The following is a 112,309-nucleotide window of genomic DNA, read 5'->3' on the forward strand; positions in this document are numbered from 1 at the left end:
GCCGGTGAACCGCTCCAGCGAACCGCAGATGGCGCGGTGGACCATGACGGGCGCGGTCTTCTGGCTCTCGGCGTCGACGTAGAAGGCGCCGAACCGTTCGGGCAGGTTGAAGTCCACCTGCGTCGTGCCGCACTGCCAGTCGCGCCCGATGGCGTCGCGCAGGACGTATTCGAACTTCGGCCCGTAGAAGGCGCCCTCGCCCGGGTTGATCGACGTCTTGATCCGCCCGCCCGACTGCGCCTCGATCTGCGCCAGAACGCGGGTCATCACGTCTTCGGCGTGGTCCCACAGGGCGTCCGAGCCGACGCGCTTCTCGGGGCGTGTGGAAAGCTTCACGACGATGTCGCCGAAGCCGAAGTCGGCGTAGGTGGACAGGATCAGGTCGTTGATCGCCAGGCACTCGGCGGCGAGTTGGTCCTCGGTGCAGAAGATGTGCGCGTCGTCCTGCGTGAAGCCGCGCACCCGCATCAGGCCGTGCATGGCGCCGGACGCCTCGTAGCGGTGGACCACCCCGAACTCCGCCATGCGCAAGGGAAGGTCGCGGTAGGACTTCAGGCCGTGCTTGAAGATCATCACGTGGCCGGGGCAGTTCATCGGCTTCAGGGCGAACCAGCGCTTGTCCTCGGCCTCGTCCCCGGCCGATTGGGCCGCGAACATGTTCTCCCGGTACCAGTCCCAGTGGCCGGAGGTCTCCCACAGCGACTTGTCGAGGATCTGCGGGGCGTTGACCTCGGCGTAGTCGCCCTTCAGGCGCCGGCGCATGTAGGCGATGAGTTCCTGGAACACGGTCCAGCCCTTGGCGTGCCAGAACACGACGCCCGGCCCCTCCTCCTGGAAGTGGAACAGGTCCATCTCACGGCCCAGGCGCCGGTGGTCGCGGCGCTCGGCCTCCTCGAGCCGATGCAGGTAGGCGTCGAGGTCCTCCTTGGTGGCCCAGGCGGTGCCGTAGATGCGCGTCAGCATCGGGTTGTTGGAATCGCCGCGCCAGTAGGCGCCCGCGACCTTCATGAGCTTGAAGGCGGTGCCGACCTTGCCCGTGGAGGTCATGTGCGGGCCGCGGCACAGGTCGAACCACTCGCCCTGGCGGTAGATCTTGAGGTCGTCGCCGGGGGGGATCGCGTCGACGAGTTCGACCTTGTAGGCCTCGCCCTTCTCCGAGAACAGGTTGCGCACGTCCTCGCGGGTCCAGATCTCCTTCGTGAACGGCGCGTCGCGCGCGATGATCTCGCGCATCTTGGCCTCGATCTTGGGAAAGTCCTCCGGCGTGAATGGCTCGGGGCGCGAAAAGTCGTAGTAGAAACCGTTCTCGATCACCGGGCCGATGGTCACCTGCGTGTCCGGCCACAAAGCCTGCACGGCCTCGGCGAGCACGTGGGCGCAGTCGTGACGGATCAGCTCCAGGCTGCGCGGGTCGGTGCGGTCGAGGAACTCGATGCGCGCGTCGCGGTCGATGGGGTCGGCGAGGTCGCAGACCCTGCCGTCCAGCGCCATGGCGACGGTGCGCTTGGCCAGGCTCTTGGCGATGCCCTCGACCACGCTGCGCCCGGTGGTGCCGGCCTCGACGTCGCGCGTATTGCCGTCGGGGAATGTCAGGATGGGCATCGGTCAGGTCTCCTGTCGCTCACTCCTGCGAACGAGGCAGGTAAGCGGAATTTTTCGGCGGTCCCGCCAAGGGGGCGGGCCGTGCCCTTTAGACCGAAACCGGGCGGGACGAAATCACGGTGCCGCCGCCTTCACCCTCCCCAACGTGGTCACCATCGTCGCCACCGTGGCGACGCTGATGGCGACGGGCTTCTTCGTGAGGCGTCGCCTCGGGATGTATCCCATCGAGGCGGCGATCGTGAACGCCTGCCACAGCGGCCAGGGCGGCACCGGCGACGTCGCCATCCTCACCGCCGCCGACCGCATGGCGCTGATGCCCTTCGCCCAGATCGCCACGCGGATCGGGGGCGCGCTCACGGTGACCGGGGCGCTGGTCGCGTTGAGGGCATTCGGGGGGTGAGGGTTTGTGACGGGCAGGACGGTACTGCTCGTCAGATCAGCGAAGTGAACCATCCGACTGTACTTCGCCGTAGGGGACAAGCACGCTAACGGCCGTCGCCGTCCCTCGCCACCCCGTCTCCGGCCGATGGCGGCGGCGCCAGCACCCCGCGCCAGCGGCCATAGGCCCACGGCCGGTACCATGCGGCACGGCCCGGCAGGGTCTCCGGCACCAGGTCGATGCCGTGCGTCCCGAACGGCCCGCACCGGCAGATCCGTGAAAACCCGATCCAGCCGCCGGCCCAGAGCCCGTGTCGCTGGATCGCTTCGTCGGTGTAGGTGGAGCACGTCGGCCAATGGCGGCACTGGCGGCCGACGAGGCTCGACAGGGTGAGCTGGTAGCCCCGGATCGCCCAATGCGCGGCGCGGCGCATCGCTATCTCCCTGGCGTGGTGCGACGATATCGGAAAACCGGATTCCCCTTCATTCCGCATCGTGCTCTATTCGGCGGCCTGGCGGCGGGCCTCCACCCGGTCGAGCGCATCGACCACGGCGTCGAAGGTCAGCAAGGTCGAGGCGTGGCGGGCCTTGAAGTCGCGCACCGGCTCGAGGACGGCCAGATCCGCCCAGGCGCCCTCGGGCGCCGGGCCGTTCTCCTTGAGCATCCGCCGCATGGCGGTGCGGACCTCGCGCAGGGCCTCGGCCCGTTCGCCGACCACGTGGCGGGCCATGATCGAGGCCGAGGCCTGGCCCAGCGCGCAGGCCTTCACGTCGTGGGCGAAATCGGTGACGACGCCGTCGGCATCGACGGCGAGGTCGACGGTCACCGTCGAGCCGCACAGCTTCGAATGGGCGGTGGCGCTGGCGTCGGGCGCATCGAGCCGCCCGAGCCGGGGAATGTCGGCGGCGAGTTCGAGGATGCGGCGGTTGTAGATGTCGTCGAGCATGGCCTCGAACCCGTGTCCTGGCGGCGGAGCGCCCCGTCGTCGTGCCGGCCCGGTGCCGGGCGAGGCCGTATCTGCACCGACCGCATTGCGCGATCCGCCGAGAACGTCGATATAGTGGAGGGCGTGCCGTTTCGCGAGGATGCGGTTCGCCGATCCAGTGTCGCGCTCAACGCCATGAACCACCGCACCGTTCGGGCGTCGGCCGACCGCGAGACCGGTCGGGATGGTTCGACCGAGATGACCCGCCGATGTACGCAAAGCCCGACGCCACACCGATGACGTCCCGCATCGCGCGGGCGGGAGATGCCATGGATGCCGCGCTCAAGTCTCTCTCGTATCGCCTGAGCGAGACGCAGGGCGCCCCCGCTCCCGCCGCCAACGGCCACGACCGGCGCAACGACAACGCGCCCGCCCCCGTCGAGGTGGCCCCGCTGCCGGCTTCGGCCGAGCGAGTCCCCCCCGAGATCGCCATGGTCCGGCCGAGCCGCGAGGAGGCGGAGGCGGCGGTGCGGGTGCTGTTGCGCTGGGCCGGCGACGACCCGACCCGCGAGGGCCTGCTCGACACGCCGGCGCGCGTGGCGAAGGCCTACGAGCAGATCTTCTCCGGTTACCGCCAGGACGCGGAAGTACTGCTCGAGCGGGTGTTCGAGGAGGTCGAGGGCTATTCCGACATCGTGCTCGTGCGCGACATCCCGTTCTACTCCCATTGCGAGCACCACATGGTGCCGTTCATGGGGCTGGCCCACGTCGCCTACTACCCGAGCAAGGGCGTGGTCGGCCTCTCCAAGCTCGCCCGCGTGGTCGACACCTTCGCCAAGCGCCTGCAGACGCAGGAGACCATGACCGCCCAGATCGCCGACGTGATCGAGAGCATCCTCAAGCCCCGCGGCATCGCCATCATGGTGGAGGCCGAGCACCTGTGCATGGCCATGCGTGGCGTCCAGAAGGCGGGCGTCTCCACCATCACCACCCAGTTCCGCGGCCTGTTCAAGGGCGATGCCAACGAGCAGGTCCGCTTCCTGACCCTCGTGCGCAACAAGTCCTGAGGCGGCACCGGCCGAAGCGATGACCGTTTCCGCCCCCGGTTCGCGCACCGAGATCGAGGAAGGCGCGGCCTTCACGCCGCGCTTCGACGCGCAGGGCCTGATCGCCTGCATCGCCGTGGATGCCGGCGACGGCCGCGTGCTGATGATGGCGCATATGAACGCCGAGTCCCTCGCCCTCACCCTGAAGACCGGGCAGGCCTGGTACTGGTCGCGCTCGCGCGGCGAACTCTGGCACAAGGGCGCCACCAGCGGCCAGGTCCAGACGGTGGTGTCGATGCGGGTCGATTGCGACCAGGACACCCTCCTGATCACGGTGAATGTCGGGGGCGACGGCGGTTGCTGCCACACCGGGCGGCGCGACTGCTTCTACCGGACGGTTTCGGTCGATCCCAGGACCGGGCTCGCGAGCCTCGAGACCGCGCGGTGAGCTGGGATGGCGTGTCCCAGAGCGCGTTCGCCCGGGGCCGCGACCGTTTTCCGGACGGTGCCGTCGAGCCGGTGGCGGAGCGGGCGCCGCGCGGGCCCCGGATCGGGCTCGCGCTCGGCGGCGGCTCGGCCAGGGGCTGGTCGCACATCGGCGTGATCGAGGCGCTGGAGGAGGCCGGCATCCACCCGGAGGTCGTGGCCGGCTGCTCCATCGGTGCGGTGGTGGGCGGGTGCTACGCCGCCGGCAAGCTCCCCGTCCTGAAGGATTTCGCCCTGTCGCTGACGCGGCGCGGCGTGATGGGGCTCATCGACGTGCGCTTCGGCTCCGGGCTGATCGCCGGGGACCGCCTGAGACGGCGGCTCCAGCGCGATCTCGGCGAGCGCCGCATCGAGCAGCTGCCGGTTCGCTTCGCCAGCGTCGCCACCGAACTCGGCACCGGCGAGGAGGTCTGGCTGAGACGCGGCTCCCTGGTGGAGGCGATGCGCGCCTCCTACGCCCTGCCCGGCATCTTTCCGCCCGTGCGCCTCGAGGCGCGCCTCCTCATGGACGGCACCCTGGTGAATCCGGTGCCGGTGACGGTCGCCCGCGCGCTGGGGGCCGATCTCGTCATCTGCGTGAACCTCAACGGCGAGGCCTGCCCCGAGCCCGTCGCCGTCGATCCGCCCGCGACGCTCGTGTCCGAGGCCGGCGATACCGTCGCCCTCCATCGCGGCTGGGCGATCCTGCGCGGAATGCGCGGGGCGGGCCGCCGCATCGCCGGCCGGCGCCGACGCCCGGCCCGGGAGCCCGGCGCCCCGGGCATGGCCCGGGTGATGCTGGACGCCTTCAACATCACCCAGGACCGCATCTCGCGGGCGCGCCTGGCCAGCGACCCGCCCGACATCGCGGTCCAGCCGCGCATCGGCGGGATGGGGCTGTTCGAGTTCCATCGGGCCGAGGAGGCCATCGCCCTCGGCCGCGAGGCGGCCAGGGCCGCCCTCCCCCAGATCCGCGCGATGATGGTCTGCGCGGCGTCGCGGGTGTGATCCTCGATCTCAGCCTACACCGATCGATCCCGCCACTTGCGCCGTCTCCCGGGCCGCCCGCAGGATGACCGCCGCCACGGTCTCCGGCGCCTCCTCGTGGGCGAGGTGGCCGAGGTTGCGCAGGAGTTCGACCCTGGCGCCGGGAATGCGCCGCTGCACGGCGAAAGCGGTCTCGGGCGAGACCGCCCTGTCGTCGCCGCCCACCACCAGCAGGGTCGGGACGGAAAGGCGCGGCAGGTCGCGGTCGAGGGCGGCCAGATCCCAGTTCGCCATCATCCCGAGCGCCCCGGCGACATGACCGGGAAAGCGCAGCAGGCGGCGGTAGAGGGCGAGGCCGTGGGCGTCGAGCTTCGAGCCGGTGCCGCGCATCAGGCGCTCCACCGCCGCGGTGTCGGCGCTCCAGGCGAAGATCTTCGGGGTGACGGGGTTGAGGAACAGCACCTTGGCGAGACTCGGGAACAGCACCGAGGCGAGGCCGGGGAAGGGCATCAGCGCACCGTTGAGGGCGACGAGGAGGTCCGGCCTGGCGCCGCCCTCGAGGCTCATCCGCGCCAGGATCGCGGCGCCGGCCGAATGCCCCACCGCGATCCGGGGCGCGACATCGAGGTGGCGCAGGAGCCCGGCGAGCGCCGCTGACATGCCGGGCAGGGACAGCCGGCCCGGCGGCAGCGGGTCGGTGAATCCGTGGCCCGGCAGGTCGAGGGCGAGCACCCGGAAGTCGGCGGCCAGGAGGGGCGCCAGCGCGCGCCAGGAATGGGTGGCCGCGCCGGTGCCGTGGACGAGGAGCAGGGCCGGCGCGTCGGGTCGGCCCATCTCCTGGATGTGCCACACGAGGCCGGCGGCCTCGACGAAGCGGCTCGCGGCGCGGTTGGGCCAGTCGCCCCCGTCGCGCTCCCACTGGGGACGGTCGCTGCGGCTCGTCATCGCGTCTCCTGCGACAGCGCCTTGACGGCGCCGCTCACCTGGCTCGCGTCGGCATAGGGCAGCGCGAGGTAGCGGGCGTCCATGGCCGCGGCCAGGCGCCGGGCCACGTCCTGGGGTCGGGGGGCGGTGTCGATGAAGATCGCGCGGATGCCGGTGGCCCGCAGCGCCGCGGCCGCCTTCAGCGCGTCGGCGCCGGCCTGCGCCCGGCCGGCCTCGCCGACGCGGTCGATGTTGGCGCGCCCGTCGGTGAGGATCACCACCACCGGGGTGCCCCCGCCGCGGCGCACGCCCAGCGCCACCTGCATGGCGATGTCGAGGCCGCTGGCGAGCGGCGTGCCGCCGCCGCCGGGCAGGGCCGAGAGGCCGCGCTTGGCCCGCACCAGCGAGCGCGTCGGCGGCAAGACCAGTTCGGCGCTGCGCCCGCGGAACGCCACCAGGGCGACCTTGTCGCGGCGGATGTAGGCCTCGGCCAGGAGCAGCTCGACGGCGCCCTTGGCCTCGGCCAGCCGCTCCAGGGCGGCCGAGCCGGAGGCGTCCACGGCGAAGATCGTGGTGGTCTCGGTGCGCTGCTTGAAGCGGGCGATGCGCACGTCCTGCGGGCGCACCACGAGGCGCCGCCCTTCGCGCCCGCGCATCCGCTGCCAGGGGGCGGCCGCGCGCAGGGTCTCGATGAGGTCGAGGCGGCCGCTGCGCGCGTCGCCGGGCCGGCTGCCGGCCGGGCGGCCGCTGCGGGAGGAGGCCGCCGCCGCGCCGATCCGGCCGGCCCGCGGCACCTTGGGCCTGAGCCCGCCCTCCGCGAGCTGCGCCAGCAGGCCCGGGGGGATCGCGGCCCGCGCCGCTTCGACCACGCGGTCCTCGAGCTCGGATGCGGTCCGCTCGGCGTCGGTCTCCGGCGCGGGCTGCGGCTCCTGCGGCGGGCCGTCCGCGCCCTCCTCGTCGGGTTCCTGGGCGTCGGATTCTTCGGCCTCCTCCGGCGCCGTGGGCGGCAGCCGGGTCGCGCGCGGGCCGAGCACCAGCCGCGCCGCTTCGATCGTGTCGGCCTCGTCCACGGTGGAGCGTCCATCGAGGCCGGCGGCGATCCGGGCGACGCGGGCGGCCAGCAGCGGGCCGCGCAGGGACAGGACGCCGAGCGCGGCCGACGCCTGGCACAGGGCCGTCACTGCGTCCTCCCCCAGCACCGCCGCGCCCATCGGGGGACGGGGGAGCTGATCCGCGTCAGCCTCGACGTCCCTGACCGACAGATCGGTGAGGTCGATCCAGAAGGCGAGCCGTTCGGCGAGCACCGGGGGGGCTCGCTCCTCCTCGCCGATGCCCTCGTCGAGGAGGACCAGTCCGAACCGGGCCGGCCGGCTCTCGGCGAGCCCGTCGCGCTCCACCCGGACGAGTCCGGTGTCGAGGGCGGCGGCCAGGCGCGCCGCCGTGCCGGGGCTGAGGCGCTCGGCCATGGGCACGACGACGATGCCGCCGTCGGCGTCCGCGAGCAGGCCCCGTTGCGCCACCGGCCGCCCGGCGGCCAGGGTCGCGGCGAGGTCGAGGCCGCCGATCAGGCGATCGTCGGCGATGGTGCCCGGCATCTTTCGCCATGGCGCGGCCTTCGGCATGGCCGCGTGGAGGGCGGCGAGCCAGGCGTCGCGCACCGGTCCCGCGCCGGCGCGCACCAGGACACCGCCGCAGCCGTGGGGATCGTTCGCCACGAGACGGGCGATGCGCAGGGCGTCGCGCCACAGGGCCGCCGCATGGAACCCGCCCTCCCCCGCAGAGGGTGGAGGGTCCGCCGGCACCGTGTTCAAAGCGAAAAGACCTCGGCCACCGCCCGCGCCACGCGCGCGGTCGAGCCGGATTCGTCCAGCGGGTTGCGGCGCAGGCGGTGGCGCAGGGCGGCCGGGGCGATGCGGACGAGATGGTCGCGGTCCACCGTCCGGGCCCCCTCGAAGGCGGCCAAAGCCCGGGCCGTGCGCATCAGGGTGAGCTCGCCGCGCAGGCCGTCGGTGCCGAGCGCGAGGCAGAGCCGGGCGGCATCCTCCAGGGTCGCATCGGGCACCTCGAGGCTCGGCAGGCGCGCGCGGGCGGCGGTGAGGTCGGCTTGGATGGCGCGGTCGGCGGCCTCGTAGGCCGCGCAGAACCCGGCCGGATCGCGCTCGAAGGCGTCGCGGCGGCGCACCACGTCGATGCGGGTGGGCAGGTCGGTGGGGGTGGTGACCTCGACGGCGAGGCCGAACCGGTCGAGGAGCTGGGGCCGCAGTTCCCCCTCCTCCGGGTTGCCGCTCCCGACCAGCACGAACCGCGCCGGGTGGCGCACGCTCAGGCCCTCGCGCTCGACGGTGTTGATGCCGGAGGCGGCGACGTCGAGGAGGAGGTCGACGAGGTGGTCGTCGAGGAGGTTGACCTCGTCGATGTAGAGGAAGCCGCGGTTGGCCCGCGCCAGCAGACCCGGCTCGAACGCCTTCTCGCCGTGCGCCAGGGCGCGTTCGAGATCGAGGGCGCCGACCACCCGGTCCTCGGTGGCGCCCAGCGGCAGGTCCACCACCGGCACCGGCACGAGGTGGGACCGGCGCTCGCCCTGGCGCGCGGCGCAATGCGGGCATGGGTCGGGGCTCTGGGCGGGATCGCAGCCGTAGGGGCAACCGACCACCGCCCTCATCTTGGGCAGCAGCGCGGCCAGCCCCCGGATCGCCGTGGACTTGCCGGTGCCGCGGTCCCCGAACACGAGGACGCCGCCGACGGAGGGGTCCACGGCGGCGATCAGCAGCGCCCGCTTCATCTCGTCCTGGGCGACGATGGCGGAGAAGGGAAAGGTGGTCACGCGGGGGCACGCTTTCGTCATGGTCGGTACAGGGAATCGCACGAAGCGCGAACTCCCCTTCCCCGCGGCTGGGGAAGGTGGCCCGCGGAGCGGGTCGGATGAGGGTGGCTCCTCTCGCGGGAGGGTGCCCTCACTCCCCCATGCTCCGCAAGCGCCCAAACGCGCGCAGGCGAGCGGATGCACACAGGCCGCCGATGGCGCACCCGACCGGTCCCGGACGGCGCGGTTCCCTCCCCTGACGGCGAGGGAACACGAAAGCGGATCCCGCGACCGTTCAGTCGGTGGCGCCGAATTCCCCGACGTGCCGCCGCGGCGAGCGTCTCACTCCGCCGCCGCCCGCTCCACGCCCATGCGGCCCCAGATCGAGGTGAGCGCGCCGACGAGGTGGTCGATGTCGGCGTCCGAATGCAGCGGCGAGGGCGTGATCCGCAGGCGCTCGGTGCCGCGCGGCACGGTGGGGTAGTTGATCGGCTGCACGTAGATGCCGAACTCGTCGAGCAGCGTGTCCGAGATCGCCTTGCACAGGACGGGATCGCCGACCATCACCGGCACGATGTGGCTGTCGTTGGGGAGGTAGGGGATGTCGGCCGCGTCGAGGCGGGCGCGGACCTGTGCGACCCGCTCCTGATGCCGGATGCGCTCGACGTTGCTGCCCTTGAGGTGCCGGATGCTGGCGGCCGCACCCGCCGCGACGGCCGGCGGCAGCGAGGTGGTGAAGATGAAGCCCGAGGCGAAGCTGCGCACGAAGTCGCACAGTTTCTCGGAACCGGTGATGTAGCCGCCATGCACCGCGAAGGCCTTGCCGAGGGTGCCCTCGATGACGTCGAGGCGGTGGGCGAGGCCCTCGCGCTCGGAGATGCCGCCGCCGCGATTCCCGTAGAGGCCGACCGCATGGACCTCGTCGAGGTAGGTGAGCGCGCCGTGGGCTTCCGCCACGTCGCAGATCTCGGCGATGGGGGCGATGTCGCCATCCATGGAATAGACCGACTCGAAGGCCACGAGCTTGGGGCGCGAGGGATCGATCAGCCGCAGCTTGCGGTCGAGGTCTTCGGGATCGTTGTGGCGGAAAATGTGGCGCTCGGCGCGGCTCGCCTTGATGCCCTCGATCATGGAGGCGTGGTTGCCCTCGTCGGAGAGCACGACGCAGCCCGGCAGCTTGCCGGCGAGCGTGCCCAGCGCCGCCCAGTTCGAGACGTAGCCGGAGGTGAAGAGGAGGGCCGATTCCTTCTGGTGAAGGTCGGCCAGTTCCTGCTCCAGGAGCACATGGTAGTGGTTGGTGCCCGAGATGTTGCGAGTGCCGCCAGCACCCGCGCCGCAGCGGTCGAGGGCATCGTGCATGGCGTCGAGCACGACCGGGTTCTGGCCCATGCCGAGATAGTCGTTCGAGCACCACACCGTCACCGGGCGCTGGCCGCCGGGCGTGTGGTGGGTGGCATGGGGGAAACGGCCGTTGTGGCGTTCGAGATCGGTGAAGACGCGGTAGCGGCCCTCGCGATGGAGACCGGCCAATGCGTCACCGAAGAATGCCTCGTAATCCATGGGCGTCCCCTTTCCCTGTCATCCGACGTTCTGTGCGGCTCGTGACAACCTAGCTTGACACTCGAAGTGACAATAATTCTAGACACGAAATTTGCCAGCACTTTTTTTCGGCCCTCGCCGACTCTTCGCGGGAGGGGGGGAACGATGGGGTATGGCGGGGGCACGCCGCGCCTGCGCACCGTGGGCTCCGAACGCAAGATTCCGAACGTAAGATCAGGTCGTCGGATGCGGTCGATGCCCGCCTCCCCGTCATCCCGGGGCTGTGCAGCACAACCGGGAATCCATGAGTGCCGCCGCCGACCGAAGAGCTGTCGGCGACTCCGGGTTCCGGGTTCACCTGCGGCGCCCCGGTATGACCGAGGCTGGCCGTGACCGTGGGGATCGTCGTCTCGGTTGTGTGTCGCGACCTCGGTGCGCCGAGCGACCGCCGCCGTCGAGATCCCCGCGTCAGCTTTGGACCGAATCGAATCGGCTTCGCCGGAACGGGCCGTCTCGACGATGCCGCCCCTTGAGCCCTAAAGCGCCTTGCCGTCGTGCCAGACGCAGTTGGAGGCGAGGATGCCGAGGTTCACGTCGGACTTGGCCGGCTGCGGCAGGGTCTTGCCGTCCATGGCGAGGTCGATCTTGATCTCGACCTGGCCCTTCTGCTCGTTGGTCCGGCGCGAGAAGTAGCAGTACTGCTGGAAGGGCGCGTCCTCGTTGGCCTTGAAGTTCCAGCCGGTGACGATCTGCCCGTCCATGTAGGGCACCTGCTTGAACACCGTGAAGCTGGTGTTCACCGTGGCCTTCGAGGCCGGGGCGGCGTCGGCGCCGAGCTGCGCCTTGGTCGGCGTCGGCGTCGCCGCGGCCCTGGGGAGCCCGCCCTCGAGCTTCAGAGTGTTGTCGGTGAGCGTGACCTCGCCCTTGGTCTTGATGGTGACGTCGGACAGCGCCGTCTGCATCGCGGCGGCGATCTTCTCGGCGGCCGAATCGAACTGGTTCATCGTCGCGTAGCCGTAGAAGCTGGCGCCCAGGCCCGCCCCCGCCAGCAGACAGAAGGCGCCCGCCCCGAGGGAGCGGAACAGGAAGGCGCGCGCGGCGGTCATCCGCGCCTCCGCCCTGAGGCGGCCGTTGACGCTCTGGGCGAGGACGACGTTCTCGGGCGTCCCTTGCGCGTGCAGGCTCATGCGCCCGCTCCCGCGCTGGCCGGGACCGCCGTCGGCGCGCTCGCCGCCGGCCTGCGGTCGATCGGGATCACCGCGCCGCCGGCCGCCGCCTCGCGGGCGGCGGCGGCATCACGGGCCGCCGCGGGCTTGGGCTGCTGCAGCCCCATCTCCTCGCGGATCGCGTCGGTGATCGAATCGAGCATGTAGGGCGTGGCCGCCGGGTCGACGGTGGCACCGAGGTCGTCCTCGTCCATGAAGGTCTTGCGCACCGAGACCGAGCACAGGGCGAGGATCGTCGAGGCGAAGGCGGCGCAGAGCGCAGGCACGAACACGAAGATGCGCAGGAAGGCGTGGACCTGCGCGTCGGTGACGTCGATGGGGTCGACGCCGTAGACCATGGCGGTGAAGGAGTGCAGCTGCGAGCGGTTGACCGCGTTGCGATAGGCCTGCTCGGCGTCCGCCACCTTGCGGTCGGCCGCACCCCGGTCGAGCTCGGCCCGCGCCTTGCGGGCGTCCTCGAGGGACTTCACGACGAGGCCGCGGTCGGCGCCGGCCTTGGCGACGCTGGCGTTCAGCGTGGCGGTGCGCGGATCGGTGACGCACTTCAGGTTGGAGTAGCGCTGGCCGCGGCTGTTGGTGCCGGAGATCCGCTCGCACCGCTGGGCGGGAAGGCCCGCGAGCTGGGTGGCGTTCTCGGTGGCCCGCTTCTCGATCTGGTCGAGCTCGGTGGTGTATTGCGCGACCCGGGCGTCGGCGGCGCCGATGCGGCCGTCGATGGTGCTGCGGTCGGCCTGGGCGTCCTTGAGGGCGGTCTTGGCCTTGGCCGCATCCATGAGGCGGGGGTGGAACATCATCTCGCCGAGCTGGGACACCGACTTCGTCGTCACGCCCGCCGCGAAGACGATGCCGATGATGGCCAGCACCCGCACGACGAACGAGCGCTGCGTCCGCGCCAGGATGCCCAGCGGCACGCGGCACAGCTCCACCGCCGCATAGACCAGCGGCGCCAGCAGCATGAAGTAGAAGGCGCGCGGATCACCGTCGCTGTAGTAGCCCGCGAACAGCCAGGCGCCCCACAGGGACGCCCCGATGACCATCGCCTCCACGAGGTAGGCGATGCCGACGTAGCCCCACTTGATGCGGTAGCCCTTTTCCACGTGGCGCTCGTGACGCCACTGGTCCGACTCGCGGATCCAGGCACGGCGCTCGCGCTGGACGTCCCTGCTCGGGGGGGTTCTCGGCATGGGGCACTCTGGTTTCGATACGCGACGGAGGCGGGTTTAACATCCGGTTAAGCAGCCGCGTTATGCGGCTATTGTGCCGTTTTTGGGCCAGCCCGCGGTCCAATCGTCGGCCTGCGGTTCCCGACGGGCCGGGATGGCCGTCGCGGAAGGCTTGCGTCCCGCATCCGCCTCGCGCAAAGCCGCGCTCGGGCGGCGCGGCCGTGGCCGGCATCGCTCCGGCCGCTCGCGGCCCGAGGACGCCACGCTCGCGGCGGCCGAGAACGGAGCCGGACTGCGATGACCGACGTCCACGCCGGCTCCTACAAGGAAGCCATCATCTTCCTCGTCACCGCCGGCGTGGTGGTGCCCCTGTTCCACCGGCTGCGCATCAGCCCGGTCCTCGGTTTCATCGGGGCGGGGGCGCTGCTGGGGCCGTTCGGCCTCGGGCGGCTGGCCGACGGCCTGCCCTGGATCGGCTACGTCACCATCGGCAACCGGGACCAGATCGCGCATCTGGCCGAGTTCGGCGTCATCTTCCTGATGTTCATGATCGGGGTGGAACTGTCCTGGGAGCGCCTGCGCACCCTGCGCCGCCTGGTGTTCGGGCTCGGCTCGGTGCAGGTCATCGCCTCGTCGCTGGTGATCGCGGCCTGCCTGCGCGCGGTCGAGGTGCCGTTCGGCGCCGCCCTCATCGTCGGCCTGGCGCTGGCCCTGTCCTCCACCGCGGTGGTGCTGCCGGTTCTCGCCGAACAGAAGCGCCTCAACACGCCGGCCGGCCGCGCCAGCTTCGCCGTGCTGCTGTTCCAGGACCTCGCGGTGGCGCCGATGCTGTTCGCGGTGGCGGTGCTGGGCATGAAGGAGGGCGGCAACGTCGGCTCGGCCCTGGCCATCGCCCTGGGCCAGGCCGCGATCGCCCTCCTCGTCATCGTCGTGGCCGGCCGCCTCGCCCTGCGTCCGCTGTTCCAGCTCGTGGCGCGCACGCGCTCGCCGGAGCTGTTCATGGCGGCCTGCCTGCTGGTCATCGTCGCCACCGCGCTCACGGCGGCGGCGAGCGGCCTGTCGATGACGCTGGGCGCCTTCATCGCCGGGCTGCTGCTCGCCGAGACCGAGTACCGCCGGGCGATCGAGGCGACGATCGACCCGTTCAAGGGCCTCCTCCTCGGGGTGTTCTTCGTGTCGGTGGGCATGGGGCTCGACCCCGCCCTGCTGGTGTCGGCACCCAAGACGATCATCGGGCTCGCCCTGTGCCTCCTGGCGATCAAGGCGGCCGTGATCGTGGCGGCGGCGCCGTTCTTCCGGGTGACGCGGGCGGTGGCGCTGGAGGCGGCGCTTCTGCTCGGCCCGGGCGGCGAATTCGCCTTCGTGCTGATCGGCGGCGCCATCGCCGGCGGCCTGGTGCCCGAGCCGGTCGGCCAGGCGGCGCTGATCGTCACCACCGTGACGATGATCGCGATCCCCGGCCTCGCGGTGGTGGCGCGCCGGCTCGGGCGGCGGCTGTCGTCGGCCCGCCTCGGCCGGGCCCGGGCCGAACCGCTTCCGGCCAAGCTGCAGAACCGGGTCATCATCGCCGGCTACGGCCGGGTCGGCCGCCTCGTCGGCGAGATGCTGGCCCGCCACAAGATCCCGTACCTCGCCCTCGACGCCGACGCCGCCCGGGTCTCGGAACAGCGGCGCCTGGGCAACCCGGTCTACTTCGGCGATTCCGCCAATCCCGAGCTGCTGCGCCGCTGCGACATCGCCTCGGCGCGGGCGCTGGTCGTCACCCTCGACAACCCGCAGGCGGTGGAGGCGGTGGTGGAGGCCGCCCGGGCCGAGCGGCGCGACATCACCATCGTGGCGCGGGCGCGCGACGCCCGCCATGCCGCCGCCCTCTACGAACTCGGGGTCGACGACGCCGTGCCCGAGACCATCGAGGCCTCGCTCCAGCTCTCCGAGGCGGTGCTCGTGGATGTCGGCGTGCCGATGGGCCTCGTGATCGCCTCGATCCACGAGCGCCGCGACGAGTACCGCGCCATGCTCAAGCGCAAGGAGACCGAGGTGCGCCCCGCCTTTCGCGCCCGCCGCACCGTCGGAAAGGGAACGCCGCCCGAGGAGGCCCCGGTCGCCAAGGCGCCGTGACGGGAGGGCCTCATCCCATTCCCGGTTGATCACTTCGTGATGCGGGACATGGGCTTCGCTCAGGCGCCGCGCGGGCTCGGTGATACGGTTCCCGCTTGATCCAAGCGGAAACCGTATCAGAACAATCGGCCCTGGCCGAGGTTCGGCAGCGCCGGCGCGGTCGGCGTGGGCACCGGCGCCGCCTCGGCGCGCTCCTTCACCGATCTCGGTCCGCGACGGACGCCGACGCGCGCGCGCGGTTCGCTGCCGGTGGCGAAGCTGCAGCGGTAGACGATCTCGTCGGGGGGGCCGAGCGCGGTATCGAGGGGCACGGTGACCGTGTCGCCGGAGTAGCGCCACTTGCGGGTGCCCTTGTCCCAGTAGAGCCAGATCATCGTCGGATGGCCCTTGATCGCGAAGACGGCGGCGTTCTTGGCCAGCGCCTGGATGGTGCGCGGGTCGTACATGCCCTTGGCGCGATAGGCGTCCTGGAACGCCTGCGGCTGGCGCTCGACGAACGTGTTCTTCACGATCTGAATCGTGGCGCCCGGTTTGCCAAGAAACCGCTTGAAGTCGCTCAAAGATCGCAAGACGACCGACATGGCGTCACCCTTATCCAGGACCGTACGAGCACGGCCCTGACTTGCACGAGACTGTGCAGACGAGCTGTTCGATTCTCGTGACGCAGATGGAGGGGGGGAGAACGCTACGGCGCGGGATATCAACAGGTTTTCCGGGTTATACCCAGCTTCGTGCCGGGCATTGCAACACCGTCCTGCCCATCGAGCCCGCGTGAACGCCGATAAATTGCTTATTCAGCTTCGGAATCCCGACCGACGACCGGCATGGGCCGGGGTGCCGAGGGGCTCGCCGCGGCGCCGTTCCGTGCCGGCTTGACGCGACGCCCGCCTTGCCGCGTTGTCGGGCGATGCTGCTGCCGTTCTTCACAGCCCTGCGCGCCGCCCGGGTGCCCGTCACCCTGCGCGAGTACCTGACGCTTCTGGGCGCCCTCGACCGCAATCTCGCCGACCGCAGCGTCGAGACGTTCTATCTCCTGGCCCGCACCGCCCTCGTGAAGGACGAGCGGCATCTCGACCGGTTCGACCGGGTCTTCGGCACCGTCTTCAAGGGCGTCCAGTCCCTCGACGCGGCGGTGGAGGCGTCCGCCATCCCCGAGGAATGGCTGCGCAAGCTCACCGAACGCTACATGACCGACGAGGAGAAGGCAGAGCTCAAGGCGCTCGGCTGGGACAAGCTGTTCGAGACGCTGAAAGAACGCCTCGCCGAGCAGAAGGAGCGCCACCAGGGCGGTTCGAAGTGGATCGGCACCGGCGGCACCTCGCCCTTCGGCGCCTACGGCTACAATCCGGAGGGCGTCCGGATCGGCCAGGACGGCAACCGCCATTTCCGGGCGGTGAAGGTGTGGGACCGGCGCGACTTCAAGGACCTCGACGACGGCGTCGAACTCGGCACCCGCAACCTGCGCGTGGCGTTGCGCCGCCTACGGAGCTTCGCCCGCACCGGGGCGGCGGAGGAACTCGACCTCGACGGCACCGTCCGGGCGAGCGCCGCCAAGGGCTACCTCGACCTGAAACTGCGGCCCGAGCGCCGCAACGGCGTGAAGGTGCTGCTGTTCCTCGACGTCGGCGGCTCGATGGACCGGCACGTGGAACTGGCCGAGGAACTGTTCTCGGCGGCGCGGGCCGAGTTCAAGCACCTCCAGCACTTCTATTTCCACAATTGCCCTTACGAGCGGGTCTGGACCGACAACCGCCGCCGCCACGACGAGGGCATGCCTGTCCTCGACCTCGTCCGCACCTATCCGTCCGACTACCGCCTCGTCTTCGTCGGCGACGCCGCCATGAGCCCCTACGAGATCGCGATGCCGGGCGGCTCGGTGGAGCATTGGAACGAAGAGGCGGGCCAGGTCTGGCTGCAACGGCTCCTCGACCACTTCCCGAAGGCCGCCTGGCTCAACCCGACGCCGCCCGAGCACTGGGCCTACACCCAGTCCACCGCCATGGTCCGGCGGCTCGTGGACGACCGGATGTTCCCCCTCACCCCTGAGGGGATCGAGGGCGCCACCAGGGTTTTGATGCGGTGAGGCCGGATCACCCCTGGCGAGCCGGCGTCGTCACGGTAAGCCCGTCGAGGTCGGGCTTGACGCGGATCTGACAGGAGAGGCGCGAGGTCGAGCGCACGTCGGAGGCGAAATCGAGCATGTCCTGCTCCATCGGCTCGGCCGGCCCGACGACGGCGGCCCAATCGGCGCCGACGTAGACGTGGCAGGTGGCGCAGGCGCAGGCGCCGCCGCATTCCGCGTCGATCCCCGGGACGTTGTTGCGGATCGCCGCCTCCATCACGGTCGAACCGACCTCCGCCTCCACTGTCCTGGCCGTGCCGGCATGGTCGACGTAGGTGATCTTGGGCATCGCTGGCTCCGGGTTCGTCCACCGCATGTGTGGCCGGTCTTGTGGCGCGCGCCTGCCTTGAAGGGGCGGGCCCCTGAAAGCAAGCGTCGCGGCGGGTCCGGCCATTATTCCCTGCGCCGACGCGAGAGCGCCAGGGCGGTTCCGCCGGAATGCGCCGGCGCCCGCTTTTGCCGCACGGGTCAGCTTGCGTCGGGCCCGAGGCGGTCGATGGCCGCCAGCGTGTCGGCGACGACCCTCGCGATATCCGCGAGGCCGGGAGGTGCGGGGTCTCCGGCGCGCAGGCCCGCCTCCACCTCGGCGCAGAGCGCGGCCAGCGCGGCGGCCCCGACCCCCAGGGCCGAGCCGCGCAGGGTATGGACGAGGTCGGCCCGCGGCGCCGACGCCGGCCCGTCCTCGCGAATGCGGGGCAGGAGCACGGCGCATTGATGCGCGAACAGCGCCAGCACCTCCCGCGCCAGGTCGGCATCGCCGAAGGTCTGGGCGTCGAGATGGGCGCGGTCGATCAGGGCGGGAGACGACACGTGGGGCGATCCTGGGCCTGCGCGGGCGAACCGGGGGGCGGCTGTCCACAGGCCATGCGGCGGCGGTTCGCAGGCGCTTAAGCATTGAGGCATCATGCGGATAGCCCGCTGCCGGAGTTCGGGCTTTCGTTTGGTAACCATTCCGTTAAGGTTTTTCGGGTGGTTCGCCCGGCTCGGGTATCCCGGCCCGGCGGCGAAGTCTAAACTTCCTTGGTAAATCGGTAAAAATGACTCCGCCCGCCGGTGACAGCGGTGGGTCGGGGCTCGCGTGACGAGGCGTTGGATGGCCACGGAAAAGAAGCTCAAGGATCCGGCCGAGGCGGCGCTTTCCGCGATCGAACAAGCTCTGAACCTGGACATGCTGACCCCCGAGCGGGACGACAAGCGCGTCGAGCCGCGGTTGCCCGACGTCGGCGACGGCGACGACCTCCTCGACCGCAACGGACGCCTCGCCCCCCCACGCCTCGACCTCGATCCCCCGCTGGTGTCCGACCTCGCCCAGGCCGATCGTTCGCGGCCCCGGCGCGAGGGCGGGCTCCTGCCCCCCGACCGTTCGCTGGTGGCCAACGACGACCGCCAGAACATCGGCATCCTGCAGCAGACCCTGCGGGTGCGCCCGTCCTCGAAGCCCTACCTCGTGGCAGCGATCGCGGCGCTCGCCTGGATCGGGGCCCTCGTCGGCCTGGCCTGGCAGCAGTCGGGCGGCGACCTGCGCGCCTTCTTCGCCGGGATGACCGCCCTCCAGTCCGCCGTCGCCGCCACCGTGGTGGTCGGCCCCACCGTGCTGTTCCTGATCATGGCCATGCTGGCCGTGCGCGCCCAGGAGATGCGCCTCGTCGCCCGCGCCGTCGGCGAGGTCGCGATCCGTCTGGCCGAGCCCGAGAACTTCTCCACCGACGCGGTCCTGACCATGTCGCAGACCGTGCGCCGCGAAGTGGCCGCGGTGGGCGACGGCGTCGAGCGGGCGCTGGCGCGGGCCGGCGAACTCGAGACCCTGGTGCGCGGCGAGATCGCCACCCTGGAGCGGGCCTATTCCGAGAACGAGATCCGCATCCGGTCGCTGGTCGACGAACTCGTGGCGCAGCGCGAGTCCATCGTCGCCAACGCCGAGCGGGTGCGCGGCGCCATCGCCGGCTCCCACCAGAACCTCACGGCGGAACTCGACGGCGCGGCCGAGCGCATCGTCGCCGCCGTCACCGGTGCGGGCGACCGGGTCACCGGCGCCCTCGACGCGCGCGGCGAGGCCATCACCACGGCGCTCGGCGACCGCGGCGACGCCATCACGGCGGCGCTGGGCGTGGCCGGCGACAAGGTGGTCGGCCTCGTCTCGGAGCGTGGCGACGATCTCGTCCAGCGCCTGACCACCACCAGCGAGGGCGTGCGCGGCAGCCTCGCCGACGTCGGCAACGCCCTGGCGCAATCCCTGGAGAGCCGTGCCGGCGAGGTCACCCAGGCCTTCGAGCGCACCGGTGGCATCCTCACCGCGACGCTGGCCGACAACGCCGGCCAGGTCGCCAGGACCCTCGCCGAGACCGGGGCCGAGGTGATCTCGGCGCTCAACCGCCAGGGCGGCGCCGTGCGCGAGAGCTTCGAGGAATCCGCTCGCTCCCTCGAGACCACCTTCCTGTCCCGCGGCACCGAACTCACCGAGCGGTTCGCCTCCACCGGCGGCACCATCACCGCGCGGTTCGCCGAGACCGGCGCCGCCCTCACCCAGGACATCGCCACCCGCGGGGCGTCCCTGCGGGCCGAGATCGAGGCGGCCGGCACCGGCGTGTCCGATCTCATCGAGACGCGCAGCCGCGACGCCCACGCCGGCCTCGTCCTGGCCGCCACCGGCATCGTCGAGACCTTCAGCACCAGCGCCGCCGGGCTGCGCGACGACCTCGTCGCCTCCGCCGAGGGCCTGGCCGCCAGCGTCGGCGCCAGGGGCGATGCCATCGCGGACCGGATCGCCGCAGTGGCCGACCGCCTGCACGAGACCGTGACCGTCCAGGGTGGCGGCCTCGAGACCCGGCTCGATGCGGCCGGCGAGCGGATCGGCAACCTCGTCCTCCTGCGGACCCAGGAGGCGACCACCGCCCTCGACGGCGCCTTCACCTCCCTCGGCCAGACCTTCGAGACCCGCGCGTCGGGCACCGTCGACAGCCTGCGCTCCACCGTCGACGCGCTCGGCGCGGACATCGACGGCCGTGGCGCCAGGGTCGCCGAGATCGTCCGGCTCGGCGCCGAGGCGATCACGACCTCCGTCGTCGCCAGCACGGACGAGGCGGTCAGGGCCCTGCGTCACTCCGCCGAAGCATCGGCCGCCACCGTCGGCGCCAGCACGGCGGAGGCCGTCGAGGCCCTGCGCCGCTCCGCCGAGGAGACCACCAACGCGGTCGGCGCCAGCACCGGCGAGGCCGTCCAGACGTTCCGCCGCTCGGCCGAGGACATGACGGCCGCCGCCGCCGCCAGCGCCGACCGCGCCGCCGAAGCCATCCGCCTGTCCGCCTCCGGGGCGACCGGCGAGCTCGAGGCCCGCACGGCGGACGTCGCCGCCGTGTTCGACCGCCGCGTGGCGGCCACCGCGGACGACCTCTCCGCCAGGACCCAGGCGGCGGCCAACGCCCTGCTCGAAACGGTCCAGGGCGTCGGCGGCGAGCTCGAGCGCAGCGCCGAGACCTCCGTCGAGGCCCTGCGCCGGGCTGTGCTGGGCATCGGCGACCAGGTGACGGAGCGGACCGCGCAGGTCACCGGCGCCCTCGCGCAGGCGGCCGAAGGCCTGCGGGCCGACCTCACCCAGCGCATCTCGGAGGTGGAAACCGCCTTCGGAAGCCAGGGCCGCGGCCTCTCCGACCTCATCGCCACCCATGCCCAGGATGCGCAGGCGCAGATCGCCGGCGTCGCCCGCGACGTGGTGATGGCGGTGACGACCCATGGCGCGCGCGTCAACGACGCCCTCGTGCGCACCGGGACCACCTTCACCGAAGCCACCGAAGGCCGCGCCCGCGACATCGACGCGGTGCTCAACGACCGCCTCTCGGCCCTCATGGAGACGATCTCCCGCGGCGACATCCTGGCGGACCGGATCTCGCGGGATACGGCGTCCCTGACGCAGGTCGTGGACGGCCAGCTCGCCGAGATGGACCGCGTCATCACCGTCCAGGGCAAGGCCATGGCCGAGACCATCGCCGACCGCACGCGGGAGGCGCGCGATGTCGTCGAGGCGCAGCTCGGTGCCCTCGAGGACCGCTCCGTCAAGCGCACCGCCGAGATCGGCGAGACCTTCACGACGCTGGTGACCCACATCGACGGACATCTCGGCGCCCGCGCCACCGCGCTCAACGAAGCCCTGATCGTGCGCACCGGCGAGATGGCGCGCATCATGACCGAGGGCAGCCGCGACCTCGTCCAGGCGCTGGACGCCCGTGCCGACGGCATGGCCCAGGACATCGCCGCCCGCAGCCAGAGCCTCGGCGACACCCTCGGCGTCCGTGCGGCCGAAATCGCCGAGCGGATCGAGGTGCAGACGGTCGCCCTCGCCGGCCGCCTCGACGACGGGGTCGGCCGCTTCGACACCGGCGTCCTCCAGCGCCTGGAGGCCATCGGTGCCGCCCTCGAGGAGCGCAGCCGCCTCATCGACGAGACCTTCGGCGCCCAGGCCTTCGAGGCGATCCGCCTCATCGAGAGCCGCACCCGCGCCGTCGACGACGAACTCGCCGGCCGCACCCGCGAACTCGTCGCCCTGGTCGAGCAGCGCAGCGGCGGCGCCAACGAGGCGCTCGCCGCCCAGGTCGAGGCGGTCCGTGCCGCCTTCGCGGAGCGCGCCGACGACCTCGGCACCCTCATCGACGCCCGCACCGCGGCCATGACGAGCGAACTCGACGAGAAGGGGCGCCAGGTCTTCGGCGCCCTGGGCGGCCGCATCACCGAGATCGCCCGTCTCTTCGACACCGGCAGCGCCTCGCTCGGCGCCCTCCTCGACCAGCGCGGCGAGGCCGTGCTCGGCCGCCTGCGCGAGGTCGTGGCCGAAGCCGACCGGCTCCTCGCCGAGGGCGAAGGCCGTCTCGGCAAGACCCTCGACACCCGCACCGCCGACATCAGCGCCCTCCTCGACGAGGGGGTCCGCACGGTCCACGGCCTCCTCGACGACCGCACCGGCGAGATCCGCGGCCTGCTCGACGGGCATGCCGGCGCCCTCGCCCATACCTTCGACGACCGGGCCAGCCAGATCCGGGCCCTCCTCGACGACCGCACCGGGGCGATCACCGCGACCCTCGACGACCGCACCGGCCGCATCCGCGCCCTCGTCGACGACCACTCCGAAACGCTGGCCGCGACCTTCGACGGAGGCACCGACCAGATCAGGGGCCTGCTCGACCGTCATGCCGACGGCGTGACCGCCACGCTGGGCGACGGCACCGCCCGGATCGGCGGGCTCATCGAGACCCACCGGACGGACCTCGCCGCGGCCATGGACGGCGGCGCCGGCCTCATCCGCGACCTCGTCGAGACGCATGCCACCGTCGTGGCCACCGCGCTGGGTGACAAGGCCGTCGAGATCAAGTCCGCCCTGGAGCACCACGCCGAAGAACTGGCCACCACCCTCGACGGCCGGACGGAGAGCCTGCGCGCCATCGTGGGCGGCCATTCCGGCGCCATCGCCGCGACCTTCGGCGACGGCACCGCCGAGATCCGCAACCTGCTCGACCATCACGCGCAGGGCCTCGCCACCACGATCGCGCAGGGCGCGAGCGGCATGCGGACCCTCGTCGACGGCCAGTCCGGCGTCCTGGCCGCCACCCTGGAGGAGAGGACCGAGCAGATGCGCGGCCTCCTCGACCAGCACGGCGAGTCCCTGACGGCGACCCTCGACGACCGCACCGGCCGCCTGCGCAACCTCGTCGACGGTCATGCCCGCGCCTTCACCACCACCGTCGACGAGCGCACCGCCGAAATCCGCGGCCTGCTCCAGACGCATGCCGGCACCGTCGCGACCAGCTTGGACGACCAGACCGGCGCGATCCGGACCCTCCTCGACGGCCACGCCGGGGCGCTGACCGTCACCTTCGACGAGCGCATCGATCCGCTGCGCGACAGCCTGACCGAACGCAGCCAGCAACTCGTCTCGACCATCGAGACCGCCCTTACCCGGGCCACGGGCGCCATCGACGTGCGCAGCCAGGCGCTGCTCACCCTGTTCGACGAGCGCATCGGCGGCCTCGACGAGGTGGTCCAGGGCGGCGGCGCGCGCTTCGCCAAAACCATCGACGACCGCACCAGCGGCATTCGCGGCCTGTTCGACGAGATCCTGCGGGCCCTCGACGGACTGGTGGACGGCCGTGCCGAGGCCCTCGCCGACCGCCTCGACGCCCGTACGCAGACCCTCGCCACCCTGTTCGACGAGCGCATGCGTGCCCTCGACGCCCTGGTGGAAGAGCGGGCCTCCGACTTCGCGCGGACGATCGAGGCGCAGGGCTCGAGCCTGACCCAGACGGTCGACGCCCGCAGCGAGGCCTTCACCAGCCGCATCGACAACCGCATGAAGGTGTTCGCCAACCTCGTCGCCTCCCGTGGCGACGCCCTGGCCACGGCCTTCGACGACCGCCAGGACGCCTATTCCACCCTGGTGGATCAGGGCACGGCCACCATGCTCGCCGCCTTCGACGAGCGCGTCAGCCGCCACGCCGCCCTCGCCGAGGCCCATGCGGCGGCGCTCGGTGCCGCCCTCGACCAGCGCAACGCCGCGATCAGCACTCTCCTCGACGGACGCACCGAAGAGCTCGGGACCGCCTTCGAGCGCCGCACCGGGGCGCTGGCCACGCTCATCGAGAGCCGTGGCCAGGCCCTGTCGCGACGCCTCGCCGAGAGCGCCGAGGTCATCACCCGCGCCATCGAGGAGCGCGGCGGCGCCCTCGTCACCACCCTGGACGGCCGCGGCACCGAGGTGGTCGAGGCCCTGGGCCACCATGCCGACCGCCTGCGCGACCTCGTCGAGGGCCCGGCCGCGACCCTGGTCGGTTCGCTCAACGACAGCGGCCAGGCCATCGAGCGGGCCCTGGCCGAACACGGCCAGCCCCTGGTGGAGGCGATCCGCGAGCGGACCGAGGCGCTGGTGGCGCAATCGGATGCCTCCGCCAATGCCCTGCTCAGTGCCATCGACGGCGGCGCATCGCGTGCCATCGCGACGCTGACGGATGCCGGCGACCGCCTGCGCACCGATCTCGGCGGCGTACTCGGCCGCATCAACGGCGCCAACGAGGCCCTTCGCGACCTCGTGTCCGGTGCCGGCACCAACCTCGGGGCGATCGAGGAGGGACTCGCCGGCCGCGTCCACCAGATCGAGGCCGCCCTCACGCAGATCGCGGAGGAGACGCGCCGGGCGAGCCAGGCCGTCTCGGAGCAGGTCGACGCCCTCAAGGGGGTCGCCGAAGGCGCCCTGCGCGAGGCCGGCGAGCTGGCCGAGACCCTCGACACCCGCGCCCGGGTCCTGTCCGAGCGCAGTGCCGAGCAGGTCGGCGGCCTGACGCAGGTCGCCGGGTCCCTCGAGACCATCGAGGGCCGGGTCTCCCAGGCCCTGGCCGAGCGGGCGACCGCGATCGAGGGCGTCCTGGCGCGCATTGAGGAGCGCTCCGGCACGCTGGAGGCCCAGACCGCCCGCTTCGACGCGACGGTGGAGCAGACCCTGCGCGCCGCCGAGGAACGGGCTCGCGGGATCGGTGCCGCCCTGTCGGAATCGGCCAAGAGCGCCGGCGCCGCCGTCACCGGCGATTTCGAGCGCCTGCGCGAGGGCGCCAGCAGCGAGGGCGAGCGCACCACGCGGGTCGTTCAGGCGGCCATCGCCAGCGCCTCCGAGCAGATGATGGAGGTGTTCTCCGCCGCATCCGCGCGCTTCGGCGAATCGGTCACGGTCATGCGCGACATGGCCGCCGAGATCCGCGGCGAACTCGACGCCACCCGCGCCGACCTCAAGCGCGGCGTGCTGGAGATCCCGCGCGAGACGCAGGACGCCACCGGCGAGATGCGCCGGGTGGTCTCCGACCAGATCAAGGCGCTGAACGAACTCTCGGCTTTGGTGTCCCGCTCGAACCGCTCGGTCGACGTCGCCCAGCCGGCCCCCGCCGACAATCCGGCCGGCGTCGCCACTGCGACCGGCACCCCCAAGGTCGCTGCGCCGTCGCCGGCTCAAGGTCTGGTGGTGCAGTCCGAGCCGGTCCAGGCCCCGCCGCCGGCCCCCGCACCGCCCGCCGTCATCGCGGTGACGGCGGCCGGTGAGGCCGGGCCCGCCCGCTCGGTGTCCACCCCGGCGACCGCCGCGCCGCGGCCGGGCGATCCCCTGCGCGTGGCCGCCCCCGGCCCGCGCAAGGAGGATGTCCGCGGCAGCCGCGACAATCGCGGTTGGCTGTCCGACCTCCTCACCCGTGCCTCGCTCGACGAGGGCAGCGAGGAGGAGATCCGCAACGCCGTGCCGGTTCCGTCCTCCGGTCGTGGACCGACGGGCCGGACGGCGGGGCTCGCCCCGGCGGCCGCTCCGCAGGGCTCCGGCTCGTCCCAGGCATCCGTCCCACCCCAGGGCCCCGTCTCGCCTCAGGTGTCCCTCGCCCCTCCCCCCGCCGCCAAGGCGGCGACCGAGCGCAAGGTCGCGACCCTCGACAGCCTGACCACCGACATCGCCAAGATGATCGATCACCGCACGGCGGTGGACCTGTGGGAGCGCTATCGCCGCGGCGAGCCGAACCTGTTCGACGCTAGGCTCTACACGCCGCAGGGTCGCCAGACCTTCGAGGAGATCCGCCGCCGCTACGGCGCGGATGCCGACTTCCACCGCACGGTGGACCGGTACGTGACCGAGTTCGAGCGGCTGCTCGGGGACGTCTCGAAGAACGACCGCGACAGCCGCCGGGCCGACGCCTATCTCACCTCCGAGACCGGCAAGGTCTACACCATGCTCGCCCACGCCAGCGGCCGCTTCGACGGAGCATAGAAGCGGGCGCCGGGCTCGACGCATCGAACCGGCCCGCAACCGCGCGGGCCGGTTCGATCGTTTAGCTCGGGTCGTCGGGGTAAGGGAGCAGACGCGCGCGGCTACCGGCGTCGGTAGAACGGACATCGCGTGAACGCCATTCCGGCGCCCGCTCCCTCAGATCAGGCCGAGGCCCGACAGTTCCCGGCGCAGGCCCTCGGGCATCTCGGCGAGGTCTCCGGCCGCGGCGTCGCCGAGGTCCGGGGGCGCGTTCCCGGCCTCCAGATAGCGCCAGCCCTGGAACGGACGGCACGGCCGCGGACTCACCGGGACCACCGCTGCGTCCAGGACCAGGCGACAGCGTCCGATCCCGTCGGCATCGGTGAAGGGTGCGATCTCGCGGATCGTCTGGCGTCCGCTCACCGTGCCCTTGATCACCCAGTAGATCGATCCGCCGCCGGCGATCTCGGCCGCGCGCTTGGGTACCATCCGCGTCGTATGGACGGGGGCCGGATCGAGGCCGGCGGCCAGGGCGAGGGTGCGGTTGGCCGCGATCCGCCGCACGAGGTCGTCGAGGGAGGCGGGACCGACGCAGAGCTTGAGGAGATGCAGCGCCATGGCGGGCCGGTGTCAGCGCCCGCCGTTCACCCAGCGCACGATGTCGGCCAGGACCACGGCCATGGCGCGGTCGAGGCCGGCGGCGGCGCTGCCGGGGTCGACCTTCGCGATCGGCACGCGCGCCTGGAACACCTTGGCCGCCACCACGCTGCCGCTGGCGTCGGCGATGAGCTTGACCGAGAGGTCGACGACCGCCTCGCTCGATCCGGCCGCGATGTCGAAGGCGCGGATCTCGCTGATGAGCTGGTACTGGGCCGCGATCTTGTCGCCGGGCCGGCTGACGGATCGCAGGCGGCCGGAGTTCTCGAGGCTCTGGATGATGCGGGTCTGGAGCAGGCGCGGCAGCCGGTCGGACCATTGCCCGCCACCGAGGAACGAGAGCCCGCCCCCCGGTTCGCGCACGATGATGCGGTCCGCCTCGAACGGCTGCAGGCCCACCGGCTCGGCCACGACGATCGAACGGGCGGAGGCGGCGACCCGGCCCTGGCCCGGCAGGGCCATCAGGTCGAAGGTCAACGGCGCGGCCCCGCCGCAGCCGCCGAGGGCCGTGGCGAGGACGATCGCTGCAAGGGCGGGTCGCTGGAACATCATACGCGGGGAGGCCTGGACGCTATCGCAGCGCGAAACGCTGCGACCACTAAACTACGGCAACGCTCGTTTGGTGCCGTGCGCGCGGACACACCGGCACGCTCGCGGCTGCGATCAGCGGGCGCCGTTGTATTCCGGCAACGACGGCTTGCCGCCGAAGATCACCTGCGAGGGATCGCGTTCGAGGTTCTTCACCGTCCGGTTGAGGGTGTTGAGGGTGCGCTGGCCGTCGGTGGACAGGGCCTCGACCTCGCGCCGGCCGGTGCCGCTCAGGCGGTTGAAGCTGGTGGCGATGTTGGCGGTGCGCTTGTCGAGATTTTCGGACAGCGCCCGGAAGGCACGGCCGGCGTCGCGCACCGAGATGGCGGCATCGCGGACTTCCGCGAAGGTGCTCGATCCCGCCTCGCCGGAGGCGGATCCGAGGAAGCCCTGGGCACCCTTCAGCACGGCATCGACCCGGTCCGCGGAGCTGTTGAGCTTGCCCGCCAGCGAACGGGCGTCCTTGACCGCGCCCTCGATGTCGGGGCTCGCGGTGCTGAGCGCCGTCGAGAAGCGCTCGGCGTTGTCGATGACCCGGTTGAGCTTCTGGCCGTCGATCGCCTTGACGAGGGTGCTCACCGCCGGGCCGCTCTCGGCCAGGGTCTTGGAAAACGCCTCGACGTTGGCCAGCGTGCGCGTGATGGCGCCCTCGTTGCCGGCCACGATCTTGTCGAGGCGCTGGAGCACGTCGTCGGCGCGCTGGGCGATCTGCTTGGCCGCCGTCATCATGTCCTGGATGTCGGAGCTGTCGGCGAAGATGGTGGGCATCTGGTCGCCGCTGGCCGGGGTCAGGGCCGCCGCATCGGCGTTGCCGCCGCTCAGCGACACCACGGAGACGCCGGTGAGCAGGGCCGAATCGAGCCGGGCGCGGGTGTCGGCGCGCAACGGCGTCGTGCTGTCGACCTCGGCGATCGCCACCACCCGGCGCGGGTCCTGAGGCAGCAGGCGCACGCTCATCACCTCGCCGACCTTGATGCCGTTGAAGGTCACCGTGGAGCCCTTGGCGAGGCCGCCGACGCTGCCGGAGAAGACGATGCGCACGCTTTCGCGCAGCTGGCTGCGCGATCCGCCCTGCAGCCAGAACACGAAGCCGAAGCCGGCCACAATCACCGCCAGGGTGAAGGCGCCGATGAGGGCGTAGTTCGCACGAGTCTCCATGATGTCAGTCCTGTCCGGGATCGGCGACGGATGCGCTGTGCGCCGACGCACGCCGCAGCCGGAGGGCGCAAGCGTCAGGCATGCACGCCGACCTTGTCGGTGACGATGTTGCGGGCGCGCTTGCCGTGGAAATAGGAGCGCAGCCAGGGATGGTCGCTGGCCAGCATCGCCTCGATCGGGCCCTGCGCGATGATCTGCCCGTCGCCCAGGGCCGCGATGCGGTCGCAGGCGGTATAGAGGCTGTCGAGATCGTGGGTGACCATGAAGACGGTCAGTCCCAGGGTCTGCTTGAGGGTGGCCACGAGTTCGTCGAACTCGCCGGCCCCGATCGGGTCGAGGCCGGAGGTCGGCTCGTCGAGGAACAGCACTTCCGGGTCGAGGGCGAGCGACCGGGCCAGCGCCGCACGCTTGATCATGCCGCCGGAGAGCTCCGAGGGCAATTTGTCGGCGGCGTCGGGCTTGAGGCCGACCATTTCGATCTTGAGGCGCGCGAACTCGTCGAGCAGGCGCTCGGACAGGTTCAGGTGCTCGCGCATCGGCATCTGGATGTTCTGCTTGACGGTGAGCGCGGAGAAGAGGGCGCCCTGCTGGAACAGCACGCCCCAGCGCTGCTCGATGCGCCGGCGCTGGGCGATGGAGAGCCCGTCGACGTTCTCGCCGAAGACCTCGATGGTGCCCGAGCGCTTCGGCACCAGGCCGAGAATGGTGCGGGTGAGCACCGACTTGCCCTGGCCGGACGGGCCGACGAAACCGAGGATCTCGCCGCGGTAGATGTCGAGATCGAGCCCCTTCATGACGATCTTGTCGCCGAAGCCGACGACGAGATCGCGCACGCTGATGATCACGTCGCGTGGCGGCGTGGCGCCGGGGGGATGGGGTGAGTCTGTCACGGGCGTCAGCGGGTTTCGCAAATGTCGTCACCGGTCTTGCGTCGAAAACCTGCGACGGACCAAGGGCCTGAGCGGCGTGAGGCGTCGGCGCGCCACCCTGCCTAGAAATCGATGGCCGCGAAGAAGACGGCGAAGAGACCATCAAGCACGATCACCATAAAGATTGACTTGACGACTGAGGCGGTGACGTGGCGGCCGAGGGATTCCGCCGAGCCTTCGACCGCGAACCCCTCGATGGTGGCGATGATGCCGATGATCAGCGCCATGAACGGCGCCTTGATCAGCCCCACCGCGACGTGGTGCATCGAGACCGCGGCCTGCAGGCGCGACAGGAACGCCTCGATCGTCATGCCGCCGTAGAGGGTGGCCACCAGCCCGCCTCCCGCGAGGGCGGCCAGGGAGGCGAGGAAGGCGAGGATCGGCAGGCCGATCACCAGCGCCAGGATGCGCGGGACGATCAGGATCTCGATGGGGTCGAGGCCCATGACGCGCAGCGCGTCGACCTCCTCGCGCATGCGCATCGAGCCGATCTCGGCGGTGAAGGCGCTGCCTGAGCGGCCCGCCACCATGATCGAGGTGAGCAGCACCCCGAGTTCGCGCAGGATCAGGAGGCCGATGAGGTTGACGACGAAGCTCTGGGCGCCGAACCGCTGCAGCTGGAAGATGCCCTGCTGCGCGACGATGCCGCCGACCAGGAACGAGATCAGCACGATGATCGGCACGCCGTTGAAGGCGACCTGCTGGATCTGGTTGACGAGCGCCGTGCCGCGGAAGGTGCTGGGGCGGGAGGCGACCCGCAGGCAGGCGAGCACCACCTCGCCGAGGAACGCGAGGCCGGTGACGAGGTCGGTCTTGCCCCCGACCACCCGGACGCCGAAGGCCTCGAGGAAGCTGTAGACCCGGCCGCGGCGGGCCGGCGGCACAGGGACGGGGCTGAGGATGCGCGCCTCGCGCAGGAGGATGCGGTGCTCGGGCGAGGCGCCGGCATAGACGAACGTGCCGCCCGCCGCCTCGACCTCGCCGCGGGTGCGTTCCAGCACCCAGGCCCCGAGGGTATCGAGGCGCATCACGCCGGACAGGTCGATCCGCACCGGCTGGGCGCGCGCGTCCTGCGTGATGCGGGCGGCGGCGGCCTCCACGGCCGGGGCCTCGTCGGCGGTCCAGCGACCGCTCAGCGCGACGGTCCCGCCCTCGAGGAGGGTGGCGCCGGCGCGGTCGCGCTCCTGGACGGCATCGGCGGTTCGCACAGATCGACACTCCCGTGGTGAGGCGCGACGCGCCCCCGTCCCTAGCCCCCGCCCGGGGTCTGCTGACTCACAAACGAGGCGTTGTGAAGGCTTCGCGTCCGGCCCGGCGCTGGCCGAGGCCCGCCAGCAGCAGTCCGGCCAGCGCCAGGGGCGCCATCAGCAGGAAGGCGAGGATTCCGCCGCCGGCCGCATAGGCCAGTCCGCTCATGAGGGTGGAGACGGCCGAGGCCAGGGCGTTGCAGGAACTGAAGGTGCCCTGCGCGCGGCCGCGGGCGCCTTCGGGGGCGAAGCGGGAGACGGCGGCCATGGCGCCGAGCTGCGTCGCGCCGAAGGTGAAGCCGTGCAGGAGCTGCAGGGCCAGCACCGGCCCGAGGCGATCGCCGAACAGGGCCATGCCGACGGCGCGCAGGACGGCGGCCGCCCCGCCGATCCCGATCAGCCGGAACGGCGTGCGCCAGGCCGCCGGCGCCCTGCCGATCAGCCAGAACAGGACGATCTCGGCCACGACCCCGATCGCCCAGAGCACGCCGATCCAGGGCGCCGAGATGCCGTGCGCGCCCCAGTGGATGCTGGCGAAGGCGTAGATGGCGCCGTGGCTCGCCTGGATCGCCGCGGCGGCGGCCACCGCGATCCAGAGGACGGCCGGGAGCCGCGGGCGGCCGGTCTCCCGCGTCACCGCCACCGCGACCGGCGTCGGCACGCGGGCGGCGATGGCGGTGAGCGCGGCGATGACGGCGAGCCCGGTGAGCAGCCACGGGATCGCCGGGCGCTCGCCGAAGGCGTCGAGCAGGAGGCCGCCGGCGAGGCTCGCGGCCAGGAAGCCGATCGACCCCGCCATGCGGATGCGGGCGTAGTCGAGGCGGTGGCTCGCGCGCACGGCGGCCAGGGTCAGGTAGTCGATGCTCGGCACCAGGGAGGCGCCGGCGACCGCGTTGAGCGCGATGAGGACCGCGAGGACCCACCAGCCGACGGTCGCGCCGGCCGGCATCAGGGCATAGGTCGCCGCCAGGGCGAGGCTCCCGGCCACGATCAGCCTGCGGGCGCTGAGGCCCCGGTCGATCAGGCCCATGAGCGGCGCCGTCGCCACGATCCTGATCGCGATGGGAAGGGCCAGCAGGGCGCTGATCACCCGCGCGTCGAGGCCCAGGGCATTCAGCCAGACCGGCATGAACGGCATCGCGATGCCGATCTCGACGAAGACCACCGCGTAGAGCAGCGACAGCCGCGCCGCGCCGGGCTCGGTCGAACCGGGGTCGGCGAGACGGGGAGAACGGCTTTGCACGGGCACCGGAGGCGTGGGCCCCGGCGACGGGCCGGGTTTTCAGCGTAAAGCCGTCGTTAAAGTCATCGTGTCAACCTGACGGGCCTGGACGCCGGACGACGCTTCCCGTCGCCCGTCCGGGGAGTCGGTCCGAGGACGCGTTGGCATGTCGGGTTCCCAATCACTGACGGCGATCGACGCCTCGCAGTACGAACTGATCGAAGCCACGATGGCCGAGAGTGCGCGCGGGCGCTGGTTCCTGCAGGAATACGCGCGCCGCAACCGCACCGCCGACACCGAGATGCTGCTCGGCGCGATCGAGCGCCTGGAGGGCGTCGTGGTCGCGCAGCGCGCCGCGGCGCCCGAGACCGAACGGGTCGAGCGCGTCCGCCACGACCTGATGGACATGGCCGACGCCATCGCCCGCACCAAGCTCGAGATTGCGGCCATCGATTCGCCCGATGCCGCCCACGGCCGGCTCGGCCTCGCCCTCGACGCCATCGTGCTGGCCACGGAGCGGGCGACCTCCGACATCCTCGCCGCGGCCGAGCACGTGCAGGAGGTGGCCTGGACCCTGCGGGAATCCGGCTCCGAGACCGCGGTCTGCGACGAACTCGACCGCATGGCGACGCAGATCTACACCGCCTGCTCGTTCCAGGACCTCACCGCCCAGCGTACGGCGCGGATCGTCCACACGCTGCGCTACCTCGAGGAGCGCCTCGGCGTGATGATGGCGATCTGGGGCGACGAGGCGACGCCGCCGGCGGCCGAGGACGCGCTCGGACCCGAGGTGCTCTGCCAGAACGACGTCGACCGCTTCATCGATACGGACGCCTTCGCCGCGTCGCTCGCCGCCGCTTCCCCGTCGGCGGACCGGAAGCCCGAGCGTCCCGCGTTCGACGCCCTCGACGACGCGATCGCCTTCGAGGAGGCCCCGGCGGTCGTCGAGGCCGTTGCCGGGGCGGCCTCCGAGGAGGCGGCACCGGATGTCGGCGTCGCGCCGAGCCGGGACGATCTCGGCGCTTGGGACGAGGCCGCCATCCAGGACGATCCCGCCCCGGAGCCGGATGCCGAGGTGGCGCCCGCCGGCGGGACGGCGCTCGGCAAGACCGATATCGAGACCGCCTTCGCCGACATCGACGGCCTCACGGACGAAGAGAAGGCGGCGCTGTTTTCCTGATCCGTGCCGTCGCGTCCCGGCCGGTATCGTGACGCGACGGTCGGCAGCCGGGGCCTCGAACCGCGGTCGCCGACTCATGGCCGGAGCGGTGATCGGCCCAGGCCATGACCCTGTCCCCGTCTTTACCCTCACCCCGTCCTTCCGGGACGCCGCGAGCGCACCCGGGACGGAGAGCCGCCGCCGCAAGGCGTGATGGACTGTCGTGGTCATGGATCCCGGGTTCCGCTCCGCTGACGCGGAATGACGGGAGGGGAGCGATCCCGGCGGCCCACCGGGATGTCGACCCGAGTTCCCGGACCCGAGTTCGTGGCATTCCCTTGACTTCGTGCGGTTTCCCGCATAGCCCCCGCCACTCGTAGCCGGACGATCGTCCGCCTTCGCAAGCCGCCGACCGGTCCATCGAGACCGGAGGTCAACGCCCGACAGCGCGATGCGCCCTCGGGCGGGATTTGCGTTGGCGCAACCGCAGCGTCCGGCCCCTTCGTGCGATGCCAGCGAGCCGTATGTCCGACGCCGTCCCCACCTTGAGCCTCGCCGATGCGGTGAACGATGCCTGCCCCTGGTCGGGCAAGCCGATCTCGGCGGATTCGCTCACCCTCTACAACGGCGCGGTGGTCGGCTTCTGCGACCCGGAGTGCCGGGACAAGTTCGCGCGGGCCGTGAACGCCTTCGAGGCCGCGCTCCAGGCGCGCCGCGTCACCAACGCGGGCCTCGACCAGTGACGTCGATCGCCTGAGGGAGCCCGCATGTTCGAAGGCCTGTCCGACCGGCTCTCCGGTATCCTGTCCGGTCTCACCCGCCGCGGTGCGCTCACCGAGGCGGACGTCACCGCCGCCCTGCGCGAGGTGCGCCGGGCCCTGCTCGAGGCTGACGTCGCCCTCGAGGTCGTGCGTGACTTCTCGGAGAAGGTCCGCGCCAAGGCGGTGGGCGCCGTCGTCGTCAAGTCGGTCACGCCCGGCCAGATGGTCGTCAAGATCGTCAACGACGAACTCGTGGCGATGCTGGGCTCGGACGCCGGCCTGATCGATCTGAACGCGCCCGCCCCGGTCGCCATCCTGATGGTCGGCCTGCAGGGCTCGGGCAAGACCACGACGACCGCCAAGATCGCCCGCCGCCTGGTCCAACGCGACAAGCGCAAGGTGCTGCTGGCTTCCCTCGACACCCGCCGCCCGGCGGCGATGGAACAGCTGGCGATCCTCGCCAAGCAGGTCGGCGTCGAGAGCCTGCCGATCATGGTCGGCCAGTCGGCGGTGCAGATCGCGCGGCGGGCCATGGATGCCGCGCGCCTGGGCGGCTTCGACGTGGTGATGCTCGACACCGCCGGCCGCATCACGCTGGACGAATCGCTGATGTCGGAGGCGGCCGAGGTCAAGGCCGCCACCAACCCGCACGAGGTGCTGCTGGTGGCCGATGCGCTCACCGGCCAGGACGCGGTGGTCACCGCCCGCGCCTTCGACGAGCGCCTCGGCGTCACCGGCATCGTGCTCACCCGCATGGACGGCGATTCGCGCGGCGGCGCCGCACTCTCCATGCGCGCCGTCACCGGCAAGCCGATCAAGCTCGTCGGCACCGGCGAGAAGGTCGACGCCCTCGAGGAGTTCCACCCCTCGCGGGTGGCCAACCGCATCCTCGGCATGGGCGACATCGTCTCGCTCGTGGAGAAGGCGGCCGAGACCATCGACCACGAGCAGGCCCTGCGCACCGCCGAGAAGATGCGCAAGGGCAAGTTCGACCTCGACGACCTGTCGATGCAACTCGGCCAGATGGAGAAGATGGGCGGCATCGGCGGCCTGATGGGCATGCTGCCCGGCATGGGCGCGATCAAGAAACAGGTCGAGGGCGCCAACCTCGACGAGAACATGTTCAAGCGCCAGCGCGCGATCATCTCCTCGATGACCGCCCAGGAGCGCAGGAATCCCGACATCCTCAAGAACTCCCGCAAGAAGCGCATCGCGGCGGGTTCGGGGACGAAGGTCGAGGAGCTCAACAAGCTCCTCAAGATGCACCGGACCATGGCCGACATGATGAAGGCGATGGGCTCGGGCAAGCGCGGAATCGGCCAGGCGCTCGGTTCGATGTTCGGCATGGGTGCAGGAGCGATGGGCGGCGGCGGGATGCCGGGCGGCATGCCCGGCCTGCCTCCGGGCATGCCCGAGCCGACGCCGGAGATGATCGCCGACATGCAGAAGCAGATGGGCGGCAAGCTGCCGCCGATGCCCCCGGGCCTCGGGGGCGGCGGAAAGATGCCGGGCCTGCCCGGTCTCGGCGCGAAGGGCGGGTTGCCGGGCCTCGGCGGCTTTCCATTCGGAAAAAAGAAATAGGGGCGAATAGGGAGTGGCGAATAGCGAATAGGGCCAATCCACGATCTATTCGCTACTCACTATTCGCTATTCGCTAAAATTCCAATTCCAGCATACCGACACACACAGGAGCAAGCCATGTCCCTCAAGATCCGTCTCACCCGTGGCGGCGCCAAGAAGCGCCCGTACTACCGCATCGTCGTCGCCGATGCCCGCGCGCCGCGCGACGGTCGCTTCATCGAGAAGGTCGGCGTCTACGACCCGATGAAGGCCAAGGACGATCCGGCCCGCATCGTGCTCGAGTCCGAGAAGATCCAGGCCTGGCTCGCCAAGGGCGCCCAGCCCACCGACCGCGTCCTGCGCTTCCTCGATGCCGCCGGCCTCGCCAAGCGCCCCGCGCGCAACAACCCGCAGAAGGCCGAGCCGGGCGAGAAGGCCAAGGAGCGCGCCGCCAAGCGCGCCGAGAAGGCCGCCGCCCCGGCCGACGACGCTGCGGCATAAGGGTATGTCCCCTCCCCTCTGCGGGGAGGGATCGGGGCTGGTTTAGCTTCGCTCGACGAAGGCTCGCCCAGCCACCCCCAACCTCCCTCCTCCCCGCCGGCGGGGAGGAGAGGCGCGAGACGCCTGTCCGGCATCGGATCTTTCCGAACGCCGGCACCCCCTTTCGGTCCGACGCTCTCGAACGCGGTTTTGCACGATGGCCCGCCGCCCCACAGGATCGAACGCGTCTGGTGACGGCGGACGTCGTGCCCGGACGAGCCGGCTCGACGCGGGCACGCCCACTTCTGCACGCCCACCGAAGCCCGTCCCCGAGCCACTCCCTCCCCTCACCGATCCCACCCTCGTGCGGATGGGCGAATTCGGCCGGGCGCACGGGCTCAACGGCGAGGTCCGGCTCAAATCCTACACCGGCGATCCGCTGGCGATCGGCTCCTACGGGCCGCTGATCGGTGCCGACGGGCGCCGCATCGAACTCACCGACGTGCGTCGGGCCGGTGGCGCCTCCCCGGACCTCCTCGTGGTCCGGGTGAAATCCGTGGCCGACCGCACCGGTGCCGAGGCCCTGAACCGCCTCGCGCTCTACCTCCCCCGTGAGCGCCTGGGCGACGTCGAGGACGAGGACGAGGTCTTCACGGCCGATCTCGTCGGCCTCGACGTGGTCGATGGCGAGGGCACCGTACTCGGCACGGTCACCGACGTACCCAACTATGGCGGCGGCGACCTCCTCGAGATCAAGCCGGCGGCCGGCGGCGCCACGGCGCTCCTGCCCTTCACGAAGGCCTTCGTGCCCGTCCTCGACGTCCCGGGTGGGCGGGTGGTGATCGACCCGCCGGACGACCTGTTCGCGCCGCCCGGGCCCAAACCCGCCGACGAGCCGGATTGATCGAATCTGCTTGGGTCCCCGGTCTATCGCAGGTTTTCGCCGCAAAACCGGTGACCGCTTTTGCGAAACCTGCTCAGCCGCCCGGCCTGGCCGCCTCCATCACCGCCCGCGCCGCCTGGAGCGGAGCCGAACTCAGGGCCAGGGGGCCGTCGAAGGGCCGCTCGTGCAGGGCGACGACGCCCAGTGTCGTGACCATGGCGGTCGAGAACAGCATCAGGGCCGTCAACTGCGTCACCGGCCGGTCCATGTGCACGAAGCCGATGGACAGCATGGTCAGGCCGGCCAGCACCATCAGCGTCAGCCATTTCGACTGGTCGGCCGTGGCGTCGCTCAACGACAGCCGCTCGCCCCTGGCGGTGCGCAGTCCCATCACCGCGTCGAGGAGGGCCGAGTGCGCGGCCGCCCCGGCCTCGGTGCCGTGCCGCGGGTCCGCGGCGCCCTGCATCAGGCGGCCGAGGGTCTCCCCGGCCTTCGCCGACGAGGTGGCGTCTGCCATCTTGGGCCATTCGTCGGTGATGAGGGCATCGGCGTAGGCGACGAGCTCGGCCCGCAGGTCCTTCATGTCCGACACCGCGGCGATGCTGAGATCGTGGATCGCCAGGAGGCCGCTGCGTTCCGATTGCACGATCCGCGTGGCGGTGCGCTGGCGCTCCCAGGCATCGTTGGCGACGAACCCGGTGAGGAGCGCCAGGAGCACCGAGATCGCGGTGAAATAGGTCGGGACCATGCCGCCGCCGATCCTGGCCATCGCCGGCCGCGTCATCGGCAGTACCGTGAGGCCGACGATGAGCGCGCTGGCGAAGCCGAACACGGCCGCGATCCAGACGAAGATCAGCCAGACCGGCTGATCGAGCCAATACGCGAGAACCACACCTCACCTCCGCGACGATCCGTTGCGGGCTCCAGCCTTAGGCGATGGCCGCTACCGAAGGGTGAATCCCGCCATCCGCTCACGGAGCCCTGGTGCGGCTGCGGGTCGTGGAGTCCTTGCAGGGCACGATGCCGGCCGGGTCGGGACGCGCGTCCGCTGCCGGCGCCTCGAAGATCGCGAGATAGTCGCTGCCGCCCTCCAACTTCGAGAAGCCGGCCTCGCGGTAGCCGGCCGCCGCGAGTTCGCAGCGCAGCAGGGCCGGCGGCGTGCCGTGGCGGGCGGGGATGTCGTCGTCGTCGACGATCCCGATGCGGCCGCCGGGCTTCATGGCGGCGGCGAGATTGTGGAGCAGCCCGTAGGGCTGGTCGATCTCGTGGTACATGTGGACCAGCACCGCCGCATCGACGGAGCCGGGCGGCAGCCGCGGGTCGTGCGACTGGCCGCGCACCACCGTGACGTTGCCGAGCTTCTCGTCGCGGACCCGGCGCGACAGGTCGTCGAGGTAGGACGGGATCACGTCCTCGCCGAAGACGCGGCCCTGCGGCCCGACGATCCGGCTGAGTCGCGCTACGTAGTAGCCGCTGCCCGCGCCGATGTCCGCCACGGTCTGGCCGGGCCCGATCCCCATCAGGCGGGCGACCTGTCCGACCTCGTCGCGCTTGTCGCGGCTCGCCTCCGGCGCCCAGACGGAGGTGATGATCTCCGCCACCGGTCGGTCCGGCCGGGGGAAGGCCGAGGCCGGCAGTCCGGCCGGCCCCAGCGGCTCGGCGGCGTGGACGGGTAGAACGAGGAGGGCGAGGAGCGCGAAGGAACGGATCATGTCGCCGGCGATGGTAGCCGGTCGAGGGCCCTTGGCGCCAACGGGATTCCGGGGCGTCGGCGAGACATATGGACCGGGTCCTGCGGCGTCCGCGCCCGGTCTCGCCTCAGGCCGCCTCCGGGGTGCCGTGGGCAGCGCCGAACCTGTCCTTCAGCCTCTGCTTGAGGGCGCGCAGGAGGCGTCTGCGCCCGCTCGCGCCGAAACGCGACAGGTAGAGCGGGATCATCAACGGGTTGCGCAGGACGAACGGGGCGTCCCCCTCCACCATCGTGCGGATGGCGATCAGCGGGATCGGCGAGCGGAACGAATGGAACGTCCGGTTGGCCACGCCCGGCTGCGACGAGTCCGGCTCGAACAGCCCCACCATCAGGCCGTGCCAGGCCGCGCGGTACCGCACCGACCGCTGCAGCACCTGCAGCCGGGCGACGCCGTCCCGGTCGGCGTGGGCGGGAAAGGCGACGACCACGGTCCGGAACAGGCTGGTCCTGGGCGAGCACGGGATCGCCTGGAAGAGGTCGATACCCCTCAGGAGGGTGGCGCGCATCCGTCCGGCGTCGCCGGGATCCGCCGCGTAGACGCTCAGGCGCGCCAGGTTCTGCCGGACCGCAGGCGCCATGTAGGGGCAGACGTGGCCGCTGCGTCCGACATCGCGATGCGGCTGCATGACGTAGTCCTCGAACCAGGCCGCGATGCCGGACGCCGTGGGGTCGTCGGTCCGGGTCCGGAACGTCGCCCAGTCTTCCCAGGCCGCATCCGTCACGCCACCGGGCGTCTCCGTCTGGTGTTCGCCCATCGTGCCCTCGCGAGCGCATCGTGAACGGCGCCGTCCTGGTCCCGGTCGATCGTGGTCTTCGATCGCCGGGCCGATTGGCGAGCCGGTGGGTGCACGATAGCAAAACCAGATCGCCGCACAACGAAACCTCGCGCTGAGCAACCGAGAGATCGGCAATGTGCTTAACAATGTTGATTCGGTGCCGGCCGCCCTATCGAATGTTGATCTATGTTATTGGGCTGCGTGAGTAGGGTATTCGGAGTGGCTCGGATGTCCACTTCGCCGTTCGGCGCTCGGCCAACCCAATACGGGAGGCCATCAAGACTTCGATCGCGTGAGGCCGCGACGGGCCGTGAGCCGCCGGATCGCATGAGCGGCGAGGAGCGCGCCGCCGTACTGCAGGAACCCGTTCTCGGCCAAATCGGCCGGCGCCATGCCCGCAGCCATAGCGAGGCGCGTCAGAGCGTTGAGGACGACGACGCCGAGGGTGAACGCGAGGACCGAGATCAGGACGGCGACGAAGTTCGGCAGGGGTGTAGCGGGCATGGGCGTATAGGGCATGGGTGCGGCATCCGGCTGGCCGGTTGCCGACGGAGCAAACTCCACGCCACCGCGGCGTTGCCCGTCACGCCGCGGGCGGGCGGGTGGCGACCATCGAGGGCCGCTGGGCGAAGCCCTCATACCAGAGCGCCGTCTTCGGCAGCCGGGCGGCCCGGGTCGGGTCGGGAAAGCGCAGGTCCAGGTAGCCGATGGCGCAGCCCAGCGTGATCACGCCGATGTCGACTCGTTCGCCCAAGCCATCGGCCTGCGCCTCGACGTCTGCCAGCACCGTGGCGATCTTGGCCTCCTGTCCCGCGATCCAGGCGGCCGAGCGCTCGGCCTCGGCCCGGGCGGTGAGTTCGTAGCGGATCAGCAGCGCGGCATCGAGGAGGCCGTCGGCGGTGGACTGAAGCGCGAGGGCGTCCCAGCGGGCCGGGCCGGCGGAGGGGAAGATGCCGCCCTCGGAGAGGGTATCCAGGTACTCGCAGATCACCCGGCTGTCGGCGAGTACGAATCCGTCGTCGTCGATCAGGGTCGGCACCTGGGCGAGGGGATGATGGCGCAGGATGGCGGCATCGCGCGTGACCGGATGGGCGGCGGTCGGCAACAGCGCGATCCGATCGGTCAGGCCGAGCTCATGGGCGACCACCATGACCTTCCGCGCGAAGGGCGAGAAATGCGAATGGAACAGCTGCATCGGGGTATCCGTGGCGATGAAATCGGACCGGGCGGTCGATCACCCGATCATCGGCGTCCGGCGGGCCGCGGTGCGGCGACCGTCTCGGGCGCAGGGGCGGGTTTGGGTGCGGGGCCGAGGCGGGGGATCTCCACCACAAGTCGCTTGACCGGCCACCCGTCGGCCCAGCGATCCATATCGCTGAGGCGGGGATTGTTCTTGAGGGTGGCGGCGTCCGTGCCCGCGAAGGCTGCGGTGGCGGCCAGATCGAACGTCTTCCAGTACGCGAGATAATCGAGGCTGTCGGAGCGCGCGTTGTTGAGCTGGGCCACCAGCGTGGTCTGTTCGCCGGTCAGTGCCATGTCAGCCGACCAGCGGAAGGGCGGAGGGGGCTGCTTGGGGTCGCGCGGCGGCTCCGGCGGTGCCTTGATGGCGCCGCCGTCGAAGGCGGCATCGACCCCGGCCGGGGACGCCAGGGTCGCGGTGAGGGCCGGAAAACCGTGGTCGTCCGACAGGACGCGCACGAACAGCTTGCGCTCGGGGGGGACGGAGGTCGCCTCGCGAAGGATGCGCCGGGCCGCGAGATCGGCCGCGCGGGCGTCGCGGTCCCCGATCATCGTGACCATCAGCGTCTGGGCCGGCAGCGCGGCGAGATCCTTCAGCGGCACGCCGCGGGAGCGGGCGTCGCTGGCGATGCCGCCGGGCATGACGACGAAGACCAGCTTGGGCACGGGCAGGCCTTCCGCCGCCGCTTCGGCCGCCAGGGTGGCGGCGATGGGCGCGCCCGCGAGATGGCCGAGGACCGCGACGCGGTTCAGGTCGGGCTTGGCGTCGCCGTCCTGAGCGATCTCGGCGAAGGCGGCCTTGGCGGACTTGATGGCGTTGGCGGTGGCATCGGCAGGCCGGGTGCGATTGACCTCTTGGAAGCGCGGGAACACCACGAGGAAGCCCTTGCGGGCGAGATGGTCGATCCAGGCGCCGTAGACCTGCGGGTTCGGTGCCCCCCAGGCATGCAGGACGATCGCCACGGGGCGGCCCTCGGCCGGCGCCGGTCCGGCCTTGTGAAAGACGTAGCTGGCCGACCCGATGCGGCCGACCGCACGTTTCACGACGGTGGCGCTCCGGTCACCGTTTGCGCCGGGGCCTTCGATCGGCTGGACCGGAGGCGCCGCGGCCTTCGCCGCAGCCACGAGCGACAGCGTCACGGCACATACGGCGGCGACCGTGCCGAGGCTTTTCATCAGGGGCATCCGGAACTCGGCGGTGACGGCGGATCGGGCGAAGCGACCTCGTTCTCTTATCAGAGATTCGGCGGCGGCAAGGCAGCCGCACCGTCACCACCGGACAACAAGGAGGGCCGGCCGATGCCAAGAATAACGAATTCCGGCTGCCTGTTGCCCTCAACCCTCACCCTTGTGAACGTTTCGCTGCTCGTCGATCCGTCTCGCCAGCGCAAGCAAATCGCTGGGTTGCCCTGCCCCGGTCACGTCGCCGTAGAGACCCTGTAATTCCTCGCCGAGCTTCGCGACGAGCTTTGTCGACGAAAAGCCGGTGTGAAACGAATCACTGTCTTGGGATATAGCCGGGCGTTGATAATCGACGGTGATCATGGTGTGATCTGTTCACGTTCAAGCTTCATCACCGCGCGAGACATGACGCGCAATGACTCGGTCAACGCATCCGTCGAGCCAAGTTTCCCCTAAGATCCTGAATTTTATCGCCCACGATGACGTCAGGCCGGCCGGGAATCTCCCACCAGCGCCGGTCGGTCCGGCGTGCCGGGGCGCGGCGGCGCGTTCTCCTCGACCCACGACAGAATGTCGGCCGCACGCCAGGGCTTGGGAATGAAGGTGGCCGAGACCCGGAGGTCGCTGGGCTGGTCGCCGGCATCGCCGGAGGTCAGCAGGACGCGGACGCGTGGCCAGGTCACGCCGATGATCCGTGCCAGTTCGAAGCCGCCGATCGGACCGGGCGTGCGCACGTCCGAGAAGACGACGCTGACTTCGTCGGCACGATCGTTCAGGATGGCGAGGGCGTGTTCCGCCGTCTCGGCCTCGATCACGTCGAAGCCGGTCTCCTCGAGGAGGGTCGCGGCCAGGAAGCGCTCGTCGGGTTCGTCCTCCACGACCAGGATCATCGGCTTACGGGCCGTCGAACTTACAGCACTCATCTGCGTCGAACGCCCCCGACGGCGAAAAGATCGGCCGATCCTTTCGTAACTCTCGAGACCCGTTAAGGCTTCATTATGTCAATCCTGCGGACCATCGGTCGCGCAGGGTTTGTATGGAAGCCGGGTCGGCCGATTATCCAGCGCGGTCAGCCCGCACCGTTCGCCTTGAGGAAGGCCAGTGCGCGCGCCCAGCCATCCTCGGCTGCGGCCTTGCGGTAGCTCGGCCGATAGTCAGCGTGGAACCCGTGCGGTGCGTCGGGATAGACCACCAGCTCCACCGACTTGCCGGCCGCCTTGGCCTTGTCACGGGCTTCCTCGATGCTCGCCACGGGAATACCGGTATCGGCGCTGCCGTAGAGGGCGAGGATGGGGGACTGGATCTCGGTGACGACATCGCTGGCGGTCCTGGGCTGGATCGACGTGCGCTCGCCCCCGAGCTGCCCGTACCAGGCCACGGCCGCCTTGAGGTCGCGACGGTGGGCGGCATAGAGCCAGACGGCGCGCCCGCCCCGGCACCAGCCCATGGCCGAGAGCCGGTCCGGATCGCCCTTGGCGGCGGAGGTCGCCCAGGCGGCCGTGGCGTCGAGATCGGCGATCCACTGGGCGTCCGGCGTCTTCGAGATCACCTCGCGGATGATCGTCTGGGCATCCGTCATCGTCGCGAGATCGCCCTGACGGGCGTAGAGTTCCGGCGCCACGGCGCAATAGCCGGCCTTGGCGAGACGGCGGCAGATGTCCTTGATGTAGGCGTGGACCCCGAAGATCTCCTCGATGACGAGGACCACCGGAAACGGACCGCTCCCCTGCGGCACCGCGCGGTATCCGGGCATCGGCCCGTCCACGGTCGGAATGGCCACCTCGCCGGCTTCGATCCCCACCGAATCGGTGGTGACGACCTGAGCCTCCACCGAGGTCGTCGCCAGGGTCAGCCCCGTCATCAGGCTCGTCATGACGAACCCGCGCCGCGAGAACGGAGGGGTCAGCAGGCCCTCGTGACCTTCGGGGGCGTCGCTTCGGTGAGCCGTCTCGTCGTGCTGCATGAGATCCTCGCCAGTCTCGCAATCCTCACCGGACTTGCCCGACGCGAAGGACCATCGGGCACCGGCCCCGTCAACCACCGGTCGGGGCGGCACGGGCGCGGTCCCTGCCGCCGGTCAGCGGCCCGCGACCGCGACCCTGCGTCTGTCGCCGGTCTCGTCGCGACGCCATGCCACGTCGCTCGGCAGAGGGCCGGGCGGCTTGCGCCCGCCATGGCGCCGACGCGACACGATCTCGCCCAGCGACGTGAACCCCAGGTCGACGATGTCGCGTCCGCTTCCGAACCTCGGACCGAAGCCGATCGCGAACGACCGCATCAGATCAGGATCTGCGGCGACCCCGTAGCGGCCGAGGGCCACCATGAAGGCGTCCCGCAACGGTCCCGGCTCGCACCAGCTCTTCTCCGCCAGATGCAACGGCCACTCCCAGAGCTCGCCGTCCCGGCGCCGATCGATACCCGCCCGGTCGATGACGTATCCGGTGCGCGGATGGTCGATCCCCTCGGCGGTCACGCGCCACTCCCCGTTGGCGTAGAGCACCTCCGTGCACGGCACGGCATCGCAAGCCGGCTCGACATCACAATCGACCATGGTGGCCTCCCGCCGCGAGACCGGGCCGCCGTCTCGGCGGGACCGGAACATTACGGGAACGATGATCGCAAAGGGGACTCCCGTCAACCGGCGTCGTTCACTTTTCGTTCGTCGTCATGCGCGGCGATCAGCGCGGCTTGAACAGCGGATGCTGCACCCGGTCGCCGGCCTTGATGCCGAGGCGGGCGGCTGTGCCGGCGTTCAGTTCGAGGACGGCGAGGACCGGTTCCCCGGAGGGGATCACGCGGGTCGACTGCGGTTCGGTATCGGCGGCGATTCGCGCGATGGTGCCGTCCGCCCGGATGAACAGCATGTCGAGGGACAGGTAGGTGTTCTTCATCCACATGGCGACCGGGGCGACCTTCTCGAAGTCGAACAGCATGCCGTGGTCCGCCGCCATCGTGCGGCGGAACATCAGCCCGCGCGAGCGGGCCTCGTCGTCGCGCATGACCTCGACGGCAAAGCCGTGGCTGGCGCCGCGGGCCGCGATGGTGAGCGGTTCGGTCTGGGTCTGTGCCGCCGCCGACACCTGGAGGAGAACCAGGGCGAGGAAGGCCGCGGCGAACCGCTGCCAGGGACGGGAGCGGAAAACGGACATGTGCATCGCTACGGTTCTGCCGCGTCAGTGGGAGGCGGGCAACGCACCGTCGAGGAGGCGGACTTCGGCCGCCATCACACCCTTCGATCCGTCGCCGTACCGGACGAGAACGGTCTCGCCGGGTTTGAGTTCGGCGATCCCGTAGCGGCGCAGGGTCTCCATGTGCACGAAGATGTCCGGGGTGCCGTCGCCGCGGCTGAGGAAGCCGAACCCGCGCAGGCGGTTGAACCACTTCACCACCGCCGTCTCGAGGCCGCTGGTGGGCGTCACGCTCACATGGGTGCGCGGCATCGGCAGTTCGGAGGGGTGGGTCGCCGTCGATTGATCGAGGGACATCACGCGGAAGGCCTGCCAGCCGCGGGCGCGCCGGGTCGCCTCGACGACGACGCGCGCACCCTCGCTCGCGCCCTGGTGCCCGTCCCGGCGCAGGCAGGTGATGTGCAGCAGCACGTCCGGGGTCCCGTCGTCGGGCACGATGAAGCCGAAGCCCTTGGCGACGTCGAACCACTTGATGCGGCCGGCGACCTCGATGAGATCGAGGGGGCGAAGCTCCTCGGACGACAGGCCGTCGGCGATTCGGGCGTCGTCGGACGATGCGGCTGGGTGCGACCCTTGGAGGCCCGATCCGAAGACGTCCGACATTGTAAGCAACCCACACCGAATCACGCTGCGCGATCCGCAATCAAGATTAACAAAGTCGTGACTCGGCGGAAGCCCGTTTGCCCGCCAGCGCTGCCTCCCGATCGCGCAATCTCCGCCGACCCGGCAAAGGCGCAACAGGTGGCGATCGCACGTGCCCCGGTCCTGCCCGGGGGAAGCCGCTGATCGGACTCGGGAAATCTCAACCCGCGCCCCAACGGGGCCGGAAAGGGTCGACGGCCGCCTGCGACGCCGTGGCTGCCGGGGGCCGTGACAGGTCGCCCGGACCGCCGATCGATGCTAGGGGCCGCGGCCATGCAAAGCGCCGAGACCACCCCGCCCGCCGCCGTTCCGCCGGGGCGGCGATTCGCTGCCCTCGACGCCGCCCGGGGCGCGGCCCTCGTCGCGATGGCCGCCTATCACTTGACCTGGGACCTCGGTCATCTCGGGCTCACGCCGGAGAACTATGCGCTCACCCCGCCCGGCAAGGCGGCCGCGCACGGCATCGCCGGCACGTTCCTGTTCCTCGTGGGCATCGGGCTCGTCCTGATGCGGGGACGGGGCGAGGCCGCGACGGAGGCCATCCGCCGGCGGCGTTTCCTGATGCGGCTCCTGCGGATCGGCGGAGCGGCCCTGGCGATCACCGCGGCCACGCGGATCGCCTTCCCCGACAGTTACATCTTCTTTGGAATCCTGCACTGCATCGCCCTGTCGAGCGTGCTGGCGGTGCCGTTCCTGCGCGCGCCGGCGCTCGTGTCCGCACTGGGGGCGGTCGCGGTCCTGGCGGCCCCCCACCTGGTGCAGGCCGAGGTCTTTCCGCCGGTAAGGGTCTTCGACGATCCCGTCCTCGCCTTCCTCGGGCTGGGTCGCGGCGTTCCGCAGACCAACGACTACGTGCCGCTGTTTCCCTGGTTCGGGCTGGTGCTGGCCGGGATCGCCGCCGCCCGCCTCGCCGGCCCTGCCGCCGCGCGTTCCTCGCTCCCGGAGTGGGTCGCGACGGGCCGCGCGATGCGCGGTCTGGCGATGGCCGGACGCCACAGCCTGTCGATCTACCTCGTCCACCAGCCGGTGCTGCTCGGCCTCCTCACCGGCGTCGTCGCGCTGAGCGGCCAGCACCCGCGCGCCGGGGAAGCGGAGTTCCGCCGGGTCTACGCGCGCAACTGCACGGAGACGGGCGGCGAGGCCGGGCCATGCCGGATCGCGGCACGCTGCGTCGTCGTCGGCTTTCGCCGGGAGGGGTTGTGGGCCGAGGCGGGCCGCTCGTTCACACCAGCCGACCGCGCCCGCGCGCAGGCCCTGTCGCAGGCCTGCTACGAGGCGGCGGCATCCCCTCCCTGATCCGGGAAGGGCCGTGCCTGATCCGGGAAGGGCCGTGCCTGATCCGGGAAGGGCCGTGCGGGGACGTCAGTCCTTGGCGCGTTCCACGTAGGAGCCGTCTTCGGTCATGATGACCACCCGGGTGCCGGCCGCGATATGCGGCGGCACGGCGGTGCGCACGCCGTTCGACAGGATCGCCGGCTTGTAGGACGACGAGGCGGTCTGGCCCTTCATGGCCGGCTCGGTCTCGGCGATCTCCAGCACCACGCGCTGGGGCAACTCGATGGTGAGCGGCACCCCGTTGTGGGAGGAGAGCTTCACCGTCATGTTCTCCTGGAGGTAGGGGGCGGCATCGCCGACCACGTCTTTGGGCACCGCGACCTGCTCGTAGGTCTCGGGGTTCATGAAGTGGTAGCCCTCGCCGTCCTCGTACATGAAGGTGTGGTCGCGATCCTCCACGAAGGCGCGCTCCACCGACTCGGTGGTGCGGTAGCGCTCCGAGATCTTCACGCCGTCGGTGATGCGGCGCATGTCGAGCTGCGTCACCGGCGTGCCCTTGCCGGGGTGGATGTTCTCGATCGTCAGGATGACGTAGAGCTTGCCGTCCTTGTCGACGACGTTGCCCTTGCGGAGCGAAGAGGCGATCACCTTCACGGGGTCTGGTCCTGTCTGTACGAAAATGCTGCGCACGCCCCGTCGGGTCCGGCCCGCGGGAACGGCATCTGTGGTTCGCCACTACTCCATCCGCGCCGTGGTTGCCAGTCGCCGCTGCGTCAGCGCGTCCCGGCGACGTCGATCCACGGCGCGCGACGTCGTGAGCGCGCCCTCGCCCTGGTGGACGCCCCAGGTCCACGCCGACCGTCGCCCGGTCCTGATGATGCGTAACCGCGTGGTCGCGGCCATGCGTGCGCATCTGTCGGCGCATGATTTCGTGGAGGTCGAGACGGCGGCCCTGCAGGTCTCGCCGGGCAACGAGACGCATCTGCACGCCTTCTCGACGCAGATCGTGGCGCCGGACGGCTCCCTTGCCCCACTCCATCTCCACACCTCGCCCGAGTTCGCCTGCAAGAAGCTGCTCGCGGCCGGCGAGACGCGGCTCTTCACCCTCGCGCGGGTGTTCCGCAACGGCGAACGCAGCGCCCTCCACCATCCCGAGTTCACGATGCTCGAATGGTATCGTGCCGAGGCCGGCTACACCGTGCTGATGGAGGATTGCGCCGCCCTCCTCGCTGAGGCCGCGCATGCCGCCGGCACGCGACACCTCGAGTTTCGCGGGCGCCGGTCCGATCCGTTCGCTCCCTTCGAGCGGCTGACCCTCGCCGAGGCCTTCTCGCGGTATGCGGACATCGACCTCCTGGCGACGATGGACCGGGATGGCGCCACCGACCGCGCCGCCATGGCCGAGGCGGTGGCCGGTGCGGGACTGCGGGTCGCGCCCGACGATACCTGGTCGGACCTCTTCGGCCGCGTCCTCGTCGCGACAATCGAGCCGCACCTCGGCATCGGCCGGCCGACGGTCCTGCACGCCTATCCGGCCAGCGAGGCGGCGCTGGCGCGCCGTAGCCCGGACGACCCGCGCGTGGCGGAACGGTTCGAACTCTATGCCTGCGGGGTCGAACTCGCCAACGGGTTCGGCGAGCTCACCGATCCGGCCGAGCAGCGCCGCCGCTTCGAGGGCGAGATGGCCGAGAAGGCGCGCCTTTACGGGCGGACCTATCCCATCGACGAGGATTTCCTGGCCGCCCTCGCCCTGATGCCGGAGGCGAGCGGGATCGCCCTCGGCCTCGACCGGCTGGTGATGCTGCTCGCCGGTGCCCCGCGCATCGAGGACGTGGTCTGGACGCCGGTCGCCATGGGTGTCCCATGATGAGCGCCCCATGCTGACCCGCACCTTGCGCAGCCCGGCCGATCTCGTCGCGGCCGGCCTCGCCGCCGCGACCGACATGGCCGCCCTCGAATCCGTGGCCGCGCGCTACGCCATCGGCGTGACGCCCGACATGGCCGAGCTGATCGCGCCGTTCGACCCCGCCGACCCGATCGGCCTGCAGTTCCTGCCGCAGGGCCGCGAATTGGAGACGCGGGCCGAGGAGCGGGCCGACCCGATCGCCGATGCCGCCCACAGCCCGCTGCCCGGCCTCGTCCATCGCTATCCCGACCGGGTGCTGCTGAAGCCGCTCCACGTCTGCCCGGTCTATTGCCGGTTCTGCTTCCGCCGCGAGATGGTCGGCCCCGGCGGCCTCGGCAGCCTGACGGAGGCGGAGCTGAACGCGGCCTTCGCCTATATCGCCGCCCGGCCCGAGATCTGGGAGGTGATCGTCACCGGCGGCGATCCCTTCGCCCTGTCGCCCCGCCGCCTGGAGCGGATCGCCGCCGGCCTTCGCGCGATCGGGCACGTCCGTGTCCTGCGCTTCCATACCCGCGTGCCGGTGGTCGATCCGGCTGCGGTCGATGCCGACCTCGTGGCGGCGCTGAAGCGTTTCGGGCGTGCGGTGTTCGTGGCCCTGCACGCCAACCATCCGCGCGAGTTCACGCAGGCGGCCCGCGCCGCCTGTGACCGGCTCGTCGACGCCGGCATCCCGCTGGTGAGCCAGAGCGTACTGCTGCGCGGCGTCAACGACGATGCCGCCACGCTGGAGGCGCTGATGCGGACGTTCGTCGAGAACCGCATCAAGCCCTACTACCTGCATCACGGCGACCTCGCGCCGGGCACGGCGCACCTGCGCACCGATCTCACGCAGGGCCGGGCGCTGATGGAGGCCCTGCGCGGACGCCTCTCGGGCCTGGCGCAGCCCACCTACGTCCTCGACATTCCCGGCGGTCACGGCAAGGTGCCGGTGGGTCCGGCCTATCTCGGCGCGGACGGCGCCGGATGGCGGGTCCGGGATCCGCAAGGGGTCGAGCACGCCTACCCGCCCCGCCCCGGCGATCCCGCCTGACGGCGCACTCCTTCCCACCATCGGACCGGCCCGCGCGATGTTCTTCCCGCTCTCGAAGCTCGTCTTCTTCCTGATCACGCCCTCGAACTTCCTGGTTCTCCTCGGCTGCCTCGGGGTGCTGCTGGCGCTGGCGACACGCCTGCGCCGGATCGGGCTGGGGCTCGCGACGGCGGGCCTCGTCGGCCTCGCGGTCGCGGGGTTCTCACCGCTTGCGACCTGGATCGCCCTGCCCCTCGAGGACCGTTTCCCGGCCTTTGCCGACGACGGCGGCCCGGTCGCCGGGATCGTGGTGCTCGGCGGTGCCGTCGAGACGGGCCTGACCATGGGCCGTGGGCAGATGATGACGAACGACGCCGGCGAGCGGCAGGTCGCGATGGCCGACCTCGCCAGGCGATACCCGGGCGCCCGGCTCGTGTTCTCCGGCGGCAGCGGCAGTCTGGCGGGGGAGACCACCTCCGAGGCCGAGGTGGTCGGGCGCTTCGCCGATACCCTTTCCCTGCCCCGCACTCGCCTGATCCAGGAGGACCGCTCGCGCAACACCCGCGAGAACGCCGCCTTCACCGCCGACAAGGTCCAGCCGAAACCCGGCGAGCGCTGGCTGCTCGTCACCTCCGCCTGGCACATGCCGCGGGCGATGGGCTGCTTCCGCAAGGCCGGTTTCGACGTCGTGGCCTATCCGGTCGACTACCGCACCGGCGCGCGGGGGGATGCGGCCCGCTTCAACAGCTTCGCCTCCACCGGGCTCCTCGTCCTCGACCTCATGGCCAAGGAGTGGGTCGGCCTCCTCGCCTACCGCCTGGCCGGCTACACCGACGACTGGTTCCCGGCCCCCTCCCCGTCCGCGACGGGCAGCCCGAGCCGGTAGATTCCGCGAAAGTCGTCCGGATCGTCCACGGGCCGGCCCTTGCGCAGGATCGCGATGCGGCCTTGCTTGACGAGGGCCACCGCCGCGCGGCGCACCGGCTGCATCAGCGGGCTCCAGCCCTCCGGATGCGGACCGCCGAGGGCACGCGCCACCTCGGAGGGACAGACGGTCTTGTCGGCCCCGCGCGTCTCGACCATGGCCAGGATCGTCTCGGTGATGAGCGCGTCGCTCGGACGGACCGGCTTCGTCATAGGGGCATGGTCATAAGGGCATGTCCTCGTCCGCCAGGAGGGCGGCACGGATATCGGAGGCGAACTGCCGCCGCCACATCACATAGACCGCACCGGCGGTCGTCGCCATGAGCACCCAGGGCCCCACGAACCAGCCGAGGTAGGCCAGCGCGAACAGGAAGGCTCGCTGCCCGCGGGCGAAGTGCCCGCCCGCGGCGATGTTCATCGCCGCTGCCCGGCGGGCCGCCCGCTCCATCTCGGCCTCCCCGGCGCCCGAACCCTTCGTCGGGATCGCGCCGATGAGGATCGCGCCGTAGTTGAAGAGGCGATAGGCCCAGGCGAACTTGAAGAAGGCGTAGACGAAGACGACCGCCAGCCCCGCCACCTTGATCTCCCAGGTGACGCGGCTGGCCACCGCGCCGAACGGCAGCGCCCCGAACAGGGTGAGCACGTCGTCGCTCGAGCGCGACAGGGTGAGGACGCCGCCCAGCGCGATCAGCGAGGTGGACGCGAAGAAGGCGGTGCCGTTCTGCAGCGAGGCGTTGATGGTGGTATCCACCACCCGGTTGTCGCGGGTGACGATCTGCCGGGACCAGACCTCGCGCTGGCCGTTCATGAACTGGCTGAGGCTGGTGCGCCGCCCACGCATCCGGCCGACGGCCAGGCCGTAGCCGAGCCACATCGCGACGAAGACGATCAGGGCGGCCAGATCGAGGTGCGAGAAGTCCGCCGGAAGCGACACGGTGGAGAGGGTCTGGGACGCCATGGTCTCCTCGTCTGTCCGCGTCCGCGGCGGGTGGCTCGAGACGCCGTGGGACGATGCGCCGGACGGGTGCCGCGACAATGCCGGGCTGTTCTGCGTGCGGATTCGGCCGAGGTCCAGGTCCGGGGCGTGCTCCGTCGCGCATGCCAGCCGTGTGTCCGATACGAACCCCTCCACCCGACGTCGTGTTCGCCGACGTCAGTCGGACAGGATCGAAAATCCCTCTGCGGACGGCATGGACTCGACCTCGGCGACGACGATGTCGTCGACCCGCGCGCCCGGCGGGCCGCGCCGGCAGGCCTCGATCATGGCCGATACGCCCTCGGCCGGACCCGAGAACAGAGCCTCCACCGCGCCGTCCACGCGGTTGCGCACATGGCCCGACAGGGCGCGGCGCAGCGCTTCGTCCCTGGTCCAATACCGGTATCCGACGCCCTGCACCCGACCCCGGATCACGACCTGCACCGTTCTCGTCTGCGTCATCGTCCCTCGATTTTCCCGGCCGATCGCGTCAGCGCGCCCGGCGCTGCCATCCGCGCATCTCCCGGAGGTAGGCCGCCGGCAGTTGCGCGGCGACCGCCGCCGCCAGGACCGCTTCGAGATAGCCGGGCCGCGGGATCCCCGCCACCGCGTTGCCGCCGAGGTAGATCAGCGCCCGCTTGATGCCGCCCGTCGTCACCACCGGCTGGGACGCCTTGACGTAGAGCCCGCCCGACACGCCCTCGTAGCGGTCCAGCGCCGGCATGTCGGCGAGCTTGAGGTCCCACAGCACGCCCCACACCGTGGCGGCGGGGTCGCGCACCACCGAGGCGTAGCCCTCGCGCATGATGATGAAGCGGTGCCGGTTGAGCCGCCCCAGTCCGATCAGGATCGAGCCCGGGCAGCGCAGGGCCATGGCGCCGGCGTCCATGTTGGCGCCGTAGGCGAAATAGAGGGGCATTGCGTGCTGAAGGATAAGGTCTCGTCTGCGTTACTTGCCGCCCTGCTCGTCCGAGCGGCGTATCGCCCGCTCATTGGCGAGCACGGCCAGATAGGCCGCGGCCAGGACCACCGCCGGGATCACGAAGGTGACGAAGATCTCGCCGGTGTTCATGACTTCAGGCTCCGCAACGCGCGTCTCGCGAGAATATGTAGGCCCGCACCGGCACAAAACCAAACGCCGGCGAAGAACGCCGTGGCGAGGCTCGGAGCCGGGGCCACGGCGATGCCGAAGCTGACCGCCGTGACCGGCGTGACGACGCCGATCACGATGAAGGCCACGGCGATGTTGTTGATCCCCGTGGCCAGCAATTTGGTCTGCTCGTTGTGCGTCGTGTTCACGCCTCGCGCGATCTCACGCGAACTCGAGGATCACCGCGTCCACCGCCAGGCTGTCGCCTTCCTTCGCCGAGATCTTCGAGACGGTGGCGTCGCGCTCGGCGCGCAGCACGTTCTCCATCTTCATGGCCTCGACGATGGCCAGCGCCTCGCCGTTCTTCACCTCCTGGCCTTCCGTCACCAGGATCGCCTTCACGAGCCCCGGCATCGGGCAGAGCACCTGCTTGCCGGAGCCGGCGTTCTCCTTGACCGGCATCAGGGCGGCGAGTTCGGCCTCGCGGCGGGTGTAGACGCGAGCCTCGGCCGCCGCGCCCGCGTGCTGGAGCGAGACGCCGTTGAGAAGGCCGCGCACCTGGATCGCCACCGCGTGGCCGCCGATCTCGCCGGACCAGACCGGCTCGCCCGGGCGCCAGTCGCTGACCACGTTCAGGATGCTGCCGTCCTCGGCCGTCACCGCCAGCGCCTCGCCGATGGTGTCGACGGTCACCGGGTAGGCCTGGCCCGCCAGGATCACGACGCGGTCGCGCTCGAAGTGGAGCAGGCTCGGATCGCGCATCTGGCCGGAGATGCCGCGCTTGCGCTGGTTGAGCTTGTGGTCGATGGCCGCCGCCGCGGCCGCCATCCGCTGCGCGATCTCGCCCGCGGGCTCCGGGGCGACGAAGCCCTCGGGGAACTCCTCGGCGATGAAGCCGGTGGAGAGGTTGCCCGAACGCCAGCGCGGATGCGCCATCAGGGCGGCGAGGAACGGGATGTTGTGGCGGATGCCGTCGATGGCGAAGGCATCGAGCGCCTGGGCCTGCGCGTCGATCGCCTGCTCGCGGGTCGGCGCCCAGGTCACCAGCTTGGCGATCATCGGATCGTAGTGGATCGCGATCTCGCCGCCCTCCTCGACGCCGGTGTCGTTGCGCACGATCGCCTCGCCGAACCCCCCTTCCTCCGGCGGGCGGTAGGTGGTCAGGCGCCCGATCGAGGGCAGGAAGTTGCGGGTGGGGTCCTCAGCGTAGACCCGGCTCTCCACGGCCCAGCCGTCGAGCTTGACCTGGTCCTGCGTCAGGGGCAGCGCCTCGCCGTAGGCCGAGCGGATCATCATCTCGACGAGGTCGACGCCGGTGATCATCTCGGTGACGGGATGCTCCACCTGCAGGCGGGTGTTCATCTCGAGGAAGTAGAACGACTTGTCCTGGCCGGCGACGAATTCGACCGTGCCGGCCGAATCGTAGGCGACCGCACGCGCCAGGGCCACGGCCTGCTCGCCCATCTTCCTGCGGGTCTCCTCGTCGAGGAGCGGCGAGGGCGCCTCCTCGATCACCTTCTGGTTGCGGCGCTGGATCGAACACTCGCGCTCGCCGAGGTAGATCACGTTGCCGTGCTTGTCGCCGATCACCTGGATCTCGATGTGGCGCGGATCGGTGATGAACTTCTCGACGAACACCCGGTCGTCGCCGAAGGAGGACGCGGCCTCCGACTTGGCGCGGGCGAACCCCTCGGCGACCTCGCCCGAGGAGTGGGCGATGCGCATGCCCTTGCCGCCGCCGCCGGCCGAGGCCTTGATCATGACGGGGTAGCCGATCTCGTCGGCGATGGTGACGGCGTGCTCCGGGCTCTCGATCACGCCGAGGAAGCCCGGCACCGTGGAGACGTTGGCGGCCGAGGCCGCCTTCTTCGACTCGATCTTGTCGCCCATGGCGGCGATGGCGCCGGGGTTGGGGCCGATGAAGACGATGCCGGCCGCCTCGAGCGCCCGCGGAAACGCCTCGCGCTCGGACAGGAAGCCGTAGCCGGGGTGGACCGCCTGCGCCCCGGTCCGCTTGCAGGCGTCGACGATCTTGTCGATCACGAGGTAGGATTGCGCCGCCGCGGCCGGGCCGATGTTCACGGCCTCGTCGGCCATGGCGACGTGGACCGCGTCGCGGTCGGCGTCGGAATAGACGGCCACCGTCTTGATGCCCATCCGCCGGGCGGTCTTGATGATGCGACACGCGATCTCGCCGCGATTGGCAATCAGGATCTTCTCGAACATCGGTCCGGGCACTCTGGGTCGGTCGGGATCACGGGACGGGACGAGCCGCCCAAGCTTGCCTCCGTTAAAGCAGTTGTGCTGCTTCGGGAAGCTGATGGTCGCATCCGCTGCGTGTTTCCTGAGGGCCGTCCGGGCCTCGGGTCGTGTCACCTCGCGTGCGCAATGTCGTTCGTCGACGCCGGGGGTCGGGGCCTGTCGGGGGCGCCTTCGCGTCGGGCGCCGCATCCGTTCCGGCTTCAGGCGGCGAGGGCCTGCGGGGCGGTCGCCTCGTCGGCCTGGCGGGTCCCGCCCGCGAGGGCCTTCGCGGCCTGCGCCTTGGCAGCCAGCGCGAAGGCGATGAAGTGCTCGTCGCTGGCCTGCGCCTCCTGGACGACGCTCAGGGCGATCCGCGCCGCCAGGGGGGTCGGGCCGGAACCGGCGCCGAGGGAGGCGGCGAGCCAACGGGCGATGCCGGCATCGATGTAGCCGGTCGGGCGCTCGCCCCAGACGGCGAAGTCGACGACGAGGGCGGTGAGGAGGTCGCCGAAGGCGGGATCGGCGTCGACGGAGGCGCGGTCGAGGGCGATGAGCATGTCGGCCTCGTCGCGGCAGGCGATGCCGTCGACGAGGATCTCCCCGGCCAGGAGGCGGACGTCGCCGGCGTCGAGACGACCCTCGGCGACGACACGGTTACAGAAAAGCTGAAGAGAAGCGTTGATCATTGGTTGATGCTCCTGCGGCTCTACTTGGGGCCGCTCGGTGTTTCCGTCTGTTTTCGACTATGCAGGACGGCATCGTTTCATCGGTTAACATCGAGATCTGAACGCGCGTTCAGGTTAAAGCGTGCTCACGAAGCAGCCTTTCGAAGATGTGACCGCGAACGGGCGGAGCCGCCGTCGCCGTGGCGGCGGGCGACTCGCCGGCGCCGCCGCTTTTTCAACATCGTTTGCCTGTCTATCGCGGCGGGATATGGGGTGTTTCGCCGGGTCGGAGTGCTCCGGCCCACCCGCTTCGTTCCAGTAGACCGCGCCCGCGAGACCGTGCCGAATGCCCCCTGCATCCCGCCTGCGCACCGTCCTCATGCGTGCCGTCCTTCCGGGCCTCCTCGCTGCCGCGCCGCTCGGATCCGCGTTCGCGGACAAGATCAAGAACCCGACGGCGGTGTTCTCGGGCCTCGACAAGGTCACCGGACGGATCGTCTCCTTCGAGGTGGCGGTGGACGAGACCGTGCAGTTCGGCGCCCTGCAACTGACCCCGCGGGTCTGCTACAGCCGGCCGCCCACCGAGAGCCCGAAGACCACGGCCTTCCTCGAGGTCGACGAGGTCACCCTCGACAACAAGTACCGGCGCATCTTCACGGGCTGGCAGTTCGCGGCGAGCCCGGGCCTGCATGCCATCGAGCACCCGATCTACGACGTCTGGCTCGTCGATTGTAAGGGCGGCACCGACATCATCGCCGAGGCGCGCGAGCAGGAGGACGTGCCGGTCCTGGCCGCCAAGTCCGAAAAGACCAAGCGGCCGACCCGCCGCGACGACCCGACCCGCACCGCCCAGCAGGTCAACCCGCGGGGCCAGGTCGACGTCGAGGGCCCCCGCGGCGTGCCGGTGCAGCCGCGCCAGAAGCCATCGCGAAAATTCTTCCCCAACAACGAGGGGCCCGCCCCGGCGCCGCCGCCGCAGCAGCCCCAGTCGATCTTCGATTCCCTGTTCCGGTAGGAGCTCCCATGCCCGAGGCGGCGACGATCCTCGCCTTCGCGGCCGTCTCCCTCGGCATGGTCCTGACGCCGGGACCGAACATGGCCTACCTCGTCTCGCGTTCGATCTGCCAGGGCCGCCTCGCGGGGTTGGTCTCCCTGGCCGGCGTCGCCTGCGGTTTCGTGGTCTACATGCTGTGCGCGGCCTTCGGGATCACCGCCCTCGTCCTGGCGGTCCCCTATGCCTACGACGGCCTGCGCCTGGCGGGCGCGCTCTACCTCGGCTGGCTGGCCTGGTCGGCCCTTCGTCCCGGCGGGCGCTCGCCCTTCGCGATCAGGGAGCTTCCCGCCGACAGCAGGACGAAGCTCTTCGCGATGGGCTTCGTCACGAACCTGCTCAACCCGAAGATCGCCATGCTCTATCTCGCGCTGCTGCCGCAGTTCGTGACATCGGAGCACGGCCATATCCTGTCGCAGACGCTCGTGCTGGGTACGGTGCAGATCGTCGTCAGCGTCGGCGTGAACGCGATGATCGCGCTGGCGGCGGGCTCGATCGCCGGTTTCCTCGCCACCCGGCCGGGATGGCTGAACGTCCAACGCTGGCTGATGGGCGGGGTCCTCGGAGGCCTCAGCCTGCGGATGGCGTTCGACACCGGTCGCTGAGCGGGCCTGTCACCCTTCGAGGGCCGCGAGCACCTGCGCGCCGCGGCTCGGCTCGCCGACCGGCCAGACGTCCCAAGCGGCCGGCATGGCGATCGCCTCGGCGAGACGACGCTTGTAGACGTGGCGCGGCACCTCCGTCACGCCGAACTGCAGCAGGTGGTCGGTGACGAACTGGGTGTCGGCGAGGCGGTAGCCCCCGGCCCTGAGGCGGGCCACGAGGTGGACGAGGGCGACCTTCGAGGCGTCGCGCTCCACGTGGAACATGCTCTCCCCGAAGAAAGCGGCGCCCAGCGACACGCCGTAGAGCCCGCCGACGAGGCGACCCTCGGCATAGACCTCGACCGTGTGGGCATGGCCCTGATCGAACAGCGCGCCGTAGAGGTCGCGGATGCGGCCGTTGATCCAGGTGCGCTCCGCATCGCGCCGGGGTGCCGCGCAGCCCGCGATCACACCCTCGAAGTCGCGGTCAATCCGGACCTCGAACACGTCGCTGCGCACCGTGCGGGCGAGGCGTCGGCCCACATGGAAACCGTCGAGGGGCAGGACCCCCCGCGCACGCGGCTCGACCCAGTAGATGGCCGGGTCGTCGGCGTCCTCCGCCATCGGGAAGATGCCGGCCGCGTAGGCCTTGAGCAGGATTTCGGGCGTGATCTCCACGCGGTCGCCATCGTCCGAAGGTCGGTCGTGCATCGTCCGATCCTGCCCCGGCCTCGGCCGGATGGCCAGTGCCGGCACTGGCCGCCACATGCGAAAACGGCGGAGCTCTCGCCCCGCCGCCGCTTCACATCGTTCTCGCAAGACTTAGAACTGGGGGCCGCCCGAAGTGGTTCCGAGGTTCGGCACCGCCCGGTTGATCTGCTCGGCGTTGCCGCCCTTGGCCGAATCCTCGACGATCGCCTCGCTGTTGGAGCGGTAGGGTCCGTCGATCACGGTGCCGGTGGCGTCGGGATCGACGAGGACCGGGCGGTCGGCGTTGCGGTAGACGCCGTAGGTCGAGGGGTTGTCGATGGGGCCGCGCGTGGTCTGACCGGCCTGCGGGACAGCGCGCTCGGGCTGGCCGACGTTGCCGGACGGCGACTGCGCCAGGGCGGCGGTGGCGCTCAGGGTCGCGGCGACGAGGGCGAGAGTGATGGTACGCATGGTGGGTGTGACGTCCTTTAGAAAATGATCGTGCTGTCCGACCGGCATCGGTGCCGTCGGCATGGGGTGAGAAGTCGGCTCCTCCCGCCGCGTTCCCGTCGATCCTTCGTCGGCAATCCGTCGCACCCGACGGGTCTTGCGAACGCGGGATCGTCACCCGGTGTGCGATGCACCATCGCGCCGAGGCCGAAATGCCGAGACAAATCGGCTGCCCGTGCCCTCGCGAGGCGAGCAAACGTGCAAAGAGGGCTTCGCGACCGATCGATGGTGCACAATCTTGATGTGCGCTCGCGCACCAACCGTGGCTGGTGCCGGCCGTTGCACCGGGCTTCGGCGGCCTATTCGAGATCCTGAAGGCACCGTGCGGCGATCAGCGAAGCGGCGGTGCGGTTCTCCACCCCGAGCTTGGCGTAGATCCCTTCCAGGTGCTTGGTCACGGTGCGCGGGCTCAATCCCAGGATCTCGCCGATATCGCGGCTCGCCTTGCCGCGCGAGAGCCAGAGCAGCACCTCCGCCTCCCGGTTGGTGATCGGCAGGCGGCGGCTCAGGCGCTCCAGGCCGGCGGCGGTGCCGTCGCGCGTCAGCCGCAGCAGGATCTCGGCCCCGGTGCTGCCGATGAAGCTCAAGGAATGGGTGGCGCCGGCCCGGTCGTGGAGCGCGAACGAGCCGGCCTTGCCCCCCGACAGGCAGCCGGTGAGCCAGGCCCGGGCGGCGGCGGAAAGGCCGAGGGGCCCGGCTTCGGGCGCGATCTCGGCGAGCAGTCGGGCCGCCTGGGGAGTCGACCACAGCACGGCTCCGGCCGGGTCGACGGCGAACAGCGTCCGGCCGGTGGTGTCGAGGGCGGCCCGCGCCGATTGGGCGGAGCGGGCACCGGCCAGATGCACCCGGATGCGGGCCAGGATCTCGTCGGGGGCGATCGGCTTGGTCACGTAGTCGACGCCGCCGGCGTCGAGCCCCTTCACGATGTGTTCGGTCTCCGACAGGCCGGTCATGAAGATCACCGGCACATGGGCGAGGTGGCGCTTGGCCTTGAGCCGGCGGCAGGTCTCGAACCCGTCCATGCCGGGCATCACCGCATCGAGCAGGATGACGTCGGGGGTGATCTCGTCGACGAGGGCCAGGGCGAGGTCGCCGGCCACCGCCACCAGCACGGTGGCGCCCGACCGCTCGATCGCCTCGGTGAGGAAGCTCAGGGTCTCGGGCGAGTCGTCGACCACGAGGACGATGTCGCGCTGCGGCTCAGCCATCGCGGGCGAGCCCTTCGAGCACGCTCATGTAGCGGCGCAGGTCGTAGGCGGCGACGAGGCCGCGCATCCGCGCCACGAAGGCGGTCGGCGCCGCCTCCTCGGCCGCGATCTGGTCGAGCTTGGCCTCGATGCCGCGAATATGCCCGATGCGCCCGAGCCGGAGGAGGTCGGCGACGTGCGCGCGCCGGGGCGCCGCTTCGGAAAGCGGGACGGCCGCGGCCGGCGTCTCGGGCACCTGGGGCCGGTCGAGGCCGAGCAGGACGCAGACCCGCTCGACGAAGTCCCGCAGGTCGAAGGGTTTTGCGATGATGTCGTCGTGGGGGGCGTCGTCGCCCCGGTTCGGGGCGATCTCGTGGACGTTGGCCGACATCATCGCGATGCGGGCGGTGTAGCCCGTCTCGCGCAGGGTGCGCGCCAGCGCCCAGCCGCTCATGCCCGGCATCGCGATGTCGAGGAGGAACAGGTCGGGCCGGTGCGAGGCGGAAAGGCGCAGGCAGGCCGGGCCGTCGGCGGCGTCGATCACGGTGAGGCCCAAGGGTTCGAGGATCTCGTGCATGAGCCCGCGATGGGCGGCATCGTCGTCCACCACCATCACCATGCGCCCGCCGCCCACCGAGCCGCGCGCGCGGGTGGCCTGGACCGGCCCCACGGCGGGACGCGAGACCGAGCCGAGCATCAGGCGCACCCGCGCCTGGGTGCCCTGCCCGACCGTGCTCGCGATGGTGATCTCGCCACCCATCACCTGCGCCAGCAGATGCGCGATGGTGAGCCCGAGGCCGGTCCCCGGCGTCGCCCGTGCCGCCGGGGTCGAGCCGCGCTCGAACGGCTCGAAGATCCGCTGCAAGTCCGCCTCGGGGATGCCGAGCCCGGTGTCGCGGATCGTGAACACCGCGACCTCGTTGCGGTAGCTCAGATCGAGGACGACCTCGCCGGCGGCCGTGAACTTGATGGCGTTGGAGAGGAGGTTGAGCAGGATCTGGCGCAGGCGCTTCTCGTCGGTGGCCACCACCGCGGGCAGGTTGGCGGGTCGCGTGAAGCGGAAGGCGAGGCCGGCTTCGCTCGCCTGGAGGCTGATCATGTCGACGATCTGGTCGAGGAAATCGGACAACCGGATCTCGTTGCGGTGGACCTGCAGCCGCCCGGCCTCCATCCGCGAGATGTCGAGGAGGCCGTCGATGAGCCCCGAGAGATGCTGCGCGCTGCGGCGGATGACGCGGATGCCGTTCTGGCGCGAGGCCGGGATCTCGGGGTCGCCCTCGATGAGCTGGGCATAGCCGAGCACGGCGTTGAGCGGCGTGCGCAACTCGTGGCTGATGCCGACCACGTAGCGGCTCTTCGCGAGATTGGCGGCCTCGGCGATCTCCTTGGCCTCCTGCAGCTTGGCGTCGGTGACCTTGTGGGCCTCGATCTCGGATTCGTACAGGGCGGTCTGGCGGGCGGTCTCGCCCTGCGCCACCCGGCGGCTCTCCTGGGCCAGCACGAACAGCCAGGCCACCACCCCGAGGATGACGACGAGGATCAGGAACACGCTGGTCAGGGCCGTCGCCAGGGCCTCGCGGTGCTGGGGGTTCTCGGCCGCCGCCCCGGCGTGGACGATGCCGAGGATCAGCGCGATCACCGCCACCAGGGTCGCCATCAGCGCGAGGTAGCGCCCGAGCGGCGCCCCGATCCAGGCCGCGGTGCGGCTCGGCAGCACCGTCGCCAGGGCCGCCTGGGCCTGGGCGTCGAGGCGTCCGTGCGGCTTGCACAGGTCGCCGCAGCGCGCGTCCAGCGAACAGCACAGCGAGCAGATCGCGCCGCCGTAGGCCGGGCAATGGGCCATGTCCTCGGTGTCGAAGGGATGGTCGCAGACCTGGCAGATGATGGTCGAGGCACCGCCCCAGTCGGTCTTCGCGCTGCGCGCCAGGTAGTAGCGCCCGCCCGTGGCGTAGGCGATCAACGGCGCGCCGGCGAAGGCGGTGGCGAGCGCCAGGACCGGCGCGAACGGCTGCGGCCCCTCCCCCATCCACCCGGCATAGGCCGCGCAACCGGCGAGGATCGCGGCGGCCATCGCCCCGGTCCCGACCGGGTTGATCGCGTAGAGGTGGGCGCGCTTGAACTCGATGCCCGGCGGCGACAGGCCGAGCGGCTTGTTGACGGCGAGATCCGCCGAGAGCGCGCCGACCCAGGCCGAGACGACGACGGCGTAGAGCGAGAGCGTGCTGGCGATGGTCTTGTCGATGCCGAGCTCCATCAGGAGGAGCGCGATGGCGACGTTGAAGACCAGCCACACCACCCGCCCCGGATGCGAATGGGTGAGCCGGGAGAAGAAGTTCGACCACGCGATGGAGCCGGCGTAGGCGTTGGTCACGTTGATCTTGAGCTGCGAGATGACGACGAACAGCGCCATCAGCGCCACTGCCGCCTCGCGCGAGGGCACAACGTAGCCGAAGGCGATGGCGTACATCCGGGTCGGGTCGCTCGCCTGCTCGGCCGGCACGCCGTGGCCGAGGGCGAGCACGGCGAGGAACGACCCGAGCAGGATCTTGAGCATGCCGGGCAGGATCCAGCCGGCCCCGGCGCCGAGCACCGCCGCCCACCAGCGCCCGCGATGCGCCGCCGTCCGTTCGGGCACGAACCGCAGGAAGTCGACCTGTTCGCCCACCTGCGCCAGCAGGGCGAGGAGGATGCCCACGGCAAAGCCGAAGGCGGCCGGATCGAAACCGTCGGCCCGGCCGGAGGTGCCGGCATAGCCGGTCCAGGCCTCGAACGAGCCCCCGCCCTTGGCCGCGATGAAGGCGAGGGGCAGCAGGTTGAGGACGATCCAGATCGGCTGCGTCCAGATCTGGAAGCGGCTGATCAGGCTGATCCCGTAGATCACCAGCGGGATCGCGGCGAGCGCGCTGACGACGTATCCGATCGACAGCGGCAGGCCGAAAGCGAGATTGAGCGCCAGCGCCATGATCGACGCCTCGATGGCGAAGAACAGGAACGTGAAGCTCGCGTAGATCAGCGAGGTGACGGTGGAGCCGATGTAGCCGAAGCCCGCCCCGCGGGTCAGCAGGTCGATGTCGACTCCGAAGCGGGCGGCATAGACGCTGATGGGGGCGGCCGTGGCGAAGATGACGAGGCCGGCGACGAGGACGGCCGCCACGGTGTTGGTGAAGCCCGTGGCCAGCACCAGGGTGCCGCCGATCGCCTCCAGCGCCAGGAACGAGAGCGAGCCCAGCGCCGTCTGCGCTACCTGGAACCCCGACCAGCGCCGCGCCGACTTGGCGGTGAAGCGGAGCGCATAGTCCTCCAGCGTCTCGTCGGCGACGAAGCGGTTGTAGTCGCGGCGGATGGGGACGATGCGCTGCCGGGCGGTCATGGGGTCGGCTTCATTGCGCCGGGAAAGAAATTGAGCGCCGCGATAGAACTCGAGCCTGGTCTGTTCACGTGATGTCCCCTCCGGAGCAAGGATCGTGCACGCGGCCTATCGCAGCCGTCGATCCGGTCAGGTCAACCAATCCTCGATCTTCAGATCTCGGACACGCTCGAATTCGTGCCTGTTGTTGGTGACGAGCACGAGGTCCAGCGATAGGCATTGCGCTGCGATCAGGAGATCGTTCGCGCCGATCATCAGGCCTCGCCGTTCGAGATCCGACCGGATATCGCCATAGGTCTTCGCGGCCGGCGGCTCGAAAGCGAGAACCGGTAGCGCCCCGAGGATGCGCTCGGCCGATTCGGCGAGCTTGATGGATGCGCGTTTGGCGACCCCGTAGCGAATCTCCGCCGCCACGATGACGCTCGTGCACACCCGATCGTCACCGGCCTGTGCGATCCGCCTCAGGACGGGGCTCTGTCCACGATCGTTGATCAGGCTGGACATGATGTTGGTGTCCAGCAGGAACCGGCTCACAGATCGACCCGATCGACCTCGAGATCCGCGATGACATCGAGCCGATCCTCGGCATCGAGCGGAGCGAGGCCGGACAAAGCGGCGGACAACGAGACGTCGTCGAAAGGCTCGATGAAGAGCCGTCCTCCTTCCCGACGCAGCATGGCCCGCTTACCGGGAAGCTCGAATTCGCGCGGGATGCGAAGGGCCTGACTCCGGCCGTTGCGGAAAAGGCTGACGATACGTTCCATGGTCGGAGCATATGGCCTATGCCGCGACCTATGTCACCTCCCGCAGGCCCTGCTCGCGGAAGCGACCTACGCAAAACAGCGTATATGCTGCGGCGCGTCATGCGGCCTAGCCTTTGCTTCGTCGGGTCGCGGCCAGTGTCACGAGCCGCGCGCTGAACGAACAGGGGTCGAGGTCACGATGGCAGACGAGACGAACACCGGTTTGCAATCGGCGCTGCGGCGCAGGCTCCTGATGGGTCTGGCCGGCGCTCCGGCCCTGGCCCTGCTGCCGCGACAGGCGTTCGCCGCCGGCCCGCCGACCGCGATGGTCAACACCAGCGGCCTCGCGGTCACCGACACGGAAGTGACGGTGGGCATTCTGCACTCGGCCACCGGCACCATGGCGATCTCCGAGACCGGCTCGATCCAGGCCGAGAAGCTCGCCATCGAGGAGATCAACGCCGCCGGCGGCGTGCTCGGCCGCAAGATCAAGATCATCCAGGAGGACGGCGCCTCCGACTGGCCGACCTTCGCCGAGAAGGCCAAGAAGCTCCTCGTCAACGACCATTGCGCCGCCGTGATGGGTTGCTGGACCTCGGCCTCGCGCAAGGCTGCGCTGCCGGTGTTCGAGCAGTACAACGGCCTCCTGTACTATCCGACCTTCTACGAGGGCCTGGAGCAGTCCAAGAACGTCATCTACACCGGCCAGGAGGCGACGCAGCAGATCCTCGCCTCGCTCAACTGGGTCGCCAAGGAGAAGGGCGCCAAGACGTTCTTCTTCATCGGCTCGGACTACATCTGGCCGCGGACCTCGAACAAGATCGCTCGCAAGCACATCGAGAACGTGCTCAAGACAAAGGTCGTCGGCGAGGAATATTTCCCGCTCGGTCATACCCAGTTCAATTCGGTGATCAACAAGCTCAAGCTGACCAAGCCCGACGTGATCTTCACCGACGTCGTCGGTGGCTCCAACGTGGCGTTCTACAAGCAGCTCAAGGCGGCCGGCATCGACCTCTCGAAGCAGACCCTGCTGACCATCTCGGTGACCGAGGACGAGATCGACGGCATCGGCGGCGAGAACATCGCCGGCGCCTATTCGTGCATGAAGTACTTCCAGTCGCTCAAGAACCCGAACAACGAGAAGTTCGTCGCCGCCTTCAAGAAGATGTGGGGCGAGAAGACCGTGATCGGCGACGTCACCCAGGCGGCCTACCTCGGGCCCTACCTGTGGAAGATGACCTGCGAGAAGGCCAACTCCTTCGACGTCGACAAGCTCGCCGTGGCCTCGGCCGACATCGAGTTCAAGGAAGCGCCGGAAGGCTACGTCAAGATCCACCCCAACCATCACCTGTGGTCGAAGACCCGCGTCGCCAGGGCCCTGCCCAGCGGCCAGTTCGAGGTCGTCTACGAAAGCCCCGACCTGATCGAGCCCAACCCCTTCCCCAAGGGCTACCAGTAGTCGGCGCGCGACTTGCAAAGGCCGGCAGGCCCCGCATGGCCCGCCGGCCTCGGTCCGACCCTTGGCCTCATCCCGAGGTGCCCGCGGAGCGGGGCTCGAAGGAGGGTTCGGGAGACGATCGCGCGCGCCGGAGGTCTCCCTCGAGGCCTCCGCTTCGCTCTGGCGCCTCGGGCTGGGGCAGCGGTCGGGGCGGACGACAAAAGACAATCCGCGCCGGCTAGATGAATCGGAGATCGGGCGATGTTCGGTGATTACTCACTCGCGGACCTGAGCGCGATCTTCGCGATGCAGGGCTTTGCCGGCCTGATCCTGTTCTCGGTCTACCTGCTGATGGCGCTCGGGCTCGCGATCATCTTCGGGCAGATGGGCGTCATCAACATGGCGCACGGCGAGTTCATGATTCTGGGTGCCTACGTCACCTACCTCTGCTCGACCTTCTTCCAGACCTACCTGCCCGGCCTGTTCGCCGCCTACTTCTTCGTGGCGATGGCGCTCGCCTTCCTCGCCTCCGGGGCGCTGGGGATGCTGGTGGAGTGGAGCCTGATCCGCCACCTCTACAAGCGTCCGCTCGATACCCTGCTCGCCACCTGGGGCCTGTCGCTGATCCTGCAGCAGACCTACCGCACGGTGTTCGGGGCCCGCGAGGTCGGCGTGGAACTGCCGTCCTGGCTGATCGGCTCGGTGCAGGTCACCGACACCATCGAGGTGCCGATCAACGGCATCTTCGTCATGGCCGTCACCACCCTCATCACGCTCGGCGTCGCGGCCCTGATGTACCGCTCGCGCTTCGGCGCCCAGGTCCGCGCCGTGGTGCAGAACCGGGCCATGGCCGGCGCGGTGGGCATCGACACCGAGAAGGTCGATCGCCTCACCTTCGGCCTGGGCTGCGGCATCGCCGGCATCGCGGGCTCCGCCTTCACCATGGTGGGGTCCACCGGGCCGACATCGGGCCAGCTCTACATCGTCGACACCTTCCTCATCGTCGTGTTCGGGGGGGCTGCGAGCCTGCTCGGCACCATCGCCTCGGCGTTCTCGATCTCGCAGACCCAGTCGACGCTGGAGTTCTTCCTGTCCGGCTCCACCGCCAAGGTCATCACGCTGCTCGCCGTCGTCGGCATCCTGATGTTGCGGCCGCAGGGCCTCTTCACCCTCAAGGTCCGGCGCTGAGGAGGCGAGGATGGAGCACACACCGATGGCACACCGACCCGCCGCCGTTGCCGCCGGCGTCCACGACAACCCGTTCATGAAGCCGATGGAGTGGGTGAGCCTGGCACTGCTCGCCGCGGTGATCCTCGTCGTCCTGCCGATACTGCTCGACGCCTTCCGGCTCAACCTCGTTGGCAAGTACCTCACCTACGCCTTCGTGGCGCTCGGCCTCGTCATCTGCTGGGGCTTCGGCGGCATCCTCTCGCTCGGCCAGGGCTGCTTCTTCGGTCTGGGCGGCTACTGCATGGCCATGTACCTCAAGCTCGAGGCATCCAGCGTCGAGAACACCAAGATCCAGTCGACGCCGGGCATCCCCGACTTCATGGACTGGAACCAGATCACCGAGCTTCCCTGGATCTGGAAGCCGTTCCAGAGCCTGCCCCTCACCCTCTTCCTGGTGGTGGCGCTGCCCGCGTTCTTCGCCTTCGTGATCGGCACGGCGATGTTCCGGCGCCGGGTCGGCGGCACCTATTTCGCCATCATCACCCAGGCCATCGCGGCGATCCTCACCATCCTGATCGTCGGCCAGCAGGGCTACACCGGCGGCATCAACGGCATCACCGACCTGCGCACCCTCAACGGCTGGGACATCCGCACCGACAGCGCCCACAACATCCTCTACTTCGTCAACGGCGGGCTGCTGATCGGCTGCATCCTGTTCGCGCAATACGTGAAGAAATCGAAGCTCGGGCGCATCCTCGTCGCCATGCGCGACAAGGAGGACCGGGTCCGGTTCTCCGGCTACCAGGTCGCCAGCTTCAAGACCTTCGCGTTCTGCATGGCCGCCGTGTTCGCCGCCATCGGGGGGGCGATGTTCACCCTCCAGGTCGGGTTCATGTCGCCCTCCTTCGTGGGCATCGTGCCCTCCATCGAGATGGTCATCTACGCCGCCGTGGGCGGGCGCCTGTCGCTGTTCGGCGCGGTCTGGGGCACGCTGCTCGTCAACTGGGCCAAGACCAGCTTCTCCGAGAGCTTCCCCGAGCTCTGGCTGTTCGGCCTGGGCGCCCTGTTCATCGCCGTGGTCCTGGCCTTCCCCAACGGTCTGGCGGGCATCTACCGCACCTACGTCGAACCGCGCCTCACCCGGAAGGTGAAGGCCCTCGCGCCGGCCGAGGCCCGTGCCCTGCCCCACGGCACCCCGGCCGAATAGGAGCCCCCGTCCATGAACGCCGCCATGCTGCATGCGCCCCTCATCGGCGAGAGCCCGGACGCCCCGAAGTTTCTCCTCGCGGTGGAATCCCTCACCGTGTCCTTCGACGGGTTCAAGGCGGTCAACGACGTCTCGTTCTACGTCGACCCCAACGAGATCCGGGTCATCATCGGCCCCAACGGCGCCGGCAAGACCACGGTGCTCGACCTGATCTGCGGGCGCACCAAGGCCAGCACCGGCTCGATCAAGTACAAGGGCCAGGAGCTCACCAAGCTCTCCGAGAGCGCCATCGTCCAGGCCGGGGTCGGCCGCAAGTTCCAGACCCCGTCGATCTACGACGACCTCTCGGTGTTCGAGAACCTGGAGATCTCGTTCCCGCGCGGGCGTTCCGTGTTCGGGGCGCTCACCTTCAAGCGCGACGCCGAGGTCCGCGACCGCATCGAGGAGGTCGCGAGCATGATCTTCCTCAAGGACCAGCTCACCGAGCGGGCCGAGTTCCTCAGCCACGGCCAGAAGCAATGGCTCGAGATCGGCATGCTGCTGATCCAGGACCCCGAACTCCTGATGCTCGACGAGCCGGTGGCCGGCATGAGCGTCGGCGAGCGCATCAAGACCGCCGAACTCCTCAACCAGATCATCGTCGGGCGCTCGGTGCTGGTGATCGAGCACGACATGAAGTTCGTCGAGGACATCGCCCATCGGGTCACCGTGCTCCACCAGGGCAAGGTGCTGTCGGAGGGGTCGATGGAGCGGGTCAAGAACGACCCCAAGGTCATCGAAGTCTATCTCGGCCACTGAAGGATTTTTTCGCGATGCTTCAGACCGCTCCCCGACCCGCGCAGGCCGCTCCGGTGCCGCCGTCCCTCGCCGCCGGCGTCACGCCGATGCTGTCGGTGGAAAACCTCCACTCGGCCTACGGCCAGAGCGAGGTCCTGCACGGGCTCGATTTCTCGGTGGCGCCCGGCGAGATCGTCGCCGTGATGGGCCGCAACGGCATGGGCAAGACCACGCTCATGAAGACGCTGATGGGCATCGTGCCGGTGAAGTCCGGTGCGATCCGGGTCGCGGGCGAGGACGTCTCCACCCTCAAGAGCCACCAGCGGGTGGCCAAGGGCCTCGCCTACGTGCCGCAGGGGCGGATGATCTTCTCGACCATGACGGTGCAGGAGAACATCGAGACCGGGCTCACCGTCACCAACGAGCGCAAGGTGCCGCAGGACCTCTACACGATGTTTCCGGTGCTGCTGGAGATGAAGGGCCGGCGCGGCGGCAACCTCTCGGGCGGCCAGCAGCAGCAGCTCGCCATCGCCCGCGCCCTGGCGAGCCGGCCCAAGGTGCTGCTCCTCGACGAGCCGACCGAGGGTATCCAGCCCTCGATCATCCGCGAGATGGGGCGGACGTTGCGCAAGATCCGCGACGACCGCGGGCTGTCCATCGTCGTCTCGGAGCAGGTGCTGAGCTTCGCCCTCGACGTCGCCGACCGGGTGCTCGTCGTGGAGAACGGCGCCATCGTCCACGAGGCGATGCGGGCCGACGTCGACGAAGCCAAGGTGGCGCGCTTCCTGTCGGTCTGAGGGGAATCCATGAGCGATTACGCGATCTTCGACCTCGGCGACTTCGTTCTCCAGTGCCAGAAGACCCTTCGCGGAGCCAAACTCGCCTACAAGACCTTCGGTACGCTCAACGCCGCCAAGGACAACGCCATCGTCTACCCGACATGGTACTCCGGTCAGCACTACGAGAACGAATGGCTGATCGGGCCGGGCAAGGCCCTGGACCCGGAAAAGTATTTCATCATCGTCCCGAACATGTTCGGCAACGGCTTGTCCTCGTCGCCGAGCAACACGCCGCCGCCCTGGAACGGGCCGCGCTTTCCCAACGTCACGGCCTACGACAACGTGCGTGCGCAGCACCGGCTGGTGACCGAGGTGTTCGGCATCGAAAAGCTGGTCCTCGTCACCGGCTGGTCGATGGGCGCGCTCCAGACCTATCATTGGGCGGCGATGTATCCCGACATGGTGCCGCGCATCCTGCCGTTTCAGGGTTCGGCCAAGTGCTCGCGGCATAACTTCGTGTTCCTGGAGGGGGCCAAGGCCGCGCTCCAGGCCGATGCCGCCTTCAAGGACGGATGGTACGAGACGCCGCCGACGCGGGGCCTGCGCGCCTTCGGCCGGGTCTATGCCGGCTGGGGTCTGTCGCAGACCTTCTACCGGATCGAGGCCGACCGGACCCACATGGGTTACGCCTCGCTGGAGGACTTCCTCGTCGGGTTCTGGGAGGGCCTGTTTTACACGCGGGACGCCAACAACCTGCTTGCCATGCTGTGGACATGGCAGAACGGCGACATCAGCGCCAACGAGATCTTCAATGGGGATCTCAAGGCCGCTTTCGGGGCGATCACGGCGGACGCGATCCTGATGCCGGCCTCCACCGACCTCTACTTCCCACCCGCCGACAACGAAATCGAAGCCGCGCTGATGCCGAAGGCGGAGTTGCGCGTGGTCGAGACGTGGTGGGGCCATTTCGCCGGCGGCCCCGGGACGAGCCCCGACGACATCAAGGTCCTGAACGACGCGCTGAAGGAACTGCTTGCGCGCTGACGCCGGACACACGCCGTCCAAGGCCGCCGAGCGGCCTGGATCCAGGGATCACCAGGGAGACGAACGCGCATGGCCGAGACGCTCATCAAGGTCGATCTGACCCAATCCGCCTACGACAACAACATGGTGCACAACCGCTGGCACCCCGACATCCCCATGGTGGCGATGGTCAAGCCCGGCGACGACTTCATCGTCGAGACCTACGATTGGACCGGCGGCTTCATCAAGAACAACGATTCGGCCGACGATGTGCGCGACATCGACCTGTCGATCGTGCACTTCCTCTCCGGCCCCATCGGCGTCGAGGGCGCCGAGCCCGGCGACCTCCTGGTGGTGGACCTGTTGGACATCGGCGCCAAGCCCGAGAGCCAGTGGGGCTTCAACGGGTTCTTCTCCAAGAACAACGGCGGCGGCTTCCTCGACGAGCATTTTCCGCAGGCCCAGAAGTCGATCTGGGACTTCGAGGGCATGTTCACGAAGTCGCGCCACATCCCCGGCGTGCGCTTCCCCGGCCTGATCCATCCGGGCCTGATCGGCTGCCTGCCCGACCCCAAGATGCTCGAGACCTGGAACACCCGCGAGAAGGCGCTGTTCGACACCAACCCCACCCGCGTTCCGGCGCTGGCCACCCTCCCCTTCGGTCCCACCGCCCACATGGGCCGGCTCAAGGGCGAGGCGAAGGACAAGGCCGCCGCGACGGGCGCCCGCACGGTCCCGGGGCGCGAGCACGGCGGCAATTGCGACATCAAGGATCTGTCGCGCGGCTCGAAGATCTACTTCCCCGTCTACGTGCCGGGCGCGGGCCTCTCCATGGGCGACCTGCACTTCAGCCAGGGCGACGGCGAGATCACCTTCTGCGGCGCCATCGAGATGGCCGGCTGGGTCCACCTCAAGGTCAGCCTGATCAAGGACGGCATGGCGAAGTACGGGATCAAGAACCCGATCTTCAAGCCCTCGCCGATCACCCCGAAATTCGACGACCACCTCATCTTCGAGGGTGTCTCGGTCGACGAATACGGCAAGCAGCATTACCTCGACGTCACGGTGGCCTACCGCCAGGCCTGCCTCAACGCGATCGAATACCTGAAGAAGTTCGGCTACTCGGGCGCCCAGGCCTATTCGATTCTCGGCACCGCCCCGGTCCAGGGCCACATCTCCGGCGTCGTCGACATCCCCAACGCCTGCGCCACCCTGTGGATTCCCACGGGCATCTTCGACTTCGACATCAATCCCGGTGCGGACGGGCCGATCAAGCACCTCGACGGATCGATCCAGATGCCGCTCTCGCCGGACCTGTAGTCTCCTGGTTTGCCGTTCTTTCCGGAGCGGCAAACCCTGACCACTTTGCCTGAAAGCACGGATATGCCCGTCTACGATTACGCTTGCGATAGCTGCGGCCCGTTCACGGTGCTGCGCCCGATGGCGCAGTTCCGCGATCCGCACGATTGCCCCGACTGCGGGTCGTCGTGCGGACGCGCCTTCCTCACCGCGCCCAACCTCGCCTCCATGGATGCGGGCAAGCGCAAGGCGCATGCGACCAACGAGCGGAGCGCCCACGCGCCCCGCCGCTCGTCGGGCCACGGGGCCGGCTGCGGCTGTTGCGGCGGCGCTGCCAGGACCAAGCAACCGGCGGCCGCGAAAAGCTTCCCCCACGCGCGGCCGTGGATGATCAGCCACTGACGCGAAAGTGGCCCCCCTCCTACCTCTGCGGGGAGAAGATGGAGGTGGGGGTGGCGGGCTGACCCTGCCGCACTGAAAGCGGAACCGCCCCCACCCCTGCCCTCTCCCCGCCAGGGGATGGGGAATGCGTCGGGCTTTGCGAAACGCGCGATGACAGAAGGAACACCGTCATGATGCACGGCGACATTTCCTCGAGCAACGACGGCGTCGGCGTGGCCGTCGTCAACTACAAGATGCCCCGTCTCCACACGAAGGCGGAGGTCCTCGAGAATGCGAAGAAGATCGCCGACATGGTTGTCGGCATGAAGTCCGGCCTGCCGGGCATGGACCTCGTGATCTTCCCCGAATACTCGACCCACGGCATCATGTACGACGGCGCCGAGATGTACGAGACCGCCTCGGCCGTGCCCGGCGAGGAGACGGCGATCTTCGCCGAGGCCTGTCGCAAGGCGCGCGTCTGGGGCGTGTTCTCGCTCACCGGCGAGCGCCACGAGGAGCATCCCAACAAGGCGCCCTACAACACCCTCATCCTGATGAACGACCAGGGCGAGATCGTGCAGAAGTATCGCAAGATCATGCCCTGGACACCGATCGAGGGCTGGTATCCGGGCGATCGTACCTATGTCTCGGACGGGCCGAAGGGTCTCAAGATCAGTCTCATCATCTGCGACGACGGCAACTACCCGGAGATCTGGCGCGACTGCGCCATGCGCGGGGCCGAGCTCATCATCCGCTGCCAGGGCTACATGTATCCGGCCAAGGAGCAGCAGATCCTGATGTCGAAGGCGATGGCCTTCGCCAACAACTGCTACGTCGCCGTGGCCAACGCGGCGGGTTTCGACGGCGTCTACACCTACTTCGGCCACTCCGCGATCATCGGGTTCGACGGCCGGACGCTCGGCGAATGCGGCACGGAGGAGATGGGCATCCAATACGCCTCGCTCTCGAAGTTCCTGATCCGCGATGCGCGCACGCACATGCAGTCCGAGAACCACCTCTTCAAGCTCCTGCACCGCGGCTACACGGGCATGATCAACTCGAAGGAGAACGAGCACGGCAAGGCCGAATGCCCCTACGACTTCTACCGTCGCTGGATCGAGGACCCGGAGGGTACCCGCGAGGCGGTCCACGCCGTCACCCGGCCCGGCGTCGGGACCGAGGAATGCCCGATCGCGGGTATCCCGACGACGCCGCGCTGACCCATTGCGGCGTCAGCTCATGTAGTTGACCAGGGTGAGTTTCGAGAGGGTCGAGGTGACCTGGTAGCTCGCCTGCAGCTGGGTCTGGAGCGCCAGGAGCTTGGCCGTCACCTCGTTGACGTCGACGGTGTCGATGCCGTCGAGGGTGTCCTGCAGGACGGCGCGGGTGGCACCGTTCTCGGCCTTGGCGTCCTGCATGTTGCGGGCGGCGAGGCTGAGGTCGCTCGCGATGCTCTCGATGCTGCCCGCCGCCCGGTCGGACGCCAGGACCGTGCGCGAGCGCTCGGCCAGGGCCTGGTAGCGGGCATTGTCGGGCGTGCCGGCGGAGGTGTCGGTGAAACGCTCGGCCGCCAGGGCGGCGATCCCCGCCAGGACGGCCCGGATCGGCGCCTCGTTGGCCTGGGCGCCGATGCCGACCTTGCGGCTGGCGTCGACCTGGACCGCGGCGGTGGTGCGCGGGTCGGCGGAGGTGTCGTCGCCGGTGTACCAGATCACGGTCTTGGCCGCCGCCGTCGCGGGTTCCGAGACGAAGCCGCCGTTGGCGGTGTCGACCCGGCGCGGGGCGAAGGCCGTCTGCTTCGAGCCGGCGAAGAAGTCCTGGGCCGCGATCGTCGAGGAGGACGCGGCCAGGGTGGTGGCCGCGCTGGTCTTCAGGGCGTTCGCGAGCGCCGCCTGCATGTTCTGCGCGGTCACCGCCGGGTCGGCATCGATCCGGAACTGCCCGCTGCCGCCGGTCGCGGTGGTCGACTTGGCGGTCAGCGTGATGGTGGTGGTGGTGCCGTCGCGCATGCCCAGCGCCACCGTCACGGTGTCCCCGTCGACCGGGCGCGTCGTGCCGGAGACGGAGAGCGCGACGCTGGCGGGCGCACCGCCGGAGAAGGCGAGGTCCACGCCGGGAGGGGTCCCGCTCTGGGCCGCGGCCACGGCCTTGCCCGACAGGCTCGCCGAGAGGTTGGCGGCGGCCTCGCTCGCGGAAGTGCCGATGGCGAACTCGTTGGTGCCCGGCGTCGGGGTGGTGCGCGCGGTGTAATCCACCAACAGCTGGCTGCCGTCGGGCTGGTTGACGCTCACGCGCACCAGGTCGCCGTCGTTGGGCTGGCTCGAAAAGCTCGGGGTCACGGTGGGGGCCACCGCCGCGGTGCGCGTCGCCTGGATCGCGGCCGGGCGCGAACTCGTCACTGACCCGATGAAGAAGCCGAAGTTGGCGCGGTCGGCGGCGGCCTTGCCGCCGTCGCCGGCGACGGTGGCGGCTTCCGACAGCGTCACGCTGCCCGGGCCGGCGCTGCCCACGGCGAGGCCGCCACGGCCGGGGCTGAAGGCGCCGTCGGCGGCCTTGCGCTCGGCGATGACGTCCCGGAGGCCGTCGCGGCCGAGCACGGGGTCGCCGTCGAGGATCGCGGCGCTGGCGGCCACCGGCGGCCGATCGGTCTCGCGGCCGCCGAACAGGTAGCGGCCGGCCGCCTGCTGGTTGAGCGCGTCGAGGGCCGCGTCGAGATTGCTGCGGGCGATCTTGGTGGCGGTGTCCACCGACGGGCCGGTGCCGAAGGTGCCCGCCGCGGCGAGGGAGGCGCGCACGCCGTCCCCCAGCGTCGCGACCTGGGTGACGCTGGTGGTGGCGAGGTTGACGCGCGTGGTGGCGCCGGCGATGGCCGCGTCGTAGCCGTCCAGCGCCGAGAGGGTGGCATGGGCCGAGAGGCTGGTGGTGCGGGCGGACCCGAGGCCGCCGTAGCTGTCGGCGGTCTGCTGGGTGGCGAGCTGCGTCGAGAGGCCGTCGAGGCGGTTCTTGATCGACACCAGGTTGGCGGCGTTCCGGTCCGAGACGTAGGTGCCGGCGGTGAAGGGCGAGATGGACATGGCGGGCCTCGGATGCGGTCACGGATGGGATGAGCCGGCGGAACGGGGGCACGCCCCGCAGCGCGCTAGATCCGCATCAGGGTGTCAAGCATGTCCCGGGCGGCGGTGAGCACCCGGGCGTTGGCGGTGTAGGCGGTCTGGAGCTGGATGAGGGTCGACATCTCGTCGTCGATCTTGACGCCGGATTTCGACGCGAAGCGGCTCTGGGCGGTGGAGAGCGCGATGGTCTGGCCCTCGTCGAGGTCCTTGGCATTGGCCGCCCCCGCCCCTTGCGCGTCGACGATGCGCTGCGCGAACCCCTGGACGCTGTCGACGAAGGGCGCATTGATGCCGCCGATGCCGCTGGCCGCCGAGAAGGTGCGGTTGGTGCGCGTCAGGGCGTCGTAGAGGAAATCGGGGCGGGTGGTGTCGCCGTTCTGGGTGGTGGGGCTGGTGTTGACGAGGGTGGCGGTGGATTGCGCCACCGACGGGTTGATGGCGATGCGCTGGGCGAAGCCGGTGAGCTGGCTGCCCCCGTCGATCGATCCGGTGAAGAGCTTGCCCGACCGGGCGCCGTCGACGAACAGCGCGAACTGCGGCTGGCCGGTCTGGGTGTCGCCGCCGCTGCGCGGCACCGTCACGCTGGCGCTCGTGGCGAGCAGGGTCGGCGCGTTCGCGGCCGGATCGCTCAGGATGCGCAAGGCCCCGGCGCCGGGCTGGGCGGTGACGGAATAGGTCGGGCTCAAGAGGCCCGCGAGCGTGTCGGCGACGCTCGGGTCGCCCGGCCTGGTGGGCAGGCTGAAGCCGATCACCGTCGCGGACGGGTCGCTGGTGTCGGACGCGCTCACGGCGGGCGCCGGCCGCAGGTTCGAGGGCACCAGGATCAGGTTGCGCTGCGTGCCCGCCGCGTCCCGGACGCTCAGGGTGATCGCGTTGCCGGCGCTCAGGCCGGTCAGGTCGATGTCGAAGCCCGAGGCGGTGCCCGCGGTGACGGCCGTCCCGGTGGCCTGCCGGTCGGAGAAGCTGCGCGAGAGCCCGGCGGCGAGATCGTCGAGCTGGCGCTGTGCCTGGGGCAGGATGGTGTCGCGCAGCTCGATCCCCGCCGCCAGGGAGCCCGAGCCGATGCCGCCGTCGGCGATGAGGTCGATGCCCGCCCCCCCCGGCTGGCGGGCGATGATGGTGCCGACCCCGCGCTTGGCCGGATCGGTGGAATAGCTCGCCTCCGGGGTCATCGCCGGGCGCTGGTCGAAGCTCAGGGTCGTCGCCACCGCCCGTTCCACCAGGGTCAGCCCGGAGCCGGTGACGATGGTGGCCGAGCCGTCGCGCTGGGGAACCGTCTTGACGTCGAGGAAGCTCGCGAGGGTCGTGACCTTCTGGTCGCGCTGGTCGAGGAGGTCGGCCTTGGCGGAATCGTCGCCCGAGGCGACGATCTTGGTGTTGAGGTTTGCGATCGCGCTGAGGAGGTCGTTGACGTCGCGAACCTCGGTGGCGAGCTGGGACTCGGCGGCGCCGCGCAGGTTCTGCACGCCCTGCGCGATGCCGCCGATCTTCGCGGCGAGACTCGATGCCCGGTCGACCACCGTCGAACGGGCCGGCGGTGAGGTCGGATCGGCGGCCAGCCCCTGTAGCGCCTGGGCGAAGCCGTTGACGACGCCGTCGAGGGCGGTGGCGCTGCCCGGCTGTCCGTAGAGCTTGTCGAGCTGGCCGCGCACGTCGGCGATCCGGCCGGTGTAGGCGGAGCCCGAGGTCTCCAGGCGCAGCTGTGTCTGGGCCGCCTCGTCGAGGGTGCGGTTGATCAGGCCGGTGGCGACGCCCGAATTGCCGACGCCGTCGCTGACCGTGGACAACGTCCGCTTGACGTAGCCGGCGGTCCCGACGTTGGCGATGTTCTGGGAGACGACGCCGATGGCGGCCTGGGTCACCCGCAGGCCGGCGGTGGCCGTGTTCAGGGCGTTGGTGGCCATCTCGTCCCTCCGTTCGCGGTCGTCGAGGCCTTGACCGGATAGGATATCCGGCCCGAGTCTCTAAGAAATTGCCCTCGCACCGGGCATCTGCCGAAAATCCGATCCGTGTTCCGGCCCGGTGCTCGGGCCGGCAGACCCTCTTCCGCGATCAGCGAATGATATTGATCAGCGCCGACATCATGTCCTGCGCGGTGGACATGACCTTGGTGTTGGCCGAATACGCCTGTTGGGTTACGATCATCTTCGAAAATTCGCTCGCAATGTCCGTATTCGACTGCTCGATGGTGCCGCCGATGACCGTCGATCCCTTCAGGCCCACCAGGGGCGGACCCGAGTCGATGGTCTGCTCGTAGTTGCCGCCGGAATCCGACTTCAGCCCGTCGGAGTTGGTGAACTGCACGACGTTGATCTTGGCCAGGGACAGGGTGCTGCCGTTGCTGTAGGTGCCCGCGATCGTGCCGTCTTCGGTCACTTCGGTGCTGATGAGCGATCCCGAGGCATAGCCGTCCTGCTGCTGGGTGTTGGTCGTCACCCGCCCGTCGGACGTGTTGTACTGGGTCAGCCCGCCGCTGCCGAAGCGCAGGGTGAGGTCGTTGAGGTTGATCCCGTCGATGGTCACGTCGGGAACCGTGATCGAGGTTGCGGCCGGTGCGGTGAGCTGCCCGCTGGCGTTGAAGCCGAAGGCGGTCCCCGCGTTGGTCCAGGGCGACTGGTTGAGGCCCGCTGTGCTGTTGTTGGCGTAGAACAGGTTCCAGACGTCGTCGGTGGCGGCCGCGGTCCCGGTGGCGGGCTCGCCCGTCTGCACCTTGGCCCAGCGCGTCGCCAGGCTCACCGGGCCGCCGCTGGCCGAGTACAGGGTCATGGTCGGGCCGACCACGCTGTTGTTGACGAGGCTCTGCGCGTCGCCCGCGGCCACGCTCGCGGTCCCGGTGCCGCTGAGGATGCGCGGGTCGCGCTGGTTGGGGGCGGTCCCGAACGGCGCCAGGAGCTCCGAACCGGGCAAGGCGGCCGAGGCGTTGGTGGTCGCCGGCACCTTCGGCAGGTTGGCCGAATAGGTGATCGTGCTGGTCGGCTGTGCCGCCAGGAGGGCGTTCGAGATCTTGATCGGCCCCTCGGAGGAGGCCTGGCCGGTGGCGGGGTCGAGGGTCGAGCCCTTGAGGTAGGAGCCCGCGCCGTTGACGAGGTAGCCGTCCTTGTCGGGGGCGAAGTCGCCGCGCCGGGTGAATTTCTCGGCGGTCGAGAAGGTCGGCTGCCCGTTGGCGTCGCTGGTCTTGGATTGGACCGTGAAGAAGCCGTCGCCGTTGAGGGCGATGTTGGTGCCGACGTTGGTGGCGTTGAGGCCGCCCTGGATCGTGGTGGTCAGGCGCGAATCGGCCAGGACCGAGCCCGCCACCTGGCGGCCGGGCTGCTGTTCGGCGATGAGATCGACGAAGTTCGTGTCGATCCGCTTGTAGCCGGTCGTCTGCGAGTTCGCGATGTTGCCCGAAATGTTGTTGAGCGAGAACGATTGGGCTTTCAGGCCGGATACGGCCGTCTGCAGGGCGGTGAAGACATCCATGGCCGGCAAAACCTCTCGCGCATGACCGTTCGTCGGGGAGCGGCCGAAGCGCGGACCGATCCCGGGACCAGCCGGCGCAAGCCCCGTGCCGAGACCAAGCCATTGATATGATTCACGATCGCGGCTGGCGGGGCGGCAGAAAACGCCGGTCCGCGGCCCGGTCCCGGCAGGATTTGCCGGTCTTTGAGCGCGTTTACGCGGCGTTATGGCCGATGGCTGTAGCGTTCCCGGCGGTGACCACTGGACCAGGTTCGATGAAAAACAAGCGGACGACCCTCGTCCACCTCATCTACTTCTCGCGGCTGAACCTGGCCGCCGATGCACTGACGCGCTCTCGCGAACTCGGCGAGATCACCCGTCAGGCGCAGAAGAAGAACGAGTTCTCTGTCATCACGAGCTTTCTGATCGTCGAGCAGAACTTCGCGGCCCAGATCATCGAAGGCGAGCGGATGTCGGTCAACGACACCTTCGGGCGCATCAACGTCGATACGCGCCACCGCGACGTCCAGATCGTCGAATGGCGGGAGATCGTGAAGCGGGAGTTCGTGAACTCCTTTTCCACCTGCGTGCGCAATCCCGCCAACGACGCCCTGTTCCAGAAGGCCAACCTCCTGCCGATGTTCCAGCGCGGCACGCCGCGCGCGATCTCGATCCAGTCCCTCGCCCTCGCGCTCCAGACCGAGTCGATGTCGAAGCAGGGCATCGATCACCTATTCGTATGACCACGAACACCGCCGTCATCCGATATCCTGACTCCGATCTTCGGGGCCGTGACCACCTCGAGTCCAAGACGCCATGAGCGAGACGCCCCCGATTCTCATCGTCGACGACCAGGAGAAGCTTCTCCGCCTGGTCATCCTGCTCATGAACCGCCTCGGGTTTCCGGACGTCGAGGGGGTGACCGACGGATTGGAGGCCCTCGAGCGGCTTCGGCAGCGCAAGTACGCCCTCGTCATCGCCGACCTCGACATGGAGCCGATGGACGGTCTCTCGCTCCTGCGCGAGATCCGGGGGGACGACGCCCTGATGAACACCCCCTTCATCCTCACCGAGGCCTCGTTCGAGTTCGAGGACATCAACCTCGCTCACCAGGCCGGCGCGGACGCCTTCATCCTCAAGCCGTTCGACATGTCGGTGCTCAAGTCCAAGCTCAAGCAGGTGATCAACCGCAAGCCGCGCAAGCGCGAGGCGCCGCTCGCGGCCGAATCGACCCTCAGCGTCGACTTTCCGATGCTCGGCAAGTTCTGAGGCCGGCAAGTTCTGAGGCCGGCCAATTCAGAGGTCGGCGGTTACCGGCACCTGCGCCGCGGGCGGCGGCCGCATCACCCGGCGGCGTCGACCGCCGTATTCGACGTGATGCCGATGCCGGTGTAGTGGAAGCCCTGCTGCATCGCCTCGGCCGGCGTGTAGACGTTGCGCAGGTCCACGAGCACCGGGGCGGCCATGATCTCGCGCAGGCGGGCGAGATCCAGCGCCCGGAAGGCGTTCCATTCCGTCACGATGACCACGGCGTCCGCACCCTCGGCACAGGTATAGGCATCCTGCGCGTAGGTGACGTTCGACAGCATCAGGCCGGCCTGCTCCATGCCCTCCGGATCGTAGGCGACGATGCGCGCGCCGCCGTCCTGGAGGGCGGTGATGATCGACAGGGACGGCGCATCGCGCATGTCGTCGGTGTTGGGCTTGAAGGTGAGGCCGAGGATGGCGATCGTCTTGCCCCGCACCGAGCCGCCGCAGGCCGCCACCACGCGCCGGGCCATTGCCCGCTTGCGCTGGTCGTTGACCGAGACCACCGTCTCCACGAGGCGAACGGGGGTGCCTGCGTCCTGCGCGGTCTTGACGAGGGCCAGTGTGTCCTTGGGAAAGCATGAGCCGCCGTACCCCGGGCCGGCATGGAGGAACTTGCCCCCGATGCGGTTGTCGAGGCCGATGCCGCGGGCGACCTCCTGGACGTTGGCGCCGACCTGCTCGCACAGGTCCGCGATCTCGTTGATGAAGGTGATCTTGGTAGCGAGGAAGGCGTTGGCGGCGTATTTCGTCAGTTCGGCGGTGCGGCGGCCGGTGACCAGGATCGGCGCCTGGTTGAGGTAGAGCGGCCGATAGACCTTGGCCATGAGCTCGGTGGCGCGCGGATCCTCGCTGCCGATGACGATGCGGTCGGGGCGCTTGAAGTCCTCGATCGCCGCGCCTTCGCGCAGGAACTCAGGGTTGGAAACAACGGAGACGTCCGCCTCGGGTCGCGCCTCGCGGATGATGCGCTCGACCTCGTCGCCGGTGCCCACCGGAACCGTCGATTTGGTGACCACCACCGTGTAGCCGGTGAGCGATGCCGCGATCTCGCGGGCGGCCGCGAAGACGTAGGTGAGGTCGGCGAAACCGTCGCCGCGGCGTGAGGGCGTGCCCACCGCGATGAAGACCGCATCGGCCTGCTCCACCGCCGGCGCGAAGTCCGTGGTGAAGCTGAGGCGGCCCTGGCGCACGTTGTCGGCCACTAGCGCCTCCAGCCCGGGCTCGTAGATCGGCATGCGGCCGGCCTTCAGGGCCTCGATCTTGGCCGGGTCCTTGTCGACGCAGATCACGTCGTGTCCGAAATCGGCAAAGCAGGTTCCCGAGACGAGGCCGACGTAGCCGGACCCTACGATAGCGATGCGCATCCGTTGTGACCCTCTGGTTCCTGTTCGAGGCCGGCCTCGTCGACGCGTGCACCGGTCCGGCGCGTGGTCCGCCGATGGGTGCGGACTGCCAAGGGACGGCAGGGCCGTTCCCCGACGACTCGGGCATGCCGCTTCGCGCCTTGATAGGCCGCGCCATCGGACCTGTCACCAGCACCCACGTCATGGCAAGGACTTAGACCGGGCGGCATCGGTCCGGGACGGGGTGGACATCGGCGGGTTCCGCCCTTGGGCCCCGCCGTCCGCGGGATCGGGCCGGTCGCGCATCAGTCTGCGGAATCGTGGATGTCGAAGGCGGCCTCGATGCGCCGGGCCACGAGGTGGGTCGGGCCGTCGAGATGCGCGCGCGACCGCTGCATCAGGCGGGCGGTCTGGGTAACGGCGCTGGCTTCGGTGAGCGGCATGAAGGCGAGGACGCCGCGGCGGATCTCGTCGCAGACGTCCGGCAGGTTGACGAAGGCGATGTGCGGCGCCGTCATCGCCAGGCGTTTCATCAATTCGATGGAATTGGTCTCCACCGCCGGCGTGAGGGCGAGCCCTGGCGGCACCAGGTCGTCGAGGACGTCGCGCAGGGCCATGGATGGCTCGGCGACCACCAGCGGATAGGCGAGGCAGTCCGCCAGCCGCAGGCGGTCGCGCCCGTTCAAGGGGTGCGTCGGCGCCATCACGGCCCCGAGGTGATGCTCGAAGGCGGCGATGCAGGTCAGGCGCGGATGCGACGGCAACCGGTAGGCCAGCGCCAGGTCCGCCTCGCCGGCCAGGAGTGCCGCGACGATGCCCTCGGCCGGCAGGACGAGCACCGTGACCACGATGTCGGGATGGGTCTCGCGGAACTCGCGGATCACGTCGGCGAGCAATCCGGCGGCGAGGCCGGCCATGGTGGCGATCGTCACCCGTCCGCGGCTGAGCCCCTTGAGGGCGGCGGCCTGGGCCAGCGCCTGCTCGTGGCCGCGCAGGGTGTCGCGGACGTGGCGGATCAGGATCTCGCCGGTGGCGGTGAGGCGCAGGCCCCGCGGCATCCGCTCGAACAGCGGCGTGCCCATCTGCGCCTCGAGGGCGAGGATCTGGCGGTTGATCGCGCTCGACGCCACGTCGAGGCGCGCCGCCGCGGCGCGGATCGAGCCGCTGCGGGCGACCTCGTCGAGATAGCCCAGCAGGCGATGGTGCAGCATCGGGCCCCCGGTCGTGCATCGGCGCGTTCGCGGCCGCTCGGCCGCTCGGGCGATCCCCCCTTTGCACGGACCTTGCCATCTCTTTGGCCATCCCCCGGCCGGGCTATCGCCCGGCGCGGGCCTCCCGGCGGATCGGGCCGGAAGGATGTGTTTCACGTGAAATAAATCCTATCCGACGATGCTTCGTCCCGACGGATCAGGAGGCGGGATCGACGTCGAAATCCGAAGGCTCGAACAGCGGCCGGATCTCGATGACGCTGGGGCCAAGCATCGGGTTGGGGCACCGCTTCACCCATTCCACCGCCTGGTCCAGGTCGTCGACCTCCCACAGCCAGAAACCGGCGACGAGGTCGTGCGGCCCGGGGAACGGCCCGTCGACGACGGTGCGATCCGCCCCGTCGAACGCCACCCTCTTGCCCCTGGAGGTCGGGCGGAGGCCCTCCCCCGCCTTCAGGATGCCAGCCTCGATCAGGTCGGTGTTGTAGCGTCCCATCGCCTCGAGGAGGACGGGCGAGGGCATGACGCCCGCCTCGCTCTCGGTGGTCGCCTTGACCAGAACCATCACCCGCATTCCGCCCTCCCCGGCACGATCTCTCTTCGTCGCGCGGGGAGGATAGCACCGACCGGGCGAGGCCCTATTCCGCGGGCGTCGCCACCGGCCGTCGGCCGCCGTCCTTCGTGCCCGACGAGGTCGGCGGGGCGTAGCCGTAGGTCTCGGGCATCGCGACGAGGTAGAGCACGAAGCCCGCCGCGGCGATGCCCGCCAGCACCAGGAAGGCGGTGGAATAGCCCGCCGAGACGATGATGAGGCCGGCCAGCGTCGCCGAGAACGAGGCGCCGAGCCCCTGCGTGGTGGCGACCGCACCCTGCGAGACGTTGAAGCGCCCGGTGCCGCGGGTGAGGTCGGCGACCACGATGGGAAACAGCGCCCCGTAGATGCCGGCCCCGACCCCGTCGAGGAGCTGGACGCCGACGAGGTAGTAGGGGTTGTCCGAGACGGTATAGAGCGCGCCGCGCAGGGCGAGGACGCCGAACGCCACGAGGAAGATCGGCTTGCGCCCGATGGCGTCCGCCTTGGCGCCGACGAAGACGGCGACCGGCACCATCACGAATTGCGCCGCCACGATGCAGACGGAGATCAGCGACGTCGCGCTCTCCTTGCCGGCGAGCTTCGTCAGCAATTGCCCGACCGAGGTCAGCATCGCCGCGTTGGAGAGGTGGAAGATCGCCGCCAGCACCGCGAACAGCATCAGGTAGCGGTTCTGCAGCAGGGCGCCGATGCCGGAGGCCTGCTCGTCCGATTGTCCGGCCTTCTCGTCGAGGCCGCGGGCGAGATCGTCGTCGATGGCGTCGGCCGACACCATCAGCATCGCGCCGACGCTGAGGACCGCCAGCACCGCCATCAGCCAGAACACCACGATCGGCCCGAAGAAGTAGGCGGTCGAGCCGGCGATGGCCGCCGAGACCGCGTTGCCGGCGTGGTTGAAGCCCTCGTTGCGGCCGATGCGCTTGGCGAACATCTTCGGGCCGACGACGCCCAGCGTGATCGCGGCTAGCGCGGGCGGGAACACCGCCCCGGCGATGCCGGCCACCGATTGGGTGGCGGCCACGACGTAGAAGTTCGACACGAAGGGCAGTGTCAGGCAGCTCGCCGTCACCGCCAGGGCGCCGGCGATGACGATGGCGCGCTTGTGGCTGCTGCGGTCGATCAGGGCGCCGGCCGGCGTCTGCGCGATGAGGCCGGCGATGCCGGCGATGGTCATGATCAGGCCCGTGGTCGCCTCGTTCCAGCCCTGGTCGGGGCCGCGCACGGCGATGAGGTAGATGGCCAGATAGGGGCCGAGGCCGTCGCGCACGTCGGCGAGGAAGAAGTTGAGGGCGTCGAGGCCGCGCAGGGACCGGGCCGAGGGCGTGCGGACGTGCTGATCGGAGGAAGGCTGTGCCGTCATCGGTGGTCCTGACGTGATCGGCCGTGGGGCGGGCCCGATGACGGCCCCGTCCGAAAGCGGGCTCTCGGAGCAGGCGTGGTCGGTGGGCCGGACCGGCGGTTCGGGAAGGCTGATGAACACCGAACGGACCGGCAGCCTGGGCCCCGTGTCGTTTCGACGTTCCGCAACCGCACCGCGAGCGCCTTGGTTCCCGCATCGAATCGTCGGTCGATACAATTCTTCGTCGAGGTCCGGATGAAGAGTCGGCTTCAACCGTGCCCGCGGATGGGCCAGCGCGGGGCGCGACCGGAGCCGTCGATGAATTCGAACCGCTCGGACCGGTTGAGGGTGTGGAAGCGCTTGCCGCGCCAGCCGGGCCCGGCCCGGACGGTCGTCTCGACGGTCTGGCCGAATCCGTCGTCGTCGAGGCGGTCGATCCGGGCCAGCGCCAGGGCCTCGCCGTAACCGCGCCGTCCGTCCTGCACCGGGCGGATCAGGACGCCGTCGCGGGCGACGATGTGGCCGGCCGGGCGGGCCGAGGCGATGTCGATGAGCACCGGGTTGTGGGCATGCGCGGTCCAGGGCCCCCGGAAATCCGGGGCGGACCACAGATGCAGGGCGTCGGAATAGGAACCGCGCACCGGGCCGCCGTCGTGGTCGGCGTGGACGTCGCGCACGGTGGCGAACATCCACCAGCGCCCGGCGTGTTCGAGCAGGGTCACGTCGCCGGCGGTCAGGCCGGAGAGCAGGGTCGCCTCCTTCACCCAGCCGCCGGGAAAGGCGGTGGCGCGGTAGAGGTCGACGGTGCCGTTGGCCGAGCCCTCCGGGATCATCCAGACCTGCCCGTCGCGGGCGAACACGAACGGGTAGGAGAGGTGGTAGGGCTCGTCGAGGACCGGGACCGGCGTACCCACCGGACCGTTCTCGTCGAACGCCACAGCCGAGATGATCGCCTTGCCGCGGGCGTGCTCGTAATCCTCCACGAACAGCACCGTGCGGCCGCCGTGGTCGATGGCGAAGGGGTCGGCGTAGAAGCGGTGGCCGTCGTCGGGCAGGTCGTGCCAGCCGGTCCCCGGCAGGGCCCTGAGGTCGACGAGGTCGGGCCCGGTCAGGTGACGCCAGCCGACACGCCAGTGCGGCGCCCGGTAGCACAGGTGGTAGATCCGCCGCAGTACCGCCCAGGCCAGCATCCGCGTCGCGCGCCGGGCGAGGGCCGGCAGCCCGAGGTCGGGCGGCGGCGGCGGGGTGGGCACAACGGCCCCGCCCTGCGGCATGGCGGGCTCGTGCTGCGACACCGCCGCCACGATGAGCGTCGTGACGCGGGCGAGGGCGTCTTCGAAGGAGATCAGCGCGGCACCGATCGATTCGGTGCCGAGCCGGGCCGCGACGTGGGTGCGGCCGTCCTCCGCCAGGGTCGCCACCGGCATCCGTCCGTCGAGGAGGCAGGCGAGCAGGCCCTCTTCGCCGGCGACCCCGTCGAAGCGCAGCGTCCAGACCCGCGGGGCGGCGCCGGCGACGACATCGCCGCACAGGTCGATCACGAGGTCGGGCGTCGCGTCGCGCGGTGCCGGATAGGCCCTGAGCGCGTCCGGTGGCAGCGGGGCCGAGGGGCCGTTCGCCGGCACGCGCCCGATGAGCGCTTCGAGGCGGAACAGCAGGGCCGCGTTGTCCGGCAGGCCGCCGGGGCCGGGCGAGGCATCGAGGTCGAGCGCGATGCCGGGCAGCCGCATCAGACGCGTCATCAGCGTCGCGTGCCAGCGGCGCGGGGCGCGACCGTCGAGACGGAGTCTCAGATCCATGTCTGTCTCAAGTGCATGTCTGTCTCGAATGCATCTCTTGCACCGGCTCCGGGACGGCGAACCCGACCTGTCCCTACGCCCCCCGCCCTTGCGAAAGACTTGCGGCCGGAGCGATGACCACGCCGGACGAAGCCCTCGCTCCTCGAGGGTGCGCGTAGATCCTTTTGCATCGCAATATCGATCTCGTCGCGTGTCTGCCGCTTTTTCTCGCATCGATAAAAGGTGATGGAAATATGCGCATCGTTAAACTGTGATCAAACTCGCGCTCTACGGCCTGATTTAAAATACGGCATGCTCATAATGATCGCACTCATCGGAATAGATGGAAGTAAACCGTGCAATCGGGGTCAGAATTGGGCTATGATCACGTCATATCGAGCGCCATACGCTCCGGCGCCATAGAGAGACAGCACCGATGACGATCAGCAATACGCGCGAAACCGCCAAGATCTACGCCTTCGTGCCGCGGACGCGGGCAACCGGCTCGGGGCAGCCGTCCGGCCTCAAGTCCGGATCCGCCCAGGACGCCCAGCAGGTGCCGGTCTGCGACTTCAGCGGCAGCTGGTACCATGCGGCTGCGATCCAGGACGCGCCTCAGCCGCGCCGGTCCTGATCCGCGAGCCCGAACGGCGATCGAGCGCGTGGCGCGGCCTGCCGGCCCGCTGCCGGCCGCCCGTCAGAGGAGCACGCGCTGCCGCTGGCCCCGACGCTCGAAGTAGAACGGGATCGGCAGATAGGGCGCGAAGCCGCCGGCGACCTGCGCTTCCAGGTCGCCGAGAATGACGTCGGTGATGCGCGGCAGGTCGAGCTTGCGCGCCTGGGACAGGTTCACCCAGACGAGTTCGACGAGTTCGGAGTCGGGTGTCACCACGCCGGGCGTCTCGCCCGCCACCGCCGTGCGGTCGATGGCGAAGAAGCGGGTGTCGAACCGGCGCGGCCGCCCCGGCGGGGTGATGGCCCGGGCGACGAGATGCATCGCCTCCAGGTCGGGCAGGACGCCGTTGTCCCGGAACGCCGCCCAGGGGCCGTCCGGTACGTCCTCGGGCGCGCCGTAGTCGCGGGTGCCCAGGAGCAGGCCCGTCTCCTCGTAGGTCTCGCGGATCGCCGCCAGGGCGAGGGATCGGCCGAGATGATGGGGCGGGCGCACCACCTGGGCCGTCAGGGCGGCCTCGGCCCTGGCCGAGAGCGCGCCGGCCACCGGCATGTGCCGGTCCCAAGTCTCGATACGCCCGCCGGGGAAGACGAATTTGCCCGGCATGAACGCGAGGCCGGCGTGCCTCCGGCCCATCAGCACCTTGGGCGTGCGGCCCTTGCGGTCCACGAGGATGAGGGTGGCGGCGTTGCGCGGCCGCGCGGCTGGCGGGCGCCCGCCCCGCTCAGGCGTGGCCGAGGCCGGGGGTTCTGTCGTCGCCGGGTCCGCGCCGGAAATCGGGTCCATGCTGCAGGTCCTCGGGCCGCACCGCCGCCTCGGCGCGGGGCAGCGGTAGCGTGGCGAAGCCATGCATGCCAAGCGCATATTGCAGGCCCACCACGGCACCCTTCACCGGCTGCAGCAGCGCCATCGCCATGATCAGGGTGACGATGGGCCAGAAGCTGAGCTGGAACCACAAGGGCACGTCGTATTCGGTCTCCATCTTCAGGAGCGCGTAGCCGACGATGTGCCCGACGATGAAGATCACGATGTAGGGCGGCAGGTCGTCGGCCCGGTGGTGATGCATCTCGAGCCCGCAGGCCTCGCACTCGGGCCGCACCTTCAGGAAGCGGCCGAAGATCTTGCCCTCGCCGCAATGCGGGCACCGGCCGAGGAAGCCGGTCGCCATGGAGCGGACCAGTCCTTTTCTGACGGTCGGAGCGGTCGTCGCACTTGGCGTCGTCATATCGTCGTCCTGAACGGCCATGCGACGAGCTTAACCCGTTCGCCTCAGCGGCGCGAGCCGCGGTGGCGCGACCCGGTGTTGCGGATGCCGGCGGGCCGGCCGGGGACGCCGGCCCGGCGGACCGGCCGCGAGCCCGGCGCGGTGGCGCGCTTGTCCTCGCGGGCGCGGCCCTCCGACAGCAGTTCGAAGCGCAGGGCGCCGGCCACGGCGGCGGCCTCCACCAGCCTCACCTCGACGGGATCGCCCAGGCGATGGGTCTCCCCGCTGCGCTCGCCCACCAGGGCATGGCGCGATTCGTCGTGGCGGTAGTAATCGGCCCCGAGGGTCGAGATCGGCACGAAGCCGTCGGCTCCGGTGTCGTCGAGCTTGATGAAGAGCCCGGAGCGCGTGACCCCGGAGATCCGCCCGGTGAAGGTGGCCCCGACCTTGTCGGCGAGGTGGTGCGCGATCAGCCGGTCGATGGTCTCGCGCTCGGCCGCCATCGCCCGGCGCTCGGCCGCGGAGATCTGCTCGCCGATCCGGTCGAGGGCGCCGATCGTGACGTCGGACGACAGGCCGTCGCTCCCGAGCCGGCAGGCGGTGATCAGCGCGCGGTGGACGATGAGGTCGGCGTAGCGCCGGATCGGCGAGGTGAAATGGGCGTAGCGGCGCAGGTTCAGCCCGAAGTGCCCGAGGTTCTGGCTCGCGTAGACCGCCTGCGCCTGGCTGCGCAGAACCACCTCGTTGATGAACAGGGCGTGCTCGGTCTCGGCCACCAGGCCGAGGATGCGGTTGAACAGGGCCGGGCGCAGGGCGCCTTCCTTGGGCAGCTTGATGCCGATGGAGGCCAGCACTTCGCCCAGAGCCCGCATCTTCTCCAGGGCCGGTTCGTCGTGGACGCGGTAGATCAGCGGTTGACGGGCCTGTTCCAGGGTCTCGGCGGCGGCGACGTTGGCGAGGATCATGAACTCCTCGATCAGCCGGTGGGCGTCGAGGCGGGCGGGCACCACGACGCGGTCGACGGCCCCGTCGGCGGTCAGCAGCACCTTGCGCTCGGGCAGGTCGAGGGCGAGCGGCCCCCTCGCCTCGCGGGCCTTCACGAGGGCCGCGTAGGCGCCCCAGAGCGGCCGCAGGGCGGTCTCGACGAGCGGCGCCGTCGTGTCGTCGGGGTGCCCGTCGATGGCGGCCTGCGCCTGCGCGTAGGCGAGTTTCGCCGTCGAGCGCATCATCACGCGGTGGAAGGTATGGCGGCGCTTCACCCCGTCGGCGCCGATCACCATGCGCACCGCCAGCGCCGGGCGGTCCTCGCCCTGGCGCAGCGAGCAGAGGTCGTTGGAGATGCGCTCGGGCAGCATCGGCACCACCCGGTCGGGGAAATAGACCGAGTTGCCGCGCATCAGCGCCTCGCGGTCGAGCGCGGTGCCGGCGCGGACGTAGGCCGCCACATCGGCGATGGCGACGGTGACGACGAACCCCTGCGGATTGTCCGGGTCGTCGTCGGGCACCGCCATCACGGCGTCGTCGTGGTCCTTGGCGTCGGGCGGATCGATGGTCAGCAGCGGCCGGTCGCGCCAATCCTCGCGGCCCTTCAGGCCGGCGGCCTTCACCGCGTCGGCCTCCGCCAGGGTATCGGCTGCGAACACGTGCGGGATGTGGTGGAGATGGAGCGCGATCAGGCTCACCGCCTTCTCGGAGCCCAGCGACCCCAGGCGCTCGCGCACCCGCCCCTGCGGCAGGCCGAACCGGGTCTCGCGGGTGAGCGTGACGCTGACGAGGTCGCCGTCGCGCGCCGTGCCCTCTTCGCCGGCGGGGATCGCGATCTCGCGCCCCTGCGCCCGCTTCTCCACGGGCACGATGCGGCCGCCGTCCCGGCCGGTGCGGTAGACGCCGATGACGTCGGCCTTGTTCTTGCCGATCACCTTGACGATGCGGCCGGCGTAGCGGCCGCGGTCGCCCTCTTCCTGCTCGACGCGCAGGAGCGCGCGGTCGCCGATCCCCGGCGCCGGCCGTCCGGGCTTGCGGCCGCCGCGGGGGATCTCGACGCGGATCTTCGGGGGCGGGCCCTTGGCGTGGTCCCATTCGGCGGGCATCGCGACGAACTCGCCGTCGCGGTCGCGGCCGGTGATGTCGGCCAGCACCACCGGCGGCAGGCGCCCGGCGGGCGTGAGGCCGCCGCGCCCGCCCTCGACCTCGCCGTCCTCCTCGATCTCCTTGAGCAGCCGCTTCAGCTCGATCTTGGCCGCACCCTTGATGCCGAAGGCCTGGGCGATCTCGCGCTTGCCGACCTTTTCGGACGACCCGGCGATGAAGGCGAGCACCTGTTCGCGCGAGGGAAAGGCAGGCCCGTTCGGGTTGGGGTGGATGCGCTTGGCCAAGGATGGGGGCTCGCTGCGCCGGACGAGGCGCGCAAAGAATAGGTGAGCCGATGGGACACCATTCGACTCGTCCACGCAACATGGGAACGCTGGCCGTCCCGGGCAATGTCGACGCGGGCGCGTCTCAATACGGCGTCCCACCCGCACGCTTCTGCTTCAGTGCCTCGGCGTACCAGACCAGTTCGTCGAGAAAGCGCGCGGCCGCCCGGCCGAGCCACTCCTCCTTCGCCGCGCCGTCCGCGTCGAGGGCCTTGCCGATCCGCGGGATCGGCAGCAGCGAGGGGATGCTCGGGGTGCCGAGCTCGCACAGCATGGCGCGCAATTGCATCGCCGCCCGCACGCCGCCGTACTGGCCGGCCGAGTAGCAGCAGATCGCCGACGGTCGCCAGGCGTATTCCTCGAGGAAGTGGTCGAGGGTGTTGGACAGGGCCGGCGGAATGGAATGGTTGTACTCGGCCGAGACCACCAGGAAGGCATCCGAGCGCCGGTAGAGGACGGCGAGATCCTCCAGCACCCCGGGCGCCTCGCCCTTGAGGTACTCCTTGTACATCCGGTCGAGGAGCGGGAGCTGCAGCACGGCCGGGTCGACCAGCGGCGCCTCGTATCCGCGCGCCTCGAGCTGCGCGATCAGGAAGCGGGCGGCGCGCAGGCCCTGCCGGTCCGAGCGGACGGAGCCGAGGATGACGGGGATCGTGAGGGTCATGGGCGTCTCCCGAGATGGCGCGGCGAGCCTGGCGGATTTGCCCGGCCATCGCCCGTTTCCGCCCGCATCCTTACCACAGGGTCCGAAGACCGGCCGGCGTCGCGACGACGGCCTCGTAGCGCAGCTGCGGACCCGCCCGGATCGCGATCGGCGAGGCGAGGCCGAGCTCGCGATGCAGGCGTTCGACCTGCGCGGGGTCGGGGTGTTCGACGACGAAGGCGGACAGGCGGACAGGCGGGCACCGGCGTCCGGCATGGCGGCGGCCGGGGAGCCGCGCGCGCCCCAGTCGATCAGGCAGGGCGCCAGCCCGTCGAGGGGAAGCGCACCGTCGTCCCTGACGCCGAAGGACCAGACCCGGTCGCCCCGCGAGACGCGCCGCGGGCGTCCCAGCAGGGGTGCCATCCGGTCCAGCGCCGGTCCGAGGTCGGACGTTCGCGCGACCCAGGTCCGGAGCCGGCGGCCGGCGTCCCAGTCGCGCCGGACCCGGTCCGCATCGTCGAGGCCGAACCAGCGCGGACGGTCCGGGCGGGCGGCCTGCGGATCGACCGCGATGATCTCGAGGAAGACGTCGTCGCCGAGGCGGAGCAGGTGATTGACCGTGCCCATCTCCGGGTGCCGGCCGCCGAAGGGCATGTCGAGGCCGAGGGCGTCGCGAACGTGCGCCACCCCCTCCCGCAGGGTCGGGGCGATGATCGTGAGATGGTCGAGATGGAGCATGCGGATGACCGGCCACGGGGCGGTTGCGGGCGACGGGGCGTCCCGCAGGACGATCTCCGGTCGTCCGACCGGCCGCTCATGGCGAGCGAGCGTCGACCCGGTTTACCGCCGCTTCCGGCGGCCCGCCACCCGGCCGGGTTCCTGCCGTCGCCGACCGGCCGCGAGCCGGGCCGCAGGCGTCCCTGGCCGGGCCTGTCGCCGAACGCGAAGCGCCGGAGCCTCGTTGGAGGCCCCGGCGCCACGTCGCATCGTCGACGATCGCATCGGATCCGGGCGTCGCGCCCGGAACCGATTACTGCGAGTAATACATCATGAACTCGACCGGATGCGGGGTCATCTCGTAGCGCATCACTTCCGTCATCTTCAGCTCGATGAACGAATCGATGAAGTCGTCGTTGAAGACGCCGCCCGACTTGAGGAAGGTGCGGTCCTTGTCGAGGTTGGACAGGGCTTCACGCAAGCTGCCGCACACGGTGGGGATCTTCTTCAGTTCGCGCGGGGGCAGATCGTAGAGGTCCTTGTCCATGGCCGCACCCGGATCGATCTTGTTCACGATCCCGTCGAGGCCGGCCATCAGCAGGGCCGCGAAGGCGAGGTAGGGGTTGGCCATCGGATCGGGGAAACGGACCTCGACGCGCTTGGCCTTGGGGTTGTTGGTCCACGGGATGCGGCAGGAGGCGGAGCGGTTGCGGGCCGAATAGGCCAGCAGCACGGGCGCCTCGTAGCCGGGCACCAGGCGCTTGTAGGAGTTGGTGGAGGGGTTGGTGAAGGCGTTGAGCGCCTTGGCGTGGCGGATCGTGCCTCCGATGAACCACAGGCACTCCTGGCTCAGATCGGCGTATTTGTTGCCGGCGAAGACCGGCTTGCCGTCCTTCCAGATCGACTGGTGGACGTGCATCCCCGAGCCGTTGTCGCCGTAGACGGGCTTGGGCATGAAGGTCGCGGTCTTGCCGTAGCTCTGCGCGACGTTGTGGATGCAGTACTTGTAGATCTGCATGTGGTCGGCGAGCAGGGTCAGCGTGTCGAACTTCATGCCGAGCTCGTGCTGGGCGCTCGCCACCTCGTGGTGATGCTTCTCCACCGTGACGCCCATGGACTGCATCGCCGCCAGCATCTCGCCGCGCATGTCCTGCGCCGAATCCTGCGGCGGCACCGGGAAGTAGCCGCCCTTGGTCTGGACGCGGTGGCCGAGGTTGCCGCCCTCGTAGTCGGTCATGCCGTTGATCGGCAGTTCGACCGAATCGAGCTTGAAGCCGGTGTTGTAGGGCTCGGCCGCGAACTTCACGTCGTCGAACACGAAGAACTCGGCCTCGGGGCCGACGTAGATGGTGTCGCCGATGCCAGTGGACTTGAGGTAGGCCTCGGCCTTCTTGGCGATGCTGCGCGGATCGCGCGAATAGGGCTCCCCGGTGCCGGGCTCGAGCACGTCGCAGACGATCGACATGGTGGAGGCCGAGAAGAACGGGTCCATGCAGGCGGTGGCCGGGTCGGGCATCAGCAGCATGTCGGATTCGTTGATCGCCTTCCAGCCGGCGATGGACGAGCCGTCGAACATCGTGCCTTCGGCAAAGATCTCGTCGTCGACGAGGGAGACGTCGAAGGTGACGTGCTGCCACTTGCCCCGCGGGTCGGTGAAACGGAAGTCGACGTATTTGACGTCGTTGTCCTTGATCTCTCTGAGGACGTCGGCAGCTTTCTTGGCCATTCCTTGAAGCCTCCTTGCTCGCTCGGCATTCAGCCGTGGTTATTTCACGGGCCGTTCGCACGCCCCGCGGTCGAGAGGTGTCGTGTACAGGAAAAGCGCCGACGCGGCGATGACGCCGAACGGACCTTTTCCGAGCACCGTTGGGATTTTCTCAAGCTCCGGCGGGCATTTCCGGGCGCCCGGGGCCCCGGGCCGGCAGGCGCGTTCTCGTATGACGGCGGCCCTTCGCGCAAGCCCCGGACGCGAACCGTGGCGCGGGACGGCGGCGGGCCGTCAGATCGCGTCGCCGCCGGTCTCGCCGGTGCGGATGCGGATCGCCTCTTCGATCGAGGAGACGAAGATCTTGCCGTCGCCGATGCGGCCGGTCTGGGCCGACTTGCGGATCGCCTCCACGGCGCCTTCCACCAGCGAATCCGCCAGCACGATCTCGAGCTTCACCTTGGGCAGGAAGTCGACCACGTATTCGGCGCCGCGATAGAGCTCGGTATGGCCCTTCTGCCGGCCGAAGCCCTTGGCCTCGATCACGGTGATGCCCTGCAGGCCGACCTCCTGAAGCGCCTCCTTCACCTCGTCGAGCTTGAAGGGCTTGATGATCGCTTCGATCTTCTTCATGCCGAACGGGCCTGACCTGCTTGTGACGGAACGGTATTTTCTAGCACCGAGACCCCGGGGGCGCCACGGCGTTGGCGACCGGAATTTTCCTAAAACCGCCCACCCTCTGTGCAAACGATGCAAATCGTTGCGGCAGCCGGCGACGCCGATCCCGTTTCGTGGGCAGAACCGGGCGCCGGCGGGCAACATATCGGGAGAGGCTGGATGAGCGACGCGCACCTGATGACCGTGGCGGGGATGCGGGCCTGCGATGCCCATGCCATCGCCGGCGGCATCACCGGCTTCACCCTGATGCGCCATGCCGGCGGCGCGATCGCCGATCGCGCCCGCGCGCTCGTCCCCGACGGCCACCCGATCCTCGTCCTGTGCGGGCCCGGCAACAACGGCGGCGACGGTTTCGTGGCCGCGCAGGAGCTCGTCGAATCCGGCTACCGGGTCGCCCTGCACCTGCTCGGCACCGTCGAATCGCTCGCAGGCGACGCGGCGCTGGCCGCCGCCGCTTGGTCGGGCGGCGCCGATCCCCTGGAGGCGATGGGCGATCCGGCCGCCTACGGCCTCGTGGTCGATGCCCTTTTCGGCGCGGGCCTCGCCCGCGACGTCGAGGGTGTGGCCGCCTCCGCCATCGCTGCGGTGAACGCCTCCGGCGTCCCGGTCCTGTCCGTCGACGTGCCCAGCGGCGTCGACGGCGATACCGGGGCGGTGCGCGGCCTCGCCGTGCAGGCCACCGAGACCGTGACCTTCGTGGCCCTCAAGCCGGGCCACCTGCTCGAACCCGGCCGGTCCCTGTGCGGGACGGTGCATGTGGCCGCCATCGGCAGCGGGCGCGCCGCCCATGCCGAAGGGCTCGCCCGGTCGGGCCCGGCCATGGTCCGCAACGGGCCGGAGCTGTGGCTGGCGCACCTGCCGCGGCTGACGGCGTCGAGCCACAAGTACACCCGCGGCCATGCGGTGGTGCTGTCCGGCCCGGCCTATCGCACCGGGGCGGCGCGTCTGGCCGCCAGGGCGGCCCTTCGCGTCGGGGCCGGCCTCGTCACCCTCGCCTCGCCGACCTCGGCGCTGCCCGAGAACGCGGCCCACCTCACCGCGATCATGCTGCGCGCCAGCGACACGGCCGACGATCTCGACGACCTCCTCGTCGACGAGCGCCTCAACGTCGTCCTGGCGGGGCCAGGCCTCGGTATCGGCGAGGCCACCCGCGATCTCGTCGCGGTGGCGGCCGCCGTCGGGCGCGGCCTCGTCCTCGATGCCGATGCGCTCACGAGCTTCAAGGGACAGGCGGCCTTGCTGGGCGCCCATGTGGCCGACGGCGGCGGGACCGCCGTGCTCACCCCCCACGAGGGCGAGTTCGAGCGCCTGTTCGCCGACACCGACGCGCTCGAGGAGGGCCTGTCCAAGCTCGACCGGGCGCGCCGGGCGGCGGCCCTCGTCGGCGCCGTCGTGGTGCTGAAGGGGGCCGACACGGTGGTGGCCGCCCCCGACGGACGGGTGGCGATCAACGACCACGCCAGCGCGCATCTGGGCACCGCCGGCTCGGGCGACGTGCTCGGCGGCCTCGTCGCCGGGCTGCTGGCGCAGGGGATGCCGGCCTTCGAGGCGGCGGCCGCCGCCGTCTGGCTGCACGGCGACGCCGGGCTGCGGTTCGGGCCCGGCCTCATCGCCGAGGACCTGCCGGAGATGCTGCCGACGGTGCTGGCCGCCCTCGCGGGGGAATGACCCCCGAACGATCCGCTAAAGGTTGCGCGACAGCATCAGCGGCTGGCTGCGGGCGGCACCGGCGCGGCCGTAGGGCGAGGGCGCGTTCGACGGCATGCCGTAGACGGTGGCCACCCGCGACCGGCTCATCTCGGTGGCCAGGGTCTTGACGAGGCCCTCCGCCACCGAGCGGGCGGTGGCGAGCACGATCTGGTTGGTCTCGACCACCCCGGTGAAGCGCCGGTGCGCGGCCTTGAGGCCCTCGATCCCCTCGGGCGCGAAGCGTGCCAGCGCGATGGCGTTGGCTTTGGCCGCCTCGAGCCCCTGGAGGTAGGCGCCCATCAGCGCGGTCTTGCGCTCGACCGCGCCGAGGCCGTCGCGCAGGCGGCCCTGGCGGACCAGGGCGGTCTCGGCGTCGAGCACGGCTTCCAGCGCCTGGAGATCGGCCATCACCTGCGCCACCAGGGCGATGGCGCCCTGCCGGTCGCCGATCCGGACCGTGCGGGCGTCGTCAGGCTGCGCCACGGGAAGCCTCCTGCATGCGCATCATCTCGCGAAACACCTGGTCGCCGATGCCGACGCCGCCGCTCTTCACGATCTGGCCGGCGTATTCCTTGGTCAGCATCGAACGGTAGACGCCGCCGCCGGTGCCGTTCTCGCCCAGCGGCCCGTCGGTACCCTCCGAGGCGGTGAGCTTGTCGAGGGTGTTCTCCAGGAACATCGTCTCGAACTCGGTGGCGGTCTTGCGCGCCTTGGCGGCGGCCTTTCCATCAAGGGCCGACTTGCCATCGACGGCCGATTGCGATTCGGCGAGGCTTTTCGCCTTGCCGTTGCCGCTCAGGCCCGCGGCGAGGTCGCCGACGATGGCTTTGCCGACGCCGATGGCGGCCGAGACCGCGAAGGGGGCGAGGATCATGACGGTGACCTGCGGTGGACGGGAAGGGGGACGGTCGTCATCGGCTCACATCACCTCGATGTCGGCCTGGAGGGCGCCGGCGGTCTTGATCGCCTGAAGGATCGAGATGAGGTCGCGCGGGCCGATGCCCAGCGCGTTGAGGCCGTCCACCAGCTCGCGCAGGGTGACGCCCTCCTTGACCAGGGCGAGCTTGTTGCCGTCGCCGGTGTCGACCCGCACGCCGGTTCGCGGCACCACCACGGTCTGGCCCTGGCTGAGGGGGGCCGGCTGGCTCACCTGCGGCTGCTCGGTGATGGTGACGGTGAGGTTGCCCTGGGCGATCGCCACCGTGGAGACGCGCACGTCGCGGCCCATCACGATGATGCCCGAGCGCTCGTCCACCACCACCCGCGCGGTCTGGTCGGGCTCGACCTTGAGCTGCTCGATCTCGGTGACGAGGCGGATCATGTTGCCGGTGTACTTGGCCGGGATCTGCAGGGTCACGGTGGCCGGGTCGGTGGGCTCGGCGGTGTCGGCGCCCATGAAGTCGTTGATGGCCGCCGCGATCCGCTTCGAGGTGGTGAAGTCGGGGTTGCGCAGGGACAGGCGCAGGGTGCGCATGTCGTTCATCTTGAACGCCATCTCGCGCTCGATCATGGCCCCGTTGGGCACCCGCCCGTTGGTGGGCACGCCGCGGGTGATCTTGGCCGCGTCCCCTTCCGCCGAGAACCCGGCGATGGCCACCGACCCTTGTGCCAGGGCATAGACCTCGCCGTCGGCGCCCAGCAGCGGCGTCACCAGCAGGGTGCCGCCCTGGAGCGACTTGGCGTCGCCCAGCGACGACACCGTGATGTCGATGCGGTTGCCCTGCGTGGCGAAGGGCGGCAGGCTCGCCGTCACCATCACCGCGGCGAGGTTCTGCGTGCGCATGGTGGCGCCGCGGGTGTTGACGCCGAGGCGCTCCAGCATCGACTGGAGGGACTGGCGGGTGAAGGGGATGTTGTTGAGGGTGTCGCCGGTGCCGTTGAGGCCGACGACGATGCCGTAGCCCACGAGCTGGTTCTGGCGCACCCCCTCGATCGAGGCGAGGTCCTTGACCCGCGACAGGGCGGAGGCGGAATCCGCCAGCCCCAGCAGCATGGCGAGTGCCAAGCCGAAGAAGCGGATGAGGGAACGGGACGTCGTGGTGGCCATGGTGCCTGACGCGGGTTGAGCGGGACGCCCGGTCCAGTCTGCCAGGAGCATGCCAACCGCCGGGTTAATCCATCCCCTTGAAAGGGAACGATTTCTTCCATCCGCTCCGTTCCCGGAGAAAGCTGGCCCCCTCGCCTTTCCTGCCGACCCGGCAGCTTCTGCCGGGTCGTTTACGACCGGTTAACCATGCCGCGCCGATGGTGACCCCCAGAGACGGGGCGTGCGCCCCGCGAGGACCTGCTGACCCATGCGTGTCGACACCCGCTTCGTCGCCCAGGCTGCGGGGCCCGCCGCGAACGGGCGCCGGCCGGAGGCCGCGGCCTTCGCCCTCGGCGGATCGCAGCCCGCGGCCCCCTCGGTGGGAACCCCGCCCGCGGCCTCGCTGGCCGGGCTCGACGCGATCCTCACCCTCCAGGGCCAGACCGAGACGCCGATGGAGCGCCGCCGCCGCTCGACCCGCCGCGGCCACGACCTTCTGGACGGCCTCGACCGCCTCAAGGCGGCGCTCCTGACGGGCCGGGTCTCGACCCGCGACCTCCAGGCCATCGCCGGCCGCCTCTCCGACCGGGCGGCCTCGAGCGGCGATCCCCGCCTCGACGGCCTCGTGGCCGACATCGAACTGCGGGCGGCGGTGGAATTGGCCAAGCTGCAGATGGGGCGCGGGGTCTGATCCACGTTCCGGTCGATCGCTTGCGTGTCGGGCGAGAACTCCCACCCACTCACCTCATCCTGAGGCGCCCGCGGAAGCGGGCCTCGAAGGAGTCCTCCAGAGAGGTGCGGTCTCTGGAGAGCACCGACAAGCCGACCGGAAGACCATCGAACCGCACAAGGATGACGGGTTCAAAGGCCGGCTCGATCGATCGTTCCGTGTCGCCCCGAGGACGAAGCCCTCGCCGGTTCGGTCTCCGCGCCGTTGACGCCCGGCCCGTGATCTTCGACAAGGCGCGCGATGCGAACCGGCGGCCGACCGGCGCGCCCGCCTCCGGCCCCGATGCTGTTCAACGCGTTTCCCTTTCTCCTCGCCTTCCTGCCGGCCGCGCTGATCCTGCACGGGCTCGCCGCCCGCTTCCGGCCCGAGTGGCGGCTTCCCGTCCTCCTCGTCCTGTCGTTCGTGTTCTACGGCTGGTGGGACGTGCGGTTCCTGCCGCTGCTGGCCGGCTCGATCGGCGTGAACTGGCTCGTGGCGCGGCTCTTTCTGCGGAGCGGCGCGGGATGGCTGATCGCGCTCGCCATCGGGGCCAACCTCGTCGTCCTGGCGTCGTTCAAGTACCTGAACTTCTTCGCCGGTCTGGCGAACCTCGTCCCGGGCGTGGCGCTGCCGCAGGCCGATCTCGTCCTGCCGCTGGGGATCTCGTTCTTCACCTTCCACCACGTGATGTACCTCGTGGACCTGCGCGCCGGCCGGGCGCCGCCCTACGGCCTCGTGCGCTACGCCCTCTACATCGCCTTCTTCCCGCAGGTGCTGGCCGGCCCCCTCGTGCGCTGGCGCGAGATCATGCACCAGTTCGACGAGGCGCCCTATGCGCGCCCCGATGCCGCCGAACGGTTCGGGCGCGGCATCCTGCTCCTCTGCGTCGGCCTCTCGAAGAAGGTCTTCCTGGGCGATCCGCTGGGCGCCGTGGTCAACCCGGTGTTCCAGGCCGCCGCCGCGGGGCAGGCCGTCACCATGGCCGAGGCCTGGCAGGCGGCGCTCGGCTTCACCTTCCAGATCTACTTCGATTTTTCCGGCTACACCGACATGGCGCTCGGCATCGCGCTCCTGTTCGGCATCGTGCTGCCGCAGAACTTCGATGCCCCCTACCGCGCCGCCTCGCTCCAGGATTTCTGGCGGCGCTGGCACATGACCCTGTCGCGGTTCCTGCGCGACTACCTCTACATTCCCCTCGGCGGCAACCGGTATGGCCTCGCCGTGCAGTTCGGCGCCCTGTTCGCCACGATGACGCTGGGCGGCCTCTGGCACGGGGCCGGCCTCACCTTCGTCGCCTGGGGCGCCGCCCACGGCGTCGGGCTCGGCGTGGCCCTGCTCTGGCGCCGGGCCGGGCTGCCGATGCCGGCGCTGCTCGGCTGGGCGCTCACCTTCCTCTTCGTCGTGGTCACCTGGGTGTTGTTTCGCGCCACCAGCTTCGAGGCGGTGGCGGCGATCTACAGGGGGATGGTGGGTCTCGCCCCGCAGGGCTCGGGCTTTCGCTGGCGAACCCTGGTCCTGGCCGCCGCGGTGGCGATGCTCGGCCCCACCGCCTGGGTCGCGGTGCAGCGGGTGCAGCCCTCCCGCCTCGCCGCGATCCTGAGCGCGCTGCTGTTCGTGGTCCTCCTCCTCAAGATCGGGGACGATGCGAACTACGACTTCATCTACTTCCAGTTCTGAGCGATGGCCGTGACGTGGCGCGCCTTCGCGGGATGGTTCGGCGGCGGCGCCGCCGCGATCCTGTCCGGCTACTTGCTTCTCGCCTTCCTGGTCGATCCCTACGACAGCGGCCGTTCGCCGGTCTCCACGGGGGTCGGCGTACGCCCGCAGGGGCCGCGCACGGCCGTGGCGAGCCGCGGGCGCGACACCGCCTTCGCCGGGGCGGTGATCGGCAATTCCCACATCCAGCTCGTCTCGCCCGAGCGCTTGGGCGAGGCCACCGGCATCCCGTTCGTCCAGCTCTCGGTGCCGGCGACGAGCCCGGCCGAGCAGTTCGCGATTCTCGCCTGGTACCTGCGCCACCACCCGCAACCGGAGGCGATCGTCATCGCGCCCGACGAGTACTGGTGCACCGACGACCCGGCCCTGCCCAACCCGAAGTCGTTCCCGTTCTGGCTCCTGTCCGACTCCGCCACGGCCTACCTGCGCGGGCTCCTGCGCTTCTCGGTGGCGCAGGAGGTGGTCAACCGCCTCGGCCGCGCGCTGGCGCGCGATCCGGCCCGCGCGCCGCCGGACGGCTGGTCGGACTACGAGCCCGAGTACCTCGGGCTCGCCGCGGGCGATGCCCGGCAGGCCGCGGCGCAGGAGGCCCAGCGCGATACCCCCGCCCCGCAGACCCCCGACCCCGGCCGGGCCGGCCCCGGCTTCCCGGCCGCCGAGCGTTTCGCGCATCTGGCCGGCGGCCTGCCCGCGAGGACCGCCCTCGTCGTGGTGTTCCCGCCGATCGCGCCCGCTGCCCTGGCGCGGCCCGGCACCGCCCGCCATGCGGCGGAGGCGGCCTGCAAGGCGGCGGTCGCGGCGGCGGCCCGCGTCCACCCCCGCACAGCCGTCCTCGACTGGCGCCGGCCCCGGCCGGACCTCGACGATCCGTCCCAGTTCTTCGACGCCGGGCACTACCGCCACCCGGTGGCGCGACGCCTCGCCGATGCCGTGGGCGCGGAAATCCGCCGTTTGGTCGCCCGCAAGGAGGGTGGCGGCCCCCCGGCACAGCCGTGACGGGTTTGCCGCAGGGGGCGTCTCATCGGCCCTGACGGGGAGGTTGAGACAAAGCAGTGCGTTGTGGTGGAGGCAGGGCTCCATTATAGGCTCGCGAAACATCGCCGCAGACCGGCCGCGACGGGTTGGCGAAGGGTTGTCAGGATGGCGAAAGTCACGATCGAGGACGGTTACGTACCCACCGAAGCCGAGCCGTTCATGAACGACCGGCAACGGGAATATTTTCGTCGCAAGCTGCTCGGGTGGAAAAGCGAGATCCTGCGCGAGGCGCAGGACACGCTGGTCGCTCTCCAGAGCGAGAACGAGAACCACCCCGACCTCGCCGACCGCGCCTCCTCTGAGACGGACAGGGCGATCGAGCTGAGGGCGCGCGACCGCCAGCGCAAGCTCACCGGCAAGATCGACTCGGCGCTGTCGCGCCTCGAAGACGGCACCTACGGCTATTGCGAGGAAACGGGCGAGCCGATCTCCCTCAAGCGTCTCGACGCCAGGCCCATCGCCACGCTGTCCCTCGAAGCCCAGGAGCGTCACGAGCGCCGGGAGCGGGTCTACCGCGACGATTGAACCGGACCCGGCCCGTGGATCGGTGCGGGTGGGGCTGGAACGCGAGACCTCCGGCGGACTATGTGCATGGCCAGCCACAAGGACCCGCATACGGGTCCGGCCAGGAGGACACGCCATGACGCTCAGCCCGATCCGCCTCGGCGGCTTTCTCGCCATCGCCCTCCTCGGGCCGGCCTCGGCGCAGCCCGTGGCTCCGCCCGCCGAAGGGTCCGCCGCCCAGCAGCTCGACCTGCCCAAGCTCGATCCCAAGCGCAACAACGCGGTCCGGCTCGCGGGACTGGTGGGGTTCGTCAACGAATCCTGCCCTGACCTGAAGCCCGATTACGAGCGGTTCAAGCAGGTGCTGTCCCGCCTCGGCGTCGATCCGGCCGACCTCGAAGGCAACGAACTGCGCCTGCACGCGATGTCCTACATCGAGGCCTACCGGAAGGACGTGCCGGCCAATTGCGCCCGCGCCGTGCAGAACTTCGGCGAGGCCGGCACCACCGTTCCCGGCCTGATCGGCAAGCGCTGAGGCCGGCGCCGGCGGCGCTTTCGGCGGGTCCGTTCACCGTGTCGACGTCGTCCGGCCGGGCGACGCGATTTCGAGACGCCGCCGGATGTCGGCGTTAGGCGCCCGTTAGCCTCGATCGGGGAGAGTCCCTCCCAGAGTGTGGCGTAAGGCGGCGAGTCTCCGGTGGGGGCCGTCGCCATCGGGTTTGGCGTTCAGCGATGGGTCTCGGTGCCGGTATCGCGACAGGACGGGGGCGGCTTTGCGCCGTTGTCCTCCTCGCGATTCTCGCCGCCTTCTCGCGGGGGGCGGATGCCGAGGCCGCCAAGCTCCTGGCGGTCAAGGGCCAGCAGGCCGACCGCTACGGCCGGATCGTCCTCACCTTCGACAGCCAGGTCGCCGTGAAGGCCACCGTCTCCGGCTCCGTCATGGTGGTGCGCTTCGGGGAGGCGAGCCCGTCCGGCCCCGAGCGCATCGCCGCCGAGATGCCGGATTACGTGACGGCGGTGCGCCGCGACCCCGACGGGACCGGCATGCGCATCGCCCTGCAGCGCCCGTTCCGCCTCAACGTACAGAGCGCGGGCGAGCAGGTGTTCATCGATCTTCTCACCGAGGCCTGGTCGGGCCTGCCGCCGCCGCTGCCGCCCGAGACGGTGGCCGAGCTGTTCCGACGCACCAAGGCCGCCGAAGCGGCCCTGCGCGCCGCCATGCCCCCGCCCGAGCCGCGGCGCCTCGTCCTCGAACTGTCCCATCTGCCCACGGTCACCCGCCTCAGCCTGCGCCTGCCGCCGGAGGCCGCGCCGCGTTTCGAGCGCATCGGCGAGGCTGAAACCCGCCTGTCGATCCCCGGGGCCTGGCGCATCGACGATGTCGCCGCGCGGGGCCGCACCAAGCCGGCCATCGAGGCGCTGGCGGTGGAGACCGACGTGACCGGCGCCCGCCTCCGGGTGACCCCGGCCGCCGGCTGGAGCGTGCGCACCGACCGCGACGAGGACGGCGTCACCCTCGACGTCGTGCGCACCGATCCGTCGGAGCCGGCCAAGTCCATCGCGATCGCCAATCCCCTCGTCACGGCCAAGGCCGCCGCCCAGGCTCCCTCGCCCGCCGCCCAGGCTTCCTCGCCCGCCGCCCAGGCTCCCTCGCCCGCCGCGGTCGGCGCCGGGGCCCAGCCGCCCGCACAGAAACCCGCCGACGAGATGCGCCCCGTGCCGGCGCCGAGCCCCGTGGCGGTGGTGCGGCCCGATGGCCCCGGCCTCGCCTTTCCGTTCAAGCGGCTGCCCCCGGCCGCCCTGTTCGAGCGGGCCGGGATCGCGACCTTGGTGTTCGAGACGGCCGAGCCGGTGCCCGCGCCCGCGACGGAGCCGCCGTTCGTGAGCGTCGGCCCTCCCCTGCGCACCGCCGGCGTCGTCGCCTTGCGCTTTTCGGTCCCCCGAGACCGCCTCCTCGACCTCGTCCCGATGGGGAGCCCCGAGGCGCCCACCGGCTGGGAACTGGTGGCAGGGGAGAACCTGTCGGCCAGCGAGAACCTCCAGGTCACGCGAAGATCCGAATCCGGCGGACGACTTGCCGTGGCCGTCAACCTGCCCCGCCCCGGCAGCGCCACCTGGCTCGACCTCGACGGCGAGCGGGTCGCCGTGGTCACCGGCCACGGGCCGAGACCCGCCAGCATCCCCAAGCGCCAGCTGTTCGTGGACTTCGAGATCCTGCAGAGCCGCCAGGGCGTCGCCGTCCTCGCCCAGGCGGACGACCTCCTGGTGCGCCCCGACATCGACGGCGTCGCCATCGCCAGGGAATCCGGCATGGCCGTTTCCGGGGTGGCGCGGGCCCTCGATCCGATCCTGGCCGCGGTCAACGACCTGGCGGTGGAGCGCGGGCCGTGGGAGGCCTCGCGCAGCGCGGGCGTCAGGGACCTCCTCGTCGAGCAGTCGCAGGCCGCCGCCGGCGCCGCCAGGCCCGTCCGCGGGCCCTTGCGCCTCGTCCTCGCCAAGACCCTTCTCGCCAACCGCTTCGACCTCGAGGCCCTGGGCGTCCTCGGCGCGGCGGCGGCCGAGGACCCGGTGATCGCCGGGCAGCGCGACGTCGCGATCCTCACCGGCATCGCCCTGGCGCGGACCGATCGCGCCGCCGAGGCGCGGCGCATCTTCGGGGCCGAGGCGTTCAAGCGCGATCCCGAGGCGCGGCTCTGGTCCGCCTTCCTCGACGCCAAGGCGGGCCGCTGGAAGGAGGCCGATGCCGGTTTCCGGGCCACCGCCGACGTCCTCGATCGCTATCCCGACGACCTCCAGGCGCAGTTGCGCGCCGGCGCGGCCGAGGCCGCCGTGGAGACCGGCGACTGGGAGACCGCCTCGCGCCAGCTCACCACCGCCGCGGCGCGGGCGGCGGACCGCCTGATCCAGGACCGGATCGTGCTGCTGCGCGCCCGCGTCGACGAGGTCACCGGCCAGACCGCCGCCGCCTTCTCCGCCTACGAGCGGCTGGTGGACGCGGCCGTCGAGCCCGTCGCCGCCGAGGCGACCCTGCGCGCCGCCGTCCTCGGCCAGGCGCTGGGCAAGATGCCGACGCCCGAGGCCATCGAGCGCCTGGAGCGGCTGCTCCTGACCTGGCGCGGCGGCGACGTCCAGTTCCAGACCATCGCGACCTTGAGCCAGCTCTACAGCCAAGCCCGCCAGTGGCGCCAAGCCTTCCTGGCCGCGCGCCGGGCCGAAGCGTTCGCGCCGGATTCCCCCCTCGCCCGCACCCTGCACGCCTCGGCCCAGGCGCTGTTCGACGACCTTTTCCTCGGCGAGCGGGCCTCCCTCGTCTCGGGGGTGGAGGCGCTGGCCCTGTATTTCGACTTCAAGGAGTTCGCCCCCATCGGCCGGCGCGGCGACGAGATCGTGCGCCGCCTCGCCGACCGGTTGGTTCAGCTCGACCTGCTCGATTCCGCGGGCGAACTGCTGCAGCATCAGGTCGACCATCGCCTGACCGGTGCGGCCCGCGCCGGCGTGGCTGCGCGCCTCGCCTCGATCCGGATCATGGACGAGAAGCCCCTCCTCGCCCTCAAGGTCATCGACGCGACCTACGCGCCCGAGCTGCCCGAGGACCTGCGCCGTGCCAGGGCGCTCCTGCGCGCCCGCGCCCTCTCCGACCTGTCGCGGACCGACCTCGCCCTCGAGACGATCGAAGGCGAGACAGGGCCGGACGCCTCGCGCCTGCGCGCCGACATCCTGTGGAGCGGGCGGCGCTGGCGCGAGGCCGGCGAGGCGCACGAGGCCCTGGTCGGCGAGGCCTGGCGCGCGCGCACGCCTTTGGAGGACGCCATGCGCGCCGACGTGATCCGCGCCGCCGTCGCCTACGGCCTGGCCGGGGAGACCCTGGGGATCGAGCGCCTGCGCGCCAAGTTCGCCGGTGCGATGGCCGAGAGCGCGGACGCCCGCACCTTCGCGCTGCTCACCCAGCCGAACGCCGTGCGGAGCCAGGGCTTCCGCGAGGTGGCGCAGAAGGCCACCAGCGCCGAGACCCTCAAGGCCTTCCTCAAGGAATACCGCAAGCGCTACCCCGACACCGCGGTCCCGCCGCGCGGCCAGCGCGACGGCGAGACCCGCGCCGCGGTCCAGGGCGAGGCCCCCGCGGTGCCGCCCGGTTGAGCCAAGCAGGTTTCGCAAAAGTGGTCACCGGTTTTGCGTCGAAAACCTGCGACAGACCAAAGACCTCGGCAGGGTGAAGCGTTGGCCTGCCAACGCGAACCTTCTGAGCTGCTCAGATCGTCTGGTTGTAGGCGCCCACCTGCGGGTTCTCGCGCAGCACCGCGTCCACCGCCTGGAACATGGCGTGCAGGCGCTCCTTCGAGGCGGGGCTCTCGATCACCACCACCAGTTCCGGCTTGTTCGAGGAGGCCCGCACCAGGCCCCAGGTTCCGTCCTCGGTGGTGATGCGCACCCCGTTGACGGTGACGAGCTCGGTGATCCGCGAGCCGGCGATCGGCTCGCCGGCGTCCTTCATCGCGCGGAAACGCTCGGTGACGCGTTCGACGACGCCGTACTTGGCCTCGTCGTCGCAATGGGGCGACATCGTCGGCGACCCCCAGGTCTTGGGCAGCGCCCGGTAGAGGTCGGCCATCGAGCGGTCGGGATTGCGGTCGAGCATCTCGATCACCGCGATGGCGGTGAGGAGACCGTCGTCGTAGCCCCGCCCGATCGGCTCGTTGAAGAAGAAGTGGCCGGATTTCTCGAAACCCGCCAGGGCACCGAGTTCGTTGACCCGGCGCTTGATGTAGGAATGGCCGGTCTTCCAGTAATCCGTCTTGACGGCCAGCGCCTGGAGCTCGGGGTCGGTGAGGTAGAGGCCGGTCGATTTCACGTCGACCACGAAGGTGGCGCCGGGGTGGAGCTTGCCGAGGTCGCGCGCCAGCATCACCCCGATCTTGTCGGCGAAGATCTCCTCGCCCTCGTCGTCGACCACGCCGCAGCGATCGCCGTCCCCGTCGAAGCCGAGGCCGACGTCGGCACCGGTCTCCTTCACCTTGGCGGCGATGGCATGGAGCATCTCCATGTCTTCCGGGTTCGGGTTGTAGCGCGGGAAGGTATAGTCGGGCTCGACGTCGAGGGGGATCACCTCGACGCCCAAGGCCTCCAGCAGTTTCGGAGCGAAGGCCCCCGCCGTGCCGTTGCCGCAGGCCGCCACTACCTTGAGCTTGCGCGAGATCGGCTTGGCGCGCGCCTGGAGGTCGGCGAGATAGCTGCGCGCGAAGCCCTCCACGAACTCGTAGGCGCCCCCGTCGCGGTACCGATAGGTGCCGCCCAGCACGATCTCCTTCAGGCGCCCCATCTCCTCCGGGCCGAAGGTCATCGGGCGGTTGGCGCCCATCTTCACGCCGGTCCAGCCGTTGTCGTTGTGCGAGGCCGTCACCATCGCGACACAGGGGCAATCGAGGGCGAACTGCCCGAAGTACGCCATCGGCGACAGGGCGAGGCCGATGTCCTTCACGCGCAGGCCCGCGGCCTGCATGCCGGCGATGAGGGCGAGCTTGATCGAGGAGGAATAGGCCCGGAAATCGTGGCCGGTGACGATGTCGGGCCGCACGCCCAACTCGTGGACCAGCGTCCCGATCCCGAGACCGAGGGCCTGGACCCCCATCAGGTTGATCTCTTCGGGGAACAGCCACCGCGCGTCGTACTCGCGAAAGCCGGTCGGCTTCACCAGGGGCAGCTGCTCGAAGGCGAAGGTGTTGGGCGTCAGCGCAGCGGACGGTTTGGGAAACATCGCAATGGCCCTCTGGCTCGTCTCTGTCGTCGATCGCCACTCACGGACGGGGCCCTACAGGAACCGTCCCGTGAGGGAAAGGACGGTCGGACCCCGCGGTAGCGCCGGGGCGCCCCGGTGCCGTCCGGGGCCGCGCCTCGCGACCCGCGGGGGGATCGGCCGGCCGCGTCGAACCACCTATCTCTTGCGAACCACGAATCGCTCGAGCATGAGGCCGAGCGTCAGCGACACGCACACCCAAAGAACCAAATAGGTGTAATCCACACTGAAGCCGATGCTCGGCTCATACGCCAATCGCATCCACTCGATGATCTGTACGAGCGGATTGTATTTCATGATCGAGTATATTTTTTCCGGCAAAAGACTGGGAAGGAAAAAGACTCCGCTGGTCGTATACATGATGATGCTGAACAGGACGTAGCCCATCGCCCAGGCGGGGAAGAACGACACGATGCCGACGTTGATCGTACCGATGCCGATGCCGAGCATGATCGCCATGGTGTAGGCCTGGACGGCGACGAACGGATCGGCCGGCCGCGGATCGTATCCGAGCGCGATCAGGATCGCGAAAACAATGAGAAGGCCCAAGAATCCCGTCACGATCTCGACGACGATACGGGCGAACAGGACATCGATCAGCTTGACCTGGGGATAATAGGTCAACGGCTTGTTCATCATGACCGACTTCATGACCTCGCGCGAGATGTACTGGAACATCAGGCAGGGTACCGCACCGGACGCGATGAACATCGTGACCGGGAGGCTCATCGGCGAGGGCATGTGACGGAACGTATAGATCGCCACCAGCATGAAGATGTGGACCACCGGCCACAGCACCACGATGAAATAGCCGAAATGCGAGCCGCCGAACCGGGTGCGCATGTCGCGCAGCATCAGGGCGCGCATGACGTGGAGGTAGACCTCGCGGTTGCTGCGCCGGGCGCCGCCGATCGTGCTGTCGGGAACCATGGGGCCTTTTTGTCCGGGGGGCGGCTCGTACCCGTTGCGGTGGCTCACGAAGGCGACCGAAATGTGATGCCCGCCCGGCGGGCGACCCCGGTCCAGGCGCTGCGGCATTGAATTCGCCCGGCCACGTTGGCATATCGCGCCCGACCCTGAGGGTGGTGAGGAGACCGAGTTTTGGATGAGAGCGTGGAGCGGCACGAATTCGGTGCCGAAGTCGGGCGGTTGTTGGATCTCGTCGTCCACGCCCTGTATTCCGATCGCGAGATCTTCCTGCGCGAACTGGTGGCCAATGCCGCCGATGCCATGGATCGCCGCCGCTTCGAGGCCCTGACCGATTCGGCGTCCGCGCTTCCGGCCGATGCCAAGATCAGGATCGTCCCCGACAAGGACGGGCGGACCCTGACGATCTCGGACGCGGGTCTCGGCATGTCGAAGCTGGATCTGACGCAGAATCTCGGCACCATCGCCCGCTCGGGAACCCGCGCCTTCAGCCAGTCCCTGGCGCAGGCCCCGGCCGAGGACAAGCCCAGCCTGATCGGCCAGTTCGGCGTCGGCTTCTACTCGGCGTTCATGGTCGCCGATCGGGTGAGCGTGACCTCCCGGCGCGTGGGCGCCGACGAGGCCTGGACCTGGGCGTCCGAGGGCCAGGGCAGCTTCACCCTCGAGGCCTCCACCCGCTCCGAGCCGGGCACCGACATCGTGCTGCATCTCAAGGCCGATGCCGACGAATACCTCGAAAGCTACCGGCTCGACCACGTCGTGCGCAAATGGGCCGACCACATCACCGTGCCGATCGCCATCGTCAGCGAGGGCAAGGAGGAGGCGGCCAACCAGGGCACGGCCCTGTGGCGCAAACCGAAATCGGAGGTCAGCGAAGAGCAGTACGCCGAGTTCTATCGGCACGTCGGCTTCAACTTCGATGCGCCTTGGGCGACGCTGCACTGGCGGGCCGAAGGCGCGATGGAGTTCGCCGCCCTGCTCTTCGTGCCCGGCATGAAGCCGTTCCAGGCGGTGGAGGGCGAGCGCGCCAGCAAGGTGCGCCTGCATGTGCGCCGGATGTTCATCACCGACGAAGCCGAACTGCTCCCGAGCTGGCTGCGCTTCGTGCAGGGTGTCGTCGACACGGAGGACCTGCCCCTCAACGTTTCCCGCGAGATGCTTCAGGCGACCCCGGTGCTCGCCAAGATCCGCCGGGCCGTCACCGGCAAGGTCCTGTCCGAGCTGACGAGCCGGTCCAAGGATGCCGAGGGCTATGCCGGCTTCTGGGAGAACTTCGGCCCGGTCCTCAAGGAGGGCATCTACGAGGACCAGGAACGCCGGGACGAGATCGCGCCGCTGCTGCGGTTTCGCTCCTCGGCGATGGAGGGTTGGACCTCCCTGACCGACTACGTCGCACGCATGAAGGACGGGCAGGAGGCGATCTACTATCTGGTCGCCGACGACGCCGATGCCCTGGCGAACTCGCCTCAGCTCGAGGGGTTTCGCGCCCGCGGGGTCGAGGTGCTGCTGCTGTCGGACCACGTCGATGCGTTCTGGCCGGAATCCCTCGGTCGCTTCGCGGACAAGCCGCTGCAATCCGTCACGAAGGGGACGATCGACCTCGCGGCCTTTGCCGGTGCAGAGGCGCAGGAGAGCGTCGGTTCGGTCGAGGGACTGGTGGCGGCCCTCAAGCAAAGCCTGGGCGCTGATGTGTCGGACGTGCGCGCCACGGACCGGCTCGTCGAAAGCGCGGTCGTGCTCTCGGCGTCGGGGACGGGGCCGGACCTGCAGATGCAGCGGTTGCTGCGCCGGGCCGGTCGCGGTGCCGGCGGGCTGCCGGTGCTCGAGATCAACCCGCGCCACCCCCTGATCCGGACGCTCGCCGAACGGATCGCGGGCGGCGGCGAGGTGGGAGAGGCCGCCGGCACGCTCCTCGATCTCGCCCGGATCCAGGACGGCGACACCCCGCGCGATCCGGTGGCCTTCGCCCGACGGGTCGCGGCTGCCCTCGCCGCCGACCGGTGAACTGCCGGGCGCGGCGCCTCGCGGTTCGGCCCGGCCGCCGACGGGCGTCGGTGGCTGGCCGATGAAGGTGCTGGTGCCGACCGTCTACGACACCCGGGGCGGATCGACCCGGGTGTTGCTGGCGAGCGCGGCGGCGTTGCGCGCCGAGCATCGGGTGGTGGTCCGGGCGCCCCTCGCCGAAGCGGACGATCCGGCCCCTGCCCTGTTCCCGAGCCGGCCCCTCGTCGGCCTGTGGCGCAAGCTCGCCGTGCTGCCGCGGCTCGGCCGTCTCGTCCTGCGCGAGGCCGTGGCCCTGCGGCGTCTCCGGCCGGACCTCGTTCACGTCCACGACGAACCCTCCCTCTACGTCTACGGCCTCGCCGCCCGGCTGGTGCGCCCGCGTCCCCGGATCCTCTGGCATCTCCACCTCGACCCCTCGCGCGGGAGGCTAGCGCGCCTTCGGGGGCGTCTCGCAGACGTCTGCATCACCATCTCCTCCCACATCTCCGCGCCGACGGGACTGCCGGCGAGCCTGATCCGCAACCCCCTCACGCTCCCCGACGCGATACCGGAGGCGGCGCACGATCCCTTGTCCTCCATGGCCGTGGTCGGAGCGATCTACCCGCAGAAGGGGCAGGATCTCGCGATCCACGCTCTGGCGGCCCTGAGGCGGCACCCGGCGGGCGGGGGCGCCCGTCTGACCCTGATCGGGCCGGAACTCGATGCCGCCTATGCGGCGCGCCTCCGGGCGACGATCCATGCGCTCGGATTGACTGCCGCTGTGGATTTCGCCGGCCCCCGCGCGCCCGCCCGCGCCTTCGAGGGTGTCGGGCTCGCCCTGTTCCCTTCCCGGTCCGAGATCCAGCCCCTGGCGCTGGCCGAAGCCCTCGCCCGCGGACTCCCGGTCGTGGCGTCCGACATCCCGGCCCACCGCGTCATGATTGCGGAAACCGGCGGAGACCCCCGCGGCCTCTGCCGGGAGGATGCCGAGGCGATGGCCTCGGCGCTTCTGGATGCGGCTTCGGCGGCACCGCCCGCCGGGCTCGCTCAGCGCGTCCGGGACCTCTATTCCCCCCACACCTTCGCGACGGACCTCCTCGCCCTCTACCGCACGATCGCCCCTCGGGCCCGGCCGTGACGGCTCTCCGGGCCGGCGTCACGCGCGACCCGTCTTTTTGCGACTTGTGAGGCAAAGACCCTTCGTGCTAGGCACCGCCGGTCTCAGAGAGACACCTCGCGGAGAGGTGGCGGAGTGGTCGATCGCACCGCACTCGAAATGCGGCATGCCTGCAAGGGCATCGGGGGTTCGAATCCCCCCCTCTCCGCCAGATAGCTGTTCGCGGTCATTCGCGGCAGTCCACTAACCCCCTCAAACTACAGCATTTTCGTCCTAGCGCCATTCGCGCTGGGTCGCTGGCGTTCGCTCAAATCCGCGACTACCATGTGGGTAGTAGCGTGGGTGAGCCAATGCTGGGAAAGCTGACAGCCCTGGGCGTGGGGAAACTGAAAACGCCCGGCATGTATGGCGATGGCGGCGGCTTGTGGCTGTAGGTCACCGGCAAAGGGTCGAAGTCGTGGATCTTTCGGTTCACGCTGCGCGGCAAATCCCGTGAAATGGGCCTCGGCTCTGTCAGCACGTTCTCCCTTGCCGAGGCGCGTGACAAGGCGCTGTCCTGCCGTAAGCTGTGCGCCGAGGGCATCGATCCGATCGAGGCCAAACGGGCCCAGCTGGACAAGGCCCGCCTTGAGGCTGCGCGGGCTATAAGCTTCAAGCAATGCGCCGCAGCCTACATCGAGGCGCACAAAGCCGGTTGGCGCAACGCCAAGCACGCGGCGCAGTGGACAGCCACCCTCACGACCTACGCCTATCCGGCCTTCGGCAACCTGCCTGTCGCAGCGGTCGACACCGGCTTCGTGATGCAGGCGATCGAACCCGTGTGGGTGACCAAGCCTGAAACCGCCTCGCGGGTCCGCGGTCGCATCGAATCGGTGCTAGACTGGGC

102 protein-coding genes, 1 tRNA gene and 3 pseudogenes (2 of these 106 running past the window's edge) are annotated in these 112,309 nt (G+C 70.3%); 41 read left to right on the plus strand and 65 right to left on the minus strand.

Annotated elements, in window-relative coordinates; all coding sequences use genetic code 11:
* On the minus strand, positions 1–1,602 hold the 5' portion of the coding sequence (thrS, locus tag ASF39_RS17445) for a threonine--tRNA ligase (RefSeq protein WP_056286244.1). It extends 426 nt beyond the left edge of the window; the window shows 1,602 of its 2,028 coding nt (coding positions 1–1,602); the start codon lies at positions 1,600–1,602; its stop codon lies beyond the left edge, outside the window.
* Positions 1,603–1,726: 124 nt separating this feature from the next.
* Here thrS and ASF39_RS17450 point away from each other — a divergent pair.
* Positions 1,727–2,002 (plus strand): annotated as a pseudogene (locus ASF39_RS17450) (2-hydroxycarboxylate transporter family protein); the annotation flags it as partial.
* 85 nt (positions 2,003–2,087) lie between these two features.
* Here the strand turns inward: ASF39_RS17450 and yidD are convergent.
* A complete protein-coding gene (gene yidD, locus ASF39_RS17455) occupies positions 2,088–2,414 on the minus strand; it encodes a membrane protein insertion efficiency factor YidD (RefSeq protein WP_056286250.1) in 327 nt (108 codons plus the stop codon).
* Positions 2,415–2,480: 66 nt separating this feature from the next.
* Positions 2,481–2,927 (minus strand): iron-sulfur cluster assembly scaffold protein, encoded by a 447-nt coding sequence (locus ASF39_RS17460; protein ID WP_056286256.1) that lies wholly within the window; start codon positions 2,925–2,927, stop codon positions 2,481–2,483.
* Between the two features lie 248 nt (positions 2,928–3,175).
* Here ASF39_RS17460 and folE point away from each other — a divergent pair, with 248 nt between their 5' ends.
* Genes folE through ASF39_RS17475 form a run of 3 tightly spaced genes read left to right on the plus strand, consistent with a single transcriptional unit; the run spans position 3,176 to position 5,425 of the window.
* Positions 3,176–3,973, plus strand: a complete 798-nt coding sequence (folE, locus tag ASF39_RS17465) for a GTP cyclohydrolase I FolE (RefSeq protein WP_056286259.1) — start codon at positions 3,176–3,178, stop codon at positions 3,971–3,973.
* Between the two features lie 19 nt (positions 3,974–3,992).
* Complete coding sequence (hisI, locus tag ASF39_RS17470) at positions 3,993–4,400, plus strand: phosphoribosyl-AMP cyclohydrolase (protein WP_056286262.1); 408 nt, start codon at positions 3,993–3,995, stop codon at positions 4,398–4,400.
* A gap of 11 nt (positions 4,401–4,411) precedes the next feature.
* Positions 4,412–5,425, plus strand: a complete 1,014-nt coding sequence (locus ASF39_RS17475) for a patatin-like phospholipase family protein (RefSeq protein ID WP_056286473.1) — start codon at positions 4,412–4,414, stop codon at positions 5,423–5,425.
* A 9-nt stretch (positions 5,426–5,434) separates the two neighbouring features.
* Here the strand turns inward: ASF39_RS17475 and bchO are convergent, their stop codons facing one another.
* From bchO to ASF39_RS17505, 6 genes are all read right to left on the minus strand, one after another.
* Complete coding sequence (gene bchO / locus ASF39_RS17480) at positions 5,435–6,349, minus strand: alpha/beta fold hydrolase BchO (protein ID WP_056286264.1); 915 nt, start codon at positions 6,347–6,349, stop codon at positions 5,435–5,437.
* The gene (locus ASF39_RS17485; RefSeq protein WP_056286476.1) at positions 6,346–8,130 is read right to left on the minus strand and encodes a magnesium chelatase subunit D; all 1,785 of its coding nucleotides are present in this window, start codon (positions 8,128–8,130) and stop codon (positions 6,346–6,348) included. Before ASF39_RS17485 ends, bchO begins: the two co-directional genes overlap by 4 nt.
* 5 nt (positions 8,131–8,135) lie before the next feature.
* Positions 8,136–9,152, minus strand: coding sequence for a magnesium chelatase ATPase subunit I (bchI, locus tag ASF39_RS22475; RefSeq protein WP_244472459.1), 1,017 nt, complete (start codon positions 9,150–9,152; stop codon positions 8,136–8,138).
* A 321-nt stretch (positions 9,153–9,473) separates the two neighbouring features.
* Complete coding sequence (gene hemA, locus ASF39_RS17495; protein WP_056286269.1) at positions 9,474–10,691, minus strand: 5-aminolevulinate synthase; 1,218 nt, start codon at positions 10,689–10,691, stop codon at positions 9,474–9,476.
* Between the two features lie 515 nt (positions 10,692–11,206).
* Positions 11,207–11,857: a hypothetical protein gene (locus ASF39_RS17500; protein ID WP_055888396.1), complete on the minus strand. Its 651-nt coding sequence runs from the start codon at positions 11,855–11,857 to the stop codon at positions 11,207–11,209.
* On the minus strand, positions 11,854–13,080 hold the full coding sequence (locus tag ASF39_RS17505; protein WP_056286273.1) for a hypothetical protein: 1,227 nt from the start codon (positions 13,078–13,080) through the stop codon (positions 11,854–11,856). The genes ASF39_RS17500 and ASF39_RS17505 overlap by 4 nt, the downstream gene beginning before the upstream one ends.
* Positions 13,081–13,356: 276 nt before the next feature.
* Here ASF39_RS17505 and ASF39_RS17510 point away from each other — a divergent pair, with 276 nt between their 5' ends.
* Positions 13,357–15,177, plus strand: a complete 1,821-nt coding sequence (locus ASF39_RS17510) for a cation:proton antiporter (protein WP_056286276.1) — start codon at positions 13,357–13,359, stop codon at positions 15,175–15,177.
* A 116-nt stretch (positions 15,178–15,293) separates the two neighbouring features.
* On the opposite strand, the gene ASF39_RS17515 is transcribed toward ASF39_RS17510, so the two are convergent.
* Positions 15,294–15,758 carry a hypothetical protein gene (locus tag ASF39_RS17515; protein ID WP_056286279.1) on the minus strand — a complete coding sequence of 155 codons (465 nt, stop codon included), beginning with the start codon at positions 15,756–15,758 and terminating at the stop codon, positions 15,294–15,296.
* Between the two features lie 326 nt (positions 15,759–16,084).
* Here ASF39_RS17515 and ASF39_RS17520 point away from each other — a divergent pair, with 326 nt between their 5' ends.
* The gene (locus ASF39_RS17520) at positions 16,085–17,260 is read left to right on the plus strand and encodes a VWA domain-containing protein (RefSeq protein ID WP_056286288.1); all 1,176 of its coding nucleotides are present in this window, start codon (positions 16,085–16,087) and stop codon (positions 17,258–17,260) included.
* Positions 17,261–17,267: 7 nt separating this feature from the next.
* Here the strand turns inward: ASF39_RS17520 and ASF39_RS17525 are convergent, their stop codons facing one another.
* Positions 17,268–17,588 (minus strand): 2Fe-2S iron-sulfur cluster-binding protein, encoded by a 321-nt coding sequence (locus ASF39_RS17525; protein WP_055888384.1) that lies wholly within the window; start codon positions 17,586–17,588, stop codon positions 17,268–17,270.
* A gap of 179 nt (positions 17,589–17,767) precedes the next feature.
* On the minus strand, positions 17,768–18,109 hold the full coding sequence (locus tag ASF39_RS17530) for an Hpt domain-containing protein (RefSeq protein ID WP_056286289.1): 342 nt from the start codon (positions 18,107–18,109) through the stop codon (positions 17,768–17,770).
* A gap of 283 nt (positions 18,110–18,392) precedes the next feature.
* On the opposite strand from ASF39_RS17530, the gene ASF39_RS17535 reads away from it, so the two are divergent.
* Positions 18,393–26,075 (plus strand): hypothetical protein, encoded by a 7,683-nt coding sequence (locus ASF39_RS17535; protein WP_056286292.1) that lies wholly within the window; start codon positions 18,393–18,395, stop codon positions 26,073–26,075.
* A gap of 156 nt (positions 26,076–26,231) precedes the next feature.
* On the opposite strand, the gene ASF39_RS17540 is transcribed toward ASF39_RS17535, so the two are convergent.
* The 6 genes from ASF39_RS17540 to ASF39_RS17565 all read right to left on the minus strand — a co-directional run bounded on the left by ASF39_RS17540 (position 26,232) and on the right by ASF39_RS17565 (position 31,876).
* Positions 26,232–26,672: a DUF1489 domain-containing protein gene (locus ASF39_RS17540; protein ID WP_056286296.1), complete on the minus strand. Its 441-nt coding sequence runs from the start codon at positions 26,670–26,672 to the stop codon at positions 26,232–26,234.
* A gap of 12 nt (positions 26,673–26,684) precedes the next feature.
* Complete coding sequence (locus tag ASF39_RS17545; protein WP_055888376.1) at positions 26,685–27,263, minus strand: ABC-type transport auxiliary lipoprotein family protein; 579 nt, start codon at positions 27,261–27,263, stop codon at positions 26,685–26,687.
* 111 nt (positions 27,264–27,374) lie between these two features.
* Positions 27,375–28,457: an MlaD family protein gene (locus ASF39_RS17550; protein WP_055888374.1), complete on the minus strand. Its 1,083-nt coding sequence runs from the start codon at positions 28,455–28,457 to the stop codon at positions 27,375–27,377.
* 74 nt (positions 28,458–28,531) lie between these two features.
* Positions 28,532–29,251 (minus strand): ABC transporter ATP-binding protein, encoded by a 720-nt coding sequence (locus ASF39_RS17555; RefSeq protein ID WP_244472460.1) that lies wholly within the window; start codon positions 29,249–29,251, stop codon positions 28,532–28,534.
* Positions 29,252–29,448: 197 nt separating this feature from the next.
* On the minus strand, positions 29,449–30,594 hold the full coding sequence (locus ASF39_RS17560) for an MlaE family lipid ABC transporter permease subunit (RefSeq protein ID WP_055888372.1): 1,146 nt from the start codon (positions 30,592–30,594) through the stop codon (positions 29,449–29,451).
* Positions 30,595–30,661: 67 nt separating this feature from the next.
* Positions 30,662–31,876, minus strand: coding sequence for an MFS transporter (locus tag ASF39_RS17565; RefSeq protein ID WP_056286479.1), 1,215 nt, complete (start codon positions 31,874–31,876; stop codon positions 30,662–30,664).
* A gap of 145 nt (positions 31,877–32,021) precedes the next feature.
* On the opposite strand from ASF39_RS17565, the gene ASF39_RS17570 reads away from it, so the two are divergent.
* The 5 genes from ASF39_RS17570 to rimM all read left to right on the plus strand — a co-directional run bounded on the left by ASF39_RS17570 (position 32,022) and on the right by rimM (position 36,719).
* On the plus strand, positions 32,022–33,035 hold the full coding sequence (locus tag ASF39_RS17570; RefSeq protein ID WP_056286299.1) for a hypothetical protein: 1,014 nt from the start codon (positions 32,022–32,024) through the stop codon (positions 33,033–33,035).
* Positions 33,036–33,538: 503 nt separating this feature from the next.
* Positions 33,539–33,757, plus strand: coding sequence for a hypothetical protein (locus tag ASF39_RS17575; RefSeq protein WP_056286302.1), 219 nt, complete (start codon positions 33,539–33,541; stop codon positions 33,755–33,757).
* A gap of 24 nt (positions 33,758–33,781) precedes the next feature.
* Positions 33,782–35,356: a signal recognition particle protein gene (gene ffh, locus ASF39_RS17580; protein WP_056286306.1), complete on the plus strand. Its 1,575-nt coding sequence runs from the start codon at positions 33,782–33,784 to the stop codon at positions 35,354–35,356.
* Between the two features lie 117 nt (positions 35,357–35,473).
* On the plus strand, positions 35,474–35,836 hold the full coding sequence (gene rpsP, locus ASF39_RS17585) for a 30S ribosomal protein S16 (protein WP_056286309.1): 363 nt from the start codon (positions 35,474–35,476) through the stop codon (positions 35,834–35,836).
* Positions 35,837–36,032: 196 nt separating this feature from the next.
* Positions 36,033–36,719: a ribosome maturation factor RimM gene (rimM, locus tag ASF39_RS17590; protein ID WP_055888365.1), complete on the plus strand. Its 687-nt coding sequence runs from the start codon at positions 36,033–36,035 to the stop codon at positions 36,717–36,719.
* Between the two features lie 73 nt (positions 36,720–36,792).
* Here rimM and ASF39_RS17595 read toward each other — a convergent pair whose 3' ends face one another.
* From ASF39_RS17595 to ASF39_RS17645, 12 genes are all read right to left on the minus strand, one after another.
* Positions 36,793–37,590 (minus strand): DUF4239 domain-containing protein, encoded by a 798-nt coding sequence (locus ASF39_RS17595; RefSeq protein WP_055888364.1) that lies wholly within the window; start codon positions 37,588–37,590, stop codon positions 36,793–36,795.
* 79 nt (positions 37,591–37,669) lie between these two features.
* A complete protein-coding gene (locus tag ASF39_RS17600; protein ID WP_055888362.1) occupies positions 37,670–38,410 on the minus strand; it encodes a methyltransferase domain-containing protein in 741 nt (246 codons plus the stop codon).
* 106 nt (positions 38,411–38,516) lie between these two features.
* Positions 38,517–39,203: a DUF6875 domain-containing protein gene (locus tag ASF39_RS17605; protein WP_056286314.1), complete on the minus strand. Its 687-nt coding sequence runs from the start codon at positions 39,201–39,203 to the stop codon at positions 38,517–38,519.
* 297 nt (positions 39,204–39,500) lie between these two features.
* A complete protein-coding gene (locus ASF39_RS17610; protein ID WP_056286483.1) occupies positions 39,501–39,713 on the minus strand; it encodes a hypothetical protein in 213 nt (70 codons plus the stop codon).
* A gap of 94 nt (positions 39,714–39,807) precedes the next feature.
* Positions 39,808–40,419, minus strand: a complete 612-nt coding sequence (locus ASF39_RS17615; RefSeq protein WP_056286317.1) for a glutathione S-transferase — start codon at positions 40,417–40,419, stop codon at positions 39,808–39,810.
* Positions 40,420–40,466: 47 nt separating this feature from the next.
* On the minus strand, positions 40,467–41,639 hold the full coding sequence (locus ASF39_RS17620) for an alpha/beta hydrolase fold domain-containing protein (protein WP_156387787.1): 1,173 nt from the start codon (positions 41,637–41,639) through the stop codon (positions 40,467–40,469).
* 159 nt (positions 41,640–41,798) lie between these two features.
* Positions 41,799–42,008 carry a hypothetical protein gene (locus tag ASF39_RS21530; RefSeq protein WP_156648540.1) on the minus strand — a complete coding sequence of 70 codons (210 nt, stop codon included), beginning with the start codon at positions 42,006–42,008 and terminating at the stop codon, positions 41,799–41,801.
* Between the two features lie 122 nt (positions 42,009–42,130).
* Positions 42,131–42,568 (minus strand): response regulator, encoded by a 438-nt coding sequence (locus ASF39_RS17625; RefSeq protein ID WP_055888354.1) that lies wholly within the window; start codon positions 42,566–42,568, stop codon positions 42,131–42,133.
* A 146-nt stretch (positions 42,569–42,714) separates the two neighbouring features.
* Complete coding sequence (locus ASF39_RS17630) at positions 42,715–43,608, minus strand: dienelactone hydrolase family protein (RefSeq protein ID WP_056286324.1); 894 nt, start codon at positions 43,606–43,608, stop codon at positions 42,715–42,717.
* 114 nt (positions 43,609–43,722) lie between these two features.
* The gene (locus ASF39_RS17635) at positions 43,723–44,118 is read right to left on the minus strand and encodes a hypothetical protein (protein WP_210168681.1); all 396 of its coding nucleotides are present in this window, start codon (positions 44,116–44,118) and stop codon (positions 43,723–43,725) included.
* A gap of 205 nt (positions 44,119–44,323) precedes the next feature.
* Complete coding sequence (locus ASF39_RS17640; protein WP_055888349.1) at positions 44,324–44,794, minus strand: DUF192 domain-containing protein; 471 nt, start codon at positions 44,792–44,794, stop codon at positions 44,324–44,326.
* Positions 44,795–44,818: 24 nt separating this feature from the next.
* Positions 44,819–45,436, minus strand: a complete 618-nt coding sequence (locus tag ASF39_RS17645) for a cold-shock protein (protein ID WP_056286332.1) — start codon at positions 45,434–45,436, stop codon at positions 44,819–44,821.
* Between the two features lie 312 nt (positions 45,437–45,748).
* On the opposite strand from ASF39_RS17645, the gene ASF39_RS17650 reads away from it, so the two are divergent.
* The gene (locus ASF39_RS17650) at positions 45,749–46,771 is read left to right on the plus strand and encodes a heparan-alpha-glucosaminide N-acetyltransferase (protein WP_056286335.1); all 1,023 of its coding nucleotides are present in this window, start codon (positions 45,749–45,751) and stop codon (positions 46,769–46,771) included.
* A 66-nt stretch (positions 46,772–46,837) separates the two neighbouring features.
* On the opposite strand, the gene efp is transcribed toward ASF39_RS17650, so the two are convergent.
* Entirely contained in the window at positions 46,838–47,404 is a 567-nt protein-coding gene (efp, locus tag ASF39_RS17655; protein ID WP_055888343.1) for an elongation factor P, read from the minus strand.
* A 220-nt stretch (positions 47,405–47,624) separates the two neighbouring features.
* Here efp and epmA point away from each other — a divergent pair, with 220 nt between their 5' ends.
* The 3 genes from epmA to ASF39_RS17670 are packed head-to-tail and all read left to right on the plus strand — an operon-like array spanning position 47,625 to position 50,551.
* Entirely contained in the window at positions 47,625–48,617 is a 993-nt protein-coding gene (gene epmA, locus ASF39_RS17660) for an EF-P lysine aminoacylase EpmA (protein ID WP_244472461.1), read from the plus strand.
* 10 nt (positions 48,618–48,627) lie between these two features.
* Positions 48,628–49,686, plus strand: coding sequence for a lysine-2,3-aminomutase-like protein (locus ASF39_RS17665; RefSeq protein WP_056286340.1), 1,059 nt, complete (start codon positions 48,628–48,630; stop codon positions 49,684–49,686).
* A gap of 37 nt (positions 49,687–49,723) precedes the next feature.
* Positions 49,724–50,551, plus strand: a complete 828-nt coding sequence (locus ASF39_RS17670) for a YdcF family protein (protein WP_055888337.1) — start codon at positions 49,724–49,726, stop codon at positions 50,549–50,551.
* Here the strand turns inward: ASF39_RS17670 and ASF39_RS17675 are convergent.
* From ASF39_RS17675 to ASF39_RS17705, 8 genes are all read right to left on the minus strand, one after another.
* Positions 50,491–50,802: a DUF3253 domain-containing protein gene (locus ASF39_RS17675; RefSeq protein WP_056286343.1), complete on the minus strand. Its 312-nt coding sequence runs from the start codon at positions 50,800–50,802 to the stop codon at positions 50,491–50,493. The genes ASF39_RS17670 and ASF39_RS17675 overlap by 61 nt on opposite strands.
* A 10-nt stretch (positions 50,803–50,812) precedes the next feature.
* Positions 50,813–51,547, minus strand: coding sequence for a DUF599 family protein (locus ASF39_RS17680; RefSeq protein ID WP_055888333.1), 735 nt, complete (start codon positions 51,545–51,547; stop codon positions 50,813–50,815).
* 195 nt (positions 51,548–51,742) lie between these two features.
* Positions 51,743–52,027: an acylphosphatase gene (locus tag ASF39_RS17685; RefSeq protein ID WP_056286346.1), complete on the minus strand. Its 285-nt coding sequence runs from the start codon at positions 52,025–52,027 to the stop codon at positions 51,743–51,745.
* Positions 52,028–52,055: 28 nt separating this feature from the next.
* Positions 52,056–52,484: a gamma-glutamylcyclotransferase family protein gene (locus ASF39_RS17690; RefSeq protein ID WP_056286349.1), complete on the minus strand. Its 429-nt coding sequence runs from the start codon at positions 52,482–52,484 to the stop codon at positions 52,056–52,058.
* A gap of 30 nt (positions 52,485–52,514) precedes the next feature.
* Positions 52,515–52,637 (minus strand): hypothetical protein, encoded by a 123-nt coding sequence (locus tag ASF39_RS22600; RefSeq protein WP_274533838.1) that lies wholly within the window; start codon positions 52,635–52,637, stop codon positions 52,515–52,517.
* On the minus strand, positions 52,634–52,864 hold the full coding sequence (locus ASF39_RS17695; RefSeq protein ID WP_055888327.1) for a hypothetical protein: 231 nt from the start codon (positions 52,862–52,864) through the stop codon (positions 52,634–52,636). The genes ASF39_RS22600 and ASF39_RS17695 overlap by 4 nt, the downstream gene beginning before the upstream one ends.
* A gap of 13 nt (positions 52,865–52,877) precedes the next feature.
* Complete coding sequence (locus ASF39_RS17700) at positions 52,878–54,881, minus strand: acetyl/propionyl/methylcrotonyl-CoA carboxylase subunit alpha (protein ID WP_056286351.1); 2,004 nt, start codon at positions 54,879–54,881, stop codon at positions 52,878–52,880.
* Between the two features lie 236 nt (positions 54,882–55,117).
* Positions 55,118–55,582 carry a hypothetical protein gene (locus ASF39_RS17705; protein WP_055888324.1) on the minus strand — a complete coding sequence of 155 codons (465 nt, stop codon included), beginning with the start codon at positions 55,580–55,582 and terminating at the stop codon, positions 55,118–55,120.
* Between the two features lie 358 nt (positions 55,583–55,940).
* Here ASF39_RS17705 and ASF39_RS17710 point away from each other — a divergent pair, with 358 nt between their 5' ends.
* Positions 55,941–56,576 carry a DUF2155 domain-containing protein gene (locus tag ASF39_RS17710; protein ID WP_200938245.1) on the plus strand — a complete coding sequence of 212 codons (636 nt, stop codon included), beginning with the start codon at positions 55,941–55,943 and terminating at the stop codon, positions 56,574–56,576.
* An 8-nt stretch (positions 56,577–56,584) separates the two neighbouring features.
* Positions 56,585–57,217 (plus strand): LysE family translocator, encoded by a 633-nt coding sequence (locus tag ASF39_RS17715; protein WP_056286356.1) that lies wholly within the window; start codon positions 56,585–56,587, stop codon positions 57,215–57,217.
* 9 nt (positions 57,218–57,226) lie between these two features.
* On the opposite strand, the gene aat is transcribed toward ASF39_RS17715, so the two are convergent.
* From aat to ASF39_RS17745, 6 genes are all read right to left on the minus strand, one after another.
* Positions 57,227–57,907, minus strand: a complete 681-nt coding sequence (aat, locus tag ASF39_RS17720) for a leucyl/phenylalanyl-tRNA--protein transferase (RefSeq protein WP_056286359.1) — start codon at positions 57,905–57,907, stop codon at positions 57,227–57,229.
* Positions 57,908–58,018: 111 nt separating this feature from the next.
* Complete coding sequence (locus tag ASF39_RS17725; protein WP_156387784.1) at positions 58,019–58,357, minus strand: hypothetical protein; 339 nt, start codon at positions 58,355–58,357, stop codon at positions 58,019–58,021.
* Positions 58,358–58,695: 338 nt separating this feature from the next.
* The gene (locus ASF39_RS17730) at positions 58,696–59,604 is read right to left on the minus strand and encodes a DNA-binding response regulator (protein WP_055888315.1); all 909 of its coding nucleotides are present in this window, start codon (positions 59,602–59,604) and stop codon (positions 58,696–58,698) included.
* Positions 59,597–62,953, minus strand: coding sequence for an ATP-binding protein (locus tag ASF39_RS17735; protein ID WP_056286363.1), 3,357 nt, complete (start codon positions 62,951–62,953; stop codon positions 59,597–59,599). The genes ASF39_RS17730 and ASF39_RS17735 overlap by 8 nt, the downstream gene beginning before the upstream one ends.
* A gap of 126 nt (positions 62,954–63,079) precedes the next feature.
* The gene (locus ASF39_RS17740; RefSeq protein WP_082494651.1) at positions 63,080–63,484 is read right to left on the minus strand and encodes a type II toxin-antitoxin system VapC family toxin; all 405 of its coding nucleotides are present in this window, start codon (positions 63,482–63,484) and stop codon (positions 63,080–63,082) included.
* Positions 63,481–63,714, minus strand: a complete 234-nt coding sequence (locus ASF39_RS17745) for an AbrB/MazE/SpoVT family DNA-binding domain-containing protein (RefSeq protein WP_055888309.1) — start codon at positions 63,712–63,714, stop codon at positions 63,481–63,483. The genes ASF39_RS17740 and ASF39_RS17745 overlap by 4 nt, the downstream gene beginning before the upstream one ends.
* A gap of 178 nt (positions 63,715–63,892) precedes the next feature.
* Between ASF39_RS17745 and urtA the strand changes: the two genes are divergently transcribed.
* The 9 genes from urtA to ASF39_RS17790 all read left to right on the plus strand — a co-directional run bounded on the left by urtA (position 63,893) and on the right by ASF39_RS17790 (position 72,987).
* Positions 63,893–65,152, plus strand: coding sequence for an urea ABC transporter substrate-binding protein (gene urtA / locus ASF39_RS17750; protein WP_056286365.1), 1,260 nt, complete (start codon positions 63,893–63,895; stop codon positions 65,150–65,152).
* Positions 65,153–65,392: 240 nt separating this feature from the next.
* Complete coding sequence (gene urtB, locus ASF39_RS17755) at positions 65,393–66,319, plus strand: urea ABC transporter permease subunit UrtB (protein ID WP_055888305.1); 927 nt, start codon at positions 65,393–65,395, stop codon at positions 66,317–66,319.
* A gap of 25 nt (positions 66,320–66,344) precedes the next feature.
* Positions 66,345–67,508, plus strand: a complete 1,164-nt coding sequence (urtC, locus tag ASF39_RS17760) for an urea ABC transporter permease subunit UrtC (protein WP_056286369.1) — start codon at positions 66,345–66,347, stop codon at positions 67,506–67,508.
* Positions 67,509–67,520: 12 nt separating this feature from the next.
* Entirely contained in the window at positions 67,521–68,306 is a 786-nt protein-coding gene (urtD, locus tag ASF39_RS17765) for an urea ABC transporter ATP-binding protein UrtD (RefSeq protein ID WP_055888303.1), read from the plus strand.
* A gap of 14 nt (positions 68,307–68,320) precedes the next feature.
* A complete protein-coding gene (gene urtE / locus ASF39_RS17770) occupies positions 68,321–69,082 on the plus strand; it encodes an urea ABC transporter ATP-binding subunit UrtE (RefSeq protein WP_056286372.1) in 762 nt (253 codons plus the stop codon).
* A gap of 9 nt (positions 69,083–69,091) precedes the next feature.
* The gene (locus ASF39_RS17775; RefSeq protein ID WP_056286380.1) at positions 69,092–70,108 is read left to right on the plus strand and encodes an alpha/beta fold hydrolase; all 1,017 of its coding nucleotides are present in this window, start codon (positions 69,092–69,094) and stop codon (positions 70,106–70,108) included.
* 69 nt (positions 70,109–70,177) lie between these two features.
* On the plus strand, positions 70,178–71,407 hold the full coding sequence (gene fmdA, locus ASF39_RS17780; protein WP_056286383.1) for a formamidase: 1,230 nt from the start codon (positions 70,178–70,180) through the stop codon (positions 71,405–71,407).
* A 63-nt stretch (positions 71,408–71,470) separates the two neighbouring features.
* Positions 71,471–71,788 (plus strand): zinc ribbon domain-containing protein, encoded by a 318-nt coding sequence (locus tag ASF39_RS17785; protein WP_055888296.1) that lies wholly within the window; start codon positions 71,471–71,473, stop codon positions 71,786–71,788.
* Between the two features lie 170 nt (positions 71,789–71,958).
* Positions 71,959–72,987: an aliphatic amidase gene (locus ASF39_RS17790; protein ID WP_055888294.1), complete on the plus strand. Its 1,029-nt coding sequence runs from the start codon at positions 71,959–71,961 to the stop codon at positions 72,985–72,987.
* A 12-nt stretch (positions 72,988–72,999) separates the two neighbouring features.
* On the opposite strand, the gene ASF39_RS17795 is transcribed toward ASF39_RS17790, so the two are convergent.
* The 3 genes from ASF39_RS17795 to ASF39_RS17805 all read right to left on the minus strand — a co-directional run bounded on the left by ASF39_RS17795 (position 73,000) and on the right by ASF39_RS17805 (position 78,342).
* Positions 73,000–74,841, minus strand: coding sequence for a hypothetical protein (locus ASF39_RS17795; protein ID WP_056286385.1), 1,842 nt, complete (start codon positions 74,839–74,841; stop codon positions 73,000–73,002).
* A gap of 65 nt (positions 74,842–74,906) precedes the next feature.
* The gene (gene flgK / locus ASF39_RS17800; protein ID WP_056286387.1) at positions 74,907–76,784 is read right to left on the minus strand and encodes a flagellar hook-associated protein FlgK; all 1,878 of its coding nucleotides are present in this window, start codon (positions 76,782–76,784) and stop codon (positions 74,907–74,909) included.
* Positions 76,785–76,932: 148 nt separating this feature from the next.
* The gene (locus tag ASF39_RS17805; RefSeq protein WP_056286390.1) at positions 76,933–78,342 is read right to left on the minus strand and encodes a flagellar hook-basal body complex protein; all 1,410 of its coding nucleotides are present in this window, start codon (positions 78,340–78,342) and stop codon (positions 76,933–76,935) included.
* A 254-nt stretch (positions 78,343–78,596) separates the two neighbouring features.
* Between ASF39_RS17805 and ASF39_RS17810 the strand changes: the two genes are divergently transcribed.
* Both ASF39_RS17810 and ASF39_RS17815 read left to right on the plus strand, forming a co-directional pair.
* A complete protein-coding gene (locus tag ASF39_RS17810) occupies positions 78,597–79,064 on the plus strand; it encodes a BLUF domain-containing protein (RefSeq protein WP_055888287.1) in 468 nt (155 codons plus the stop codon).
* Positions 79,065–79,137: 73 nt separating this feature from the next.
* A complete protein-coding gene (locus ASF39_RS17815) occupies positions 79,138–79,590 on the plus strand; it encodes a response regulator (protein ID WP_055888285.1) in 453 nt (150 codons plus the stop codon).
* A gap of 74 nt (positions 79,591–79,664) precedes the next feature.
* Here ASF39_RS17815 and ASF39_RS17820 read toward each other — a convergent pair whose 3' ends face one another.
* The 5 genes from ASF39_RS17820 to ASF39_RS17845 form a co-directional block, all read right to left on the minus strand.
* Positions 79,665–80,996 (minus strand): UDP-glucose/GDP-mannose dehydrogenase family protein, encoded by a 1,332-nt coding sequence (locus ASF39_RS17820; protein ID WP_056286393.1) that lies wholly within the window; start codon positions 80,994–80,996, stop codon positions 79,665–79,667.
* 284 nt (positions 80,997–81,280) lie between these two features.
* Entirely contained in the window at positions 81,281–82,186 is a 906-nt protein-coding gene (locus ASF39_RS17830) for a LysR family transcriptional regulator (protein ID WP_056286401.1), read from the minus strand.
* Positions 82,187–82,382: 196 nt separating this feature from the next.
* A complete protein-coding gene (locus tag ASF39_RS17835) occupies positions 82,383–82,757 on the minus strand; it encodes a YciI family protein (protein ID WP_056286403.1) in 375 nt (124 codons plus the stop codon).
* Positions 82,758–82,821: 64 nt separating this feature from the next.
* Positions 82,822–84,135: an MFS transporter gene (locus ASF39_RS17840; RefSeq protein WP_056286406.1), complete on the minus strand. Its 1,314-nt coding sequence runs from the start codon at positions 84,133–84,135 to the stop codon at positions 82,822–82,824.
* Positions 84,136–84,383: 248 nt separating this feature from the next.
* On the minus strand, positions 84,384–85,913 hold the full coding sequence (locus ASF39_RS17845) for a hypothetical protein (RefSeq protein ID WP_056286408.1): 1,530 nt from the start codon (positions 85,911–85,913) through the stop codon (positions 84,384–84,386).
* A gap of 415 nt (positions 85,914–86,328) precedes the next feature.
* Between ASF39_RS17845 and ASF39_RS17850 the strand changes: the two genes are divergently transcribed.
* Complete coding sequence (locus tag ASF39_RS17850) at positions 86,329–86,526, plus strand: DUF2735 domain-containing protein (RefSeq protein WP_056286410.1); 198 nt, start codon at positions 86,329–86,331, stop codon at positions 86,524–86,526.
* A gap of 63 nt (positions 86,527–86,589) precedes the next feature.
* On the opposite strand, the gene ASF39_RS17855 is transcribed toward ASF39_RS17850, so the two are convergent.
* The 7 genes and pseudogenes from ASF39_RS17855 to ASF39_RS17880 all read right to left on the minus strand — a co-directional run bounded on the left by ASF39_RS17855 (position 86,590) and on the right by ASF39_RS17880 (position 93,881).
* Positions 86,590–87,351 (minus strand): NUDIX hydrolase, encoded by a 762-nt coding sequence (locus tag ASF39_RS17855; protein WP_055888270.1) that lies wholly within the window; start codon positions 87,349–87,351, stop codon positions 86,590–86,592.
* Complete coding sequence (locus ASF39_RS17860) at positions 87,290–87,733, minus strand: DUF983 domain-containing protein (RefSeq protein WP_082494652.1); 444 nt, start codon at positions 87,731–87,733, stop codon at positions 87,290–87,292. The genes ASF39_RS17855 and ASF39_RS17860 overlap by 62 nt, the downstream gene beginning before the upstream one ends.
* A gap of 101 nt (positions 87,734–87,834) precedes the next feature.
* Positions 87,835–90,144, minus strand: coding sequence for a ribonuclease R (gene rnr, locus ASF39_RS17865; protein WP_056286413.1), 2,310 nt, complete (start codon positions 90,142–90,144; stop codon positions 87,835–87,837).
* A gap of 124 nt (positions 90,145–90,268) precedes the next feature.
* A complete protein-coding gene (locus ASF39_RS17870; RefSeq protein WP_056286494.1) occupies positions 90,269–90,847 on the minus strand; it encodes an NAD(P)H-dependent oxidoreductase in 579 nt (192 codons plus the stop codon).
* 282 nt (positions 90,848–91,129) lie between these two features.
* Positions 91,130–91,564 (minus strand): annotated as a pseudogene (locus ASF39_RS20805) (VOC family protein); the annotation flags it as partial.
* Between the two features lie 292 nt (positions 91,565–91,856).
* Positions 91,857–93,269, minus strand: a complete 1,413-nt coding sequence (glnA, locus tag ASF39_RS17875; RefSeq protein ID WP_055888261.1) for a type I glutamate--ammonia ligase — start codon at positions 93,267–93,269, stop codon at positions 91,857–91,859.
* A 273-nt stretch (positions 93,270–93,542) separates the two neighbouring features.
* Entirely contained in the window at positions 93,543–93,881 is a 339-nt protein-coding gene (locus ASF39_RS17880; protein ID WP_055888259.1) for a P-II family nitrogen regulator, read from the minus strand.
* A gap of 204 nt (positions 93,882–94,085) precedes the next feature.
* On the opposite strand from ASF39_RS17880, the gene ASF39_RS17885 reads away from it, so the two are divergent.
* The gene (locus ASF39_RS17885; RefSeq protein WP_056286416.1) at positions 94,086–95,594 is read left to right on the plus strand and encodes a bifunctional ADP-dependent NAD(P)H-hydrate dehydratase/NAD(P)H-hydrate epimerase; all 1,509 of its coding nucleotides are present in this window, start codon (positions 94,086–94,088) and stop codon (positions 95,592–95,594) included.
* Between the two features lie 15 nt (positions 95,595–95,609).
* On the opposite strand, the gene ASF39_RS17890 is transcribed toward ASF39_RS17885, so the two are convergent.
* Genes ASF39_RS17890 through ASF39_RS17900 form a run of 3 tightly spaced genes read right to left on the minus strand, consistent with a single transcriptional unit; the run spans position 95,610 to position 97,608 of the window.
* Entirely contained in the window at positions 95,610–96,098 is a 489-nt protein-coding gene (locus ASF39_RS17890) for a hypothetical protein (RefSeq protein WP_055888255.1), read from the minus strand.
* The gene (locus tag ASF39_RS17895) at positions 96,085–96,489 is read right to left on the minus strand and encodes a rod-binding protein (protein WP_056286418.1); all 405 of its coding nucleotides are present in this window, start codon (positions 96,487–96,489) and stop codon (positions 96,085–96,087) included. Before ASF39_RS17895 ends, ASF39_RS17890 begins: the two co-directional genes overlap by 14 nt.
* A gap of 45 nt (positions 96,490–96,534) precedes the next feature.
* Entirely contained in the window at positions 96,535–97,608 is a 1,074-nt protein-coding gene (locus ASF39_RS17900) for a flagellar basal body P-ring protein FlgI (RefSeq protein WP_056286497.1), read from the minus strand.
* 301 nt (positions 97,609–97,909) lie between these two features.
* On the opposite strand from ASF39_RS17900, the gene ASF39_RS17905 reads away from it, so the two are divergent.
* From ASF39_RS17905 to ASF39_RS17930, 6 genes are all read left to right on the plus strand, one after another.
* Positions 97,910–98,332, plus strand: coding sequence for a flagellar assembly protein FliX (locus ASF39_RS17905; RefSeq protein WP_055888252.1), 423 nt, complete (start codon positions 97,910–97,912; stop codon positions 98,330–98,332).
* Between the two features lie 321 nt (positions 98,333–98,653).
* Positions 98,654–100,027, plus strand: a complete 1,374-nt coding sequence (locus ASF39_RS17910; RefSeq protein ID WP_056286421.1) for an MBOAT family O-acyltransferase — start codon at positions 98,654–98,656, stop codon at positions 100,025–100,027.
* Positions 100,028–100,030: 3 nt separating this feature from the next.
* Complete coding sequence (locus ASF39_RS17915; protein ID WP_056286423.1) at positions 100,031–101,062, plus strand: hypothetical protein; 1,032 nt, start codon at positions 100,031–100,033, stop codon at positions 101,060–101,062.
* A gap of 144 nt (positions 101,063–101,206) precedes the next feature.
* Complete coding sequence (gene dksA / locus ASF39_RS17920; RefSeq protein WP_055888248.1) at positions 101,207–101,626, plus strand: RNA polymerase-binding protein DksA; 420 nt, start codon at positions 101,207–101,209, stop codon at positions 101,624–101,626.
* A 115-nt stretch (positions 101,627–101,741) separates the two neighbouring features.
* Complete coding sequence (locus tag ASF39_RS17925; protein ID WP_244472458.1) at positions 101,742–102,140, plus strand: hypothetical protein; 399 nt, start codon at positions 101,742–101,744, stop codon at positions 102,138–102,140.
* A 197-nt stretch (positions 102,141–102,337) separates the two neighbouring features.
* Positions 102,338–105,742 carry a hypothetical protein gene (locus tag ASF39_RS17930; RefSeq protein WP_056286426.1) on the plus strand — a complete coding sequence of 1,135 codons (3,405 nt, stop codon included), beginning with the start codon at positions 102,338–102,340 and terminating at the stop codon, positions 105,740–105,742.
* A 112-nt stretch (positions 105,743–105,854) separates the two neighbouring features.
* On the opposite strand, the gene ASF39_RS17935 is transcribed toward ASF39_RS17930, so the two are convergent.
* Positions 105,855–107,357, minus strand: coding sequence for a phosphomannomutase/phosphoglucomutase (locus ASF39_RS17935; RefSeq protein WP_056286428.1), 1,503 nt, complete (start codon positions 107,355–107,357; stop codon positions 105,855–105,857).
* A 177-nt stretch (positions 107,358–107,534) separates the two neighbouring features.
* Positions 107,535–108,566 carry an ABC transporter permease gene (locus tag ASF39_RS17940; RefSeq protein WP_348271524.1) on the minus strand — a complete coding sequence of 344 codons (1,032 nt, stop codon included), beginning with the start codon at positions 108,564–108,566 and terminating at the stop codon, positions 107,535–107,537.
* Here ASF39_RS17940 and htpG point away from each other — a divergent pair.
* The 4 genes and pseudogenes from htpG to ASF39_RS17960 all read left to right on the plus strand — a co-directional run.
* Complete coding sequence (htpG, locus tag ASF39_RS17945; protein ID WP_056286434.1) at positions 108,498–110,327, plus strand: molecular chaperone HtpG; 1,830 nt, start codon at positions 108,498–108,500, stop codon at positions 110,325–110,327. The two genes, ASF39_RS17940 and htpG, sit on opposite strands and share 69 nt — an antisense overlap.
* 61 nt (positions 110,328–110,388) lie before the next feature.
* Positions 110,389–111,444 carry a glycosyltransferase gene (locus ASF39_RS17950; RefSeq protein ID WP_056286436.1) on the plus strand — a complete coding sequence of 352 codons (1,056 nt, stop codon included), beginning with the start codon at positions 110,389–110,391 and terminating at the stop codon, positions 111,442–111,444.
* Between the two features lie 100 nt (positions 111,445–111,544).
* Positions 111,545–111,634: transfer RNA gene (locus ASF39_RS17955), tRNA-Ser, on the plus strand.
* A 139-nt stretch (positions 111,635–111,773) separates the two neighbouring features.
* Positions 111,774–112,309: pseudogene (locus ASF39_RS17960) on the plus strand (integrase arm-type DNA-binding domain-containing protein); it runs 661 nt beyond the window's last position.

The organism is Methylobacterium sp. Leaf108, from assembly GCF_001423265.1.
Lineage (GTDB): Bacteria > Pseudomonadota > Alphaproteobacteria > Rhizobiales > Beijerinckiaceae > Methylobacterium.

Bases quoted from the DNA above. Each gene is read 5' to 3' on its own strand.
- ASF39_RS17870 (WP_056286494.1), bottom strand. From the start codon at position 90,847: ATGACCCTCACGATCCCCGTCATCCTCGGCTCCGTCCGCTCGGACCGG.
- ASF39_RS17775 (WP_056286380.1), top strand. From the start codon at position 69,092: ATGAGCGATTACGCGATCTTCGACCTCGGCGACTTCGTTCTCCAGTGC.
- ASF39_RS17935 (WP_056286428.1), bottom strand. From the start codon at position 107,357: ATGTTTCCCAAACCGTCCGCTGCGCTGACGCCCAACACCTTCGCCTTC.
- rimM (WP_055888365.1), top strand. From the start codon at position 36,033: ATGGCCCGCCGCCCCACAGGATCGAACGCGTCTGGTGACGGCGGACGT.
- ASF39_RS17730 (WP_055888315.1), bottom strand. From the start codon at position 59,604: ATGGCTGAGCCGCAGCGCGACATCGTCCTCGTGGTCGACGACTCGCCC.
- ASF39_RS17545 (WP_055888376.1), bottom strand. From the start codon at position 27,263: ATGATGTTCCAGCGACCCGCCCTTGCAGCGATCGTCCTCGCCACGGCC.
- ASF39_RS17845 (WP_056286408.1), bottom strand. From the start codon at position 85,913: ATGGATCTGAGACTCCGTCTCGACGGTCGCGCCCCGCGCCGCTGGCAC.
- ASF39_RS17620 (WP_156387787.1), bottom strand. From the start codon at position 41,639: ATGAAAAGCCTCGGCACGGTCGCCGCCGTATGTGCCGTGACGCTGTCG.
- ASF39_RS17675 (WP_056286343.1), bottom strand. From the start codon at position 50,802: ATGACGAAGCCGGTCCGTCCGAGCGACGCGCTCATCACCGAGACGATC.
- ASF39_RS22600 (WP_274533838.1), bottom strand. From the start codon at position 52,637: ATGAACACCGGCGAGATCTTCGTCACCTTCGTGATCCCGGCGGTGGTC.
- ASF39_RS17540 (WP_056286296.1), bottom strand. From the start codon at position 26,672: ATGGCGCTGCATCTCCTCAAGCTCTGCGTCGGTCCCGCCTCCCTCGAC.
- ASF39_RS17515 (WP_056286279.1), bottom strand. From the start codon at position 15,758: ATGTCGGTCGTCTTGCGATCTTTGAGCGACTTCAAGCGGTTTCTTGGC.
- ASF39_RS17950 (WP_056286436.1), top strand. From the start codon at position 110,389: ATGAAGGTGCTGGTGCCGACCGTCTACGACACCCGGGGCGGATCGACC.
- ffh (WP_056286306.1), top strand. From the start codon at position 33,782: ATGTTCGAAGGCCTGTCCGACCGGCTCTCCGGTATCCTGTCCGGTCTC.
- ASF39_RS17915 (WP_056286423.1), top strand. From the start codon at position 100,031: ATGGCCGTGACGTGGCGCGCCTTCGCGGGATGGTTCGGCGGCGGCGCC.
- ASF39_RS17745 (WP_055888309.1), bottom strand. From the start codon at position 63,714: ATGGAACGTATCGTCAGCCTTTTCCGCAACGGCCGGAGTCAGGCCCTT.
- ASF39_RS17860 (WP_082494652.1), bottom strand. From the start codon at position 87,733: ATGGCGACCGGCTTCCTCGGCCGGTGCCCGCATTGCGGCGAGGGCAAG.
- ASF39_RS17855 (WP_055888270.1), bottom strand. From the start codon at position 87,351: ATGGACCCGATTTCCGGCGCGGACCCGGCGACGACAGAACCCCCGGCC.
- ASF39_RS17820 (WP_056286393.1), bottom strand. From the start codon at position 80,996: ATGCGCATCGCTATCGTAGGGTCCGGCTACGTCGGCCTCGTCTCGGGA.
- ASF39_RS17645 (WP_056286332.1), bottom strand. From the start codon at position 45,436: ATGTCGGACGTCTTCGGATCGGGCCTCCAAGGGTCGCACCCAGCCGCA.
- ASF39_RS17700 (WP_056286351.1), bottom strand. From the start codon at position 54,881: ATGTTCGAGAAGATCCTGATTGCCAATCGCGGCGAGATCGCGTGTCGC.
- flgK (WP_056286387.1), bottom strand. From the start codon at position 76,784: ATGGCCACCAACGCCCTGAACACGGCCACCGCCGGCCTGCGGGTGACC.
- ASF39_RS17680 (WP_055888333.1), bottom strand. From the start codon at position 51,547: ATGGCGTCCCAGACCCTCTCCACCGTGTCGCTTCCGGCGGACTTCTCG.
- ASF39_RS17715 (WP_056286356.1), top strand. From the start codon at position 56,585: ATGCCCGAGGCGGCGACGATCCTCGCCTTCGCGGCCGTCTCCCTCGGC.
- bchO (WP_056286264.1), bottom strand. From the start codon at position 6,349: ATGACGAGCCGCAGCGACCGTCCCCAGTGGGAGCGCGACGGGGGCGAC.
- ASF39_RS17550 (WP_055888374.1), bottom strand. From the start codon at position 28,457: ATGGAGACTCGTGCGAACTACGCCCTCATCGGCGCCTTCACCCTGGCG.
- urtE (WP_056286372.1), top strand. From the start codon at position 68,321: ATGCTTCAGACCGCTCCCCGACCCGCGCAGGCCGCTCCGGTGCCGCCG.
- ASF39_RS17525 (WP_055888384.1), bottom strand. From the start codon at position 17,588: ATGCCCAAGATCACCTACGTCGACCATGCCGGCACGGCCAGGACAGTG.
- ASF39_RS17710 (WP_200938245.1), top strand. From the start codon at position 55,941: ATGCGTGCCGTCCTTCCGGGCCTCCTCGCTGCCGCGCCGCTCGGATCC.
- ASF39_RS17840 (WP_056286406.1), bottom strand. From the start codon at position 84,135: ATGACGGCACAGCCTTCCTCCGATCAGCACGTCCGCACGCCCTCGGCC.
- ASF39_RS17625 (WP_055888354.1), bottom strand. From the start codon at position 42,568: ATGAGTGCTGTAAGTTCGACGGCCCGTAAGCCGATGATCCTGGTCGTG.
- ASF39_RS17830 (WP_056286401.1), bottom strand. From the start codon at position 82,186: ATGCTGCACCATCGCCTGCTGGGCTATCTCGACGAGGTCGCCCGCAGC.
- dksA (WP_055888248.1), top strand. From the start codon at position 101,207: ATGGCGAAAGTCACGATCGAGGACGGTTACGTACCCACCGAAGCCGAG.
- ASF39_RS17925 (WP_244472458.1), top strand. From the start codon at position 101,742: ATGACGCTCAGCCCGATCCGCCTCGGCGGCTTTCTCGCCATCGCCCTC.
- ASF39_RS17835 (WP_056286403.1), bottom strand. From the start codon at position 82,757: ATGCGGGTGATGGTTCTGGTCAAGGCGACCACCGAGAGCGAGGCGGGC.
- ASF39_RS17520 (WP_056286288.1), top strand. From the start codon at position 16,085: ATGCTGCTGCCGTTCTTCACAGCCCTGCGCGCCGCCCGGGTGCCCGTC.
- ASF39_RS17615 (WP_056286317.1), bottom strand. From the start codon at position 40,419: ATGCAGCTGTTCCATTCGCATTTCTCGCCCTTCGCGCGGAAGGTCATG.
- ASF39_RS17555 (WP_244472460.1), bottom strand. From the start codon at position 29,251: ATGAAGGGGCTCGATCTCGACATCTACCGCGGCGAGATCCTCGGTTTC.
- ASF39_RS17905 (WP_055888252.1), top strand. From the start codon at position 97,910: ATGCGTGTCGACACCCGCTTCGTCGCCCAGGCTGCGGGGCCCGCCGCG.
- folE (WP_056286259.1), top strand. From the start codon at position 3,176: ATGTACGCAAAGCCCGACGCCACACCGATGACGTCCCGCATCGCGCGG.
- ASF39_RS17885 (WP_056286416.1), top strand. From the start codon at position 94,086: ATGAGCGACGCGCACCTGATGACCGTGGCGGGGATGCGGGCCTGCGAT.
- epmA (WP_244472461.1), top strand. From the start codon at position 47,625: ATGATGCGTAACCGCGTGGTCGCGGCCATGCGTGCGCATCTGTCGGCG.
- ASF39_RS17895 (WP_056286418.1), bottom strand. From the start codon at position 96,489: ATGATCCTCGCCCCCTTCGCGGTCTCGGCCGCCATCGGCGTCGGCAAA.
- ASF39_RS17785 (WP_055888296.1), top strand. From the start codon at position 71,471: ATGCCCGTCTACGATTACGCTTGCGATAGCTGCGGCCCGTTCACGGTG.
- ASF39_RS17930 (WP_056286426.1), top strand. From the start codon at position 102,338: ATGGGTCTCGGTGCCGGTATCGCGACAGGACGGGGGCGGCTTTGCGCC.
- ASF39_RS17505 (WP_056286273.1), bottom strand. From the start codon at position 13,080: ATGCCGAGAACCCCCCCGAGCAGGGACGTCCAGCGCGAGCGCCGTGCC.
- ASF39_RS17575 (WP_056286302.1), top strand. From the start codon at position 33,539: ATGTCCGACGCCGTCCCCACCTTGAGCCTCGCCGATGCGGTGAACGAT.
- hisI (WP_056286262.1), top strand. From the start codon at position 3,993: ATGACCGTTTCCGCCCCCGGTTCGCGCACCGAGATCGAGGAAGGCGCG.
- ASF39_RS17640 (WP_055888349.1), bottom strand. From the start codon at position 44,794: ATGTCCGTTTTCCGCTCCCGTCCCTGGCAGCGGTTCGCCGCGGCCTTC.
- ASF39_RS17605 (WP_056286314.1), bottom strand. From the start codon at position 39,203: ATGGGCGAACACCAGACGGAGACGCCCGGTGGCGTGACGGATGCGGCC.
- ASF39_RS17535 (WP_056286292.1), top strand. From the start codon at position 18,393: ATGGCCACGGAAAAGAAGCTCAAGGATCCGGCCGAGGCGGCGCTTTCC.
- ASF39_RS17725 (WP_156387784.1), bottom strand. From the start codon at position 58,357: ATGCGTACCATCACTCTCGCCCTCGTCGCCGCGACCCTGAGCGCCACC.
- ASF39_RS17510 (WP_056286276.1), top strand. From the start codon at position 13,357: ATGACCGACGTCCACGCCGGCTCCTACAAGGAAGCCATCATCTTCCTC.
- ASF39_RS17665 (WP_056286340.1), top strand. From the start codon at position 48,628: ATGCTGACCCGCACCTTGCGCAGCCCGGCCGATCTCGTCGCGGCCGGC.
- rpsP (WP_056286309.1), top strand. From the start codon at position 35,474: ATGTCCCTCAAGATCCGTCTCACCCGTGGCGGCGCCAAGAAGCGCCCG.
- ASF39_RS17815 (WP_055888285.1), top strand. From the start codon at position 79,138: ATGAGCGAGACGCCCCCGATTCTCATCGTCGACGACCAGGAGAAGCTT.
- glnA (WP_055888261.1), bottom strand. From the start codon at position 93,269: ATGGCCAAGAAAGCTGCCGACGTCCTCAGAGAGATCAAGGACAACGAC.
- ASF39_RS17570 (WP_056286299.1), top strand. From the start codon at position 32,022: ATGTCGGGTTCCCAATCACTGACGGCGATCGACGCCTCGCAGTACGAA.
- ASF39_RS17810 (WP_055888287.1), top strand. From the start codon at position 78,597: ATGAAAAACAAGCGGACGACCCTCGTCCACCTCATCTACTTCTCGCGG.
- aat (WP_056286359.1), bottom strand. From the start codon at position 57,907: ATGCACGACCGACCTTCGGACGATGGCGACCGCGTGGAGATCACGCCC.
- ASF39_RS17910 (WP_056286421.1), top strand. From the start codon at position 98,654: ATGCTGTTCAACGCGTTTCCCTTTCTCCTCGCCTTCCTGCCGGCCGCG.
- ASF39_RS17705 (WP_055888324.1), bottom strand. From the start codon at position 55,582: ATGATCAACGCTTCTCTTCAGCTTTTCTGTAACCGTGTCGTCGCCGAG.
- ASF39_RS17650 (WP_056286335.1), top strand. From the start codon at position 45,749: ATGCAAAGCGCCGAGACCACCCCGCCCGCCGCCGTTCCGCCGGGGCGG.
- ASF39_RS17685 (WP_056286346.1), bottom strand. From the start codon at position 52,027: ATGACGCAGACGAGAACGGTGCAGGTCGTGATCCGGGGTCGGGTGCAG.
- fmdA (WP_056286383.1), top strand. From the start codon at position 70,178: ATGGCCGAGACGCTCATCAAGGTCGATCTGACCCAATCCGCCTACGAC.
- ASF39_RS17735 (WP_056286363.1), bottom strand. From the start codon at position 62,953: ATGACCGCCCGGCAGCGCATCGTCCCCATCCGCCGCGACTACAACCGC.
- urtA (WP_056286365.1), top strand. From the start codon at position 63,893: ATGGCAGACGAGACGAACACCGGTTTGCAATCGGCGCTGCGGCGCAGG.
- ASF39_RS17880 (WP_055888259.1), bottom strand. From the start codon at position 93,881: ATGAAGAAGATCGAAGCGATCATCAAGCCCTTCAAGCTCGACGAGGTG.
- ASF39_RS17790 (WP_055888294.1), top strand. From the start codon at position 71,959: ATGATGCACGGCGACATTTCCTCGAGCAACGACGGCGTCGGCGTGGCC.
- ASF39_RS17900 (WP_056286497.1), bottom strand. From the start codon at position 97,608: ATGCTGCTGGGGCTGGCGGATTCCGCCTCCGCCCTGTCGCGGGTCAAG.
- urtB (WP_055888305.1), top strand. From the start codon at position 65,393: ATGTTCGGTGATTACTCACTCGCGGACCTGAGCGCGATCTTCGCGATG.
- ASF39_RS17460 (WP_056286256.1), bottom strand. From the start codon at position 2,927: ATGCTCGACGACATCTACAACCGCCGCATCCTCGAACTCGCCGCCGAC.
- urtC (WP_056286369.1), top strand. From the start codon at position 66,345: ATGGCACACCGACCCGCCGCCGTTGCCGCCGGCGTCCACGACAACCCG.
- yidD (WP_056286250.1), bottom strand. From the start codon at position 2,414: ATGCGCCGCGCCGCGCATTGGGCGATCCGGGGCTACCAGCTCACCCTG.
- urtD (WP_055888303.1), top strand. From the start codon at position 67,521: ATGAACGCCGCCATGCTGCATGCGCCCCTCATCGGCGAGAGCCCGGAC.
- ASF39_RS17795 (WP_056286385.1), bottom strand. From the start codon at position 74,841: ATGTCCATCTCGCCCTTCACCGCCGGCACCTACGTCTCGGACCGGAAC.
- ASF39_RS17600 (WP_055888362.1), bottom strand. From the start codon at position 38,410: ATGATCCGTTCCTTCGCGCTCCTCGCCCTCCTCGTTCTACCCGTCCAC.
- ASF39_RS17805 (WP_056286390.1), bottom strand. From the start codon at position 78,342: ATGGATGTCTTCACCGCCCTGCAGACGGCCGTATCCGGCCTGAAAGCC.
- hemA (WP_056286269.1), bottom strand. From the start codon at position 10,691: ATGGATTACGAGGCATTCTTCGGTGACGCATTGGCCGGTCTCCATCGC.
- ASF39_RS17850 (WP_056286410.1), top strand. From the start codon at position 86,329: ATGACGATCAGCAATACGCGCGAAACCGCCAAGATCTACGCCTTCGTG.
- ASF39_RS17690 (WP_056286349.1), bottom strand. From the start codon at position 52,484: ATGCCCCTCTATTTCGCCTACGGCGCCAACATGGACGCCGGCGCCATG.
- ASF39_RS21530 (WP_156648540.1), bottom strand. From the start codon at position 42,008: ATGATCACCGTCGATTATCAACGCCCGGCTATATCCCAAGACAGTGAT.
- ASF39_RS17500 (WP_055888396.1), bottom strand. From the start codon at position 11,857: ATGAGCCTGCACGCGCAAGGGACGCCCGAGAACGTCGTCCTCGCCCAG.
- ASF39_RS17670 (WP_055888337.1), top strand. From the start codon at position 49,724: ATGTTCTTCCCGCTCTCGAAGCTCGTCTTCTTCCTGATCACGCCCTCG.
- ASF39_RS17630 (WP_056286324.1), bottom strand. From the start codon at position 43,608: ATGCAGCACGACGAGACGGCTCACCGAAGCGACGCCCCCGAAGGTCAC.